Genomic DNA, 114652 nt, shown 5'->3' with positions numbered 1-114652 from the left:
GCGGCGTGATCGTTCCTATATGGGACGCCATGACGGACAAAAAGACGGAATTGACCATGACAGACCGCGACCTCCTCAGCCATTTCGATGCCGATGAAGCGACGATACGCGGTATCGTGGAAGACACGCTCCACGGCGCCGATGACGGCGAACTCTACGTCGAATATTCGCAAAGCGAATCACTGTCGTTCGATGACGGCAGGCTGAAGGGCGGCTCGTTCAACACCGGCCACGGCTTCGGCCTGCGCGCGGTGGCGGGGGAGGCCAGCGGCTTTGCCCATGCGGGCGAACTTTCGCTCAGTGCCCTGAAACGCGCCGCGACAACCGCCAGGGCCGTGACCCATGGCTATGACGGCACCTATGCCGAGCCGCCGCGCGGCACCAATACGAAGCTATATTCCGAGGACAATCCGATCGGCGCGCCGTCGTTCGAGGAAAAGATCAGGCTGCTCGGCGAGATCGATGCCTATCTGCGCGAGCGCGATCCGCGCGTGCGTCAGGTCTCGGCCTCGCTCGGCGCCAGCCACCAGATCGTCGAGATCCTGCGCGCCGACGGCTATCGCGTCAGCGACGTCCGGCCGATGACGCGGCTCAATATTTCCGTGATTGTCGGCGACGGCGACCGCCAGGAAACCGGCTCGTTCGGTATCGGCGGAAGGCAGAGCTTCGCCGACCTTTTCGCGCGCCAGGACTGGCAGTCGGGCGCCGACGAGGCGCTGCGCAAGGCATTCGTCAATCTCGAGGCGATCGACGCGCCCGCCGGCACCATGGATGTCGTGCTGGGCAATGGCTGGCCGGGCGTGATGATCCACGAGGCGGTCGGTCACGGGCTGGAAGGCGATTTCAACCGCAAGAACCTTTCCGCCTTTTCCGGGCTTGTCGGCCAGATGGTCGCGGCCCCCGGCGTCACCATCGTTGATGACGGCACCATCGAAAACCGCCGTGGCTCGATCTCGATCGACGACGAAGGCACGCCGTCGGCCTACAACGTGCTGATCGAAAACGGCCGGCTGACCGGCTATATGCAGGACCGCATGAATGCCCGGCTGATGGGCGTCGCCCCCACAGGAAACGGCCGTCGCCAGTCCTATTCGGATCTCCCGATGCCGCGCATGACCAATACCTACATGCTGGCGGGTGACAAGACCAAGGAAGAGATCATTTCCTCGGTCAAGAAGGGCATCTACGCGGTCACCTTCGGCGGCGGCCAGGTGGATATCACCTCCGGTCAGTTCGTGTTCGACTGCACCGAGGCCTATCTCATCGAAAACGGCAGGATCGGCGCGCCGATCAAGGGCGCGACCCTGATCGGTAACGGGCCGGAAGCGATGAAGCGGGTCTCGATGGTCGGCAATGATCTGGCGCTCGACAACGGCATCGGCAATTGCGGCAAGGCCGGCCAGTGGGTGCCGGTCGGCGTCGGCCAGCCGCATCTCAGACTCGACCAGATCACCGTCGGCGGTACACAGGCGTGAAGATCGCTCCGCTTTAGCGGATTGTTTACGGCTTTCAGGCTCAATACGCGCATGTATTGCGTATCCGCTTCCCCCTTTGGGACATCACTTCAATGCGAAACTGTCATCCGCCCCTATCGGGCGGAGGACAACCCCGTTCTTTCCGAGATCTGGCATGCCGCCTCATGCCTTTCGCATCATTTCCTGCCCGACGAACTGCTCGCCGCGCAGAAGAAGCTGGTCTCGGAAAAATACCTGCCGGAGACCGAGACCTGGGTTGCGGTCAGCGGCGAAACCCCGGTCGGTTTCATCGGCCTGATCGACAGTTTCATCGGCGGTCTTTTCGTTTCGCCGGATTGCCAGGGCGGCGGCATCGGTTCCGCGCTGCTCGACCACGCCTTCCGCCTCAAGGGCCACCTGCTGCTGGAAGTCTATGCCGCCAACCATCGCGCCCTCGCCTTCTACCGCCGCCACGGCTTTTGCGGAATCAAACGGCGCGAGACCGACGACAACGGCCTGCCCTTTCCGCTGATCATGATGCAAAAACCGGTTCCGGCGACACGACGACAGCCGGAACAGAACGCGCAGAACGACGCTACATCACCTTAGAAAACACCAGTGCGGCGTTAACGCCGCCAAAACCGAATCCGTTCGAGAGAACGTGCCGGATCGGCTTTGCCCGCGCGGCAAGCGGGGCGAGATCGTATCGGTTCGCGTCCGGCTCCGGGTCATGGATGTTGAGGCCGGGCGGAATGATCCCTTCCTGCAACGCCATGACCGAAAAGACCGCCTCTATTGCGCCGGCCGCGCCGAGAAGATGCCCGGTCGCCGATTTCGTTGACGTGACCGCGAGATCCTTGCCGCGCGTCGGGAAGACGCTGCCGATGGCGGCGATCTCGGCGGCATCGCCCACAGGCGTGGAGGTGGAATGGGCATTGATATAGCCGATCTCCTCGGCATCGAGTTTGGCCATGGCGAGCGCCGAGCGCATCGCGGCGGCGGCGTAACGGCCCTCCGGATGCCCCGCAGTCAGGTGATAGGCATCCGTGCTGGTGCCGTATCCGGCAATGATCGCCAGCGGTTCGGCGCCGCGCGCCCGGGCGTGACTGAGGCGCTCTATCACGACGGTCGCCGCGCCCTCCGACAGCACAAAGCCATCATGCCCCTTGTCGAACGGACGCGAAGCGGCGGCTGGATCATCATTGTAATGCGTCGATAGTGCACGCGCTGCACCAAAGCCGCCGATCGAAACCGGATCGACGCAGGCATCGGTTCCGCCGCAGACAACGACATCCGCCTCGTTGAAGGCGATCATCCGCATGCCGTCGCCGATGGCCTGCGCCGAGGCGGCACAGGCTGTAACCGGGCATCCGGTCGGTCCGTGAAAGCCGTAGCGGATCGAAACATGTCCCGCCGCAAGGTTCGGCAGGAATGAAGGGACGGTGAAGGGCGACAGCCGCCGCGGTCCCCGCGCCTCGACCGTCTTTACCGCGTCGGTGATGGCCGGAAAGCCGCCGACGCCGGTTGCGATCACCACGCCGGTGCGCGATTGCGCCTCCTCATCGTCCGGCGTCCAGCCGGCCTGACGCAGCGCTTCATCCGTCGCTCCGAGCGAGTACTGGATAAAGAGATCCATCTTCTTCAGTTCTTTGGCCTCGATGAAATCGAGCGGATCGAAACCGTCCGGATCATCCGCCTTTGCCGGCACGAGACCGGCCACCTTGCAGGCATAGGCCTCGGTGTCGAAACGGGTATTGGCGACAATGCCGCTTCGCGCGGCAATCAGCCGGGACCAGTTGACGCCGACCCCGACGCCAAGCGGCGATACCGCACCCATTCCGGTGATGACAATCGGATCCTCAGAAAACATTGGCCACTCCTTATCGTGTATATACACAGTGAAGGTCAAAAAAAATCAATCGCCAGCCAGGCGCGAAAGGGCATCGAGATAGGTCACGGGATCGTGGTCCTTCAATTGCGCCTGCATCTCGCTCCGCGCCTCCAGCCAGATCGGTATCGCGGCATCGAGCCGGGCCGTGCCTACTTCCGTCAGCGCGCAGGTCTTGATGTTGCCCCGCTCCGCCATCGTTTTGACGACAAAACCCTTGGCGACGAGAAGGTCGATATTGCGGGTGAGCGTCGAGCGATCCATGGCGACCCGCTCGGCCAGCGCGTTGATGGATTTGCCCGGATTGCCGCGCATAACCGACAGCACGGAAAATTGTGCGACCGTCAGGCCGAGCGGACGCAGGCGATTGTCATAGCGGCGGGTCAGCACCCGCGCGGTCTTGACGGTGTTGAGCAGAAGGCAGCTCGAAAGATCGTCCGCCGATGGCTGTGTCCAGGTCATGGCGGAAATCTATGTTGTATATACACAATGTCAAGCGGCGACCGAAGGACCGACGGCAAGTCCCCGTCAGCCTTCCTTCAGGAAATCCGTCAGCACATCGACGATCAGCCCGTGATCGTCCTTGCTTGCAAGGCCGGACACGGTGATCGCGGCGACGACGCCGACATGTTTGATGCGGACCGGAAAGCTGCCGCCGTGATCGGCATAGTCGGTCAGGTTGAGGCCGATTTCGGGGCCGATGGTACGGCCCTTGCGGCGGTGTTCCAACTCGATCGCGTAGGACGAGCGGTGAAAGTGGAACACGACATTGGATTTGCGCCGCGCCCACATGTCGTTGTCCGGCGCAGAGCCCGGCAGGGCCGCATGAAACAGCGTGCGGCTCGGCGTGCGGATATCGATCACCACCGGCGCGTCGAGCGCTCTTGCCCGGTCAACCAGCCGCTGGCCGATATCCCAGGCATCGGTCTCGTCGAAACGGCCGAGAACCAGCTTCTTCTCCTGGCCTGCGACCTGGTCTTCAAGTTCGTTCGCCATCGACAGCTCCCGGGTATTGTTCACGGATACATGCGGACCTTGTGCCAGCCGCCTTCGGCGGTATTGCGGCGGAATTCGATGCGGTCGTGCAGGCGGAACTTGCCGTCATGCCAGAATTCGATCGAGACCGGCTTCAGCCGGAAACCCGACCAGTGGGCCGGCCGCGGAATTTCGCCGACGCCGTATTTTGCGGTCGTCTGGGCGACCGCCGTTTCCAGCGCGAACCGGCTTTCGAGCGTGCGCGACTGTTTCGAGGCCCATGCGCCGATGCGGCTGCCGCGCGGGCGCGACTGGAAATAGAGATCGGCCTCGGCCTCGGAAACCACCTCCACCGGTCCGCGCAACCGGATCTGGCGGCGCAGCGACTTCCAGTGAAAACACATTGCCGCCTTGGGCTGGCCGAGAAGCTCCCTGCCCTTCTGGCTTTCGAAATTGGTGTAGAACACGAAGCCCCTGGCGTCGAATTCCTTCATCAGCACCATGCGCACATTGGGCAGACCCTCCTCGTCGACGGTCGCGACCGCAGCCGCGCTCGGATCATTGGGCTCGCTCGCCTCGGCATCCTTCAGCCATTTGGCGAACAATTCGAAGGGATCGCTCTCCCGGGTGAAATCACCCTTCTCGCCGCTGCCCTGGACCATTCCCGTCACTCCCCGATCATGTTTCGCGCGCCGTTCGTCGGCAATCAATCGCGCCGGACTTCCGTCGCGGCCGGCGAAACGGTCAATATGAGCGAAGCCCAAACCGCGACGCCTGGCAACAGGTATTTCGCCGGCGAAAGCGCCAACGACGCGGAACGGCCAGCTTGAACCGATTAGCCGCCTATGCCATAGGCAGAAACCAGACGAGTTTCAAGGAGCATCGACACATGGCGGAAGCAACCGGCCTCATGAAAGGCAAACGCGGCATTATTCTCGGTGTCGCCAATAACCGTTCGATCGCATGGGGCATTGCCAAAGCATGTCATGACGCCGGAGCAGAGATCGCGCTGACCTGGCAGGGCGACAATCTCAAGAAGCGGGTCGAGCCGCTGGCAACCGAACTCGACGCATTGATGGCCGGCCATTGCGACGTCACCGATCCGGCGAGCGTCGAGGAGGTTTTCGCAAAACTCGAGCAGGAATGGGGCAAGATCGATTTCGTGGTCCACGCCATCGCGTTTTCCGACAAAGAAGAACTGACCGGCCGCTATATCGATACCTCGCGCGAGAACTTCGCGAAGTCGATGGATATCTCGGTCTACTCGTTCACCGCCATCGCGCGGCGCGCCGAGAAGATGATGAATGACGGCGGCTCCATGATCACGCTGACCTATTACGGCGCGGAGAAGGTGATGCCGCATTACAATGTCATGGGCGTCGCCAAGGCAGCGCTCGAGGCGAGCGTGCGCTACATGGCCGTCGATGTCGGCGGTCGCGGCATCCGCGTCAACGCCATCTCCGCCGGCCCGATCAAGACGCTTGCGGGCTCGGCGATCGGCGACTTCCGCTACATTCTGAAGTGGAACGAATACAATTCGCCGCTGAAGCGCAACGTCACGATCGACGAGGTCGGCAACACCGCGCTGTTCCTGCTGTCCGATCTGTCCACCTCGGTTACCGGCGAAGTGCTGCATGCCGATTCGGGCTATCACGTCGTCGGCATGAAGGCGGTCGACGCGCCGGACATTTCGGTGGTCAAGGACTGAGCGGCAACCGAGCCAAAGGGCGCGGACCATCCCGCGCCTGTTTCTTTTTCAGGCCCCGCAAACGGTGCCTGCCTCTTAAAAAGTGTGCAAAACCCCCTCTTTCTTTTGAATTTTCGCATCTGCTTGTAATGAAAGTTGATCGGGCGGTGCGCCAGCCATAACGGGATGCTGAAATTGCAGATCTATGTCATCCGGCACGGCCAGACCGATTGGAACGCCGAATACCGGCTCCAGGGCCAGCAGGACATACCGCTGAACGATACCGGCCGCGGCCAGGCCAATGGCAATGGCAGCGCGCTCGCCGCCGTTCTGGGCTCTGAGACACATCTTTACGACTTTGTCGCAAGCCCGCTTTCCAGAACCCGCGAGACGATGGAGCGCGTTCGCGCCGCCATGGGCCTGACGCCGGAACTCTACCGCACCGATGACCGGCTCAAGGAACTCTCCTTCGGCGACTGGGAAGGCCGCACCTTGCGGGAGCTGTCGGATGTCAGTCCCGCGCTTCTCGATGAGCGCGAAAAGGACAAATGGGCGTTCGTGCCGCCGGGCGACGATGCCGAAAGCTATGAAATTCTCTCCTGGCGGATCGGCGCCTGGCTGAAGGACGTCGTCGGACCGACGGTCTGCGTTGCCCATGGCGGCGTCATCCGCTCGCTGTTCCGGATCGTCGGCGGCGCCAGCACCGCCGAGGCCGCCGAGCTGGCGATCCCGCAGGACAATATCCTCAGCCTCGACCCCGAGACCGGCGCCATCGGCTGGATTGTGTAGCGCCGAGACTTTTCCTCCTCGTCCAATTGCTATAGAGCCGGGCCTTGAGACTTGCGGGCCGGTGGAGGTTTTTGATGTCGCACAACACATTCGGACACATGTTCCGCGTCACCACCTGGGGCGAGAGCCACGGGCCGGCGCTTGGCTGCGTCGTCGATGGCTGCCCGCCCGGCATCACCTTCACGCTGGCCGATATCCAGATCTATCTCGACCGCCGCAAGCCCGGCCAGTCGCGCTTCGTCACCCAACGACGGGAAGCGGATGAGGTGAAGGTGCTTTCCGGCGCGCTGCCGCAGGATGACGGCGTCACCTACATCACCACCGGCACGCCGATCTCGCTGATGATCGAGAACACCGATCAGCGCTCGAAGGATTACGGCGAGATCGCAAGGCAATACCGTCCCGGCCATGCCGACTATACCTATGACGTGAAATACGGCCTGCGCGACTATCGCGGCGGCGGCCGTTCGTCCGCGCGAGAGACCGCGGCCCGCGTCGCAGCCGGCGCAATCGCCCGCAAGGTGCTGCCCGATGTCAGCTATCGCGGCGCGCTGGTGCAGATCGGCAAGCACAGGATCAACCGCGACAACTGGGACTGGAACGAAATCGGCAACAACGCCTTCTTCTGCCCCGATCCGGCAATGGTGCCGGTCTGGGAAGATTATCTCGATCAAATCCGCAAGGCCGGCTCCTCCGTCGGCGCGGTGGTCGAGGTGGTGGCCGAAGGCGTGCCTGCCGGCCTCGGCGCGCCGATCTACGCCAAGCTCGACCAGGATATCGCCGCCGGCCTGATGTCGATCAACGCGGTCAAGGGCGTCGAGATCGGCGAGGGCTTCAATTCGGCCGAACTCACCGGCGAGGAAAACGCCGACGAAATGCGGATCGGCAATGACGGGCATCCGCGTTTTCTCGCCAACCATGCCGGCGGCATCCTCGGCGGGATATCCACCGGAGAGCCGATCGTCGCCCGCTTCGCCGTGAAGCCGACCTCCTCGATCCTGACCCCGCGCCAGTCCATCGACAAGGACGGCAAGGAAGTGGAACTGCGCACCAAGGGCCGCCACGACCCCTGCGTCGGCATCCGCGCCGTGCCGATCGGCGAGGCCATGCTTGCATGCACGGTCGCCGATCATTATCTGCGGGATCGCGGCCAGACCGGCCGGCTCGACTGAGTTCTGCGACAGACGACCCGCGACGAAACGACCATCCGACGGCGATTGCCTTTGTCGCGCCATTCTGAAACAGTCGGACGCTTCATGGAGACGATCATGGCCGACCACGCCGACCACCATCGCTACGGCGAAAAACGCGACCGCCCGCTGATGCCCGCGATCATCAACGGGCTTAAATGCCGCTGTCCCGCCTGCGGCGAGGGCAAGCTGTTCGGCCGATACCTGAAGACCGTCGATGCGTGTCAGGCCTGCGGCGCCGAAATTCACCACCATCGCGCCGACGACCTGCCGGCCTATCTCGTCATCCTCGTCCTCGGCCATTTCATGGTCGGGGGCTACATGGCCGGGGCGGAACTGCTGGATGTGCCCGACTGGGTCCATCTCGCCATCTGGGTGCCGCTCACGGCGATTGCGGCGTTCGCGATCATCCAACCCATCAAGGGCGCCGTCGTCGGCCTGCAATGGGCGCTGAAGATGCACGGCTTCGACGGCAAGGGCGACGACCAGCCGGCCGAGTACTGAACCGCCCGCTCCTTCCCGTAGCAAGCCGGTTTCGGCCGACCCCGGTATCGCCTTCAGGCCGCAAGGTCCGCGAAACAGACCCTGTTCTTGCCCTCGCGCTTGGCGCGGTAGAGCGCAATGTCGGCGCGGGCGTAAAGCTCGCTCTGCGCTTCGCCCGGAATGACCGGCGCCACCCCGGCCGAGCATGAACAGGAAAACTCCGGATGATCCGGGAACGGTCGCAGCGCACTGATCTGCGCCAGCATGCGGTCGATGATCGCGATCGCCTCCGCCCCGGTCGTTGCCGGCAGCACAAGTCCGAATTCCTCGCCGCCCAACCGTCCGAAACAGTCGGTTCGGCGCACCAGCGACGAAATCTGGCGGGCGAAATCGACCAGCAGCCGGTCGCCGGCGAAATGACCGAAGCGGTCATTGACCTGTTTGAAATTGTCGAGATCGAGGATCGCGAAACAGCCGGGTTTGGCGTTGGCCCCCGCGCCATGTCGGGCGATCATGTCGCTGAGCCGCTCCATCACGAAACGGCGGTTGGCGATACCGGTCAGATCGTCGGTGAGCGAGCGCCGGAGCGCGATATCGCGCTCCTGGCGCAGCGAGCGATCCTTGACGAGAAGCTGGGTGATATCGCTTGCGATGCAGACCATCCAGCCGTCCTCGTCGACGGCTTCGGTCATCCACAGCCAGCTTCCGTCATGGACATCCGTCTCGAAGGCGCGAAACGGCACCTTGCCGCGACGCGACAGCGTGCCCTGCAGCCATAGCTCGAAATCGGGTTCGGAAATGACGGTCCCGCGCCGTGCCTCGAAATTGCGGCGCATGATGTCGCCCCAGTACGGATATTCCTGCTCGCCAAGAAAAAACGCCTCCCGATACAACCGGTTGGCATAGACCAGAACGTCGTTCTCATCGAAAACCGCGAATAGAACACCCGCTGTTTCCACGAAACGCAGAATTTTCGTCAGTTTTCGGTCCATATCGGCGCGATCATTGTTCTGGCTCCCGGGGAGAGTTCCGTTGATATATGGGCCGGTTGCAACACCGGACAAGCGTCCGCTTTTATGTAAGCGTCAGTCTACTTTTGCGGACGCCCAGCCAGATGACATGTTTGGCGCCGCGGCGTTTGGCATTGGCCCTGACGGTTCTGACCTCGGTGGCAAAACCGGCTCTCTCCATTCTGGCGGTAAAGCGCGGATCGGGTCCGGACGACCATACCGCCAGCACCCCGCCCGGCCTCAACGCTCTGCCGGAACGCCCAAGTCCGCCGGCATCGTAAAGACGGTCATTGGAGGCGCGCGTCAGCCCGTCGGGACCGTTATCGACATCGAGCAGTATCGCATCGAAGGCGGATTTCGAGGTTTCGATCAGGCTCGCGACGTCGCCGGTGTGGATCTCGACGCGCGGATCATCGAGCGACCCGCTGAATATCGCGGCCATCTCGCCGCGCGCCCATTTCACCACCGCCGGCACAAGCTCTGCGACCACGACCCGGGCATCGGCGGGCAGGACGGCAAGGGCGGCGCGCAGGGTAAAGCCCATGCCGAGCCCGCCGATCAGCACCGCCGGTCTGGCGCGCTCCGCAACCCTTGCGCAGGCAAGTTCCGCCAGCGCCTCCTCGGAACCCGAGAGCCGGCTGTTCATCAGCTCGTTCGAACCGAGCATGATCGAGAATTCATCCCCCCGCCGCTTCAGACGCAGCGTCTCCGTCTCGCCGGGAATGGCAGCGTTATCCAGCTCTATCCATGGAATCATTGGCGCGATCAGGCAGGTTGGTTGTGAATGATAGCCTCCTAACTCGCTCAAAAACGCATCCACTGCAACGCGATCAGCGAAGAAATGCGCCAAGTTTGGCTTTTGGAGCGGGCCTGTATTGACTTTTACGCCAGGATTCGTAGTGTCCCGCCAGATTTTGCCGTGGCCACCGGTCCGGCGAGCATGCGAGGCGTCCTCTGCGGGCGCTTCTTGATTTTCAGATAAAGTCCGGGCGTACCGGTTCCGTTTTCCATCAGGGAGAGCGGATTGCTCTTGAAGGCGGAATAAAATGGCAAAGGCAACAACGATCAAGATCAAGCTGCTGTCGACGGCAGACACCGGCTTTTTCTACGTCGCAAAGAAGAACAGCCGCACGATGACGGACAAGATGGTCAAGACCAAATATGATCCGATCGCGCGCAAGCACGTTGAATTCAAGGAAACCAAGATCAAGTAATCCCGGTTTTCCGACGGTTTTTTGAACGCGTGGGCCTCGGCCCGCGCGTTTTTCGTTTATGCGGCTTCCATCGATGCTGAAGCGCGCGCGATCAACCTGCCGCGCAGTGCAAACATCAGCACCGCAAACGCGGCGCAGACGATCCCCATCACCGCGATCTGGCCCGGATAGCCCACATTCCAGTCGATCAGATAGCCCGTCAGTCCCGGCCCGACAGCGGTCGAGAACACGATGAAGGCAATCACGATCGCCCGGATGCTGCCGAGATGGCGCGACCCGTAGAGTTCCGGCCACAGCGAGCCGTTGAGCGTGCCCGACGCCCCCATGGCGCAACCGATCAGCGGCATAAAGACATAGGGCGCCCATGACGCACCCGTGAAGCCGATGATAAAACAGGCGGCGGTCAGCGGCAGCAGCATGAAGGGCATGACCGCGACGGAGGAAAACCGGTCGACCAGTACCCCGGTCACCAGCATCGCGACGAGGCTTGCGATCGACAGCAGAAAAAACGAGCCCGCAAACATCTCCAGCGTCCAACCCCGCAACTCCACCAGATAGACCTGGTGAAAGAAAATGGTGGTGCCGATGAAGGGCGGGGCGAGGAACACCGCGAGCACCGGCCAGAACAGCGGATCGCGCAGGACTTCGCCGCGCGTCCAGTCGCGCGGCGCGGCGGCGGCATCCTTGCCGGTGGAGGCGGTCTGCGGTTCTCGTTCTACCCGCATCAGCGCCACCACCGCCGGCAGTCCGACGACCAGGATCAGCGCTGCCGCGACAAGCCAGCTTCCCCGCCAGCCGATGAACCCGGAAACCGCGACGAAAATCAGCGGAAAGCTCGCCTCGCCGACCTGAAACCCGAGCGAGGACAGTGACACCGCCCGGCCGCGCATGGCATTGAACCAGCGGCCCATGGCGGTGACCGCGATATGGCTCATCATTCCCTGCCCGAACAGGCGCAGCATGTAGAGCGAGAGGAAAAGCAGCACGATCCAGTGCGACAGCGCCATGATCACGGTGGCAAGCGCAAGCAGCGGCATGACGATCAGCACAACCTGGACCACGCTCCTGTAGTCCACGATCCGGCCGAATCGCGCCAGCGTCAGCGCGCTCAACAGGGTGGCGCCCATATAGAGCAGGCCGAAATCGCCATGGCTGAGATCGTATTCGGCGCGGATCTCGCCGGCGGACAGTGAGATGAAGTAGGTCTGACCGAAGGCCGTGAAATAGTTCATCACGAAGGCGCCGCCCACCCAGCGGGCGTTTTGGCGCATGAAGGACAAGAATTGCATGTGAAAGTCCCTGAAGGAAATCAAGGCGAACCGAAGGCGACAGGCGCCCTCCTCCCGGTCTGCCGATCCGGGGCCTCCCGAGGAACGGAAGACTGAGCGGCGTCAGATTAGCGCCGCGCCCTTGTTGAACACAAGCCCTCTCAGTTCTGCTGGTCGCTACCGGGTTCGCCCTTTGCCGCGATCTCCTCCGCCTTGCGGCGGCGGCGTTCGCGGCGGGCGTGGTTGAAGGCGATCAGCCGGGCGCGCGAACCGGCCACGGCATGGCCGACGAAAGCCCGCCCGCGACCGACCTCGCGCAATTCCTGGGCATAGGCAATGGCAAGGGCGTTGCGGTAGCTCTCGAGCCCCTCCGTCAGCGTCGCCTCGACACGCCGCATCACCGAGACCCAGACGGGCGAAACCAAGAGCGTGATCGCCGTGACCGCAATAACGAGACGGTAGAGATCGTCGCTGAGCGCGCTGGCGGCAAGGCCGGCGGCGGCGAGCACGAAGGAAAACTCACCGACCTGCGCCATCGACAGTCCGGCGATCAGGGCGGTTTGCGGCGAAGAACCGGTCCAGCGCAGGAACATGACATTCAGCACCGATTTCGCCGCGACGACGGCGACGGCGGCCAGCACGACGATCATGAGGTGTTCCCAGATGAACTTCAGGTCGATCAACAGCCCGATGGAAAGGAAGAAGATCACGAGCAGTACGCTCTGGATCGGCTCGACCACCGGAATGACCCGGCTGCGCAATGTCGAATTGCCGATGCAGATGCCGGCCAGAAACGCGCCATAGGCCGGCGATAGCCCGGCCACGCCCGAGATCGCCGCAGCCGAAAAGCACAGCGCCAGCGCGCCAAGCGCCAGCAGTTCCACCTTGTCCTCGACCTTCTCCGCGAACGGCACCTTGATCTTGCCGAAACGGCCGAAATACCACAACAGACCCGCCATGATCCCGACTGCCACGAAGACACGGATCGCGGTCGCGGTGATGTCGAACCCCTGCCCGCCGAAACTCGAGACGAAGATCAGCATCGGCACGACCGCGATATCCTGCGCGATCAGCACCCCAACGGCGATCCGCCCGGCATCGCCGCGCAGCGCGTCCATCTCGTCCAGCATCTTCATCGCCACGACCGTCGACGAAATCGCGATGACGAAACTCAGGATCACGATTTCGCGGGTGGTGACATCCAGCAGCAGACCGATCAGCACCGCCAGCAAGGCCGCGCTGATCAACTGGCCGCCGACCACCAGAAGCGCCTGCCGCAACGACACCACGAAGGCCTTGATCGACAGTTCCATGCCGATGAAGAACAGCAGCACGACCACGCCCATTTCACCCAGAAAGGCCACGTTGTCATTATTTTCGATCAGCCCCAGGCCGGTGGGCCCAAGCAGGATGCCCGCCAGAATGAAACCGACAAGCGGCGGCTGCCTCAGCCACAGAAAACCAAGACCGGCGAGCGCGGCGATGGCGATGACCAGCGCGACGGCGGCAAAATCGCCGCCATGAGACCCGGCCTGCGCGACGGCTTCCTGGACAACATGCTCCATCGACTTCCTTTCAATCTGCTGAGGTTCGAACATAGGGGGTAACGCCTCAAAAGCTCAAGCGCGCCGCCCTTTCAAAAAAAGATATAAGCTTAATCTGTCAGCCTATAGGAAAAACGGATCACTCCCTAAGCCTCTGTTTTTGCGAAACTTAGTGGGAAAATCGAGAGGCGGCGGCGGAAAAGCCGGCTGCTTTTCCGCCGCAGTTTGCGCACCGCAGCAACAAATTCGCTTTGTCAGCGCCGAAAATAGTCATATATTCGTAACCATAAATGGAGGAGACGATATGAGCTTATCACGTTCCCTGCATACGATCCTGATCGGAGCCGCTTTCATTTTCGTGGCGGCAATGCTGTTCATCTAACGGATCGTCCCGCGCCGGATGGATATGTAGCCATTTCAGGAACCGGCGCCCATGGTTTCGCGTTATAGAACTGGACTTCGCGGTGTGGCTTTCGAGTGCGCCGCGAGGCCCGCATGCCGCCGCAATTCTCTGCGACGGTCGCGCTGAACCCATGGGAGTAAAACATGTTCGATAACAAGACTTCGCCGAGCGACCTCATCGATCGCCTGCGCTTTTCCCAAAAAACGCCCGTGGAGCGCGCCGGCGCGATGTTTCGCGGTGAGGTTGACGCGCTCGCCCGCACGGCACGCAACCATCCCGCCGGAAGCGGTTCGGCGCTGGCGTTGGTCGGACTGCTGGCTTTCGGCCTCGGCTTTCTGACAGCGCATGCCGGCAATGAGGTATCGGTTCCCAAGAAGCGGCTGTTCCGCTTGCGACCGCGCACGAGAAAGCCGGGTGACCGCAAGCGTACGCCCTATTACGCCATGAAGAGCAAGCGCCGCTCGTAAAACTCTGCCTGAGCAGCGTTACTGCCAGTATTCGTCGATCCACGGCGTCGGCCGCGCGTATTTGTAGATTCTTTTCCAGGCTTGCAGCACCGGCCAGACCCCGATCGCCGCTTCATCGGGATCGGGTTTGCCGGTGAACGCCACGACTTTGGCGGCCGCGGGAAGCTCCGGGGTCCTGAAGAAATTCAGCGGCCAGGTGGGCACAAGGGTGTGCTTGAAACTGACGCACCATTCGCGCGGCCAGAATTCCATCCGGTCGATAACATCCGAAATATAGACCTGCTCGATGCCGTATTTGCGGCGAATGCCTTCGCCATCGGCCTCGAAATCGGTGAAAATATGGGTATTACACCCGACATTCCAGCGAAACACGGAGGTATTGCCGATGCCCTTGCCGATCTGAGTCCAGTTCTCACAGGCGCAGAAAATTCCCGGCTTGAAATCGAACATCGCATCGATATCGCCGGTGATGACGATGTCGAGGTCGAGAAACAGGACATCGCCGGAGAGATCGGCGAGCGGCGACTGCCACAGCGAAAGCTTGCGCCAGGGCGTCCAGGCGATCGATTCGGGAATGGTGATTTCGGGAAGCGGAAAGACTTCGACCGCCGCGTCAACGCCATTGGGGTCGTCGGTAAAACACACCAGCCGCGTCGGGCGGGTCGTGTGGCGCCCGATCATGTTCCAGAGACGGTTCACGTAAAGCGCAGGGTAGCGTGTTCCCCATTTCATGCACACGATGGTCTGCAAGATCAAATCCTTGAAATTCCGGTGGGGCCGCGACTGGTCGCGGGATACTTGTCAGCCATGTAGGTAATATGGCACATCGAATGCAACCTTGGCAGCAATTGACAATGGGAAAAGTCGGGCGAGCGGCGATGCTCCCTTTTCTCCGGAACCCTTTTATCCCGAGTTTCAGTCGGAGCAAGTAAGAATTTGGTGAAATATAGCACGATCTCCGGCATTGCCGTTCATGAATAAGGCCCAGCCCAGAATTCTGCAGTTGCTGCCCGCCCTCGGCGATGGCGGGGTGGAGCGCGGCACCGTCGAAATGGCGGGCTACCTTTCCCTCCGGAAGATCGAAAACTGGGTCGCGAGCGCGGGCGGCCCGCTTCTGGAGGCGCTTGCGGCAACCGACGCCCACCATATCGCCCTTGATGTGGGCCGGAAATCGCCGTTCACCATTCTGGCAAACGCGAAGAAACTTGCCCGGATCATCGACGAAAACGGGATCGATATCGTTCATGCCCGTAGCCGCGCGCCGGCATGGGCCGGCTGGCTGGCCTGCCGCCTGGCACGCCGCAAGCCCCGGTTTCTGACCACCTTCCACGGCGTCTACAGCCACGGCAACGGGCTCAAACGGGCCTATAACCGCGTGATGCTGAAAGCGCCGATCGTGGTCGCCAATTCAGCCTTCATCCGCGACCACATCATCTCGGTCTACGGCTTTCCGGCCGAACGCATCATCCTTTCCCCGCGCGGCGTCGACACGGCGCTGTTCGATCCCGCCAAAGTCGGCGAGGAACAGCGGTCGAAGCTGCGTGAGGAACTGGGCGCAAAGAATGGCGCCCCGCTTGTCACCATTGTCGGCCGCATCACCGACTGGAAAGGTCATCGCTATCTCGTCGAGGCGCTTGCTCTTTCCTCGAACAGGGCCTGGCATCTTGCAATCGTCGGGTCGGGCAGTGACAGCGTCATTGCCGAAATCAAGGCGCTGGTTGCCGACCGCGACCTCGGCGACCGCGTCACGATCGCCGGAAGCCGTCGCGATATCCCCGCCATCATGGCGGCCTCCGACCTCGTTATTTCCACCTCCACCCGCCCCGAGGCCTTCGGCCGGGTGGCGATCGAGGCCGAGGTCATGGGAACGCCCGTCATCGCGACAGCCCATGGCGGCAGCCTGGAAACGGTGATCGACGGCGAGACTGGTTTTCTGGTTGCGCCCGCAGACGCCGGCGCTCTGGCCGAAGCGATCGACGCCGCGCTTGCCGATCCGGCAAGGCTGAAGGCCATGGGGCAGGCCGCGCGCCAGCACGTGCTCGCCAATTTCACCGTCGAGATGATGCTGGAAAAGGAATTTTCGGCCTATGAGGCCGTGATGGCGGACCCCCGCTAGATCGCCACCAGACCTTCCTTCTTGATCTGGCGGATCGTGAGCATGGTGCGCACGGTCTCGACATGGGGGTCGGCGGTCAGCACCTCGATAACGAAGTCCTGGAACTGCATCAGGTTTTCGCACACGCAGTGCAGCAGGAAATCGGTTTCGCCCGAAGTCATCCAGGCCTGGCGCACGATCGGCCAGTCCTCGCTTGCCCGCGAAAACGCCTTGAGTTCCACTTCCGACTGATGCTTCAGGCCAACCATGCAGAAGGCGACGAGATCGTAGCCGAGCCTCGGCCCGTTCAGCATCGCATTGTAGCCCTCGATGATGCCCGCTTCCTCCAGCCGGCGCACCCGGCGCAGGCATGGCGGGGCGGAGATGCCGACGCGCTCCGCAAGCTCGACATTGGTCATGCGTCCGTCCCGCTGGAGCTCGCGCAGAATTTTAAGATCGACAGAATCGAGATCGGCGCGCATCAAGGGCTCCTGCGACGGGGAAATCGGGCATATACGCAATTTTATTACAACATACCGCCAGATTCTTTCAACTGGGTGAAATGGTCTGTTGGTAGCGGGCGACGCGGCCTTGAAACAGACGGGCTTCCAGCCATAAATGAAAGCGGACTTGCAACTGAAGCGGCGCTTGCCTTTTGGCGCGCCGGAGGGATTTAGAGATGGCAGACCACCACACCGAGGTGCTCATCATTGGTTCCGGCCCGGCCGGCTATACCGCAGCGATCTATGCGGCCCGCGCGATGATGAAGCCGGTGCTGATCGCAGGGCTCGAACAGGGCGGCCAGCTGACGATCACCACCGATGTCGAAAACTATCCGGGCTTTGCCGAGCCGATCCAGGGCCCGTGGCTGATGGAGCAGATGCTCGCCCAGGCGGAAAATGTCGGGACCGAGATCGTCAACGATATCGTCACAAAGCTCGACCTGTCGAAGCGCCCCTTCACCGCGACAACCGATTCCGGCGCGATCTGGACCGCAGATACCGTTATTCTTGCAACCGGCGCCCAGGCCAAGTGGCTCGGTCTTGAGAGCGAGCAGACCTTCAACGGCGGCGGCGTTTCGGCCTGCGCCACCTGCGACGGCTTCTTCTATCGCGGCAAGGACGTGGTGGTCGTCGGCGGCGGCAATTCGGCGGTCGAAGAGGCGCTTTACCTTGCCAATATCGCCAGATCCGTGACGGTCGTGCACCGCCGCGACAGTTTCCGCGCCGAACGCATCCTGCAGGAAAGGCTGTTTGCGCTGGAAAACGTGAAGATCGTCTGGGACCACGCCGTGGAGGAGATTGTCGGCACCAGCGCCGTGCCGCCGCTTCCGCCGTCGGTGACCGGTATCGCTGTTAAAAACGTCAAGACCGGCGAGAAGCAGACGATACCCGCTGATGGCGTGTTCATCGCGATCGGGCACACGCCGCAGGTGGAACTCATCCGCGACCAGCTCCGGCTGAAGCCGAACGGCTATCTGTGGACCGAGCCCGGCACCACCAGAACCAGCATCGAGGGCGTCTTTGGCGCCGGTGACGTCACCGACGACAATTACCGTCAGGCGGTGACCGCGGCCGGCATGGGCTGCATGGCCGCCCTTGAGGCAGAACGCTTTCTGACAGGACAAAAGACCGGCACGCTGGCTGCCGCGGAGTAGGGTTCATGAAGAGCACGAGCATGCCTCTGGACTGGGACAAGCTCAGGATATTTCATGCCGCGGCGGAAGCGGGATCGTTCACGCACGCCGCCGACAAGCTCCACCTTTCGCAGTCGGCGATCAGCCGGCAGGTCTCGGCGCTCGAACAGGATGTCGGCGTCAAGCTGTTCCATCGCCACGCCCGCGGGCTGATACTCACCGAACAGGGCGAACTGCTTTACCGCACCGCAAACGAAGTTCTGCTGAAGCTTGAAAGCGTCCGCTCACGGCTGACCGAGACCAAGGAAAAGCCGTCGGGCAAGCTCAGGGTCACCACCACGGTCGGCCTCGGCCAGGGCTGGCTCACCGACAAGGTGCAGGAATTTCTTCAGCTTTATCCCGACATGCAGATCCAGCTTATCCTCGACAATGAGGAGCTGGATGTGAACATGCGCCATGCCGATTGCGCGATCCGGCTGCGCCAGCCGCAGCAGCCGGACCTGATCCAGCGCAAGCTGTTCACCGTGCACATGCATGTCTATGCCTCGCCGTCCTATATCAACCGGCATGGCGAACCGCAGGCGCTGGAAGACCTCGACAATCACCGGATCATCACGTTCGGCGAGCCGGCGCCCGCCTATCTGCTCGACGTGAACTGGCTGGAGATCGCCGGCCGCTCGTCCGACAGCCCGCGCCTGGCGCATTTGCAGATCAACTCGCTGACATCGATCAAGCGGGCGGCACTTTTGGGAATCGGCATCGTCATGCTGCCGGATTATATCGTCGGACGCGATCCGGGCCTGCTGCAACTCGTGACTCACGCCGATGTTCCGAGTTTCGACACCTATTTCTGCTATCCGGACGAACTCAAGAACTCCGCCAAGCTGAAAGTCTTCCGCGATTTCATCGTTGCCAAGGCGCGCAACTGGAGCTTCTGAGGCCTGTTCGCCCTTTTTCGCGACCGGAAGACACCGAAACACGATGAGTCACGACATTTTCAGCCTATTTTTTAGGCGACAATCTGTTATGTCGTAAATTTAAGCAAACATTGCTGCATTTTTCATCTTTCGCATGGCAGCCATGCACAAAGATGCATTGTGGAATGCCTAATTCAGGGGCATATAGCACACAGCTGATGCAGGTGGTGCCCAACTTCTCCCTGGTGCACCGCAGCAGCTGTTCCCCTCTGGAGGTTTTGAGAGACCTTCTAACTCAAAGGGCCCCGGTTTTTCCGGTGGCCCTCTTTTTTTGCCCGCAAAAATCTGTTGTTTTTTTTCGCAATCGCCGATGAAAACTATTGCAACGCGCACAAAAAAGAACCATATCCGGTATAGCTGATGCGTTCGATACGAAGTTTGATTCGTATTGCAGCAGCTGTTCCCCTCTGGAGGTTTTTACCTTCACAATTTCAAGGGCCCCTTCTGGTGGCCCTTTTTTTTATGCGCTGTTCGCCATTATCCGACCTGCCGGCCTTCAGCCTGCGTAAACGCTTTCTTTTGGTTTATACATTAGAGCGTAACTTATGTAGGGAAACGGCTGGCGCGTCTGCGAAAGCCGCCGCCGAAACGGCAGGCTGGACCGGAGGCTGGAAATTGCACCCGCGCCGGGCCTCCGCTACAAATAGGGCCGGCACGGGAAGGAATTTGATGGCTAACCTTTTTGATCCCATAACGATCGGCGATGTCACCATCGAGAACCGGATCATTATGGCGCCGCTGATGCGCAACCGCTCGCCCGAAGCCGTGCCGAACGACCTCAACATCGAATATTACCGCCAGCGCGCGAGCGCGGGCCTGATCATCTCGGAGGCCACCGCGATTACCGAGCAGGGTCAGGGCTATTCCAACGCGCCGGGGATCTACAGCAACGCCTCGGTCGAAGGCTGGCAGCAGGTCACGAAGGCGGTGCACGAGGCCGGCGGCAAGATCTTCTGCCAGCTGGTGCATGTCGGACGGGTGTCGCACAAATCGCTCCAGCCCTTCGGCGATCCGCCGGTGGCGCCCTCCGCCCTGCAGGCCAGGGCCAAGTCATTCGTGGTCTATTCCGACATGACCAGCGACTTCATCGAGACGTCGATGCCGCGGGCCCTGAAGCCCTTCGAGATTTCCGGGATCATCGACGACTACCGCCGCGCCGCCGCGCGCGCCATGGAGGCGGGGTTCGATGGCGTCGAAATTCACGCAGCCAATGGCTATCTCGTCGACCAGTTCCTGCGCTCCGGCAGCAACAAGCGCACCGATCTCTACGGCGGCCCGCTTGAAAACCGGGCGCGTTTCATGTTCGACATCGTCGGCGCGATATCGCGGGAAATCGGCTCCGGCCGCACGGCAATCCGGCTTTCGCCGGTCGCGCCGTCGAACGATGTCCATGACGACAATCCGCAGGTTCTGTTCAACTATCTGGCAAGCCAGCTCAGCGCCTATGACCTCGCCTATATCCATATCATCGAGGGCGCGACCGGCGGCGACCGCAATTATCACCAGGGCCCGCGCCCGTTCGATTACGAGGAAATGCGCCAGACCTACTACCGCACCGACGGCTCCGGCGCGTGGATGGTCAATAACGGCTATGACCGCCAGCTTGCGATCGACGCGCTGGAGAAGGAGCGGGCCGACCTGATCAGCTTCGGCCGCGCCTTCATCGCCAATCCGGATTTGGTGCGCCGGCTGCGGATCAATGCGCAGCTCAATGCGTTGGATCAGAGAACGCTTTTCGGCGGCGACGCCAAGGGATATTCGGACTACCCTCCGCTCGGCGGCTGAGCTCCGGCCCCGTCGGAAAGCGCGCAAGGATCAACGCGCCGCCAGCGGCGCCATCATGGGGGCTGCCGATCGATGCTGACATTCCTGCGCGGTGAAATCCTGCTGCTGCAGGCGCTTCCTGTGGGCGCGCTTGCCTGGTTTCTCGAACATGACGTGATGCATGCCGGCCAGGCCTATTCGCTTCTGGCCGCCGCCCTGCTCGTGATTTCGATCGCCTGCGCCTCGATGCGCGTCGCCCATCACGCCGAAATCCTCGCCGCCAAGGCCGGCGATCCCTATGGCACCATGATCCTCACGCTGTCCGCCGTCACGGTGGAGGTGATCATCCTCGTCATCATGATGCGCGAGAGCGAACAGCCGACGCTGGTGCGCGATACGATCTATGCCGCCGTCATGCTCGATATTAACGGGATTCTGGGGCTGGCGGCGCTGCTTGGCGGGCTGAAACACGGCGAGCAGCCCTATAATGATGATTCCGGAAAGACCTATTCAGTGATGATCATGACGGCCATGGGCATTTCCATGGTCGTGCCCGATTTCGTGCCGGAGGCGAGCTGGCATGTCTATTCCGGCTTCACCATCGCCGCCATGATCGCGCTTTATGCGCTGTTCCTGAAATTGCAGGTTGGCCAGCACAGCTATTTCTTCGCCTACCGCTATCCCCGGATGAGAAAGGCGGTGGAAGGAGAGGCCGTCCAGGAAGAGACGGAAGGCTCCACCGCCACCTCTGTTGCCACCCTTATCGCCGGCGTCGCCGTGATCGGGCTTCTCGCGGAGTTCATGTCGGCCTTCCTCAGCGACGGGCTGGAGGGAACCGGCGCGCCGCTTGCGCTGACAGCCATTCTGGTGGCGGCGATCGCGGCCGGGCCGGAAATCCTGACCGCCATACGGGCCGCCCTCGGCAACCGCATGCAGGCGGTCGTCAACATCGCGCTCGGCGCATCGCTTTCGACGGTGATCCTGACCGTGCCGGTGATCGAGGCGATCGCGCTGTTCACCGGCCAGCCTTTCATCATGGCGATGACCCCGGTTCAGATCACCATGGTCGCCATCACGCTGGTGGTCGCCGCCATCAACATCAATGATGGAGAGACCAACGCGATCGAGGGCATGACCCATTTCGTGCTGTTTTCGACCTTCATCATGCTCTCGATACTGGGCCTTTGAGGATGTCAGAGGCGGAAGACCGCGGCAGGGTAACGCCGATATCGTCGAGCGCTTTGCCAATGGCAGTGTCGAGCGGCGTGCGCGGTTCATGGCCGAGAAAAGCGACGAGCTTGTCATTCTTCATGTGAAGCGGTTCCTTCCAGAGATAGCGCACCTCCTTTACCTCGCGCATCAGGGTCATGAATGGCGAGAGCAGCGGCACCACGAACCAGGGAAACCGCGCGATCTTCAGCTTCGGATCGCCGGCAACGCGACGGATGGCTTCGACCATCTGCATGCCGTCGGCATCGTAAAAGCCCTCGAACTGAAAATTCGCGAATTTCGGCAACTGCCCTGCCCTTTCGTCCAGCGCCGCGAAGGTTTCGGCAAGATCGGGCAGATAGGCCCATTGATGGCCGACGCCGGGCGTTGCCGGGTTGGTGATCCGGGTGAGCGGCGCATGCGGCTTGACCACCTGCCCGAACCAGCTGTTGCCCGCTGCATCGCCACCGAAAAAATCGCCCGCGCGCACCAGAATAACCTGGGTCCCGTCAAAGGCCGCCTCCTTGAGACGGTCTTCCATCGCAACCCGGATGCGCCCCTTGCGGGTGGTCGGGTTCTGCGGACTGTCCTCGCTCGGCGACGGAAACACGTCGCGCCCGAAATTATAGATCGTTGCCGGAAACAGAATGCGGGCATTGAAAAGGCGCGCCGCTGCAATCGTATTCTCCAGCATCGGCAGAACCAGCTTGTCCCAGTCCTTGTAGCCGGGCGGGTTGACGCCGTGGAAGATCAGTTCCGCGCCCCGCGCCGCCGTCTCCACGTCTTCGCGGCGCATGGCATCGCCCTTCAACCATTCATAGTGCGGCTGCTTTTCAATCCACCGTGCCGGGTCGCGATTGAGCGCGCGGATATGATAGCCGCGCGCAAGCAGCGCCCGGGCGACGGCACCGCCAACACCGCCGGTCGCGCCCAGAATGAGCGCCACAGGCTTTCCGGTAATCTCAGACATCGCATTCTCCTTCTCTTGAGGTCGAAGGTAATATCGGTGCGAATGCATCTAAACGGAATTGTATAAATTCGTGTCTCCGATATACATAAATAAATGAACACACAGAGTTGGGATTTCTATCGCACCTTCCTTGCCGTGCTGGAGAGCGGGTCACTTTCGGCCGCCGCGCGCCTCCTCGGGCTCACCCAGCCCACGGTCGGCCGCCATATCGAGGCGCTGGAGCGCGACGCCGGTCAACAGCTGTTCACGCGCTCGCAGCGCGGGCTGGAGCCGACCGACACCGCGCGGGCGATGAAGCCGCTGGCCGAGGCGATGGCCGCCTCGGCGGATGCCATGCGCAGGGCCTCCTCCGAGACCCGCGACGAGGTTTCCGGCAGTGTGCGCATCAGCGCTTCCGATGTGATCGCCATCGAAGTCCTGCCGGATATTCTTGCGCCGGTGATGACCGCCTATCCCCGGCTCGAGATCGAACTGTCGGTCTCCGACGCGATCGAGGATCTCTTGAACCGGAAGGCCGATATCGCGCTTCGGCTGGTGGAGCCCAGCCAGGCGGCCCTTGTGGTGCGCTATATCGGCAGGATCCCGATTGGCTGCTTTGCCCGAAAGGATGTCATTGCCCGCTTCGACGCGCCGCAGACGATCGAGGACCTGCAAGGGCTACCGACGATCGGCTTCGACCGTGAACTAGCCTATGTGCGCGATGTGCTGGAGGCCTTTCCGGACCTCACCCTGCCCGGTTTCAGGTTCCGCTCCGACAGCAATCTCGCCCAGCTTGCCGCCATCCGCGCCGGTTGCGGTTTCGGTCTTTGCCAGCATCCGCTTGGCGAACGCGACCCCGCACTCACGGAAGTGCTGCATGGCCAGATCCCGTTTCAGCTCCCGCTCTGGATCGCCATGCATGAGGATCTGCGCCGCTCCCCCCGCTGCCGCGTGGTCTTCGATGCCCTGGTCAAGGGCATGTCGGCCTATATCGGCCGGCCGGCCTGAAGCGCCGGGCGAAAAACGAGCGCCGGTCCGAAAACCCTATGGCGCGCCGGTCGGCAGGTAGCGTTCGATGACAAGGTGCCATTGCTCGGACCCGAGCGTCTTCAGGATCGCGATATTGATCGCATCGCGCCGGGGGTCGTTCTGAGGAAGAATCAGCGCATAGTTCTGCTGCAGGAACTGCAGATGGCTCAGATAGAGATCACGGTAGCCCTTGAGCGACCATTGCAGGATCGCGCGATCATAAACGAAGGCATCGATATCGTGGTGTTCAAGCGCATCAAGACCTTCCGGGACGGTGGCGAAAGCGGTCGCGGAAATGTTGAGAAGACCGAGTTCCGCCGCAGCCGGCGTATCGGCGATGGTGCCGACCGTTAGCCCGGAAAGATCGTTGATATCGTCGACGAAATTGGAGTGCAGCGAGGAGGTCAACCCGGCGGCAAGCTGGGCGGTGGTGATCGCGGCGAGGATCAGGGCCGTGAACATCCAGACCATGGCCAGAAGCCTGCCGAAGAAGGTCACCGGAGCCTTGTCGCCATAACCCACCGTGGTCATCGTCACGGTTGCCCACCAGAAGCCGGAAAACATCCCGCGCGCCGGGCGCGGCTCGAACTGTTCGGGGTTGGCGCGCCGCTCCAGCAGCCAGATCAGCGCGCCGATGACGAAGACCGGGCCTGTCAGCAGGCCGAGCATATAGAGAAAGGCTGGCGATGTCAGAAGCTGAAACATGATCGCCGGCCCGATCTTGTCGACGACACGAAGCGCAACACCGATATCGCCGCTGTAATAGGGCAATGAGAAATCGATCACCGCCTCGTCATCGGCATTGATCGGCACCCCGCCAAGGGCCGCATCGAGCTTGCCGGCGGCCACATCCTGCACCATCGCGCCCGGCATGGTTTCCACCAGCCGGTATTGGGTGCCGAGCCGGTCGGTCATCCCGTTCAGCAGGTCGATGCCGAGCCCGTACCAGCTGCCGTCCTTGTCCTGCATGACGTAAGGCGGAATAGCCTGTACGCCGATGGTCATCACCTGATCGGCGGTTGTCTTCGGTGCGGGCGCGCTCTGGGCACCGGCGGGACGGCCGACGGCAATCAGCAGCACACAGGCCGCCAGTAAAAGGCAGTGCAACAAATTGTTGGCGTTGAAGGTGTGGCGCATGATCCCCCGCATTCGTCGAAGCCCCGCGCCGCCTGAGGAAAGGCCGGCAGGCGCCGGACAGTCTATAACGTCATCAGATCGCAAGCCGCAACGAAAAAGGGCGCGCCTTCCGGCACGCGCCCCCGGTTTGTTGACAAACCTGTCCCCACACTCCGCGTCATCCTCGGGCTTGACCCGAGGATCCAGGGCGACACGACATGCGCTTGCTAAAGAGTCTTTCTGCTCAAGGACTTGAGCAGAATGGATGCTCGGATCAAGTCCGAGCATGACACGTTGGGGGCGTCTGACAGAGGCAACAACCTCCGGGTTCGTCAACACACTGAGGGCGCGCCCTGCGGCACGCCCCGTTTCCAAATTGCGTTCCGTCAAGAAGCCGGAGCGCTTTGCCTCACTTGCAGGCGTTGCAGAACCGCTGGATCCGGATGCAGGATTCCTCGAGTTCCGCTTCCGACGTCGCGTAGGAGATGCGGAAGTTTGGTCCAAGCCCGAAGGCCGAGCCGTGAACCACGGCAACGCCCTCGGCTTCCAAAAGCTCGGTCACGAAATCCTCGTCGGTCTCCATCACCTTGCCGCCCGGCGAGGTCTTGCCCATCAGGCCGGCGCAGGACGGATAGACGTAGAACGCGCCCTCGGGCGTCGGGCATTGGATTCCCGGAGCCTGGTTGAGCATCGAGACCACCAGATCGCGACGCTTTTCGAAGGCTTTCTTGCTCTCCGGTATGAAATCCTGGTTGCCGTTGAGCGCTTCCACGGCGGCCCATTGGGCAATCGAGCAGGCGCCGGAGGTCTGCTGGCTCTGGATCGTGGTCATCGCCTTGATGAGTTCGTCCGGACCCGCGGCATAGCCGATACGCCAGCCGGTCATCGCATAGGCCTTGGACACGCCGTTCATGGTCAGCGTGCGATTGTAGAGGCCCGGCTCGACCTCGGCCGGCGTTGCGAACTTGAAATCGCCGAAGGTCAGATGCTCGTACATGTCGTCGGTCAGGATCCAGACCTGCTCATGCTTCATCAGCACGTCGGTGAGGGCCTTCAACTCGTCGTGCGAATAGGCGGCGCCCGTCGGGTTGGAGGGCGAGTTGAAGATGAACCACTTGGTCTTTGGCGTGATCGCCTTTTCGAGGTCTTCCGCCTGCAGCTTGAAGCCGTTTTCCTGGGTGGCGGAGACGAACACCGGCGTGCCGCCGCAAAGGGCGACCATTTCCGGATAGGAAACCCAGTAGGGCGCCGGGATGACGACTTCATCGCCCGGGTTCAGCGTTGCCATCAAGGCGTTGAACAGGATCTGCTTGCCGCCCGTGCCGACAATCGTCTGCGCGGCGCTGTAATCCAGATTGTTCTCGCGCTTGAACTTGGCTGCAATCGCCTCGCGCAGCGGCTGGATGCCCGCGACCGGGGTATACTTGGTCTCGCCGCGATTGATGGCGTCGATCGCGGCGGCCTTGATGTTGTCGGGCGTATCGAAATCGGGCTCGCCGGCGCCGAGGCTGATGACATCGCGGCCTTTCGCTTTGAGTTCGCGCGCTTTCTGGGCCACGGCGATCGTGGCGGAAGGCTTCACACGAGAAAGGGCGTCAGCAAGAAGGGCCATTTTCAATGTCCTGATATCTAGATTGAACCTTGGAAAGCGCTGTATTGAGCGTCAACTTCCAAGAGTTTGGTCTAAACGCAATTCGCCCACGGTTTCAAGCGCTATCGTCTACGACCGGCCGATTCGTGCCGCAACAGCAGCTATTCTGCCGGCGATTGGCTGAAGCGCCAAGGTTCCTCTCCCATGATTCCGCCTCAAAATGGTTCGCGTTCGACCATCATTCATCCAGAAGGCGACGTAATTTCATGGCCTTATGGCGATGCGCTGAAACATTGCCGAAGGAGAAGGCATATGAGGATGGTCAAACGGGTGGCGAACCGCATCGCGAGGCGCTCGATTTTCGTCAAACGCGGAATTCTTGCTTTAGCGGCGCTGCCGATATTGACGGCGTTTGCTCCCGCGCAGGCGTCCGCGCAGCAACAATTGCAGACCGTACCGCTTCAGGGAACCGATACGGCGGCGATACTGTTCGAGGGCTACCTGCCCTTTTCCTCCCCCGGCGGCAGCGCGCTTCAGGGTTTTTTGACCCACACCGCCGCCCGCGACCTGATGATGGCGACCCTGTTCGCGATCTGCCTCGCCATGGTGATCGCCGCGTCCTATCTCTGGCGCGAGAACGTGAACCACCTGAAGGCCGATGCCGAACGCAGGCAGCGCAACGACTTCGACAGCTTCTGAAAGCATCCCTCGCAGTTTCTGTCGTGGCTCACGCGCTTGTGTATGCCGCGAGGCTTGAGCGCGCGGCAGAGCGCCATATGTCACCGGGAAACGAGAGGAGACTTCCATGAAAGCCACCCCCGTCATCGCCGGCATGCTTGCGGCCCTTGCATTTTCGCCATGGCCCGCCGCAGCGCAGCAGACCACGCCGCCGCTCGCCATCGAGCGGATCGCCGACGGTCTCGCCCACCCCTGGGCGGTCGAAGTTCTGCCCGATGGCGATTATCTCGTCACCGAGCGGCCCGGTCGCCTCACCATCATCTCCCCGGAGGGCGCAAAGCACGAGGTAGCCGGCCTTCCCGACCTCCATGTCGGCGGCCAGGGCGGCCTGCTCGATGTCGCGCTCGATCCGGCCTTCGACGACAATGGCCGCATCTATTTCACCGCCTCCGTGTCCGGCCGGGGCGGCCAGGGAACGGCGGTCTATCGCGCGACGCTCGATCGCCCGCAATCGCGCCTTGAAAACGTCGGGCAGATCTTCGCGATGAACCGGTTTTCCGGCACCAGCCGCCATTTCGGCTCGCGCATCGCGATCGACGGGTCCGGTAACCTGTTTTTCGGCATCGGCGATCGCGGCGAAGGCGAGCGCGCGCAGGACCCCGCAGATCATGCCGGCTCGATCCTTCATATCGGCCCGGACGGCGGCATCCCGGAAGCCAACCCCACCCCGGCAGGCTGGCAGCCGGAAATCTGGTCGATCGGCCACCGCAACCCGCAGGGCATCGCCATCGATCCCGAAACCGGCACGCTCTACACCGTGGAACACGGCGCGCGCGGCGGCGACGAAATCAACACGCCGCGGGCGGGCCAAAACCATGGCTGGCCGGAAATTTCATACGGCGTGCATTATTCGGGCGCGAAGATCGGCCAGGGCACGGAGGCTCCCGGCCTTGAACAGCCGCTCTACTATTGGGACCCGTCGATCGCGCCGGGGGCGATTGCCGTCTATCGCGGCGAGATGTTTCCGGAATGGGACGGCGATTTCCTCGTTACCGCCCTGAAGGATCAGCTTCTGGCCCATATCGGCCGCGATGAAACCGGCCTGCCCGCCACCGAAAATCGGCTGTTTGCGAACGAGTTCGGCCGGCTGCGCGATGTCAAAGTCGCGCCCGACGGATCGGTGCTGCTGGTGAGCGACGAGCCCGATGGCTCGCTGTTGAGGGTTTACCGGGCGGATTAAACCCTTACCGCTCCACCGCTTCGTCCGGCGCCATTTGCGGCCGCCAGATCTCCGGCCAGTTCTCCGGGCCGATATCGACGCCGTCGCATGCCGTTTTCGAACGCTCCAGCGTGAGCGCCAACGGATTGCCCGCCGCCGTCTCGTTGATCGTCCAGTAATGCGCCAGCCCGCAATCGCCAAGACCGCGACCGAGATAGACCGACGACAGCAACTTCTCCTTGAGATCGAAATTGACGTTGTAGACCGTGTCGAGGACGGTGATCCCGGCATCGCTGACATTCGGGAATTCTGCGCGGTGGAACTCGTCATCCCTGCCGACATAGAGCTGGTAGGGCTGGTTATAGGCGCCGGAGGGGCCGCAGGGCAAAAGCATGATGGTGCTTTTTCCGGCATCGAAAGCGAAAGCGTCGGCCTGATCGATATGGGACTGATCGGTAAAACACGTGCTGTCGGGATCGCTCACATTGCGCAGGACCGAGGGCGGAAGCTGATCATAGCTGTCGATCGTCCAGATATCGACGCTTTCGGGCGGCAGCTTTTTCCCGACATCGATCAGCGCATCGGTACGCCCGTCGCGGCCCTGCCATTCATCGATGAAGCGGGCGGCGTCCGAGAGCCCCGTCAGCACGATCTCGGAGGAAAATTTGCCTATACCGCCCTCATAACGGATCGTCGCCCTGCTGCCGCCCGCCATTTCGCGAAACAACGCCATCAGAACCTCAGGCTCGTTGACGCCGAACATACCGAGGGCGTCCTCCCGCACAAGGCTCGCCACATCGGCCGAGAACCCCGTGATGCCATCGACCTCGATCGTGATCGTGCCGGAGGCATCGCCCCGCGGCAGGAAACCGGGCGGATAGGGAACGCTGAGGGTAAGCGGGGCCGAGGGCGCGACCGAGCGTTGCCACTGAATGGCGGCAAGCGCTGCGCCGCCGCTTGCGCCGGCGGCCGACGTCAGGGAAATATTGCAGATATAGGCGTTGTTGCAACTGACCGCCCAGCCCTCGATCTGACGATACTCGAACGCAAGAGCGTCGGCAGAAGGCAGCGAGCAGACCACGACAACGGACGCGAGAAGGCGTATGAGCATGTCACGACGCATAGTAGTCTCCCCCGGTATTGCCAGTCAGGTATCCGCGCACCGCCAGCACGTTCATCGGACTTGGCCGGCTACTCGCTCCTACACCAGCTTTGCCGCCAAAAGCTAGACCCGCTTCGGTTAGGTCACAGGCTTTGCAGGCACCGCATCGTTTCGAGGGTAGCATAGCCAAAACGCATTGACACAGTATAACCCAAAACAGTTCTCTCTAATCATCTGATTAGAATGAGCCAATACACGAACACCCTTCCCATAACCCGGACTGAGGGCCCGAATCTAAAGTTTCGCTTGCCAAAAACCCGTAAACACCGCATTCTGTTCATGTTCGGGCATTTTGCGAGCACGGGAAGACCATATAATCTGATGCGCGCCGGAGACGCCAATTTTTCCGGGCGGACCTTGATTTGTTTTGGCCTGCTTTCGCTGTCCAGGCAAATCAGAACCGCGGTCATAAAGGGTACCTTTCCTCCAAATTCGAGAAACGCCTGCGCTGCCCGTTCGGGCAAAACGAGCATCGAAATATCTGCCCCTCTCTCAGCAAGCGGATGGGCGAGAAAAGGACCTTGAAGCATGGCCGAAACTGGCACCGTGAAATTTTTCAATACCGACAAGGGTTACGGCTTCATCAAGCCGGATAACGGCGGCGCGGACATCTTTGTCCACATTTCCGCCGTGCAGTCGTCCGGGCTGACTGGACTTTCCGAAAATCAGAAAGTCAGCTACGACACCGAGCCGGACCGCCGCGGCAAAGGCCCCAAGGCCGTCAATCTGCAGGTTACGGAATAAGTTTCTGTTCCTTCCCGCCGGATTGTCTGGAACCGGTGCATTGCAATGCGCCGGTCAGGGATTGGTCTTGCTTCAGATCGCCACTCCTGAAGCGGGCAATTGCCTGAAGGTCAAACGGGATCGACCGGGAATAAATTTCGACGGAGGGCAGGCAGCCGAACGCCCTCATTGTTCTCAAACCTTATGCCATCCTGAAATCTCAGGACACAGCTTTTTCTTTCTCGCGAAGAAAGCTGTACGACCGCTCCCCCACTATTCGGCCTCATCCTTGGGCTTGACCCGAGGACCCATGCACATAGTGCTGCGACAGGCCCGGACGGTTGTCTAAAGCACTTGGGCAGCCCAGCGCAAAGCCTCGCCACCTCCTCTCGCGACAGACGTGATTGGATGCTCGGGTCAAGGCCACAGCTGTCCGGTTTAGCGATCCGTCCTCATTCCGGGCCTTTGTGTTGACCACAACCCTCTCCACTTGCGTCAATCCTCGTGCTTGACACGAGGATCCATTCTCACGGTTTCGGCAGGAAAACGATTGAGGCTTATGGTTCAGGGCATAAAATCGGTAACCGGTGTTGCATGAGGAGAGGTACATGGATCCTCGTGTCAAGCACGAGGATGACGCCTGAGAGAGTGGCGAACTCGCAGCCAAACCCGTGCAGCGCAGGAATGGCAACCGTGTCCAGTTACGGCAGATCGTCGCAATTCTGTTTTAATTCAATACTTTACATTGTATTATCGAAACTAAACCGGACACCTGTGGGTCAAGCCCGAGCAAGTGGGCGTGGCGAGTGCTGCCGGGAAACGAGGTGTCGGTATCAACGCTGCTGGCGCATGCCGCACCGGAAACCCTTGATCTGGTCCCGAGAATGACGAATGAGAGTGGAGTGGACTTTGTCCTCAAACTGAAAAACCCGGCCTTTCGACCGGGTTTTCGTTATCGGCTTACGCCATCTCAGCTATCCAGGAAGCTCCGGAGCTTGCGCGACCGGCTCGGGTGCTTCAGCTTCCTGAGCGCCTTGGCCTCGATCTGGCGGATACGTTCGCGGGTGACCGAGAACTGCTGGCCGACTTCCTCCAGCGTGTGGTCGGTGTTCATGCCGATGCCGAAGCGCATGCGCAGCACGCGTTCCTCACGCGGCGTCAGCGAGGCGAGAACACGGGTGGTGGTCTCGCGCAGGTTCGCCTGGATCGCCGCATCGATCGGCAGCAGGGCGTTCTTGTCCTCGATGAAATCGCCGAGATGCGAATCCTCCTCGTCGCCAACCGGCGTTTCGAGCGAGATCGGCTCCTTGGCGATCTTCAGCACCTTGCGGACCTTTTCGAGCGGCATGTTGAGCTTTTCGGAAAGCTCCTCGGGCGTCGGCTCGCGGCCGATCTCGTGCAGCATCTGGCGCGAGGTGCGGACGATCTTGTTGATCGTCTCGATCATGTGCACCGGAATGCGGATCGTGCGGGCCTGATCGGCGATCGAACGGGTGATCGCCTGCCGGATCCACCATGTCGCATAGGTCGAGAACTTGTAGCCGCGGCGATACTCGAACTTGTCGACCGCCTTCATCAGGCCGATATTGCCTTCCTGAATGAGATCGAGGAACTGCAGGCCGCGATTGGTGTATTTCTTCGCGATCGAGATCACCAGACGAAGATTGGCTTCCACCATCTCCTTCTTGGCGATGCGCGCCTCGCGCTCACCCTTCTTGACCATGTGCACGATGCGGCGAAACTCGGCGATCGAAATCCCGGTTTCTGTCGCAAGGCTCTGGATCTCGGTCCGGAGCGCCTTGATACTGGCGCCGTCCTGGCCCGCGAATTCCTTCCAGCCCTTGCCGGCAAGATTGCCGATCGACTTCATCCAGTTCGGATCAAGCTCTGCGCCGTGATAATGCTCGAGGAAGTCGTCGCGCTTGACGCCGCGATGGGTCGCCATGCGCAGCAACTTGCCCTCGTTTTCGACGAGCCGCTTGTTGATGTCGTAGAGCTGCTCGACCAGAAGGTCGATACGGTTCTGGTTGAGCGACAGCGACTTGACCGCGCCGATCAGCCCTTCCTTCAGCTCCCTGTAGCGGCGTTCCTGCGCATTGGTCAGCGTACCGGTGGCCGCCAGACGCGCCTCCACCTGCTGGTCCTGCAGCTTGCGGAGCTTTACATAGGTCTCGGCGATCAGGTCGAGCGTGTCCATGACCTGCGGGCGAAGTTCGGCTTCCATGGCGGCAAGCGACAGGTTGGATTCATCATCCTCCTCGTCGTCTTCCTCCGGCTGCATACCCTCGCCGCCGACATCGGTGACGTCGTCGGAGCGTTTCTTGCGGGCCTGTTCCTTTTCCTCGGCCTTCTTGCGGTCGGCCTCGATCTTTTCCGCGCTCTGGAACTGCGGGGCAGCCTTGGCCTCGGGACCGGAATAGGTGGTCTCCAGATCGATGATCTCACGCAGAAGCGTCGTGCCCTCGTTCAGCTCATCGCGCCAGATGATCAGCGCCTGGAACGTCAGCGGGCTTTCGCAAAGCCCGGCGATCATCGTCTCGCGGCCCGATTCGATCCGCTTGGCGATCGCGATTTCGCCTTCGCGCGACAGAAGCTCAACCGAACCCATCTCGCGCAGATACATACGGACCGGATCGTCGGTGCGATCGGTCGGCTCTTTCTTCTTGGTCTGGGCGACGGCCGAACCGGTCGTGGTCGCGACCTCGGTGCTGTCGCTCTCAGTTTCGTTGTCATTGTCGTCGGTGCTGTCGTCGGAATTGGCGTCGTTGTCGACTTCTTCCTCGTCCTCGACGACATTGATGCCCATGTCGGAGAGCATCGCCATCGTGTCCTCGATCTGCTCGGAGGTCACTTCCGACGACGGCAGGACGGAATTCAGCTCGTCCATGGTGACGTAGCCGCGCTTCTTGGCGGCCTTGATCATCTTCTTGACGGCGTCATCGGAAAGGTCCAGGAGAGGGCCGTCGGTACCGCCTTCGCGTTCGGTTTCGGCTTCTTCGTTTTCCTTGACTTTCGTAGCCATAAATATTGCTTCCCTGACGCTTTGTCGCTGTTGCCAAGCGGCATACCGGCAAATGATTAAGGACCCCTTCAGGGATCACAGACTGCCGGTCTCAAAAAACCCAGACATGAGCAGGACAGACTTCACCTCGGTCTAAATCCCGAGTGAACGCCGTCCAGATCATGAAATTGTGCTGCTTACTGCCATCCGAACTGGTGATTCCCAGATTTTCGCCATCCGTCAAGCGTCAATTAACTGTTTGCGCGATTTCATGTCGAAAATCCGCCCTTGAAACGCTTCTGCAGATGTCAGGACCCGATGCAGCTTCTCTGTCGGCCCTAGACAGGTTAATTTAGAATGCTTCGGGACAAATACAAGTGGCGGCTGAAAGGAATCACCAGCTACTCCTCCTCGAATTGAACTTCCCCACCGATCTATCCGCCCGCGCCCGTTTTCCCGCCGCGTCCGGACATCAGGCCGAAACCGTCGATTTCGGCTTCCTGATTGTCGATGCGGGCGATTTCGTTTTGAACCGAAACCAGCCCCGGCATCAGTTCGGCGAGCAGTTCCGCGTTGCCCTCTTCCGTCGCTTCGGCGATCTCGCGTTCCAGCTCGCTCTTGTGGCGGGCAAGCGAGCGGGCCCGGTTATGAAGCGCCAGCGCCTGATGATAGACCTCGCGCACATCCTCGAGGGCCGAATCCGGCCCGGCGATCCAGTTGACATTCCGTCCGACATGGGCGGCGATCTGCCCGACAAGGGCGCTGAACCCCGCCTCCTCCAGCCGTTGCCCGAGACGCTGCCGCCCGATATCGGGTCGCGAGGCCTCGGCCAGGAAGATCGGCCAGAACGCCCGCATCTCGCTGCCCTCAAACGAAAGCGTCGAGACGCTGTCGAAATCCTCGCGCACCAGTTCGGGATGCGAGATCAGGCAGAACACCAGCTGGCATTCGCGAAAGGTGAGGTTGGCGGCAACCGGGCGCAGGCTTGCAAGCGGCGACCGCGACAGCCGTTCGGAGGCAGACAGCGTGCCGGCCCGCGGCGCGTTGAACCGCCCTCCCCCTTTTGGAGCACCGGCGAAATTGCCGCCGCCGCCACGGAAATTTCCCCGAAACCGCTGATAGAGCCGGTTGCGGAAATCCTGCTGGTAATGCCGGCGCACGCTTTCATCGGCGATCGTCGCCACCAGCGCGTTGACCCGCGCCTCGATCGCCGCGCGCCGCTCCGGCGTTTCGCCGGCCTCCTGCGTGCCAGCCTCACGCTCGAAAACGGTATCGGCAAGCGGGCGGGCCTGGGCAAGCACGGTGTCGAAGGCCTGACGGCCGCCCTCGCGCACCAGATCATCGGGATCCTTGCCGCCGGGCAGCAGCGCGAATTTCAGCGAATGGCCGGGTTTCAGCATCGGCAGCGCAAGCGCGGCGGCGCGCTCGGCGGCGCGGATGCCGGCGCCGTCGCCGTCGAAGCAGAGCACCGGCTCGCTGGTCATGCGCCACAGCAACTGCAACTGGTTTTCGGTCAGCGCCGTGCCAAGCGGCGCGACGGCATTTTCGATGCCGGCCTGATGCAGCGCGATCACATCCATATAACCTTCGACGGCGATCAGCGTCTTTGCGCCATCGGCGCCGGAAAGCGCGCGGCGGGCGCGGGCGAAGTTGAACAGGACATTGCCCTTGTGGAACAGCTCGGTCTCGTTGGAATTGAGATATTTCGCCATCGCGTCCGGTCGCATCGCGCGCCCGCCAAAGGCGATCACCTGTTCGCGCGACGACAGGATCGGGAACATGATCCGGTCGCGGAAACGGTCATATGACACCGCGATATCCGGCCCGTGAACCACCAGCCCGCAGGCCTCGATCTCCTGCTTCTCGACGCCCTTGCCGGCCAGAAATTGCTTCAGCGCATTGCGGCTTTCCGGCGCGTAGCCGAGCCGGAACGTGTCGATGGTGCGCGCCGAAAGGCCGCGCTCGCGCAGATAGGCGCGGGCTCTCGCGCCGGCGCTGGTCTGGAGCTGATCCTGAAAGAAACCCGCCGCAAGCTCCATGACGTCGACAAGCGTGCGGCGCTTTTCCTCGCGCCGTTCAGCCTGGGCATCGCGCTCGGGCATCGCCACGCCCGCCATATCGGCGATGCGCTGCACCGCCTCGGGAAAGGCCATGCCATCAAGATCGGTGAGGAAACGGAAATGATCGCCGGAAACCCCGCAGCCGAAGCAGTGGTAGCGGCCCTTGGCATCCTCGCAGTGGAAGCTCGGCGATTTTTCGCCGTGAAACGGGCAGCAGGCCCAGTAATCGCCGCGGCCGACATTGGTTTTCTTGCGATCCCACGTCACCCGCTGGCCGATCAGCGTCGAGATCGGTACGCGGTCGCGGATTTCATCGAGAAAGGTTGGCGAAAAACGCATGGATGCCTCATCTGGCCGGATCTGGCACTATAGGGCCGTTGTGCAGATCAGGGGCGGCGATTTCAGGTTTTCCCAGATATCCACACAAACCCAGATATCCATACAAGTAGAGATACCGTCTCTCTCCAATCAATCTCCCCCCTTGAGGGGGAGATGCCCCGACAGGGGCAGAGAGGGGTGCAGCGCAAACAGCGAATTCCGAGTTAGAGGAGAGGGTTCACCCCCTCTGTCGCTTTCGCGACATCTCCCCCTCAAGGAGGGAGATTCGCGGTGGCACAGGCAGCCACACCTTATTTCAACATGTCCTTGACGACGCCGGAGGCCTTGGAGAAGTCCATCTGGCCGGAATAGCGATCCTTCAGCGTTTCGATGCACCTGCCCATGTCGCGCAATCCCTGCGCGCCGGTTTCCTCGACCACGGAGGCGCAGACTTCGCGGATCTTGTCCTCGGGAAGCTGGGCCGGCAGGAATTCGCAGATCACCGCCATTTCCTGGCGTTCCTGCGCGGCAAGGTCAGGCCTGCCCTTTTCCTCATAGAGGTGGGAGGACTGCTTGCGCTGCTTCAGCATCTGGATGAGGATACCGGCGATGTCATCGTCGCTGACGGGATCCTTGCCGCTGGCACGATGAGCCAGGTCGCGGTCCTTGAGGGCCGCGTGAACCAACCTCAATGTGTAGAAGCGTACCGGATCTTCCTCTTTTGAAGCGTCTTTTTGTGCAAGTGCGAGTTTATCGCGCAACATACATTCACTCCTGGCAACGCCATCTTCAGAATTCCGCATCGACACATGCCGATTGGCGGCGGCGTTTACCGAATACCGGGGCTATGATCAAATCAAATATTCGAGCGCGTCATTTATTTTCAGCAGATGCCACAACTCTGCCGTAAGAGCAATTGACCCGCAAGCGCGGTTTCACTATTTTCCCGCGACCGCATCAAAAAGTGGCCTACCTGAGCGCAGCTTGACCGCGAACCCCTTGGCTTGAGCACATATAGGATCAGGAGCGGGCCCATTCAATCGGCCTCTGGCCGTCGACCTCAAGCGCGTCCGGGAAAAATGGACCCCGGTTTTCCGACCGGACGCGCGAAAAACGAAGACATGCGCTAGCAAGGAATGATGATGACTGCCCCATGGACACAAGAAACGCCGACGGCCGCGCTGGTTCTGGCCGACGGCACGGTAATCTACGGCAAGGGCGTGGGCGCCACGGGCGCGGTTGAGGCGGAAGTCTGCTTCAACACCGCGCTGACCGGCTATCAGGAAATCCTGACGGACCCGTCCTATCTCGGACAGATCGTCACCTTCACCTTCCCCCATATCGGCAATATCGGCGCCAATGGCGAGGATATCGAAGACCTGATGCCTGCCGCCCGCCGCGGCGCCGTCGGCGCGATCTTCAGGGCCGACATTACCGCGCCCTCAAACTACCGTTCGACCGAAGATCTCGACGAATGGTTGAAAAAGCGCGGGATCATCGGACTTTCCGGCATCGATACAAGGGCGTTGACCGCCTGGATCCGCGAGCATGGCGCACCCAATGCCGTCATTGCCCACGAGCCCTCAGGCCAGTTCGACCTCGAAGCGCTCAAGGCGAAAGCAAGGGCCTGGAGCGGGCTCGAAGGTCTCGATCTCGCCATCGAGGCGACCTCCGGCCAGTCGTCTAGATGGGACGAAAAGCCATGGGTCTGGAACGAAGGCTATGACACGCTCGCCGAAGGCGATGCGCGCTATCATATCGTCTGCGTCGATTACGGCGTGAAGCGCAACATTCTGCGGCTGTTCGCCGGCCTGTCCTGCAAGGTGACGGTCGTGCCGGCGAAGACCTCGGCCGAGCAAATCCTGGCGCTTTCGCCCGACGGCGTGTTCCTGTCGAACGGCCCGGGCGATCCGGCGGCGACCGGCGTCTACGCCGTGCCGGTGATTCGCGACCTGATCGAAAGCGGTCTGCCGATCTTCGGCATCTGCCTCGGTCACCAGATTCTCGCGATCGCGCTCGGCGGCAGGACCGTGAAGATGCATCAGGGCCATCACGGCGCCAACCACCCGGTCAAGGATCACACCACCGGCAAGGTCGAGATCGTGTCGATGAACCATGGCTTTGCCGTTGATTCGTCGTCCCTGCCGGACGGCGTCGCGGAAACCCACATCTCGCTGTTCGACAGTTCGAACTGCGGCATCGCGCTTGCCGGCAAGCCGGTGTTCTCCGTCCAGCACCACCCGGAAGCCTCCCCCGGCCCGCAGGACAGCCACTACCTGTTCCGCCGCTTCATCAATCTGGTGCGCGAGAAGAAAGGCGAGGCGCTGCTCGAAGAGCGCGCCTGAGGACTGTCGGAAATCGCTGCGGCCGTTCACCCGGTCCGCATATTTTTCACATGCCATCCCCATTCCGGGTGTCACCCTCGGGCTTGACCCGAGGGTCCAGGCAGCATTCGTCGTGTGGCCTGGATGCTCGTGTCAGGCACGAGCATGACCCATCAGCGGATGGCGAAATTGCCAAAACTCACGAACCCTCTCAACCGCCGCCGCCTTCTCTGGCGCGGGCCTCGATTTCCTCGCCCTTGCGGCTGCCATAGCGCCAGCTCCAGGAGATCATCGCGGCGAAAACGACGATCCACATCGCTTCGGAAACCACCAGGAATATATCGACCGGCAACAGCGGGATAAGCAGCGCGCGCACGGTCGCCTCCCCGATCAACACGACCGCCCAGGCGATCGTCATCCGGCGCATCAGCGCCCGGTATGGCGGCGAAACCTCCCATAGCCGGTTGCCGCTCTCACGCTCCTCTCCGCCCTTTTCGGTCGCAAAGTGAAACACCAGCGGCCGCGGCATCAGCAGCGAGCCGGCAAACACCAGTCCGATGAAACCGGTGATCAGCGAATTCTTCAGAAGCGCCAGATAGGCGCTGTTGAAATAGAGACTGCCGATGAGCGAGGCGAGCGTCGCCGCAAGCGTGATCACGCTGACGGGCGCGAGCCTGCGGCTTCCGACATAGGAGACCACGATCACCGCGATCGGAAACACCGATCCGATCGCAAGGGCGTGGACGGTCGACAGGCCGAAGTGACGGGCGATCAGAAATGCCAGATACGGCAGCACCGCGCCGAAGATGATGTCATTCCGCATTGCCCCGCTCCTCCTGCGTTACACCCACTATCATTGATGCTTTTCTGTGGAAAGCGTCAGAAATCGCCGTCGAAAATCAAGATCACATAGGCAAAGAACACCGCCAGATGCACCACGCCCTGAAGCGAATTGGTACGGGTGCCGACGAAGGTGACGATGCTGATGGCAAGCGAAAGCGTCAACACCACCACGCCGGCCGGCGTCAGGCCAAGCTCGATCGGCAGGCCGACGAAATGCGCGGCGATCAGCACCGCAGGCACCGTAAGGCCGATCGTGGCAAGCGCCGAGCCGAGACAGATGTTGACGGCGCGCTGGAGCTGGTTCTTGCGGGCGGCGTCCAGCGCTGCCAGCGCCTCCGGCGTCAGGATCATGATCGCCACGATGAACCCGCCCAGCGCCACCGGCGCGCCAACCTGGGCGATGCCGAAATCGACATAGACCGCGAGCTTCTTCGACATCAGCACCAGCGGCAGCAGCGCCAGCAGCAGGCCGCCGGCATGGAAGCCCGCGCTTTTCGGTTCGAGATGATGGTGGTGCGCATCCGGCTCCTCGTCCGCGCGGCGCGGCTGCTGGAAGCTCACCGGGTTCTGCACCGTCTGGAACAGCAGGAAGATGCCGTAAAGCACCAGCGAAATCACGATCTGAAACACCGTCTGCAGGGTCGACAACCCGCCGCCGGGCGCCGAAGATGTAAAGCTCGGCAGGATCAGGCTGGTGATCGCCACCGGCAAAAGTACGATCAGATAGGCATTGGCGCCCGAAAGGTTGAAAACCTGAAGCCCGTGTCTGAGCCCGCCGATCAGAAGGCTGAGCCCCACAAGCCCGTTCAGCACGATCATCAGCACCGAAAACATGGTGTCGCGCGCAAGCGTCGGCACGTTGTCGCCGGTCAGCATCACCGCCGTGATCAGCGCGACCTCGATGCCGATCACCGAAAGCGTCAGGATCAGCGTACCGAGCGGTTCTCCGAAAATCGCCGCCAGGCATTCGGCGTGATGTACCACGCGAAACACCGCCATCAGCATCACCGCGAAGATCACGATAAGCACCGCGAACGAGGCAGTAGTGCCGAGATATTCGGGCTTCAGCGACGCACCGGAGACGGTAAACAGCACAAACGTGCACCAGATCAGCGCAATCGGCCATTCACGCCAGAGTGCATTCTTGTCTGATGTCACGGATAAGCCTCGTATTTACGGATGAAAAAATAAAGATGACCAACTGATCATTTTGGCTGCCCGGACGCAAGCGGCAGGGCGAACTACAAGTATAATAAAACAAAAAACTAATACAAATAAATAAATAATTACAAGCATATTTACAGAAAATAATCAAAGTTGTTTATTAAAAATAATTTCTCTCTCTCAAGGATAAAAAATATGAGTCAGAATTTACCTATTCATGACATTTCCGCTGGAGATGATCAGTTTTGGACTATTGAGAACCACGGTAGTAATATCTTTTTTATCGACGGAAAGCTTCTGGTGGTTTGGTTTCATGGGGGAGAACGCGATGCGGCATACAGCGAAATTTACGCCAGCAGCGCCGATCCCGCAACCTATGAATGGCAGCCGCTGACCAAGATCGCAGACAACGGAGACAATGGAACTGTCCCGAACTATCCCGATATCAATCCAGCATTCAACTACGATACCACCACTCGGGAAATGTTGCTCTGCTGGATGATGACGACCGATGGAACCTGGGCGAGCGCGCAAATCCGCATGCGGCTCGGCAAAGACAATGGCACATTTGAAACAGTACAGTCCATAAGCTGGCAGATGCCGATCGCGGGCGAAATCTTGCGTGCCGAGGTCGAATCAAAGAGCTTCCTAGATGCTACCGCGTCGCTTTATCCAAACACCTGGCCCTTGCTGGCAGGCGAGTTTGAACCCATTCGGAGCTTTGTAGAGGCTCCCGCTTTCAGCAGTTGCATGGGACAGAACGAAGCTCAACTAGATATCGACCCGGCGGCAATCGACGCCATGGTTGCCGAACTGATCGAGCGGACAAGAGATTTCGACGATACGTTTCTAGGGGACGTGAAGCAGGAGATTGCAAGCAAATATCCGAAATACACTCCCATTCTGGAAAGATTGACCAAATTCTCGAACATTGGTCTCGTATATATCGAGTTTCAGTCCTCGTTCAGCATAGGATCGCTGATAGCCTTCCTGTACACGGTTTTTGACACATACTGTCTTGTGCTGATGCGGCTCACTGTATTCAACATATTCAATCCAGGCCGTTATCATCGCGGCTGGGAAACGCGGTGCCAGTTGCAGACGATCACGCGTGAAGACGGCTCGACGCGATTGCTGTTGCCTCTCTATTCAGACACGCTCAATCTCTCGGTGGTATTTTACTCCGACGATGAAGGGCGCACATGGAGCTATCCGAAAACACCCATTTCAGGCCGAGCCACCATTCAACCGAGCATTGTGCAACATCCATCGGGCAAACTCACCGCCTTTTTGCGGAACAATGGAGGCTTCCTGTATCTCGACCGGCCAGCCATCAGCGAATCCTGCGATTACGGGCTGACATGGACGCCGACAGTCCCGATGTTAAACCACTTCATCCAGAATCAAAGTTCGAGTCTTGCCGCCCTAGCGCTCAAAAACTCCAAATATGACACATCCCTTGGCCCGTTTGTTTTAGTTTATACGCCCGATGAAGAACGTCAAACGCTCTTCATATGCGTGGGTTTCCTGGGCACGTCAAATGGCATCAACAACAAGCCGATAGCCTGGGTCACACCGATATGCCTGGAAGGATCTGATGGCAGCACATCCTACGGGTACCCTTCAGTAACCGAGGGTGATGACGGTACGCTCTATATTTCATGCAGCCATCACTATCAAAGCAATGGAACAGACTTTCAGAAGAAAGGCATCATACAATATGACGGACTTAAAAGTTAGCGTACACTAACGACAATTGGAATGCTCCGGGTAGTGCGCAGCGGCCTTCCGTGGCTTGGCCTGTTTGGCGCGATCAATTCACCATGTTATAGCCGGTGGCGCAAGGTTTCGCGCGACGAGCAGCGTTGGTCAGGCGATATTCGAGCGATCACCGAAAAGCGTCTTCATTGCCGCCGCGCTCTGGCGTCGTCCAACAATCGAAAATCGAGAAAGACGCTGACGACGTGCGAGAGATGACTCCGCCACAATTTCAAATTTGAATTTCTTTAAAATAAATTAGGTCGGAACACATGTATAAACCATCATAAAATAAGCTTTACCGATTTCAATATTTGATTTATACGCATAAATAGGGGAATTATACTACAGGTAAATGATCATGAGGGAAAATACAAAAGTAACATTTGTTGATGCAGAAGGCCGTGATTTCTGGACTTCCGGAAATCACGGCAGCAACATATCTTTTCTCGATGAAAAGTTACTTGTGTCCTGGTCACATAAACATTCGCATGACGGCCAATCCTCCGCCATCTACGCCTCATCGGCAGACCCCATGGACTATGCCTGGCGACCGCTGACGAAAATCGCGGACAATGGTGAAGACGGCGCTGTTTCCAAATACCCCGCCACAAACCCGGTATTTCATTGCGATGCCGGGAAGATGCGGCTGTTCTGGCAGATGACCAGCGACGGAACCCAGTCAAGTTCGCAACTTCGAATGCGCGCCGGAAGCGTTTCCAACGCATTCGACAGCATCCTTTCGGTGAGATGGACCACCCCCGTCGATGGCGACCCTTTGACGACATCAGTGAGCGGCGATGATTTCCTCAATGCCGCCGCCGCGCTCTGCCCCAACACCTGGCCACTTCTGAACGGCGTGTTCGAACCGCGAAAGAGCTACGAAAAGGCGCCTTTATTCAGTTCCGAGAAAGGACACAACCTCACGGCGCCCGAGGTGGATGCCGCCGCAATCGACGCAATGGTCGACGCTCTTGTCGCCAGGATCAGGGATTTCGACAACACCTACCTCAACGACGTGAAACAGCAATTGTCGGAGAACAGGCCGACGCTCCGCCCCATACTGGACAGATTGCGCAGGTTTTCCGACATCCTGCGATTCTTCGATGCGTTTCACGCCCATTTGAAGAGAAACACACTCATTGTGTTCCTGTACATGGTCTACGACACCTACTCCATGGTCGTCATGCGGCTCACGGTGTTCAACATGTTCAGTCCGGATCGCTATGACCGGGGCTGGCAGACGCGGTCCCAGCCGCAAAAAATCAAGCTGGAGAACGGCGCCGACCGTCTGCTGCTTCCGGTCCATTCCAACGCCGTCAACCTCTCGGTCGTGCTTTACTCGGACGATGACGGGACCACCTGGAAATATGCCGAAACGCCGATCCTCGGTCGCGGAACCGTCGAGCCGAGCATCGTCCAGCGCCCGTCAGGCAAGCTCACGGCCTTTCTGCGAACCAAAGCACCGGGCCTGTACCTCAATCGCGTTGCCGTGAGTGATTCCTGCGATTACGGGATCACATGGTCTCCGGCCGTGCCGGTCCTCAACGCCAACATCAAAAGCCGAGATTCAGGCATCTCGGCCCTGTCGCTGAAGCACTCGAAGTTCGACCCGTCGCTCGGGCCATTCATCGTGGTCTACACGCCCGATCAGGACGGCCGGAACCTCCATCTCAGCGTCGGGTTCTTCGGTACTTCATCCGACCGCGGCAACCGGCCGCTTGCCTGGCTCGAACCCATCTGCCTGGAGCAGGCGGACAATGGTTGCCGGATCGGCGATCCTTCCGTCACGGAAGGAGACGACGGAACGCTCTATATTTCCTGCAGCTACCACGTCCCGAACGAGGACGGCGCCTGCGAGAAAATCTGCGTGATACAATATGATGGCCTCAGAAGCTGAGGCCTGCCCCGCTGTCAGTGCGCGGCGGCCTGCCGGGCCTTGGCCAGTTCGGCAAGATCGGCGGCCTTGAGTTCCACCGATTCGCCGCAGCCGCAGGCCGAGGTCTCGTTGGGATTGCGGAACACAAAGCCGGTGCGCAGCCGGGTGACCTCGAAATCCATCTCGGTGCCGAGAAGATAGAGCGAGGCGGCGGGATCGACCCAGACCCTGGCACCGGAATGTTCTACGGTGTCGTCCCCGGCCCGGGCGCTTTCGCGCGTGACCAGGTCGACGGCATATTCCATGCCGGCGCAGCCGCCCTTCTTGATCGACACGCGCAGCCCGAGCGCGTCGGGTCCGGAATTGCCGATGATCTCGTTGACGCGGGTCGCTGCCGCATCGGTGAGGGTGATAACCTGAAAGCCCATTTCATTCTCCATCAACATCCGGGTTCAAGGCCCGGCGTTATCGGTTCATTGCATCAGTCCGCGCGGATGGCGTCAATAGCAAGGCCTCTTGCCGCATAGCCTCTTCTCGCCCCGGAGGGGAGAGATGTCGCGACAGCGACAGTGAGGGGGGAGCCTATCCACGCGGACGCCCTCACGGGATTGAAATGCTGCTTCACCCTCACTGCCCCTTTCGGGGCATCTCTCCCGCAAGCGGGAGAGAGTATTGGGAGTAAACCGCAAGACCACACGTCATTGCCCTGCCCTCACAAAACCTCAATACCAGCCGACGGCCACCTTGGCCTCTTCCGACATCCGATCCGGCGTCCATGGCGGATCGAAGGTCATTTCGACCTCGACGCCGGAGACGCCTTCCACGGTGCTGACCGCATTTTCCACCCAGCCGGGCATTTCGCCGGCGACCGGGCAGCCGGGCGCGGTCAGCGTCATGTCGATCTTCACCAGCCGGTCATCATCGACATCGATCTTGTAGATCAGGCCAAGTTCGAAAATGTCGGCCGGAATCTCCGGATCGTAGACCGTTTTCAGCGCCGAAACGATATCGTCGCTGAGGCGCGCCAACTCTTCCGGGGGAATGGAGGAGCCGGGCTCTGTGGTTTTCACCTCGGCATTTTCTTCAACATTCATGCCATTCTCCTTGGGTCAGGCAAAGAAGCCGCGAGCATAGTCAAGCGCTTCCACCAACGCGTCCACTTCCGCGCGGGTATTGTACAGGCCGAACGAGGCCCGGCAGGTCGATGTCACCCCGAAGCGCGCCAGAAGCGGCTGGGCGCAGTGGGTGCCGGCGCGAACGGCGACGCCGCGCCGGTCGATGATCGTCGAAATGTCATGGGCATGCACGCCTTCGATGGCGAAGGAGAAGATGCTGCCCTTGGCTTTGGCATTGCCGATGACGCGAAGCGCATTGACATGGCCGAGCTGCTCCCGTGCATACGCCGTCAGATCCGCCTCGTGGGCGGCGATCGACGCACGGCCTATCCCTTGCATATAGTCAAGGGCGACGCCCAGTCCAATAGCCTGCACGATCGGCGGCGTGCCGGCCTCGAAGCGATGCGGCGGCTCGGCATAGGTCACGCGATCGGTAAAAACGTCGGCGATCATCTCGCCGCCGCCCTGGAACGGCCGCATCTCTGAAAGCCGGTCATACTTGCCGTAGAGCACACCGATGCCGGACGGACCATAGAGCTTGTGGCCGGTCATCACATACCAGTCGCAGTCGATATCCCTGACATCGACCGGCAGGTGGACCGCGCCCTGAGAGCCATCGACCAGCACCGGAATACCGCGTTCATGGGCGATCCGGCAGACCTCTTTCACATCGACAATGGTGCCAAGCGCATTCGACATCTGGGTGATGGCGACGAGCTTGGTGCGCTCGCTCAGGCAGTTTTCGAAGTCCTCGATATGGAACTCGCCATCGTCATCGACCGGCGCCCAGACAAGCTTGACGCCCATCCGCTCGCGCAGGAAATGCCATGGCACGATGTTGGAATGGTGCTCCATGATCGAGAGCACGATCTCGTCGCCCTCCTTCAGGTGCGTCATCGCCCAACCGTAAGCGACCGTGTTGATCGCCTCGGTGGTGTTGCGGGTAAAGACGATCTCGTTCACCGAGCCGGCATTCAGAAACGCCCGCACCTTCTCGCGCGCCGCCTCGTAGGCATCGGTCGCGGCATTGGAAAGGAAATGAAGGCCGCGGTGGACATTGGCGTATTCGTGGGCATAGGCGTTCGAAACCGCGTCGATCACGACCTGCGGCTTCTGCGCGGAAGCGCCATTGTCGAGATAGACCAGCGGCTTGCCGTCATGCACGGTGCGCGACAGGATCGGGAAATCCCGCCTTATCCTGTCCACATCATAGGTGGAAACCTTAGTGTCCATAACCGATGAACTCCGTCAATGCCCGTTCGCCGGGCAGGTCACTCATGGCGATCGAGCCAGTCCGCAATGATTGCTTCGACCGCCTCCGACAGCGCCTCATGTTCCAGTTCTTCCACCACTTCGGCAACGAAGGCGTGGATCAGAAGCCCTTCGGCAACCTTGCGCGGAATCCCGCGCGCCATCATGTAATAAAGGTGGTTCGGATCGATATCGGTCACCGTGGCGCCATGGCCGCACTGCACGTCATCGGCGAAGATTTCGAGCTCCGGCTTGGCGTTGAACGATCCGAAATCGCTCATCAGCAGCGTGTTGCACGACATTTTCGCATCAGTCTTCTGCGCGTCGGGCGCAACCCGGATCAGGCCCTGGAACACGCCACGCGCCTTGTCGAACACGACATTGCGGATGATCTCGGTCGAGGTCGTGTTGGCCACGTTGTGGCCGAGATCGAAGGTGATGTCGGTATGGGTCTCGCCGCCCAGCAGGTTGACGCCGCGCAGCATCAGGTCCGCGCCCTCGCCCGTGACCGCGCAATCGATCTCGTGGCGCACTAGCTTGCCGCCGGCATTGACGATCAGAAGCTTCAGCTTCGCGTTTTCGCCAAGTTCGATCTTCAGCTTGCCGAGATGGGTATCGTCGGCGCCCTGGCTCTGCATCACCACATAGGTGATTTCGGTATCCTTGCCCAGCGTCAGCGCCGTGAGGTTGCTGACGAGCGCCGCCACGCCCACCGGCGCGACATGGCGTTCGATCACCATGCCGGTCACGCCATCGGCGAAGTTCAGGCGATTGCGGGTATGCACCTGCCCGCCGCCATGCACGGCCTGCAATTCCAGCGGTGCTGCGAGCGGCGCGGTAATATCGAGGGCATAACCATCGCTCACCAGCGCGCCGTTGATGCGGCCGATCGCGTCATCGACGCTGGAAAGCGCGAACCGCACGGCCTCGTCGCCATTCGAAAGCGCATCGGAGACCTTAGCGCGCTGAACGCCGTCGATATCGGGCGCATCGCTTACGCGGCCCTGCACCAGCGGCAGCACGACGCTGCCTTCCAGCAGGGCCTTCACCGGGTTCACCGCCTCGCCGGTTTCGTCCGGCACGGCGCGCAGCAGGTTGCGCAGGTCGGTATAATGCCAGGCCTCGATCCGACGCGTCGGCAGGCCGGACTTGCGCAGTTCACCCGCCAGCCGGTCGCGCTCCATCGTCACATCGGCATTGCCGGGCAATGAGCCGGACAGCCGCCCGAAGGAAGCGACCAGCGCCTCCTCGGCGGCCGTCAGCGTTATCTTGTTTTGCACATTCATCACAACACTCCTGCCTCAGGCGGCTTCGCCGATGATATCGGCATAGCCATTGGCTTCGAGTTCGTGGGCCAGTTCCTTGCCGCCGGTGCGGATGATCTGGCCCTTGTAGAGCACGTGGACCGTGTCCGGCACGATATAGTCGAGCAGGCGCTGGTAGTGGGTGATGACCATCACCGAGCGGTCGGGCGCTCTGAGCGCATTGACGCCGTCGGCAACGATCTTCAGCGCGTCGATATCGAGGCCCGAGTCAGTCTCGTCCATGACGCAGAGCTTCGGCTCCAGCAACGCCATCTGCAGGATTTCGGCGCGCTTCTTCTCGCCGCCGGAAAAGCCGACATTCAGCGGCCGCTTCAGCATGTCGTAGTCGATCTTCAGCTTGGCGGAGGCTTCCTTGACCTTGCGGATGAAGTCCGGCGTCGAGAGCTCGGCCTCGCCGCGCGCCTTGCGCTGCTCGTTGATTGCGACCTTCAGGAACTGCATGGTGGCAACACCCGGAATTTCGACCGGATACTGAAACGCCAGGAACACGCCCTTGGCGGCGCGCTCGGCGGCATCGAGTTCCAGAATGTTTTCACCGTTATAGATCACCTCACCCTCGGTGACCTCATAATCCTCGCGACCGGCGAGGATATAGGAGAGCGTCGACTTTCCGGACCCGTTCGGGCCCATGATGGCGGCCACTTCGCCGTCCTGAATCGTCAGGTTCAGCCCCTTGATGATTTCCGTGCCGTCCTCGGCGATGCGTGCGTGCAGGTTCTTGATCTCAAGCATTTTTCGTTTCCTTCAGTCAGCGGCCGGTTCTGGTTTCCCTCGGGCCCCTTTTATTCTCTGCGTCATCCTCGGGCTTGTCCCGAGGATCTAATCACGTCTCCACACGAGCGGAGTGTCGGGTCGCATTCTGCTTTGCAAGTCCGAGTTCGAACAAACCCACTCATCACTCCCGGCCCGGTGGTTGGATCCTCGGGACAAGCCCGAGGATGACGCCGTTGGGTGGGGAGGACGCGGTGGAAATCGAGTGTCCGTTCGCCCGCCTCATCCGTTCAGTTATAATCTCCGTACTTCCGCATTCCAGGATGCGGCCTATACACATTCTCGATTTCATCAATCCGCTCGAACAAATCCAGCCAGTTCGGGTTCAACTCTTCAACAAGCCTGACCTTCCATTCCCTCGGATAGCGCTTCAGGGATTTCTCCCTCTGAATTGCCAGAACGATATTCGGATGAAGTTCAAACCAAACCAGGTTCTTCGCCCTGTATTTCGCGGTGAACCCGTCTTTGACTCCATTCCTATGTTCCCAGGCCCGTCCATGTATGTCACTCGTGACACCGGTGTAGAGAACGCCACGCGGCTTGTCCGACATCATGTAGACATAGCCTGTCATTGCACTCTCCCCCTCCGTTTCGTCATCCTCGGGTCAAGCCCGAGGATGACGCTGCGGGTGGGGCGACGGCAGCGAGGAAGCGCATATTTGAAAGCCGGCGCCCTAACCGCGGCGCTAGCCAACGCTCCCCTCAAGCGAAATCCCGATCAGCTTCTGCGCCTCGACCGCGAATTCCATCGGCAGCTCCTGGATCACCTCACGGACAAACCCGTTGACGATCAGGGCAATCGCCTCTTCCTCCGGAATGCCGCGCTGCATGCAGTAGAACAGTTGGTCCTCGGAAATCTTCGAGGTGGTCGCCTCATGCTCGAAACGGGCGGATGAATTGCCGGCCTCGATATAGGGCACGGTGTGGGCGCCGCATTTGCTGCCGATCAGGAGACTGTCGCACTGGGTGAAGTTGCGCGCGTTTTCCGCCTTGCGGTGGGCCGAGACCTGGCCGCGATAGGTGTTGTTGGAAAACCCCGCGGAAATGCCCTTGGAGATGATCCGGCTCGAGGTGTTCTTGCCGAGGTGGATCATCTTGGTGCCGCTGTCGATCTGCTGATGGCCGTTGGAAACGGCAATCGAGTAGAACTCGCCGCGTGAATTGTCGCCGCGCAGCAGGCAGGACGGGTATTTCCAGGTGATCGCCGAACCGGTTTCGACCTGGGTCCACGAGATCTTCGAGTTGTCGCCCCGGCAATCGCCGCGCTTGGTGACGAAGTTGTAGATGCCGCCCTTGCCGTCCTTGTCGCCCGGATACCAGTTCTGGACGGTCGAATACTTGATCTCGGCATCATCCATCGCGATCAGTTCGACCACGGCGGCATGAAGCTGGTTTTCATCGCGCTGCGGCGCGGTGCAGCCTTCCAGATAGGAAACGTAGGAGCCTTCCTCGGCGATGATCAGCGTGCGCTCGAACTGGCCGGTGTTCTTCTCGTTGATGCGGAAATAGGTCGACAGCTCCATCGGGCAGCGAACGCCCTTCGGGATATAAACGAACGAGCCGTCGGTAAACACGGCGGCATTCAGCGCGGCATAGAAATTGTCGCCGCGCGGCACGACCGAGCCGAGATATTTCTTGATCAGGTCGGGGTGCTCGCGGATCGCCTCGGAGATCGACATGAAGATCACGCCGGCTTTCGCGAGTTCCTTCTTGAAGGTGGTGACGACCGAGACCGAATCGAACACGGCGTCAACGGCGACGCGGCTTTTCGGCTGGTGCTGGAAATCCTGCACGCCGGCAAGCAGCTCCTGTTCCTGCAGCGGAATGCCGAGCTTCTCATAGGTCGCCAGCAATTGCGGGTCGACCTCGTCCAGCGTCTTCGGCCCGGTGAAGGATTTCGGCGCGGCATAGTAATAGACGTCGTTGAAATCAATCTTCGGATAGTTCACCCGCGCCCAGCTCGGCTCAACCATTGTGAGCCAGCGGCGATAGGCCTCCAGACGCCATTCGAGCATCCATTCGGGCTCGGATTTCTTGTGCGAGATGAAACGGATGATGTCCTCGGACAGGCCCTTGGGCGCCTTGTCCACTTCGATCATCGTTTCAAAACCGTATTTGTACTGATCGACGTCGATCATGGCGACCTGATCGACGGTCTCTTTTACGGCAACCATATTGTCACTCCACTCATAACCGGGTTCAAGGTCCGGCGGTTTGCATTCCCAAGCGGGTTCACCGCTCTATTTAATCAGGCTGCGCGGCAATTACACCCCGCGCGGCCTATCATTCGTCAATTTTTCGGGCCGCCTGTCCGGCCGCCCTCCGTCGCGCGGCGATTTTCGCGAAGGCCGCGATCGCCGCGTCGATATCGCCATCCGTGGTCGCCCAGCCGAGCGAGATACGCAAGCCGCCAAGGCGGGGATCGCGGCCCATCGCCTTCAGCACCTGGCTCTCGCCGACCTTGCCGGAGGAGCAGGCCGATCCCGCCGAAAGGGCGATGCCCTCGAGATCGAAGGCGATCTGGCCGGTTTCCGCCTTCAGCCCCGGCAGCGTGAAGAATGACGTATTGGCAACCCGCGGCAGGTCCGCGCCGTAAATCTCGACATCGGGACACGCCGCCCGCATGCCGTCCTCCAGCCGGTCGCGCAGGGCCGCGATCCGTGCATTGCGGGCCTCGATAGCTTCCGCCGCAAAGGCTGCGGCAGCGCCGAAGCCGAAAATGCCCGGCACGTTTTCCGTTCCGGAATGATGGCCCTTTTCCTGCCCGCCGCCGCGCGCCAGCGGCGCCGGCATCAGCGTTTCGCCACGCGCAATCAGCGCGCCCACGCCCTTCGGCCCGCCAAGCTTGTGCGAGGACAGGATCAGGAAATCGGCGTCCAGCGCCGCAATCGACAACGGGATACGACCAGCACCCTGCACCGCGTCGACCACGAGAAGCCCGCCATGCCGGTGAACGATCCCGGCGGCCGCCGCGACCGGCTGAATGATCCCGGTCTCGTTATTGACCAGCATCAGGCCCACCATCGCCAGGCCGAGGCCCTTGTCATGGGCGGCGAGCATGGCGTCCAGCACATCGAGATCGACGACGCCTGAGGCCAGAACCGGAATCTCATGGCGTTTTGCTGAAGGAAACCGGCCGCCTTCGAATACCGCCGGATGCTCGATGCCGGAAACATAAAGCGCGCCAAGCGCCACCGGGCTGCGCCCCATGCGGAAATCGGGCGTCAGCACGAAGTTTGCCGCTTCCGTCGCGCCTGCGAGAAATGTGACATGCGCAGGGTCGGCCCCAGCAAGAGCCGCCACCTGTCCCCGCGCCGCCTCGACGCGCGCCCGCACCGCCCGTCCCTCGCGGTGAACGGAGGACGCATTGCCGCAAAGATCAAGACCTTCCAGCACCGCATCGCGCGCTTCAGGCAGAAGCGCTGCGGTCGCATTCCAGTCGAGATAGATCCGGTTGGTGCTCATGTCGGCCCTGATTACACGGGCATTCGCGCCCGGCAACGCATTTTCCTTGAAATTGACTGCCCGCTTGCCCTATTTGGACCGCAGAAACAGAAGACATCTTTCTTTCGAACAATTCTAAACTGCTTGTAGAAAAGATGACCCTATTAGTCAAGTCAAACGGGCCGTTGCAAGCCGGCTGGAATGTTTGATCCGAAATTTCCGGAGAGCAAATGCCCGAAGTGATTTTCAACGGTCCGGCCGGTCGCCTTGAAGGCCGTTACCAGCCGTCCCCAGAGAAGAATGCGCCGATTGCGATCGTGCTGCATCCCCATCCCCGCTTCGGCGGCACGATGAACAATCCGATCGTCTATGAACTGTTCTACATGTTCCAGAAGCGCGGCTTCACCACGCTGCGGTTCAATTTCCGCGGCATCGGCCGCAGCCAGGGCGAATTCGATCACGGCTCGGGCGAATTGTCGGATGCGGCGGCAGCGCTGGACTGGGTGCAGGGCCTGCATCCCGATTCGAAGACCTGCTGGGTCGCCGGCTATTCCTTCGGCTCCTGGATCGGCATGCAGCTTCTGATGCGCCGGCCGGAGATCGAGGGCTTCATGTCGATCGCCCCGCAGCCGAACATCTACGACTTCTCGTTCCTGGCCCCCTGCCCCTCCTCCGGCCTGATCATCCACGGCGATGCCGACAAGGTGGCCCCGCCGCGCGATGTCAACGGCCTGGTCGAAAAGCTGAAGACCCAGAAGGGCATCCTGATCACCCAGAAGACGCTTTCCGGCGCCAACCACTTCTTCGCCGGCAGAAACGACGAGCTGCTCTCCGAATGCGAGGACTACCTCGACCGCCGCCTCGACGGCGAACTGGTGCCGGAGCCCGCGCCGAAGCGGATCAGGTGATAAATCCCGAAGGGTGTTCCCGGCAGAATTCTCGCTGCCGGGAAATATCGTTCTGGTTTCCAAGGTCATCAACTATAGATTGACGAAGGGAAACAAACGAGGCCGGGGCGATGGACGATCTACCCAAATACAGGCTAATCGCAATCTGGCTCTTCATTAATGCGCTCCTTCCTTACCTCGTTCGCCTCTCGGGCATCGTGACGATCGGGAATTCAATCTATATCGGCGTATTTGCGATGGCCCTGTTGCAGGGGCTTAACTACGTTTTCATGAGGAAACACATTAAGCTCGCAATCGCCACTATAACCCTGAACATTATCGGCTTCGTTCTGGTTGGCTACTTTTCGATCGTCTACGCCGCTTACCCGATCATCAAAGTGATTTTGCTGCCCCTCATTCAACAGTGACCAGAACAAACTGGCCAAGCGTCGCGCTTTTGCACCTTACGGAAATTGCGGTCGAAATATTGCCGGAACGGTGAGTGTCTCTTCCCCCGAACCAACCGAACTGATGAACGCATGCCGCGAGCCCCCCAGACCATGGGCGGCATCGTTCGCTCCGCTTTCCCGCATCTTTCGAAATAGCTGTTGCGCATCGCTCAAAGCGGACCATTCTGGCGTTGACCTTAACATATCGCGGAGAACGCCGTGTTCAGCCCCTCCCATCTCTCGCTCTTCCTGGCCATCGCCTTGATGTTGCACGTGACCGAGGAATTCTATTTTCCGGGCGGCTTCATCGAATGGTATCGCGAACTCGTGCCGCCGAAAACGACGGGCATCCGGTTCGGCTACCTCGTCTTCGTCAACACGGCGGTAATGTTTATCGCCGCGCTCGGGCTTTTCTACGGTGACAGCCCCAGCGGCGCATCGATCTTCCTCGGGCTTTCCACGGCAATGGCGGTCAACGCGCTCTTCCATGTCTATGGCGTCATCAGGCTTCGCAAATACTCTCCCGGCGTCGTCACCGGGGTCATATTATTTCTGCCGCTCTACGCCATCGGCCTCACCACGGTGATCGGCGGCGGGCTGCTGCCCGTCTGGCTGCCGTTCGTCTATCTCGTTTTCGCGATCGCCTATCATGCCAAATCCCTCCGCCGTCAGTCGAAATAGCTGATAACCAGGCCCTGACCTGATCGTGGGCGCAAAAGATGTGGGAAGCACAGGCAAACCATGCTAAAGCGCGCCCGTTCTGTCATCTACCCCAGTACAAGCGACGAAAAGATCAACCATGTCGACGTTCAAATCCGAATTCCTGCACACGCTTTTCGAGCGCGGTTTCATTCATCAGATTTCCGATGAGACCGGGCTTGACGACCTTCTTTCGAAGGAGCGGGTGACGGCCTATATCGGCTTCGATCCGACGGCGCCGTCGCTGCATGCCGGATCGCTGATCCAGATCATGATGCTGCACTGGCTCCAGAAGACCGGCCACCGGCCGATCTCGCTGATGGGCGGCGGCACCGGCATGGTCGGCGATCCCTCGTTCAAGGACGAGGCCCGCAAGCTGATGACGGTGGACACGATCGCGGAAAATATCGCCTCGATCCAGCGCGTCTTTTCCAGTTACATGGATTATGACGCCGGCTCGGCACTGATGATCGACAATGCCGAATGGCTGCGCGGCCTGAACTACCTCGAATTTCTCCGCGATGTCGGCCGCCATTTCTCGGTCAACCGGATGCTGTCCTTCGAGAGCGTCAAGACGCGGCTCGACCGCGAACAGTCGCTGTCCTTCCTGGAATTCAACTATATGATCCTCCAGGCCTACGATTTCGTTGAGCTCGCCAAGCGCTACGACTGCCGCCTGCAGATGGGCGGTTCCGATCAGTGGGGCAATATCGTCAACGGCATCGATCTCGGCCACCGCATGGATTGCCCGCAGCTCTACGCGCTGACCTCGCCGCTTTTGACGACGGCATCGGGCGCCAAGATGGGCAAGTCGGCCAATGGCGCGATCTGGCTCAACCCGGACATGCTGTCCGCCTATGATTTCTGGCAGTACTGGCGCAACACCGAGGATGCCGATGTCGGCCGGTTCCTGAAGCTCTATACCACGCTGCCGATGGACGAGATCGGTCGGCTTGCGGCGCTTGGCGGCACGGAAATCAACGAGGTCAAGAAGATCCTCGCCACCGAAGTGACCGCCATGCTGCACGGCCGCGCCGCTGCCGAGGAAGCCGCCGAGACCGCGCGCAAGACCTTCGAGGAAGGCGCGCTTGCCGAAAACCTGCCGACGATCGAGGTCGCCAGGGCGGAGCTCGACGGCGGCATGGGTATCCTGACGCTGCTGGTCCAGGCCGGCCTTGCCGGTTCCAACGGAGAGGCCCGCCGTCATATCAAGGGCGGCGCGGTGAAGCTGAACGACGAGGCTGTCTCCGACGAGCGCCTCTCGGTCGGCCCGGACGCGCTGTCGCGCGAAGGCGTGGCCAAGCTGTCGGTCGGCAAGAAGAAGCACATTCTGGTGCGCCCGGTGTGATCGGTCACACGGTTGGATGACGGCTGGTTTCCGGCTGTCGACAGGTCGCAAATTTTCCGCCTCCCCTGAGGGAAAGGCCTTGCTGCTTGCTCCCATTACTCTCTCCCGCTTGCGGGAGAGATGCCCCGAAAGGGGCAGTGAGGGTGATGCAGCGTTTCAGATCGTGAGGGCGTTCGCGTTGATGGACTCCCCCCTCACTGTCGCTTTCGCGACATCTCTCCCCTCCGGGGCGAGAAGATTGGGGGGCTGTGCGGCGAAGCCATATGCGATCGCCCTGCCCCTTCAAAAGGGGAGACCGATCGCGGTAATGCCGCGAAAATTTCCCACATCACTGAAACTCAAATATCTTGCGGAACACGCCGGGCGCGATCGCCGATAGCGGGTTGACCACCAGTTCCGGCTTTTCGGTCTTGCCCGTCAGCCTGAACGTGATGCCGAACAGGCCCTTGTCGTTGCCGTTGCCCAGCAACGGCCCAAAGATCGGGATTTCGGCAAAAATCCGGTTGAGCCCGTAGGCCGGCATGAAAGTGCCGGTCATGTCGATATTGCCGGCGGCATCGCGCACGACGCCCTTCACGGTCGCGCCCACCTGATCGCCGCGCACGAAAGCATCGGAAACCCGCAGCACGCCGTTCGAGATATCGATCACCGCCTGGGCGATATGGAAACGCTGGTCGGTCTCGTTGATCTGGTTGCGATAGGCGGCATTCAGGCTCTTGCCGTTGCCGGCGGTGGGCTCCGACAGGATCTTCTTGAGCTGTTCGTCCTTGATCAGCCGGAAATCCGTCAGCGTCGCCATGCCCTGCCAGCCGGCATCGGTCTCGATCATGTCGAGATTGAGCCCGCCGCCGGTCATTTTCTGGTAAATGCCGAGAAAGCGCAGCAGCGCGCCGGCACCGGCGGTCTTGAGCGACACCGACTTCTTGCCGCCGTCAGGCGTCACCGTCAGCGTCATCGGCTGGGAGGAGGCGGTGGTCGCCTTCAGCACGGCATCGGCCATCGCGCCCGCGCGGACCTTGATGTCGCCATTGACGCCGGAAAGCTCGCGGTCGTTTTCGCCGGAAACGCGGGCGATATCGAAATGGACGTCGACATTGCCGCCGCCGCTTCCCCCGCCCCCGTTCGATGTGCCATTACCGCTCTTGACGAGTTGATCAAGCAGCGGCTTGGCCGAGAACGAGCGACCGGTCAGCGTCACGTCGAGCCCGTCCTTCTCCCGCTGCATGCCGACATTGAGGCTGTCGCCGGGCGAGATCGCGACATCGGTCAGCGTCGCCGCCAGCAGTCCGCCCTTGTCGAGCGTCACCTGCCCCCTCGCGCCCAGCCCGCTGCCCGTCAGCCGCAGATCATCAAGCGTCGTCACGTCGTTTTCGCCCGGCTTGAGCGTGAAGGAGAGCGTGGCGGGAACGCCGGGAGGCTTCTGCCAGCCGATAAAGGGCAGAGACAACGTCGTCTGTTGCAGATCGACCGCGATCAGATTGCCTTCGTCCGCCCCCTCGACGGTCACGGCCACCGGGCCGCTGACATAATCATCAAGCCCCGGCGCGAGCTGGTTTCGCTGGGCGTCGTTGAGATTTCCCGACAGCCAGAGCACCGGTCCGTCCTCGTCGCCCTCCGCGTTTTTTTCCGGCTTGCCGATCGGCATGCTCCATTGCACCTCAAGCGGAACGCCATCGGCGCTGCCTTTGCCCTCGAAGGAAATCCGGCTTGGCACGATCTCGACCAGACCATTGAGACCGCTGACCTGATGGCCGTTGATGGGCGTGGCAATCGCGCCATCGGTGATATCGGCCACGACGTGCCAGACCGGATCGAACGCGACGCCCCGATCGAGCGGGAAGCTCGCCCTGAGGTTGACTTCGGTGTTTCCCGAGAACTGATCCGAGGTGAAATCCGTCGATTTCAGCGCGTTGATCGGCGGCGCCTCGGCCAGTTTCACCAGATCGCGGACTTCGCCGGACAGCATGATGTCGACGGCGCCCATGAGCGGTTTGGTGTAGGTATCGGCAATCGCGAACGTGCCTTCCTTGAGCTTCACCGTGCGGGACTTGCCGACGCTGAGCGTGCCGTCCCTGATATCGACATCGACCCTGCCGCCATTGATCGACACGCGGGCGTCGCTGCGCTCGACATCGGGCATCTGATCGCTGATCGTGATCCGGGTATCGTCGATGTCGAAGGCGACCTTCATCTCGCTCTCGTCGAGCTTCACCGGGATGCCCGGCCCCTCGATCCGCCCGGCCGACAGGAAGATCGCTATGTCGCCATTGGTGACCACGCCGCCATGGAGATTGCGGCTCACCCATTCGCGCGGCTTCCTGGCAATCCAGAACGGCCAGAGCTGCTTGACCGCCTCGGTATCCATCCGCTCAATCCGCGCGCCGAAGCTGAGTTCCGGGCTGGCGTCGCCGAAGATCGCCTTGAACGAGGCCGCCATCATGCCCTGGGGCGAACTTATCGAAATATCATCGAGCAGCAGGCGCGGGATCGAAGCGCGGTATTCCCCGGTGAATTTCGCGTCGAATATCAGCGGCGGCAGACCGGGTTCGCGCGATTGGAACCGGCCGCCCCGCACCAGCACATCCAGCGCATAGCCGTCGTCGACATCCGACTGGTAACGGTCGAGATCGATGATGCCCGCCGTGAAGGGAAACCTGCTGCCGTCGAACTCGAACGAGGAATCGCTGATTTCGATCGATTTCTTGGCCGTATCGTAGATGAGGTTCAGATTGGCGTCGTTGAAAGGCCGCGCGATCGAATCCGCGATGAAGCGGCCCGCGCCGACATCGATCTGGGCGGCGACGTCAGGCTCGCCATCCGCCCGGGCGCGTTCGAGCGAAAGCAACAGGTCCGCGGTCCCCTCCACGCCGAGCATGGGGTCGCCATCGGATTTGGTCCTGAGGAGAAACGGCGTCAGCACCAGGTTGGAAACCTCGGCCTGAAGGCTTTGCGTACGTCCATCCTCCTCCACTGATTCGGCTGAGAAGTTGGCAGGCGTTCCGTCCAGCAGCACCTCGCCATCGACCCGGAGTATCCCGTCGGCCAGCAGGTTGAGGTTGACCTCGCGGATATCGACGGTGACGGACTTGCCCGGCGATGCGCTGCCGACGGGAAACACGATGTCGCTCAGATGGATCGAGCGGGTATCGGCCGCCGTCAGAACGCCGCGGGCGAAATCCGTCTGGCTGAACATCTGCTCCACCAGAACCGGCAGACTGTCGACCCGATGCTCGGTCAGGCGGAATGTGCCGGTGGCGGGCAGCGCCGAGGAGTCGAATGTGATGTCGTCGACCGAAACCGAGTTTACCGTGACCTGCCCACCGATGAGCTTGACGGGATCGACCGCGAAATCCAGGGTTCCGATCGAGGCGATCTGCTTTTCATCCGGGCCAAGCAAAGCCACGCCGCGAACGCTGAGCTTCAGATCGAAATCCGCGCTCAGTCTCAGCCTCGCGGCATCGATGCGCGCATGATAGCCTTCCGGCATGACCGCCGCGATCTGCTCATTGGCCTTGGCGGCCAGAAACCGGTCCAGCGAACCGCTCTCGATGACGTAGTAGGCGATCGCAAGAAGGCCGGCGGCAAACAGACCAAAAAACGTAAGGAAACGCAGGCAGTGACGGGAGAAGCTGCGATGCGTCGAGGCGCGCACGATCATCGGCTCATGCGTCTGGGCGGAGGGCATCTTGTGCAGCGAGACGCTTTCGCCGCGGGCGAAACGGGTACGCTCGCCTCTGATCAGGGAATCTTTTTGCTTGCTGTCGTCCAAAGCCGCTCCGTAAGCGTATAAGCTGCGCTGAAATAGATTTTGCCCGGCGCGAATCTTCTGCGCGCAATATTCACGACGAAGCGCACCGCTGGCAAGCGCACAACCGCGCTCTTCGCTCGCGATTTATGCCGATTGAAGCTTGAACGATAAATGAACAAAGGAGTGAGAATTTGACCGAATTGCAAGAAGGCCACAAGGCCCCCGATTTTTCCCTGTCGGTTTCCGAGGGAGAGACCTTCGCGCTGGCCGATGCGGAGGGCAAGAACCTGGTGCTCTATTTCTACCCGAAGGACGACACCAAGGGCTGCACCGTCGAGGCGATCGCCTTCACGGCCCTTGCCGAAAGCTTCGAAAAGGCGAACACCATCGTTCTCGGCATCTCGCCCGACGGCGTAGCGAGCCATGCGAAATTCGCAAAGAAACACAGCCTTTCCGTCTTGCTGGGCGCCGACGAAAACCACGCGGTGGCCGAAGCCTATGGCGTGTGGAAGGAAAAGAGCATGTACGGCAAGACCTTCATGGGGATCGAACGCTCGACCTTCCTGATCGCGCCGGACGGCACGCTGAAACGCATCTGGCGCAAGGTCAAGGCGGACGGCCATGCCGAGGCCGTGCTTGAGGCCATCAACGGCACGTGAAGGTCGAACGCGGCCAAAAGGGCATTTCAAGGCGTTGAAATGCCCTATATTACCGGGTTTTCTTGACTCTCGGGCCATTTGATACTATCCCGCCCGTGATACGCATGACGATGGTGAAAGCGCCGTCGAATTTGTCACGAAAACACGGAACCCGTTTCCCTTTGACCTCATTTTCCGATCTTGGGCTCAGTCCCAAAGTACTCTCCGCTGTAACCGAAGCCGGCTACAGCGTCCCGACACCGATTCAGGAGGGCGCGATCCCTCATGCGCTCGAGCGCCGCGACGTCTGCGGCATTGCGCAGACCGGTACCGGGAAAACCGCTTCCTTCGTCCTGCCGATGCTGACGCTTCTGGAGCGCGGCCGGGCACGGGCGCGGATGCCGCGCACGCTGATCCTCGAGCCGACGCGCGAACTCGCGGCTCAGGTCGCCGAGAATTTCGACAAATACGGCAAGAACCACAAGCTCAACGTCGCGCTGCTGATCGGCGGCGTTTCCTTCGAGGAACAGAACCGCAAGATCGAGCGCGGCGCCGACGTGCTGATTTGCACGCCCGGCCGCCTGCTCGACCACACCGAACGCGGTAAACTCTTGATGACCGGCGTCGAGATCCTCGTCATCGACGAGGCCGACCGCATGCTCGACATGGGCTTCATTCCCGATATCGAGCGGATCGCCAAGCTCATTCCGTTCACGCGCCAGACGCTGTTCTTCTCGGCAACGATGCCGCCGGAAATTCAGAAGCTCGCCGACCGGTTCCTGCAGAACCCCGCCCGTATCGAGGTGGCGCCGCCCTCATCGACCGCAGCGACGGTGGTGCAGAGACTGGTTGCCACCGGCGGCAAGGACTTCGAGAAGCGGGCGACGTTGCGCGCCATCATCGACAAGCAGGACGATCTGAAGAACGCGATCATCTTCTGCAACCGCAAGAAATCGGTCGCCGACCTGCTGCGCTCGCTGCAGCGCCACGAATATCCCTGCGGCGCGCTCCATGGCGACATGGACCAGCATTCGCGCACCACGATCCTGCAGAGTTTCCGTGACGGCAAGCTGCCGTTGCTGGTGGCCTCCGATGTCGCCGCGCGCGGCCTCGATATTCCCGATGTCAGCCACGTCTTCAACTACGATGTGCCGATCCATGCCGAGGACTATGTCCACCGCATCGGCCGTACCGGCCGCGCCGGGCGCAAGGGCGCGTCGTTCACGCTGGTTGCCCCCAAGGACGCCAAATTTGTCGACGCCATCGAAAAGCTGATCGATCGCAAGATCGAATGGTTCGACGGCGACCTCAGTTCGGTCGCGGCGGAAGACGAATCCGAAAAGCCCGCAGCGCGCACCCGCAAGGGCCGTTCGCGCAAGCAGGACAACAATCCTGCGGAAGAAAAGGCTGAGGCGCCCCGTCCCGCTGAAGCGGCAAGACCCGCCCCGGCGACCAAACCGGCAGCGCCCCAGGCCCACAAGCCGGCTCCGCCCCAGGACAAGAAACCCGCCAATGATGATCGCCGGCGCTCGCGTCGTCGCGATCGCGACGACGACCACACGCCGGTCGGCTTCGGCGACGAAATCCCGGCCTTCATGCTGATCGCCGCCAAGGCCTGACCGCCAGGGCCAGTCAAAAACGCTAAAGAGCCGCACGTCCTCCCGGACGTACGGCTCTAATCATATCAACTATACGCTTGATATTTCGGCAAAAAAACAATCAGTAAGCTTACCTTAACAGCAATAGTCTCATGTAAAAACTCTAATTACGCATTCGGTATGCGCCATATATACCTCAATATCGCCCTTCCGATCAAGTATATTTATGAGAACTTCGGATTTAACGACAAGTAGTGGTAGCCGCGTCGGTAGTACAGCAAGGCTTCGCCTGGCGCCCCCATCTTCACACCGACGACCTCGCCGATCAGTATCCAGTGGGTCGACATCGCCTTGGCTTCAACGAGTTTGCAGTCGAAGCTGGCAAGCGCATCGGCCAGAACCGGCGCGCCGCTTCCCTCGACCTCCCACTCGGCCATGGCGAAACGCTCCTCGCTCGAAAGACCGGTAAAGCCGGCGAAGGCATCTGCGAGCGGACGATGATGGGCGGCGAGCGTATTCAGCGCGAAATTGCCGCTTCCCTGAAACACGCTGTTGTGCTCGTTCAGACGATTGACGCAGGCGAGCACCGTCGGCGGCGCATCTGAAACCGAGCAGGCGGCCGTGGCGGTCACGCCGCGCATCACCCCGCCATGCGCGGTCGTCACGATCTGGACGTGGCCGGCATAATGGGCCATCGCGTCGCGATAATGTTTGGAGAATTGCGGATCATCATGCATGGGAAGCGCCGCGCTTATGCCTGGAAAAAACTGTCAAAGAACCATCCCTTTGATATTCAGTTGCGGTACTTACGGCGTTGCCCCTGCATCTGGCAAGGGTTATGACAGGGTTCATCGTGGCAAGTTTTGATAAGAGGACGCGCGATCATGAGATCCATTCCCGCCTGTCTCCTTGGCATTGCCATGTCCGGGTTCGCCGCCGCCCCTTCGTTCGCGGCCGAGACGTTGAAAATCGGCATTGTCGCGCCGCTGAGCGGTGACTACGCCATTCTCGGCGAGCAGGCGCTCGATGGCGCGGGGCTTGCCGCCCGCAATCGCGATATGGAGCTGACCACGGTCGATGAAAGCTGCGAGGATGGCAGCGGCGGAGACGTTGGCCAGGCGCTTGCCGATGCCGGCGTCGATATCGCCATCGGCTTTTTCTGCAGCGAGACCGTGCGCGGCGCAATGCCGGTCTTGAGAGATGCCGGCATTCCGGCGATCACCCTTTCGGCCCGCTCGATGCCACTGATGACGACGGCGCTGAAGGAGAGCTGGCCGCTTTTCCGCATGGCGCCCAATGATCAGGACGAGATCGACGCGACCGTCGACTACATCATGGGCGAATGGATCGATGAGCCGGTAGCGCTTCTCGATGACGGAACGATCTATTTCCGCGAAATGGTCAACGCCGTTCGCAACGCGCTGGAGGAGCGCGGCCTGCAGCCGGTTTTCGTCGATACATTCCGCCCCGCGCAGGAGCAGCAATTGTCGCTGGTGCGCCGCCTCGCCCAGACCGGCGCCACCCATGTGTTCATCGGCGGCACGCGCAGCGATATCGCCATTGTGTCGCGGGATGCCGCTCAAGAGGGCGACGATCTCACAATCCTCGGAAGCGACGCGCTACGCGCCCAGGAAGCGGGCGTTCCCCTTGAAGTCGGCGTGCTGGCGATCGCGCTTCCCGAATATGGCGAACTGCCACCGGCTGCGGCACTCGCGGATATCGCCGCAAGCAACGACATCGTTCCGGAAGGCTATGTCGTCCCGGCCGCAAGCGCGGTCGAGATTGCGGCCGAGGCCATGGCGGCAGCAGAGGGCGATACCGCCCGGCTCACCGCGATGCTCGCCACGCAGCAGTTCGACACCGCGCTCGGCCCCGTCTCCTTCACCGAGGGGCATGAACTCGCGGATAATCCATATTTTCTTTTGCGTTGGCAGGGTAATCAGTTCGTGCCGGTGTTCGATTCGGCCCGCCAGTAATACCATGAAGAAGGAACCATGCAGTGAAACGTCCCCTGCGTATCGCCCCCTCTATACTTTCCGCCGACTTTTCCCGACTGGGAGAGGATGTGCGCGCCGTCGTCGATGATGGCGCCGACTGGGTGCATCTCGATGTCATGGACGGCCATTTCGTGCCCAACATCACCTTCGGCCCGCCGATCATCTCGAAACTGCGCCGCCACACGGATGCCGTCTTCGACTGCCATCTGATGATCGCCCCCGCCGACCCCTTTATCGAGGCTTTCGCCAAGGCCGGCTCGGACAGGATCACGGTGCATCAGGAGGCAGGCCCGCATTTGCACCGCTCGCTGCAGACCATACGAAACCTCGGAAAGAAGGCGGGAGTGGCGCTGAACCCGGCAACCCCGGTTTCAATGATCGAAAACGTGATCGACGATCTCGACCTGATCCTGGTGATGACCGTCAATCCCGGTTTCGGCGGCCAGGCATTCATCCCGGCAATGCTTGCAAAGATCGAGCAGGCCAACGCCCTGATCGGCGATCGCCCGATCGAACTCCAGGTGGATGGCGGGATCGCGCCGGACACGGTGGCCGCGGTAACCAGGGCCGGCGCCAATGTGCTGGTCGCCGGTTCGGCCATCTTCGGCAAGGCGGAAGGCGGCAGCTACCGCCCGGCCATGGATGCCCTGCGGTCGGCCGCAAGTTAGCGTAAAGCGTTTCAGGCGTTTTCATCACTGTGTCGTTGGCCGGGTGCGACAAGCCGCCCCGACGCAGTATCGATTCCTGATATGCCGGAGCGTTTCCGGCCAAAAAAAATGGAGCTTATAATGGCAGGTCTATCCCGTTTTCTCGGCGCGGCGGTCGCCTCGGGCCTCACGGCCGCAACGGCAAGCGCCGGCGATTTCGCAACCTTCACCCCTCTTGGCTTCTCCGAGGACGGCAAGGTCTTCGCCTTCGAGGAGTATGGCCAGGAAGACGGCTCCGGATTTGCCTATTCCAACATCTTCTTCATCGACACCGAGAACGACGTGTTTCTCGACGGCACGCCGTTCCGCCTGCGCAGCGAAACCGACAATGCCTCGATCAGCGCCGCGCGGGCAATGGCTGTCCGCGAAGCCCTGCAGATGATCCAGGATCGCCGCCTGCTCGACCATCCGGGCTGGCTTGCCGCCTTCAACCCGGTTACCGAAAACAGCAGCGACGGCGACACCATCCGCTATCGCGCCCACCCGAACCTGTCCCCCGTCAGCGAAATCTCCATCGAGACGTTCCCGCTTTCGCCCAACAGGGCCTGCGCCGCCATCACGCCGGATGCGCGCGGCTTTCGCCTCACCTATCGCGGCCCCGAGGGCGGGGAACTGGAGGTCCACGAGGACGAGCGCCTGCCGGAAAGCCGCAACTGCCCGCTCGATTACCGCCTCGGCGGAGTGATGACCTATGGCGGCGGCGGACCGGATGCTGTGCATGTCGCGCTCGTGACCGTGCTGTCGCAAGGCTTCGAAGGTCCGAACGGACGCTGGATCGCCGTGCCGTTCCGCCCGTAAAAACGAATGGACAGAGCATTTCTCCCGCGCAAAGATTTCATTTGCGCCGGAAATGGTCTATGCGCATTGCCAGATGGAAATGTGAAGGACAGAGCCTCGATGATACCGCGTTATTCCCGCCCCGAGATGACGGAAATCTGGTCGCCGGAAACGAAATTCCGGATCTGGTTCGAAATCGAGGCCCATGCCTGCAATGCGCTGGCGGAAATCGGCGTGATCCCGGAAAGTGCAGCGAAAACCATCTGGGAAAAGGGCAGCGCCGCGACCTTCGACGTCGCCCGGATCGACGAGATCGAAGCCGTCACCAAGCATGACGTCATCGCCTTCCTCACCCACCTTGCCGAGATCGTCGGCCCCGACGCCCGTTTCGTCCATCAGGGCATGACCTCCTCCGACGTGCTCGACACCTGCTTCAACGTCCAGCTCGTGCGCGCGAGCGACCTGCTGCTCGCCGATCTCGACAAGCTGCTTGCAGCCCTCAAGCGCCGCGCCTTCGAGCACAAGGACACTATCACCATCGGCCGCTCGCACGGCATCCACGCCGAGCCGACCACGTTCGGCATCAAGCTCGCCCAGGCCTATGCCGAGTTCGACCGCTGCCGCTCCCGGCTGATCGCCGCGCGCGAGGAAATCGCGACCTGCGCGATCTCCGGCGCCATCGGTACCTTCGCCAATATCGACCCGCGCGTCGAGGAACATGTCGCCGCAGCCCTGGGCCTGAAGCCGGAGCCGGTCTCGACCCAGGTGATCCCGCGCGACCGGCATGCGATGTATTTCGCGACGCTCGGCGTGATCGCCTCGTCGGTCGAGCGGCTCGCCACGGAAATCCGCCACCTGCAGCGCACCGAGGTGCTGGAGGCGGAGGAGTATTTCTCGCCGGGCCAGAAGGGCTCGTCGGCCATGCCCCACAAGCGCAACCCGGTACTGACCGAAAACCTGACGGGCCTCGCCCGGATGGTGCGCAGCTATGCGCTGCCGGCGATGGAGAATGTGGCGCTGTGGCATGAGCGCGACATTTCGCACTCCTCCGTCGAACGCATGATCGGCCCCGACGCCACCGTGACGCTCGACTTTGCGCTGGCGCGCCTTACCGGCGTGATCGACAAGCTGCTTATCTATCCTGAAACGATGATGAACAATCTCAACAAGTTCCGGGGACTTGTTCATTCGCAGCGCGTGCTGCTCGCCCTCACCCAGGCCGGCGTGTCGCGCGAGGATGCCTATCGCCTCGTCCAGCGCAATGCGATGCGGGTCTGGGAGGAAGGCAAGGACTTCCTTGAGGAACTGCTCGCCGACGATGAAGTGCGCGCCGCCCTTTCCGAAGAGACGATCCGCGAGAAATTCGACCTCGGCTACCACACCAAGCACGCCGACACGATTTTCAGGCGGGTTTTCGGCGAAGCGTGAAGCGCCGTCCCCGCAAAGCCCTTATCAACGACCCAGACGACGATCCGCATGAAAGCCTCCGAAGCAGATATCCTTCTTATCCCCGGCTACAAGAACGCCGGGCCGGGACACTGGCAGAGCCGCTGGGAGCAGAAGCTTTCGACGGCGCGGCGGGTCGAACAGGCGGAATGGAACAAGCCGGTTGTGGACGATTGGGTCGCCAAACTTGTCGAGACGGTCAACGCCTCGACGCGCCCGGTCGTGCTGGTGGCGCATTCGCTGGGCATCCCCACCGCAATCCTCGCGCTGCCCAGGCTTGAAAAGCCGGTGGCCGGCGGCTTCTTCGTGGCGCCGCCGGAAGTCGACAATCCGTCCATCCGGCCAAAACATCTCCAGACCTTCGGCCCCTACCCGCGCGACCCGCTGCCGTTTCCGAGCATCGTGATCGCCAGCCGCAATGATTCATTCGGCTCGTTCGATCATGCCGGCGACATCGCCAATGCCTGGGGGTCGGCGTTCTTCGACGCCGGCGAGGCAGGCCATATCAACGAGGAAGACGGTTTCGGGCCGTGGCCGGAAGGCATATTGATGTTCGGGCGCTTCATGTCGCATCTGTGACGAGAAGGCATCCCCTGGGGAAACAGAACCTGACCGATAGCGGAAGCTTTCGCTCAACGATCTGAATCTATAGCCACTTTCAAATCAGAATTGACTTTCTTCATTCATGCACCACACTTGATAGGTCGGCCTTTGATGACTTTGGCGTCAACATCGGCCAAATATGGAAAAGCGCAAACCGGACTGAGGCGGCATTCCCAGACGGGCAATGGAAAGTCCCGCTGAAGCGAGAGCCGCCCTCCAGCAAGAGGACAACCGTTGGCGGAGGACACGAGTGAATTTTGGAGCAAGTCCGGAATAGCGGCCGCCGCGATCGAAGGTTCGGCAGTCGCGATGGCGGTGCTTGACGTCGGAAGTTTTGCGATCCGTGCCGTCAACGAAAGCTTCCAGGCGCTCGCCCCGGAAAGCGATCTCCTCGGGGGAATCGTTTTCGACTGGGTTCACAGTGACGACCGGCCTTGTCTGCAGTCATTGTTGTCGCCGGCAGCCAGAACGGGTAAACCGCTTGCCCGGGAAGTACGCTTCGGCCCCAGGCCTGACGGCCCCTGGCGCTGGATGCTCTGCTCCAGCAACCTTTTGCCACCCGAACACGAGGGCAGCGAAACACTCTCCTTGCTGAACTGTGTCGATATCGATGCGCAAAAGCTGCGGGAACTTGAAGCCAACGAACGCGCCCATCGTTGGGACTACGCTCTTGTCAGTTCGGGCCTCGGCGTATGGGATCACGATTACCGACGCGGCCAGTTCTTCTATTCACAGACCTGGATGACGATGCGCGGCTACCCCGCCGGCGGCCCGCGACCCTTTACATCGACCGAAGAATGGCTGCAACTCGTCCACCCGGACGATCGCGACTTTGTTGCCAACGCCATCGAACGCCAGAAGGCCGGCGATTCTCAATATATGAATTTCGAATACCGCGAGCGCCATGCGGACGGACACTGGATCTGGATCGAGTGCCGGGGCGACGCGGTATCGAATTTCTCGGACCACAGCCCGGCGCGCGTCGTCGGCACGGATCGCGACATCACCGACCGCAAGAATGCCGAAATGCTTCTTTCGCGAACCCGGCAGCGGCTCGAACTGGCCTTGAGCACCTCCCGCATCGGCGTATTCGAGTACAATCCGGCAACGGGAATGGTGATAGCGGACAGGCGCATCGGCGAGATTTACGGATTTGAGGAAAAGCCCGAAACCTTTGACGTCAGCCGTCTGGGCGCGATCACCGACCCGGATGACCGCAACCGCATCAGGACGACGCTGCAGTCTCTGAAGCCCGGCGATCCTCCGCACTCCGATGAGTTCAAAATCACACGGGAGGACGATGGCACAGTGCGTCATATCCGCGCTCTGATGACCATGAGAATTGACGATGAAGGGCAGCGAAACATTCTGGGCATCAACTGGGACGTCACGGAAGAGGTGCGCCTGCGCCAGGATCTGATAACCGCCAAGCAACTCGCCGAGGCCCGCAACTTCGAACTCGACCGCGCCAAATCTGATATCGAACAGGCGGTCATGCACGACTATCTGACCGGCCTGCCCAACCGGCGTTTCCTTGATGACGAATTGTCGCGGCGGGTCGAGATGATGCCGGCATCGTCCAGCAAGCTCGCGCTGATGCAGATCGATATCGACGACTTCAAGGCCGTCAATGACAGCTACGGGCACGGCACCGGCGATGCGGTGCTGCAGCATACCGCCCAGGTGCTCTTGAGCGTCAGCCGCCATAATGATTTCGTCGCGCGCGTGGGCGGAGACGAGTTCGCCTTTATCAGCAGCTATGGCAATGGTTCAGGCAGCCTGGAGCAGGTCGCCAAACGCATGCTTCTGGAACTGTCCAAGCCGATCGAACTGGGCGAGCATCGCATTCGGATCGGCGCCTGTGTCGGCATCGTCACCGCCGACGCCTGCGAGGATGTGTCTACCGGCGCGCTCATGAAAAACAGCGACCTCGCGCTAAAACGGGCCAAACAGCAGGGCCGCAACCGTATCGCCTTTTATACGCCCGATCTCAACAACGCCGTCGCCGCCAATCGCACCCCTGCCGACCAACTGATGCAGGCGGTGGAGCAAAGCGACTTCATACCCTTCTACCAGCCGCAATTCGACGCGAAGACGCTGAGGCTGACCGGCGTCGAAACGCTGGCGCGATGGCGCCACGCCGATGGCAGTTTCGGCCAGCCGTCCGAATTCATTCCGCTGGCCGAGACGCTGAACCTGATGAACATGATCGACACCAGCATCCTCAGTCAGGCCACCAGCGACTACCGGCGCTGGAGCGAACTCGGACTCGATCCGCCGGGCATGTCGCTCAACCTTTCGCCGCGCCGCCTGAGCGATCCGGCACTGGTCTCGGCGCTGGAAGAATTCGACCTGCCGGCAGGCAAGCTGACCTTCGAGCTTCTGGAATCGATCTTCCTGGATGAGCCGGACGATATCAGCGCCTACAACCTGAAACAGCTCAGAAGGCTTGGAATCGGCATCGATGTCGATGATTTCGGCACGGGCTATACATCGATCACCGGCCTGCTGAAGGTCGCGCCCAACGGCCTCAAGATTGCCCGCGAACTGATCCTGCCGCTGCCGCAATCGCCCGATCAGCGCGCGATCGTCAAATCGATCGTCGATATCGCCAAGACGCTGAAGATCAAGGTGATCGCCGAGGGCGTGGAAACGAAACGCCACGCCGAGATCGTGACCAAACTCGGCTGCGACGTTCTCCAGGGCTACTGGTTGGGCCGGCCGATGCCGGCGAGCGAATTCGAAAAGGTGCTGCGGCGGCAGACCGAGCCGGCGTAAATTGAGCGGCAGAGGGCTCTAAACCAGCCGGCTCTGCTCCAGCGCGGCCTCGATGAAGCTTGCAAACAGCGGATGCGGTTCCAGCGGCCGGCTCTTCAGCTCCGGATGATACTGCACCCCGATGAACCAGGGATGGTCCGCATATTCGATCGTTTCAGGCAGAACGCCATCCGGAGAGGTGCCGGAAAACACCAGCCCGCAGGCCTCAAGCTTTTCGCGATAGCCGAAATTCACTTCGTAGCGGTGACGATGGCGTTCCGAAATCTCGGTTGTGCCGTAGATCGCTGCGATCTTGGTGTCCGGACCAAGGTGGGCCTTGTAGGCGCCAAGGCGCATCGTGCCGCCGAGATCATCACTGTCGGTGCGCTTTTCCAGCGCATTGCCCTTCACCCATTCGGTCATCAGGCCGACGACCGGCTCGCTGGCATTGCGGTCGAATTCGGTTGAGGATGCGTCCTTGATGCCGGCCAGATTGCGCGCCGCCTCGATGACAGCCATCTGCATGCCGAAGCAAATGCCGAAATACGGCACCTTGTGGGTGCGGGCAAAGCGGGCCGCCTGGATCTTGCCTTCCGAACCGCGCTCGCCGAAGCCGCCCGGCACGAGAATGCCGTGGACCTTTTCGAGATAGGGCGACGGGTCCTCCTTCTCGAAAATCTCGGATTCGATCCATTCGAGATTGACCTTGACCCGGTTGGCGACGCCGCCGTGATGCAGCGCCTCGATCAGCGATTTATAGGCGTCCTTCAGCCCGGTGTACTTGCCGACGATGGCGATCGTCACTTCGCCTTCCGGGGTGCGGATGCGCTCGCACACCTTTTTCCACGCATCCATGCGCGGCACGGGCGCCGGATCGATGCCGAAGGCGTGAAGCACCTCGTCATCGAGCCCTTCGCGGTGATAGGCGAGCGGCACGTCGTAGATATTGGCGACATCGAGCGCCTGGATGACGGCGGATTCGCGCACGTTGCAAAACAGCGAGAGCTTGCGGCGCTCGGCCTCGGGAATTTCCCGGTCGGCGCGCACCAGAAGAATGTCGGGGTGAATGCCCATGGCCTGCAATTCCTTGACGGAATGCTGCGTCGGCTTGGTCTTCAACTCGCCGGCCGCCGGGATATAGGGCATCAGCGTCAGGTGGACATAGACGGCGTTGCCGCGCGGCAGGTCATTGCCGAGCTGGCGGATCGCCTCCATGAACGGCATCGCCTCGATATCGCCGACCGTGCCGCCGATCTCGCACAGCACGAAATCGAACTCCTCATTGCCCTCGAGCACGAAGTCCTTGATCTCGTTGGTCACGTGCGGAATGACCTGCACCGTCGCGCCGAGATAATCGCCGCGCCGTTCCTTGTCGAGAATGTTCTTGTAGATCCGGCCGGTGGTGATGTTGTCGGTCCGGGTCGCGGAGCGGCCGGTGAAGCGCTCGTAGTGACCGAGATCGAGGTCGGTCTCCGCGCCGTCATCGGTGACGAACACCTCGCCGTGCTGGGTCGGGCTCATCGTGCCCGGATCGACGTTGAGATAGGGATCGAGCTTGCGCAGCCGGACCCGATAGCCCCGTGACTGCAGCAAAGCACCGAGTGCTGCCGCGGCAATGCCTTTTCCGAGGGAGGAGACCACGCCGCCTGTGATGAAAATATATCGCGCCATGGGCTTATTCCGATACCGTTTCCAAACCGATTCTGCCAGAGCTTTCGTGTAAAAAAGCGCGGTCATCCCCGGTCGATTGTCACAATAATGCCGCATCGCCCGCGCTTTCGCGGGACGAGCGGCTCAAGGAAATTCCGGCGGGAGGCCCGCCGGATGATGTCTGCTCGATGTCGGCGATCAGTCGCCGGTGGGAACGCCGGTGGCGTTCGAGTCCTGTGCCGGCGTGCTGACGGCCGGAGCCGACCCTTCGCTGCCGCTCGGCACACCGCTCTGATCGGGCGCTGCCGGCGTCGTGGTGGTCACCGAACCGCCAAGCTGGTTCAGGATGCCCTGCCCGTCGGTTTCGGCGTTCTGTTCGATCCGGTCGAGAATATCCGACGGGTTGCCCTGGTAGCGGGCGAGAATGCCAAGACCCAGCGAGGTCACGAAAAACAGCGCTGCAAGTATGGCCGTGGTGCGCGTCAGCGCATTGGCCGTGCCGCGCGCGGTCATGAAACCGGAACCACCGCCGATGCCGAGCCCGCCGCCTTCAGACCTCTGGATGAGGATCACACCGGCCAGCGCAACGACGATTATCAGGTGAATTACGATCAGTACCGTCTGCATGAATGTCCAATCCGGCCCCGCCTTGAAGGTCCGGGCCCGCTAGAATAACTGGCGTCTCTCTACATGAGGCGGGCGCGCAATCCAACCCCTTTTTAAGGACCTTTTGGCGCCCGGCGGCCGGCTTTCACGGAGCGGCGGACGACAGGATATCCTCATAGGCCTGATAGATGGCTAGAAAATCGGCCGCTTTCAAGCTTGCGCCGCCGATCAGCGCGCCGTTGACATTGGCCACGCTCAGCAGTTCGCGCGCATTGCCGGGCTTCACCGAACCGCCATAAAGGAGCCGGAACCTCTCGCCCGCCGCGCCGAAACGCTCGATCAGGTCTTCGCGGATGGCAGCGTGAACCTCGGCCACCTGCTCCGGTCCCGGCGTCTGCCCGGTCCCGATCGCCCAGATCGGTTCATAGGCGATGATGGTGTTGTCGGCCGTGGCATCGTCGGGCATCGATTGAAACAGCTGCGTCTTCAACACCTCCATGGTGCGGCCGGCGGCGTGCTCCTCGCGGCTTTCGCCGATGCACACGATCGCCGTCAGTCCCTGGTCATAGGCGGCGCGCGCCTTGGTGGAGACGGTGTGATTGCTTTCATGATGTTCGGCGCGCCGTTCCGAATGGCCGACGATGACATGGCTGGCAAGGCAATCCTTGATCATCTCGGCCGAGATATCGCCGGTATGCGCCCCGGACCGCGCCTTTTCGTGGCAGTCCTGGCCGCCGATCATCAGGCTGGTATCCGCCGTCAGCGTTGTCGCGACGTAAAGCAGCGTCGCCGGCGGGCAGATCAGCGCATCGACCCTGTCGGCAAGTCCGCCGCTCACCCCTTCGGCGATGGCCCGGATCTGATCGAGCGAGGCGCGGGTACCGTTCATCTTCCAGTTACCGGCGACCATGGGGCGTATTGCGGCAGTCATCTTCGTCTCTCTCCCGTTCATTGCTTTGTGGCCGGGCTTACCGGCGCGGTTCTTCCGTTTTCTTCCGTTTCACGCCCGCCGTCAAAGGGCGTTTTACATTCTGCCGTTTGACAGAAAGCATAATCGCGGCTTTATAAGGCGCCTCAAGCTATCCACACCCTTTCCACGGCAATTTGGCACGCCATCGCTTCGCGGCCAAAACTTTGCCAGAATAGCAGGGTGATTCGCCGCAACGCGCCGGCAACAGCGCAAATCGATCTTTACAGGCTGCCCGACCCCATGGACAACAGCAAAGACCTCTTCGCCGATCTTGGCGGCAGCAAGGCCGAAACCGATACGACCGAGCCCGCACGCGTGAGCGCGGGCAAGCCCAGGAAATCCGCCCCGGCTTCCGTTGAGAGCGCTGACTACGGCGCGTCCTCGATCCGCGTGCTCGAAGGGCTGGAGCCGGTGCGCATGCGTCCGGGCATGTATATCGGCGGCACCGACGAGAAGGCACTGCATCACCTGTTTGCCGAGGTGATCGACAATTCCATGGACGAGGCGGTGGCCGGACACGCCGATTTCATCGACGTCCATCTCGATACCGAAGGCTTCCTGACGGTGACCGACAACGGTCGCGGCATTCCGGTCGAAAACCATCCGCAAATGCCCGGCAAATCGACGCTGGAAGTGATCATGACCAAGCTGCATGCCGGCGGCAAGTTCGACGGCAAGGCCTACGAGACCTCCGGCGGCCTGCACGGCGTCGGCGTCTCGGTCGTCAACGCGCTGTCCGATCTGCTGGAGGTCGAGATTGCCCGCGATCGGCGGCTCTATCGGCTTTCGTTCTCGCGCGGCGTGCCGTTGGGCGAGCTTGAGGATTGCGGGCCGACGCAGAACCGGCGCGGGACCCGGATCCGGTTCCATCCCGATGCCGAAATATTCGGACCCCGGGCAAAGTTCGATCCGGCCCGCCTCTTCCGCATGGCGCGCTCCAAGGCCTATCTGTTCGGCGGCGTCAAGATCCGCTGGTCCTGCGATCCCTCGCTGGTGGAGGGCAAGGAGGACCTGCCGGAAAAGGCCGAGTTCCATTTCCCCGGCGGACTGAAGGATTACCTCGCCGCGACCATCGGCAAGGACTTCACCGTCACCCGCGAAATCTTTGCCGGAAAGAACGAGAAGACCGGCGGCCACGGCGCGGTTGAATGGGCGGTCGCCTGGTATGGCGGCGACCCGAACGTCCATTCCTACTGCAACACCATTCCGACGCCGGAGGGCGGCACCCATGAGGCCGGCCTGCGTCAGGCGCTGATGCGCGGGCTGAAAAACTATGCCGAGATGATCGGCAACAAGCGCGGCGCGCAGATCACCACCGACGACGTGATGATTTCGGCCGTCGGCATGCTGTCGGTGTTCATCCGCGAGCCGGAATTCGTCGGCCAGACCAAGGACCGGCTCGCCACCGGAGAGGCCCAGAGGATCGTCGAAAACGCCTTGCGCGACCCCTTCGACCTCTATCTTTCGGCCAATCCCGCGGAAGCCGAGAAGCTGCTCGACTGGGTGGTCGAGCGTTCCGAGGAACGGCTGCGCCGGCGCAAGGAGCGCGAGGTCAACCGCAAGTCCGCGGTCAAGAAACTGCGCCTGCCGGGCAAGCTCGCCGACTGTTCGCAAAACACCGCCGCAGGTGCTGAACTGTTTCTGGTCGAGGGCGATTCCGCCGGCGGCTCGGCCAAGCAGGCGCGCAACCGCTCCAACCAGGCAATCCTGCCGCTTCGTGGCAAGATCCTGAACGTGGCCAGCGCCGGACGCGACAAGTTCACCTCCAACCAGTTGCTTGCCGATCTGATCCAGGCGCTCGGCTGCGGCACGCGCACAAAATACCGCGAGGAAGATCTGCGCTACGAGCGCATCGTGATCATGACCGATGCGGACGTCGACGGCGCCCATATCGCCTCGCTGCTGATCACCTTCTTCTACACCGAGATGCCGGAATTGATCCGGCAGGGCCATTTATTCCTCGCCGTGCCGCCGCTCTACAAGCTTTCCCAGGGCGGCAAGACGGCCTACGCCCGCGATGACGCCCATCGCGAGGAACTGATGAAGTCGGTGTTCAACGGCCGCGGCAAGGTCGAAGTCAGCCGGTTCAAGGGCCTTGGCGAGATGCTGCCCGCCCAGCTCAAGGAAACCACCATGGACCCGAAGAAGCGTACGCTGCTCCGGGTCGATATCGACGATGTCGATTTCGAAGGCACCAAGACCGCCGTGGAGGACCTGATGGGCACCAAGGCGGAAGCCCGCTTCCGCTTCATTCAGGAAAACGCGGCCTTCGCCGAAAATCTGGATATCTGATCAGCAGCCCCGGCCCCGGCACGTTGTCGCTGGGGCCGGGTGTCATACGCCTGATAACGACTGAGGGCACTACCTCAATGACGGTCGACTCCCGCCGTCTGACACGAGGTGCTGCCATGAAATTTCTGCTTTCCGCCACTGCCCTTATCGCCCTGCTCGCAACCGGCGCTGATGCCGCCGATCCCGGCAGGACCATTGCCGTCGATTGCCCGATCAACAATTGCGAAGACGCGATCAGCCTCACCTTCGCCGGTGAATTCGCGATCGAGACCGGGACCACGATCGACGGCGTCGAAATCGGCGGCATTTCCGGGATCGATTACGATGCCGGGACCGGCCACTACATCGCGATTTCCGACGACCGTTCGCAAAAGGCGCCCGCCCGGTTCTACGAACTCGACATCAAGGCCGGGTCCGGCGGCATCGATCATGTCTCGGTCGTGAGAACCGTCACGCTGAAGGACAAGGACGGATCGGTCTTCGCGGAAAAGACCGTCGATCCGGAGCAGATCCGCCTGTTCGGCGACAACCTGATCTGGTCCAGCGAAGGCGACGGCAAGGCGATGATCGCCCCGTTCGTTCGCATCACCTCCGCAAATGGCGATTTCGTGCGCGCATTCACCCTGCCGGAAGGCTTTGCGCCGAGCGAGGACCATGCGACCGGCATCCGCAACAACAACGCTTTCGAAAGCATCGCGCTGCTGCCCGAAGGCGACGTGCTCGTCGCCAATGAGGCAGCGCTCTATCAGGACGGCCCCGCCTCCACGCTGACCACCGCAAGCCCCGCCCGGATCGTGCGCTATGATACCGAAAGCGGCGAACCGACGGCGCAGTACATCTACATGATCGACCCGATCCCCCACGCACCGGTCGATGGCGGCGAGTGGAACGATAACGGTCTTTCCGACATGATGCCGCTCGACGACACCCGGCTTCTGGTCTCCGAACGCAGCTTCGCCCAGAACCGAGGCTTCACCATCCGGATATTCCTGATCGATCTCGACGGCGCGACCGATGTTTCGGCCATCGCCTCGCTTAGGGATAGCGAAGAAGCCATCGTCCCGGTCGCCAAATCCCTTATCCTCGACCTCGGAGCCATCGGCCTTCAGCCCGACAATATCGAGGCGATGACGATCGGCAGGACCGAAGACGGCGCGCCGCTCCTGTTGCTTGCCTCCGACAACAATTTCAATGCCGAGCAGAAGACCCAGTTCCTGGCCTTCACAATCGAGAACCTGCCGGGCGTCGGCCGCTGAAATAACGCAAGATAAACCGTTGAAGCAGGTCCGTATTTTCCGTGAAAGGCGGACCTGCTATCGCGCGGGAGACAAGCGAGCGATCGCAGACCGCCACCCCCTCATCCAAGGCATCCGAAAGCGATTATTAAGGTTAATAATATGCATAAGAAACAGTTGGTTATAACGGATATCCGATCCATGATATCAGCAACTTAAACCAGTTTCTCCACACACACCGGGAATGGGCCGGCTACAGCGCTTGTCTGGCATGGCAACCCTCTCTATAGTCACCTCCCGACGAAAAAGAAAAGACCTGTGAAACAATGACTTCGCGCCGGAACTTCATCATTGCATCGGCCCTCGGGCTTGCCGGCGCCACAGGTATCGCCCGGGCGCAGACCCGGCCGGGAACCGTGACGCAGAACATGCCGGGCATCGCGCTGGATCAGGCGGCGGAACCTCAGCCCCGCGATGGCTTTGCCCTGGCGCTCGGCGGCGGCGCGGCCAAGGCCTTTGCCCACATTCCCTATCTCCAGAGCCTCGATGAACTCGGCATCAGACCGAAGCAGATGACCGGCACATCGATGGGTTCGATCATCGGCGCGCTCTATGCCGCAGGGATGAGCGGCAGCGAGATCCGGGAATATGGCGTCGAACTGCTGACCCGGCGTCAGTCGCTGCTGAAGCGCCTGCTGATCGACACCGGCGAAACCTGGGGCTCGCTGTTCAATCTGTTCCGGCCCGCCGTGATCGAGCCCGAAATCCTGTTCGAGGCGCTTATGCCCGCCGACCTGCCCGCCAGTTTCGAAGACCTCGAAATCCCGTTGGCGATCGTCGCCACCGATTTTTACGCCCAGTCCGAATATGTCATGCGCGACGGACCGCTGCTGTCGGCCATCGCCGCCTCTTCCGCCCTGCCGGTGCTGCTGACGCCGGTGCGCCGCGACGGCCGGGTACTGATCGACGGCGGCTTTGTGAACCCGACCCCCTTCGATCTTCTCGACGCGGAGCGCTATGTCACCATCGCCATCGATGTGACCGGATCGACGATTGAAAACAACGACGATATTCCGGGATCGTTCGAGACCTGGGCCGGCTCCTTCTCGATCACCGAACATTCGATCGTGGTGGAAAAACTCAAAAACGCCCCGCCGGACCTTTTCGTCGCGCCGGATGTCGGGCGTTATAAGCCGCTGGATTTTTTCAACATCGAGGCAATACTCTCGACCGTTGACAGCGATCAGGACGCCTTCAAGCGCCAGATGGAACAGCTCGCAGAGCAGAACAACTAAGGACGGGTCAGCCGCAATGCAGACGGAAACGCCGAAAACCGCGCGCTGGTTCGCGATCAGCTTTGTTTCGCTGGCGCTGGGGCTCGCCTTCTTCGCGGCCTCGCTGACGCCATCGCTGATCCCCCGGGCCTGGCCGCTGCAGGGCGCGCTTGCCGGCCTGGTGATGGCGCTCGGCTATATGATCGGGCGGTTTTTCGTGGCGCTGTGGCGAGGATTGCAGATCCCGGAGCCGCGCGGACGCTGGCGCGCCATCAGCCTGGCCGTCCTCAACGCCGCGGCCCTCATCCTGCTGATCTACTGCCTGTCGATGATGACCGAATGGCAGAATTCGGTGCGCTCCCGCGTCGATATGGAACTGCTGGAAGGCGGCACCGTGCTCGGCATCCTCGCCGTAGGGCTTGGCGTCTTCATCGTGCTGTTTCTGATCGGTGCAGCCTTCCAGAAGGTTTTCGATATCGTCAGGCTGCGGCTCTACCGGATGATGTCGCCGCGCGCGGCCAATCTTCTGGGCATCGTGATCGTGCTGCTGGTGGTTCTGGGGGCAAGCCGCGACTGGGTGGTGCCAGCCATCTTCGATTTCCTCGACGAGAGCTACGAGACCGCGCAGGACCTGTTTGAAACCGCCCCGCCGGCCCCCACCGATTCCTTCATTCCGGGCAGCGCCGGCTCGCTGGTAAGCTGGGAGGCGATGGGCCAGCCCGGCCGCAACTTCGTCACCAGCGCGCCGTCGGCGGAAGATATCGGCGCCTTCTCCGGCCAGCCGGCGGAACGGCCGATCCGCGTCTATGTCGGCCGGTCCCAGGCCGATGAACCGGATGAACGGGCAAGGATCGCGCTTGAGGAGATGAAACGCCTCGGCGCATTCGATCGCGCCTATCTGATGATTGCGAGCCCCACCGGCACTGGCTGGCTTGATCCGGGCGCCCACGACACGTTCGAATACATGCATAACGGCGATGTCGCCACGGTCGCGGTTCAGTATTCCTTCCTGCAATCGCCGCTGGCGCTGATCTTCGAGACGGATACCGGCCTGCTGCAGGCCACCGCCACCATGGAAGAGGTCTATCGCTACTGGCGCACCCTACCGGAAGACAGCCGGCCGGAACTCTACATGCACGGCATCAGCCTCGGGGCGTGGTCCTCGATGTATTCCTTCAACGTGTTCCAGATGCTGGATGAACCGGTCGCCGGCGCGGTCTGGGCGGGACCGCCCTTCCCGTCCTATCTCTGGCGCCACACCGTCGCCGCGCGCAACGCGGGCACGCCCTATGTGTTGCCCCAGATCGATGACAATGCGGTGGTCCGCTTCTCCTCGCAGTTCAGAACGCCGGAGGCGGAAGGCGACGAATGGGGAAGAGTAAGGATAAACTTCCTGCAATATGCCTCTGATCCGATTGTCTTTTTCGAGTCGAACGCCAGCTTCCTCGAACCGGAATGGATGCGCGAACCGCCAGCCCCCGACGTCTCGCCCTATCTGCGCTTCGTTCCGGTCGTAACGCAGTTTCAACTGGCGCTCGACATGGCGCTGGCGAAGGCGCTGCCGGCGGGTTTCGGGCACAATTATCTCGCCCGCGACTATATCGACGCCTGGGTCGCCGTCTCAAACCCGCAGGGCTGGACGCCGGCGCGCACCGCGGCGCTGAAACAGATTTGCAATCTGGGCAAGGATACCGGCTGCAAGATGCCCTGATCGCAAGGCGTGGCGGCTCAGCGCAGAAGGAAATGACAGAAAATCCTGTCATTTCATAAAATTATACGGATCGCATGCGCCGAAGCCGTATCGCGGCGCGCTTTCGTTTGAAACTGCCGACGATACGATGGAACCGCACGGTGAACCGCTCCAGCAGAGTGACGTCATCGGCATACTTGACACGCCTGCCGATGTCACTGAACAGCGGGCTGTCCGGGTCCATGCAGAATTCGGCATAAACGGGATAGGGCAGAACGCCATAGACCGGGACGCCGTGATCATAGGATCGGTCCATCAACAGATCGATCGGCGTGAACAGCGTCTCGCAATAGGCCTCAAGCCGCCGGGCGCCGCGCTTGGACACCAGATAGGCGGCGGCGTCGAGCGGACCGAAAGCATAGCGAACCAGCCGTTCGCCGGTCGCAAGCTTGGCCACCGTCCGCATCGGCCGCTCCTTCTTCCCGCTGAGCTTCAGAAAGTCGATCGGCCCGAGATCGATGGCTTCCAGCACGGCCGCGACATCCCTGAAGATGACCGAATCATCTTCGAGAATGAGATAGTAGTCGGCCGCCTCATCCTGCTGTAGCGCCCGCCAAAGGCTGAGATGACTGAGCGCACAGGCCTTCTCCGTATCTGTCATTGGCCTGCCGGTAAAGCGGCGCGCGCGGGTCTCGTCATAACGCAGTCCTGATAGATCCGCCGTCGCCGGCGTCACGGCATCGAATACCTCCACGGGCATGCCCAGCCGCTCGGCCTGCCCCATGAAATGGTCGCGGCGATAGTCACTGGAAGCAACATTGATGACGAAAGCCTTGATCCGCGGCATGAGGACTATCCCAGGTTGGTCAGTGAAAAATCAGAATTTTTGTAGTGCAGAACGACATGTCACGCAATCGCCGGCAACGCCAACGGACTGCCCCCTCAATGATGGAATTTGGTCACACAATCCAACCAAGTTGAGAAATGTCGAGATTGTGAACGAACGTCGCTATGAAGCGGCACCCCTGTCGGATAAAAGCCGTAATTGATATACGTATCACCAATCCAAGAGGCTTGAATGCTCGTTGATAAAACGATGTCGCGCCGGACATTTCTCCTCGGCGCCGTTTCGACCACCGCTGTGCTTGCAGGCTGCGTAAGCCAGCGCGACATCACCCCGGTCGTCCCACCCTCCCCGCGCGTCCAGGGCTCCCCATACACCATAGCCGAGCTTGAGGCCATGTATGGCCCGCTCGAAGACAATGGCTATCTGATCCCGGCCGTGCCCTACCAGCAGATCGATCCAACCTATTATCGCCAGCGCGTGACCGATCCGACCGGCGAGGCGCCCGGCACCGTGGTCGTCGATACCCCCAACCGCTTCCTCTATCTGATCGAGGAAAACGGCATGGCCATGCGCTATGGCGTCGGCATCGGACGGGCGGGCTTTTCCTGGGGCGGCAATGGCGTGATCAAATGGAAGCAGGAGTGGCCGAAATGGTTCCCGCCCGTTGAAATGATCGAGCGCGATCCGAAGCTTTCGGAATATTCCGAAAAGAACGGCGGCATGCCGGCCGGGCTCATGAACCCGCTTGGCGCACGTGCTCTTTATATCTACGAAAACGGCAAGGACACGCTCTATCGCGTCCACGGCAACCCGGACTGGACGTCCATCGGCAAGGCGGTCTCTTCCGGCTGCATCCGCATGCTCAACCAGGATGTGATCGACCTCTATAACCGGGTCGACAACCTGCCGACGCCGATCGTCGTCTATCAGTGAGTTTCTGGCCTCCGGTTCGCCGGAGGCGCTCTTCCTCGCGCGTTATTTGCCGTCATAGGCCTCGCGCGCTTCCTCGATCCCGCCGAGATTGTCGCGCACCCAGTCGCCGAGACGAAGCACCGGCTCGCTCAGCGAAAGCCCGAGTTCGGTCAGGGCGTATTCCACCTGCGGCGGACTGGTCGGATAGGTGGTCCGGCTGATCAGCCCGTCGCGCTCCAGCGCCTTCAGCACCCGCGTCAGCATCTGCTGGGAAATCCCGTCGATCCGGCGCTTCAGGGCGTTGAAGCGGCACGGCCCGTCGATCAGCACGATGATGATCAGCATCGACCATTTGTCGCCGACGCGGGCCAGGATCGGCGCGACGCTCCGGCACCGCTCCAGCACATGCCGGGTCTCCGGCGCAGGCTGGCGCTTCGCTTCGGCAGCAAGCGCGGCACGAGGGGTAGTCGCATCCATGTGACCTGGTCCCAAACTATTGCGTTCTTGCGTCACGTTATTCAGTCACTTATTTTTAGCAAGTCGTTTTTTGTGACCGCTCTATCACATTCCTCCCAGGAGACGGCCCCCAGAGCATTTCGCAGTCAGGTGGAATCACCTGACGTCCGCTAAAATGCGTCAAAACAAATAGATAAAGCGGGAGCGCGTTTGCTTTAAAACGCGGAACCGCTCTAACGGGTTTGAATTTACAGACCGCCGCAGCCGCGACGGCAAGGAGAATTATTGTGAAACTGAATATCATCATCGGCAGCACCCGCCCTGGCCGCGTCGGCCCGAAGATCGCCAAATGGGTCGATCAGGCGACCCGCGAGCACGGTAAATTCGACGTCGAACTCGTCGACCTCGCCGATTTCAACCTTCCGCTGCTCGATGAAGCCGCCCATCCGCGCATGCAGAAATACGAGCACGACCATACGAAGATGTGGAGCGCCAGCGTGGCGTCTGCGGATGCCTATGTGTTCGTGACGCCCGAATATGACTACTTTCCGTCCGCGGCGTTGATAAATGCGGTCCAGGCACTGTCGCTCGAATGGAACTACAAGCCGGCCGGAATCGTCAGCTATGGCGGTATCTCGGGCGGGCTTCGCGCCTCGCAGGTCCTGCGCCAGCTTCTCGGAAACGTCAACGTTCACGCGATACCGCAGGCCGTTCCGGTTCCGATGTTCCCCAAATTCATCAGCGAGGACGGCGTATTCACGGCCAACGACGAAATGAATGCCGGCGTCACGGGCATGCTGGACGAGCTGTCCAAATGGGCCGGGCCGCTGGCGACCATCCGCAGCGCCGATTGATTCGACTGCGCCCCGGCCCCGGACGGCGGCTTCCGACGCTTTTGCTTCCGCCGCGATCGTGACAATCGCAAAAAGTTCACACGCCGGTAGCAAATCAGTCATAAATGAAGTGGATACCCGCGCCCGCCGCTTGAAACCGGCGGGCGTTTTGGCATTCTGCGGCCCCGTAGCGGACCCGGTTGGAGAAATGACAATGGACATTCGCCGCATGAAAGTCTGGTTGCTTGGCTCCGATGATCCCGTGCCGTTCGATCCCCGGCAGACACAGCCCGATTGCCTCTGTCTTCCCGTTGCCGGCGAGACGGACCTTGCCGGTCGCGTCGCGACGCTGCGAAGCCTGTTGCCGTCGCTGCCGATCTTCCTGATCTGCGAATCCATCTCCAAGGCCTATAATATCGCGGATTTCTCCGGGGCCGCGAAATGCGCGCCGGACGGCATCATTCTGCGCGGCGTCGAAAGCGCGGCCCGGATCCAGATGGCCGAGACCCTGCTGCGCGTCGTCGAGGCCCGCGAAGGTCTGACCGAGAACTCGATCGCGCTGATCGCGATGATCGGCGACAATGGCGGCGGCCTGCTGAACGCCCGCCATTTCGTCCACAAGCTGGGCCGGCTGATCGCGCTCGGCTACGATGCCGAACCACTGGAAGGTGAGACGGTCGACAGCGACCTCGTGCGCCACGGCGCGGTGGCGACCATGCTGGCGGCGCGCAATCTCGGCATACCGGCAATCGACTTCACCGGTGCAGGCAGCGCCACGGCGGCCTTCAAAACAGCCTGCCACCAGTCCGCCCGCAGCGGCTTCGCCGGCAAGCTCACCGGCAATCCCGAACATATCGGCATCATCAAGCACGCTTTCGGCGCGGCCTGAGGCCGACAGCCAATCGTTCGCCGATCGGCGCGAAGGACCGCGTCGGAAAAGAGCCTCAGTCGCGCCTTGGCCGCTTCATCTGAAACGGCGCGCCGCATTCGGCGTAATCCAGATAGCCCATGCGCCCGACCGGGCGGATTTTCGTCATGTCGAGAAGGCCGTCCTCGCCGATCGCCTCCTCGCGGATATGGATGCCCACCACCTGACCGAACACCAGCCGGCTCTCGCTCGTATAGCCTTCGAGCGTCGGGGCCGGCATCAACCCGGTCACGCGGCACTCCAGCGCCGCATAGGCCTCGCCCACATAGGGCGCGTCCACCAGACGCCCGTTGATCGCGGTCAGGCCAGCCGCCACGAATTCGCTTTCGCCGCGCGCCAGGGGGGCGGAGGTGAGGTTCATCTTCCCGGCAAGGTTCAGGCTCGCGAGACTGGCGGTGAAGACGCCGGTTTCCTCGATATTGGTGTAGCTGTCCTTGATCGTGTCGGAGGAAAACATCACCACGGGCGGCAATGACGAAACCGCATTGAAAAAGGAATATGGCGCGAGATTGTCCTTGCCGGCCCGGCTGCGCGAGCCGATCCACCCGATCGGCCGCGGCGCGACGATGGCCTTGAACGGATCGTGCGGCATGCCGTGCGCGTTGGTATCGGTCGTATAGAACATGATCAGGCCTCGCCGCGCCAGATGACGATATCCTCGAGCGCAGGACGCACGCGTTCGAACGGAGCCTCGGTGCGGGTGCCGATATGGATGAAGCCCGCAATCTTCTCTTCCGGTTCCACGCCCAGCGCCGGCTTGGCGCGCTCGTCGAAAGCGTACCACTCGGTAAGCCAGGTGGCGCCGTAACCGAAAGCATTGGCGGCGACCACGAGGTTGTAGCAGGCAGCACCTGCCGACATCACCTGTTCCCATTCCGGGATCTTGGGATGAACGCCCGCCCTGCTGATGACGGCGATCACCAGCGGCGCGCGCGACAGGCGTTCGCGCTCCAGCGTCAGCCGCTCCGGCGAGGACGCCGGATCGTCCGCCTTGACGATATCGGCCAGCTTCTCGCCCGCCTCCTCACGCGCGGAACCGGCAAAAACGATGAAACGCCATGGCGCCAGCTTGCCGTGATCGGGAATGCGGGCGGCGATGGTCAGCATCTCCTCGATCTCGTTGCGTCCGGGGCCGGGCGCGGCAAGCTGGAGCACCGGGGTCGAGCGACGGGTTTTCAGGAAATCGACAAGGGCGTCATTCTTGGCATTCACGGCAGGCCTCATTCAGTCAAAAAATCATGCGACGCTCTTGAAAACGCCACGATATTCGGGTCACTACGCAATCGAACATTGAAGTGAACACTTGCGCCATGCAAGTCAACCGGCGAGCAGCATGTTTCCGCACAGAACGCCCAGACATCAGCCCCTTCGGCTCCTCGCCGCAGTCCTGGCCGGGTCGATGCTGACCGCGCCATCGGCAACGCTGGCCCAGAGCGCGCCATCGGTCCACTCCGACGATCCATTTTCCCTGATGCGGGGTACGCAACAGCCCGGCGAGAAGCGACCGGTGAAGCTGGAGGCGCGGCTGGCCGAGGGCGGCAACGTGATGCGCGACGGCCTGTTCTGGCGCGTTTTCACCACCATTCCCGACACCAGCGGCCGGCTGCGACTGGTCGCGTCGGCCGAGGGCGGCACCAAGACCATCGAGCTTTCCCCCGGCGATTACTTCATCAGCTGCGCGTTCGGCCGGGCATCGGCAACACGCAAGGTGCGCATTGCCCACGAGGCCGGAAGGCCTGAGCAGATTTCGTTCGTCCTGAATGCCGGCGGACTGATGCTCAATGCCCGGCTTGGCGATGGCAAGCCCGCCCGGGCCGGAGAGCTCAGCTTCTCGGTCTATGAAGACAATGGCGACCGCCGCGAACTGGTGGCCGAGCATATCGCACCCGGCAGCATTCTGCGCCTGCGCGCCGGAACTTACGACGTGGTATCCTCCTATGGAACGCTCAACGCCGAAACCCATGCCAGACTGAAGGTGAAGGCCGGTGAGATCACCGACGCCAAGCTGAAGGTCAACGCCGCTGAGGTTACCCTGAAGCTTGCAGGCGAAACCGGCGGCGAAGCGCTCGCCGACACGGCCTGGACCATACTGGGCGCCTCCGGCGATGTGCTGACCGAAAGCAGCAACGCTATGCCGACGATGATCCTTGCCGAAGGCAGCTACACGGCCGTTGCCCGCAACCAGGACAGCCTCTACGAGAAGACCTTCACCGTCTCCTCCAGCGGCGCCGAGGATGTCGAACTGCTGCTGTCCAGAAACAAGGCGAATACCGATACCGATGGGTTCGACTGAAGCGTCGGGCGAAAAAGTGGAATCCGGTTTTTCGTTAACCCGACGCGTCAAGATAAAGAATCCAGAGCGCTTCGCGGTCAGGCGAAATCAACTTGCGCCCGCGAGGAAGCGGCAGAGCAGACAGATGGAACGCAGGCAAGAACGGATCAGCCCGCCCCCCGATTGACCGACGCCTGTTTGACCGGGATTTCCTCACTATCCCCCTGTTGCCGCCACAACTCTTGGGATACTGTAGTCGCCAATCGCGGGGGGCCGAGATGTGCTGATATACGCAATCAATCTTCGACAGCATGCCGACAGGCGTAAACACCTCGCCGACGCGTTCGGTGCGGCTGGCCTGAACGTCGAATGGATCGAGGCCGTCGACGGCCGCACGGTTTGCGGCGATGAGATCGTCAGTCGCGGGAGCTATCCCAAGGCCGGCAGCCACGCTCTCACCCCCACCCAGTACGGTTGTTATCTCAGCCACGTCAAATGCTGGCAGGCATTTCTGGAAACCGAAGCGCCGCTCGTCGCGATCTTCGAGGACGATGTCCATCTGGCCGAGGACATCGGCGTCTTTCTGGAACAGGCGGAAAGCTGGTTCCCCGAGGACGGCGATATCGTCAAGCTGGAAACCTGCCTCCAGCCCGTTCGTCTCGAAAGCCACCCCGCGGACACGGTTTTCGGGCGCGGGCTTTTTCGCCTGCAAGCCCGGCACCTGGGAGCGGCCGCCTATATTCTGAGCAGAAAAGGCGCTCACAAGCTTCTGGAAAACAGCGATAAACTGGCGATGGGCGTCGACGCGGCCATGTTCGATCCCCGCCCCCTGCTGAAGCACAAGATGATCAACTACCAGATCGATCCCGCAATCTGCATCCAGGACGACATCGCCTATCGCTGCGGCCTGCCCCGTTTGGGATTTTGCTCGAACAACCCGGTTCCCAGAAGCAGGAAATCCCATGGAACAAATGCCGCCGAATACGCTCTCTATGTGGTGAGCGATGGCCTGCGCCGACTGCGGTTGTGTCTGAGATACAAGGCCGGCGGCTACCGCAAGCGTGTTATAGACTTCCGCCAACGCGCTGCTTCGTCTTGCAAGCGACCGACCCCGCGCTATAAAACCGCGATATAATTTCGGAGCATTCCGCGAGTCGCTCTGTTCCAATGTTTCATGCAATTCAAAAGGGCAAGCCACATTGCCCCGAATTGCTGCAAAGGCGATATTCCCTCGCCAGCGCGAAAGGGCGCCCGTGCTCACATTCGTCATCAATCTGGACCGGGATACCGCAAGGCTGGAGCGTATCGAAGCTCTGCTTGCAGCGCGAGCCGTCCCCTTCACCCGCGTTCAGGCTGTTGACGGCAGGTCGCTTTCCCAAGCCGATATCGAGAAAGTCAGCGCGTATCCGACCGCGGTCAGCGTCCGGCTGCAAGCCGGCGAGATCGCCTGCTATCTGAGTCATATCAAGGCCTGGCGGATGCTGCTCGAAAGCGACGAAGAATGCGCCGCCATTTTCGAGGACGATATCGACGTCAGCCTTGATGCAGCAGATATCCTTGCCGGGATCGCCGACTGGATGCCGGACGATGCCGACATCCTCAAACTCGAAACCAGCCTGAAGCCGGTGGAGATTGCACCGGGCGTGGAAACGTCCATTCGCGATCGCGAGGTCCGACGCCTTGCCGGGTGCCATATCGGCACCGCCGGCTATGTCATTTCACGCCGGGGCGCCGCCCGCATGGTGGCCGAAAGCGAACGGCTGAAAATGGCGGTGGATACCATGCTGTTCGACGCCCGCGGCGGCGTTGCCGAAACGCTGTCGCTGTTCCAGCTCTCCCCCGCGCTCTGCATCCAGGCGCATATTCAAACCACCGGCGAACGCGCAATCGAGAGCAGTATTTCCGGACGGGCCGACCACAAGTCCTACGGCGCAACGCTTGGCGAACAATTGGCGAACAGGGTGCGGGACAGACTGGCCTATGCTTCCCGCAAGCTGCGCAATCTCGCCAGCGGCGCGCGCGTCAGGAAGATCGAATTCAAGCCATGAAAAAGGCGGGGCCAAAAGCCCCGCCCCAGTTTATTGACAAAGTCCTTGCCAAGTTCGTCCGTCATGCCGGGCTTGACCCGGCATCCAGGGCCGCTCGTGGTGAATTTCAGACAAAGGTCTTTGCGCGCAAGGACTTGGGCTTGCTGGACCCCGGATCAAGTCCGGGGTGACGGCGGAGAGGGATGCGGCTCCGTGACCGCTTACGCGGTTTGTCGGCAGTCTGAGGCGGGGCGAAAAGCCCCGCCCCGGTCATGACGCCCGCTTGCGCTCGAGATCGGGCGGGGTTGCCTCGCCGATCAGCAATGCCAGCGCATCATCGAGCGACATCGCCTGCTGGTCGCGCGAGCCGAGGCGGCGGATGTTGACCGTCTCCTCTTCCGCTTCGCGCATGCCGCAGACGAGAATGACCGGCACCTTGGCGACCGAGTGCTCGCGGACCTTGTAGTTGATCTTCTCGTTGCGGAAGTCGGTGCCGACCGAAAGACCCGCATCGCGCAGGCGTTTAGCAACCTTTTCGCCGTAACCGTCGGCCTCCGAGGTAATCGTGGCCACCACCACCTGCAGCGGCGCGAACCACAATGGCATGTGGCCAGCATGGTTCTCGATCAGGATGCCGAGGAAACGCTCCAGCGACCCGCAGATGGCGCGGTGGATCATCACAGGCTGCTTCTTCTCCGAGGTCGAGTCGATATAGAAGGCGCCGAAGCGTTCCGGCAGGTTGAAGTCGACCTGGGTCGTGCCGCACTGCCATTCGCGGCCGATCGCGTCCTTCAGCGTATATTCGAATTTCGGCCCGTAGAACGCGCCCTCGCCCGGCAGGATGCCGGTTTTGATGCGGCCGCCGGACTGGTCCTCGATGGTCTTCAGCACCGAGGTCATGATTTCCTCGGCGTGATCCCAGTTCTCGTCCGAACCGACGCGTTTTTCCGGTCGCGTGGAGAGCTTCACGACGATTTCATCGAAGCCGAAATCCTCATAGACCGAAAGGATCAGGTCGTTGATCTTCAGGCACTCTTCCGCGAGTTGTTCCTCGGTGCAGAACACATGGGCATCATCCTGCGTAAAGCCGCGCACGCGCATCAGCCCGTGCATCGCGCCGGAAGGCTCGTAGCGATGGACGACGCCGAATTCGGCATAGCGGATCGGCAGTTCGCGATAGGACTTCAGGCCGTGCTTGAACAGCTGGACATGGCCGGGGCAGTTCATCGGCTTCAGCGCGAAGACGCGCTTGTCCTCTGCCTCCTCATCGGCGCAGGCGACCGCGAACATGTTCTCGCGATACCACTCCCAGTGTCCGGAGGTCTTCCACAGCGAGGTGTCGAGCACCTGCGGGGCGTTGACCTCTTCATACTCGCCCTCGAGCCGGCGGCGCATATAGGCGGTCAGCGACTGGAACATCCGCCAGCCCTTGGAATGCCAGAACACCACGCCCGGCCCCTCCTCCTGGAAATGGAACAGGTCCATCTCGCGGCCGAGGCGGCGATGGTCGCGCTTCTCGGCCTCCTCAAGGAAAGTCAGGTAGGCGTCGAGGTCCTTCTGGTCGGCCCAGGCCGTGCCGTAGATGCGGGTCAGCATCGGATTGTTGCTGTCGCCGCGCCAATAGGCGCCGGCAACCTTCATCAGCTTGAAGGCGCTGCCGATATGGCCGGTGGAGGTCATGTGCGGACCACGGCAGAGATCGAACCAGTCGCCCTGATGATAGATTTTCAGATCCTGCCCTTCGGGGATCGCGTCGACGAGCTCGACCTTGTAGGCCTCGCCCTTTTCGGCGAACACCTTCTTCGCCTTCTCGCGCGACCAGATTTCCTTGGTGAACGGCGCGTTGCGGGCGATGATCTCCTTCATCTTCTTTTCGATCTTCGGCAGGTCTTCCGGGGTGAACGGAACCTCGCGGGCGAAGTCGTAATAGAAGCCGTTCTCGATCACCGGACCGATGGTCACCTGCGTTCCGGGCCAGAGTTCCTGCACGGCTTCCGCCATCACATGGGCGGCGTCGTGGCGGATCAACTCCAGCGCGCGGTCATCGGTGCGGGTGACGATCTCGATGCGGCCATCAGCCACCGGGTCGGCGAGGTCGCGCAATTCGCCGTCGAGCGCGATCGCGACGGCCTTCTTGGCCAGCGACTTCGAAATCGACTCGGCGACATCGCGGCCGGTCGTGCCGGCGGCATAATCGCGCTTGGAGCCATCGGGAAATATGAGGGAAATCTGCTCGGACATGTCATGCTCCTGAAAACCAGTCCCGCCAACGAATGCGGGTGGACAAACTGCCGTTCTGCACGGCGTCTTAAACGAGGCAGGTCAATAAAGAAAAATCGGCCCTGCGTAAAGTCGCAAGGCCGATCCTGTCATTTCCGGTGATCGAACGGGATCAGAATTTCACGCCGACGCCCGCGGTCACCGCATGACTGTGCATCTTGAATTTGGCCGTGCCGCCGGCAAGAGACGCGAGGTCCTTGACGACCTCCTGATCCGGGTAGCCGGTATAACGATATTCCAGCCGCCCGAAGACATTGTCGGTGAACGCGTAGTCGAGACCGGCGCCGACCGTATAACCATAGACCGTATCGCTGATGCTGATATCCATCGCACGAATATAGGCATTGGCGACGGCAGCGCCGCCGGTGACGTAGACCAGGGCATCGCCGAATGCGTAACCGACGCGGCCGCGCAGGGTGCCGCTCCAGTTGGAGCCAATCTCACCGTTGAAGCCGAGCCCGGTGGGTATTTCCCGCTTGCCCCAGCTGTAATCGGCGTCGCCCTCGACGCCCACAACGACATTGCTGCCGAGTTGCTTGTTGTATCCCGCAAACAGACTGGCAATCGCGCCGTTATAGTTCAGACCTTGGGTCCCTCCGCCGCTGATCGTGCCGCGCCCGCCGGTCCAGCTATAGCCACCGCTGAGACCGGCATAGGGTCCGTCCCATTGAGGCTCTTCCTCGATATAGACTTCCTGGTAAGCCACGGGCTGAATTGGCGGGCGCAGCGCCAGGTCGGCGGCAACCGCCGGAAGGCATGATGCACCATAAAGGGCGAGAAGTGACGCTGACAGTTTCCTCATGGAAGGCTCCGTACGTGATTACTTATAGAAGCATTAGCGCATGAAGCGTTAAGAAAGCGTCAGCTCATGGTTTATATTACCTTAATATATGCAGGTTCCCGATGGTCGCGTCACTCGCCGTTTCTGGCGGAATCGAGTTTCATGTAGTCGAGCGGCAGTTCGGTGGAGAACTTGATCTGCTCCATCGCGAAGGAAGACGAGACGTCGCGGATTTCGATCTTCGCGATCAGTCGCTTGTAGAACGCGTCATAGGCCGCGATATCGGGCACCACCACGCGCAGCAGATAGTCGACGTCGCCGCTCATGCGGTAAAACTCGAGAACTTCCGGAAAATCGGCGATCACCTCCGAAAACCGCTTCAGCCATTCCACCGAATGGGTGTTGGTGCGGATCGAGACGAACACGGTGACATTGGCGTTGACCTTTTCCGGGTCCAGCAGCGCCACCCGGCGCGTGATGATGCCTTCCTCCTCCATCTTCTGGATGCGCCGCCAGCAGGGCGTGGTCGAAAGCCCAACCTTCTTGCCGATATCGGCAACCGCCAGCGTGGAGTCTTCCTGTATCAGGCGCAAAATTTTCCTATCAAGGCGATCCATATCCGCTCTCCATAAAATATTTTTGCTCTTATAGCATTATTTTTCCCGATGAGAAGGGTGACAAGCCCCGAAAAGCCGGACGGCGGCCTTCAGCTCGGGCAGCACCTCCGCCTCGAACCACGGATTGCGCCGCAGCCATGCCGTGTTGCGCCAGCTTGGATGCGGCAGAGGCAGGATTCGGGGGCTGGTGTTGGCGAAGTAGCTGGCGCGCCAGTTGCGCACGGTTTCCGTCAGGGTTTTGCGGCTCGCCTCACCCATATGCCATTTCTGGGCATACATGCCGATTGCCAGCACGAGTTCGATCTGCGGCATTGCCGCCATCGCGCGCTCGCGCCATTGCGGCGCGCATTCCCTGCGCGGCGGGAGGTCGCTGCCGCGGGCGTCGTAGCCCGGAAAACAGAAGCCCATCGGCACGATCGCGAAGCGCGCCGTATCATAAAAGGCCGCGCGGTCGACCCCCATCCAGTCGCGCAGCCGGTCGCCGGAGCGGTCATTGAACGGAATGCCGGTCTCCTGCACCCTGAGCCCCGGCGCCTGACCGGCGATCAGCACCCGCGCCGTGGGCGACAGGATCGCCACCGGGCGCGGTTCATGCGGCAGCGGATCTCCCGCCTTCGGGCAATCGCGGCAGATGCGACAGGCCGCGATCCGTTCTGCGAGCTCGATCTGTTGTGTCAGTGCAAACTCCATCATTACCGACGCCACGCATAAATGGGTTACCGCCCTCTTAAAAAACAGCCCTAACAAACCCTTTACGGATTTCTTAACAATTCGTTCGTATCCTCGTTTGCAATCGAGGATGGATGCGATGACGAACCGTGCCGAACTGATTGACGCCCCCCGCGACAAAGCCGACAGCGTCGGCGAATTCCGCGCCGCCCTTCAAAGCCTCGAAAAGAGCGTACCGGCGGTCGCGATCATGCTGGCGCTCGCCGGCGGCGGCTTTCTCTATCTCGGGCGCGACCTGATCTTCGTGGTCTGGGCGCTGGCGGCGCTGATCCTGCACGCCGTCGCCTTCATGACCGTCCGCCGCGCCGCGCGCGAGGGCGAGGATACCGCATCGTTGCGCACATGGAATGCCCGCGTCATCGGCGCCTACTGGCTTGCCGGCGGCGCCTGGGCGCTTCTGTCCGTGCTGGAATGCGGCGCCTGCACCGGCGCGGCCTTCCCGTTCTTCAAGGCTTCGATGGTGATCGTCGCGCTGTCGATGATGGCGCTCGGGGCGGTCGCGCTGCCGCGTTCGGCCTGGCATGTTTTCCTGCCGGCGGTCTTGGCCTTCGCGGTCGTCGCCTATCGCAGCCGCGAGCCTTTCGATGTCGGGTTGGCCGCCGTCCTTGCGATCGTGATGCTGTTCATCGCCTATTTCAACCATCATATCGCCAACAGCGACAAGGCGCTGAAAACCCGGGAAAGCGAAAAGGACGCGCTTGCCTGCCGGCTGACCGAGAGCCTTGCGAAAGCCGAGGCCGCGGCCGAAGCCGCCGAAAAGGCCAACCAGGCCAAATCCACGTTCCTCGCGGCGATGTCGCACGACCTGCGAACGCCGCTCAACGCGATCATCGGCTTTTCGGAGATCATGAAAACCGAGATGATGGGACCGATGACGAACCCCTATTATCGCGAATATGCCGCCGATATTCATCAGTCGGGCCGCCATCTGCTCGATATGATCGACAGCGTCCTCGACCTGTCGCGGCTGGAAGCCGGGGGCTATCGGCTGAACGAGCAACCGGTCTATCTCGTCGACATCATCGATGCCTCGATGGCGATGATCGGCGGCGAGGCCGCCAACAAGGCGATCGCGCTCAAATGCGATGTCGAGGGCGCGCTGTCGCCGCTCATGGCGGATGGCCGGGCGGTCAAGCAGATGCTGATCAACCTGATCTCGAACGCCGTCAAATTCTCTCCGGAGCGCTCCGATGTGCTGATCCTCGCCGGCGACACCGCTGAGGGCGGACAGTATCTCAGCATTCGCGATTTCGGTTGCGGCATGGACGACGAAGCGCTGGCGCTAGCCACCACCGCCTTTTCGCGCGGTGCCGAGGCTCGCGGCATCGAAGGCTTCGGGCTCGGCCTGTCGATCGTCAAGCAGCTCGCGGAAGCCCATCAGGGCGAGTTGATCCTGCAATCGGCTCCCGGCGAAGGCACGCTTGCGACGATCCTGTTTCCCGCAAGCCGGGTCACCGGCCTGCCGGCCGCCACCCTCCACCACGAGGACACCGGCCTCACCGTCACCCTGTCTCCGGCGCGCCATATGCCGTTTAGACCCGACAGCATCGAGATCGAAACCCCGGCGAGCGTTTCGCAAACGCGCAGCGCCCGCGACCGGCTTGCCGCATCGCTGAAACGTCGCGCCCGCAAGGTCGCCAACGACGCGCCTTCGACGCCGGAAGAAGGCTCTGCCGCAAGTCTCGCTTTCGAGGACGCGCTTGAGGCGGAGATCATCGAAGCGCTGCAGGCCGAAGACGGCGGTCGCCGACATGAAGCAGCCAATGCCGCATGACGCGCCTGCGATCCCGGTGATCGAAACGGAACGGCTGCGGCTACGCCGGCTCGACTTCGCCGACTGGCCGGCCTATTTCGCCTTCCTCGCCTCCGAGCGCGCCCGCTATATGAGCGGGCCGCACAGCGCGGAAACCGCCTGGGCCTTCTTCTGCAACGATATCGCCCAATGGTCTCTGTTCGGCCACGGCGCGCTGATGTTCGAAGACCGGGATACCGGCGCGACGCTTGGGCAGGTTGCGCTCTGCCAGGGACCGCTTTTCCCGGAACTCGAACTCGGCTGGTTCGTCTATGACGGTGCCGAGGGCAAGGGCTATGTGCTTGAGGCCGCCGCCGCGATGCGCGATTGGGGTTTTGAAGCCCTGGGCATTGCCGAATGCGTCAGCTATATCGATCCGGAAAACACCCGTTCGATCCGGCTTGCCGAACGGCTCGGCGCCAGGCTCGATCCGGACGCCCCCGCCCCTCACCCGGCAACCCTCGTCTACCGACATCGACGATAAGCGCCTCAGAAAAACACCACATAGACGGCGTAGATCACATTGCCGGCGATCAGGCAGAAGGTCGCGAACGAGCCGAGATCCTTGGCGTGCTTGCCTTCCAGCGAGCGCTCGGGCGAGACCCGGTCGATGATTTCCTCGATGGCGGTATTGAGCGATTCCGCGGCAAACAGGCAAAGCATCAGGATCACGAAAATCATGAACTGCACGGGGGTTGCGCCGACGAGGAAGAACACCACGAGGCCGAGCACGAAGCCGATCAGTTCGTGGCGAAAGGCCTCCTCCTGCAATAACCGCATGAACCCCTGGAACGAATAGCCGCCCGCCGCGATCAGATGGCGCAAACCCTTCTTCTTCTCGATAGGGGCCATTCACTACCCTTCGCCGTTTTCACAAAAGCCATCGGCCAGCGCGCTTCGGTACCCCTGAAAGCCGCTCGGCCCCGGCAACGTAGCGCAAACTGCCACAGGCTTGTGACAGTCCCGCGACATGCCGGCAACTCAGCCCTCGCGGTCGGAAACACCCGCTTCCTCGAAGGTTGCCATGCCAGTGTGACAGGCGGCGGCCGCCTTGACCAGACCGGCGGCAAGGGCCGCCCCCGTGCCCTCGCCCAGCCGCATGCCGAGCGCGAGCAGCGGCGTCTTGCCGAGCTTCTGGACCAGTTTCAGATGACCGGGCTCGGCGGAGACATGGGCGATCATGCAATGGTCGAGCGCCGAAGGGTTGATGGCCTTCAGAACGGCGGCGGCGGCGGTCGCGACATAACCATCGATCAGCACCGGCACTTTCTGCATCCGTGCAGCGATGATGGCGCCCGCGATCGCCGCGAGTTCCCGCCCGCCGAGACGGCGCAACGCCTCCAGCGGATCGGACAGGTGATCCTTGTGGAGCGCGACCGCCTGCTCGACCAGGGCGAGCTTGCGTTCGTAAGCCTCTCCTTCCACGCCTGTGCCCGGGCCGACCCAGTCGGCGGCACTGCCGCCATAGAGCCCGTAGCAGAGCGCGGCGGCAACGGTGGTATTGCCGATGCCCATCTCGCCGAGGCAGAGAAGATCAACGCCGCCGGCGACCGCCTCCATGCCGTAGGCCATGGTCGCGGCGCAATCGCGCTCCGAAAGCGCGGGCTCAACGGAGATATCGCCGGTGGGGTGATCAAGCGCGAGATCGAATATTTTCAGGCTGAGATCGACGCTGGCGCAGATCTGGTTGATGGCGGCCCCGCCCTTGGCAAAATTTTCGACCATCTGCTTTGTCACTTCCGCCGGATAGGCCGACACGCCCCGGGCAGCTATGCCGTGATTGCCTGCAAAAACAGCAACCATCGGGCGATTAACCGCGGGCGCACGACCGCTCCAGGCGGCAAGCCACATCGCGATTTCTTCCAGCCTGCCAAGTGAGCCCGGCGGCTTGGTAAGCACGGCATTGCGTTTTCTTGCGGTCGAGAGTATGTCAGCGTCGGCCTTGGGGAAGGCTTCCAGCAAACTGCGAAAATCCTGAAATGGGTGTCCAGCGCTCATGTAATTTTATGTCCCGTGCTATGCTGAAAGCGTCTACCCGCGCTCATATTTTTCAAACGACAGTCAATCAAGACCGAAGACGTGGAAACGAGCAGAAACCGATGAAGATGCCCTTCTTCATTACTGATTTGGCAAGCGCCGTCACTTTTCTCACACGCGTGAGGCTGCCCGGGCTGGTGATGGCCGACATACCCGCTGGCGCCCGCGCCGCTTGGGCGTACCCCCTTGCAGGCGCGATTGCAACCATCGCGCCCGCAATCGCCCTGGCCGGCTTTGTCTGGATCGGAGCATCGCCGCTGATCGCTGCCCTCATCGCCATGCTTGTCTCGATCATGATCTGCGGCGGGCTTCACGAGGACGGACTGGCCGATGCGGCCGACGGGCTTTTCGGCGGACGTGACCGCGAAAAGGCGCTGTCGATCATGAAGGACAGCCATTCCGGCGTCTTCGGCGTCACCGCGATCGTTCTCTCGCTGCTGCTCAGGGCTGCTGCACTTGCAGCCCTCGTCACGCAGTATGGCCCGCTGCCGGCGGCATTGCTTTTCGTCGCGGCCGCCACCGCCGGTCGCGGCTGTCTGGTGCTGCAATGGTATATTCTGCCGGCAGCTCGTAGGGAAGGCGCGGCCGCCGCCATGGGTCGGCCCGGCATCCGGACAACGGCGGCGGCCGAGGCGATCGCCCTCGTCTCGTGTGTCGCGCTCGGCATCGCCGCGCACACGTTGAGCCCGGTTCTGGCGGGCCTTGCCTTTGCAGCCGTCGCGTCGCTTCTGTTTGCCGCCTTCGTCAACAGAAGGATCGCCGGTCACACCGGCGACACGCTGGGCGCGGCAGCACAGATCGGCGAGATCGTTTTCCTCCTAACCCTTGTTATCGCCGCCTGAATCCCGATATCCCACCAATATCTTGTCATCTCGGACCGGGAGTGAATGCGTTGCGCCTTTTCTGGATTTTGATCGCCATCGTCTCGGTCGGCATGATCCTGCTGATGGTGACGGGAACCAGCGGCACGACGCTTGGCCTCGACAGCGATGAGTTTGCCAGCACCCTGTGGCTTGCGCCGATATTGCTGCTGGTATCCGCCGGCGTCCTGCAGAGCCGCCGCAATCTCGGCTTCGTGTTCCAGTCGCTGCTGATCTGGGCGGCGGTGCTGCTCGTGGTGGCCGCGGCCTATATTTTCCGCGATGATTTCCGTAATATCGGCGCAAGGCTTTTCGGCGGGCTGATCCCCGGCATGGCGATGGTGACGACGACCTCCGACGGGCGTGGACAGGTGATCCTCAACAAACGCCTCGACGGCCATTTCGCGGCCGATGTCGAAATCGACGGGAAAACGATCACCATGCTTGTGGATTCCGGCGCAAGCCGCGTGACGCTGACCGCAAGAGATGCCGCCCGGATCGGCCTTGAGGGCTCCGACCTCAGCTATACAGCGATGGTGACGACCGCCAATGGCACGGCAATGGCCGCCCCGATAACGCTCGAGGAGGTTTCGATCGGCCCGATCACGCGGCGCAACGTCAAGGCGATGGTGGCGACCGAAGGCCGGCTTGAAGAAAGCCTGCTCGGCATGAGCTTCCTGTCGACGCTGACGTCGGTCGACATGCGATCCGACGAATTGCGGCTCACCGAGTAACGGCTCAGAAGAACGAGTAGAAAAACCGCGCCGAGATGATCAGCAGAAAGATGCCGAACCCGGCCTCCAGTTTCCGCTTGCTGAGCCGATGCGCGACGGTTGCGCCAAGGGGCGCGATCAGCATTGTGATCGGAATGATCAGGAGAACGGCCACCCAGTTGATATAGCCGGTCGAGAATGGCGGAAGGCCCGCCTTGCCCCATCCGCCGATGATGTTGCCGATGAAGCTCGGCATCGAAATCAGCACGCCGACCCCCGCCGAGGTCGCCACCGCCTGGTGGATCGGCCGGTTGAAGAATGTCATGAAGGTATTGTTGAGCGTGCCGCCGCCGATACCGACAAGGCCGGACAGCAGGCCGATGAACCAGCCATAGATGAACAGCGCCGGGTTTTTCGGCAGATCGTCGCCCAGCCGCCATTCGGCCGATCTCGGATAAAGCATCTTGATGCCGATCAGCAGCGTAATCACCGCAAAGGCGCCCCGCAGCAGGCTGCCCGGCGCATAGGCGATCACCAGCGTCGAAACGACCGCTCCGAGCGGAACGGCGATCACCCAGCGCCTCAGCAGCGCCATGTCGACCGCGCCGCGCTTGTAATGCGACTGAAAGGAACGCAGCGATGTCGGAATGATGATCGCGAGCGAGGTGCCGACGCTCAGCTTGATGCGCAGCCCGTCATCGACGCCGAACAGCGCGAACGCCTGATAGAACACCGGAACCAGCACCGCGCCGCCGCCGATGCCGAAAAGCCCCGCCAGAAACCCGGCAACCCCGCCGGCAAGCGCCAGCAATACGGCAAGTTCGAGGAGTTCGGAAAGCGGCGGCATCTCATTCCCTTCTGAGGCACTGGCATCTTTCCGAAATTTACGGAATGAAAGCTCAATTACGTCTCAATGTCATCAAAACGAGATGTTCTTACACTATCCAGACCACGGGGCAAGGCGGCGCGATTGCTCGCCTCGTGATGATTTTCATAACCTGCTTATTGTGGCCCCGGATTTTTGAGAGTGCTTTAGTTCCCTCTGTTTCGGATCACCGAATTATTTCCGCCTTTTACCGGCCCCCCAACGGGGCCGGTCTTTTTTTGCCGGCCCGGCAGGCTTCCCGGCTGACACAAGATCGTTCAGCCTTCGAGATCGACGTCGAGGATCGCCATCGAGAAATTATAGGACCGGTCGCCGTCCTCGTCGTCGAGATAGATGACGCCGATGAACTCGTCGCCATTGTAGACCTCGCAGGAATCATCCTTGCGCGGTCGCGTCCGAACCGCAAAGGTCGGCCCGAAGAGACGTTTGAAATAGGCGTCGAGTTTTTTGATTTCGTCTTGTTTCAAGGGATTTTCTCCGTCTGGCCTTTGCATGTCGCCGGCTTTTGCCATGCGCGCCGGCGAAACGCAAACGCCCCGCGACGCGGATTTGCTCTGCGCCGGCCTCTATTCCTCGGAAATGATCAGCTGGTCCATCGAACGCGCGGGGTCGGAGCAGCCGGCCGTGCCGATGACCTTGGCGGGAACGCCAGCGACCGTGGAATTGGCCGGCACCGGCTTCAGCACGACCGAGCCGGCCGCGATCCGCGAGCACTTGCCGACCGTGATATTGCCGAGAACCTTCGCCCCCGCGCCGATCAGAACGCTGTCGCCGATCTTGGGATGGCGGTCGCCGGTCTCCTTGCCGGTTCCGCCGAGCGTGACGCCCTGCAGGATCGAGACGTCGTCGCCGATCGTCGCCGTCATGCCGACCACAAGGCCGGTGGCATGATCGAGGAAAATGCCCTTGCCCATCTTCGCGGCCGGATTGATGTCGGTCTGGAAAACGCTGGAGGACCGGCTCTGCAGATAGAGCGCCAGATCCCGCCGGCCCCTGTTCCAGAGCCAGTGGGCGAGGCGATGGGTCTGGATCGCGTGGAAACCCTTGAAATAGAGCACCGGCTCCATGAACCGGGTGCAGGCCGGGTCGCGGTCATAGACCGCCTGGATATCGACGCGCAGGATATCGCCCCATTCCGGCCAGTCGCGGCGCATTTCCTCAAAGGTCTGGCGCAGCAGGATCGCCTGGACATCGGGGTGGTCGAGCCGTTCGCAGATGCGGTGGACGACGCAATCCTCCAGCGAATCATGGTTGAGAATGGTCGAATACAGAAACGCGGCGAGGATCGGATCCTTTTCGAGTGCGTATTCGGCTTCCGACCTCAGGCTCGCCCAGATCGGATCGACGGCCTTCAGGTTGGATTCCTGGCTGTTCTTTTCGGGCTGCGCGGCCATGACGGCCTCCTCTTCTTCCGGTTCTTCCGGGCGTCAAACCTGCCGGCACCGATAGGGTCGGTGAAGGACGCAATTTGCGGGGAATATAGATCAGCCTGCCGCAATTACCAATGCGGCCGGCTTCAGTTTTTCGTGTCAGGCATCCGGGTCGTGCGAAACGCCCTGAAGAAAGTCCAGAACCGCCTGCTTGAAGACCTTGTCGCCGACGGCGAGCATGTGGTCGCGGTTGGGGATGTTAAGCGCCCTCGCATTCTGCATCAGGCCCGCAAGCGTCTGGGGCGAGCCGGCGAGATCGTCGCGGGTGCCGACCCCGATCAGCGTCGGCGCGGCGATGCTGCCGACATCCTCGCGCGAAACCAGTGCGCGCGAGGTCTCGATACAGGCGGCAAGCGCGATCCGGTCGCTTCGGGTCTGATCGGCGAAGGCGCGGAACATGCGGCCGCGCTCATGGGTGACATCGTCGAGCGAGGGCGCGCGAAGCGCTTCCGCGATCGGATCCCAGTCGCCGGCCCCGTCGCAAAGCGCGATGCCGAGCCCGCCGAAGATCAGGCTGCGGACCCTTTCGGGATTATCAAGCGCCAGAAAGGCGGCGATGCGCGCGCCCATGGAATAGCCCATCACATGGGCGTTCTCGATTTCGAGGTGATCGAGCAGGGCGGCGGCGTCGCCAGCCATCAGCGCCGGGTGGTAAAGTTCGGGATCGTGCGGCTTGTCGCTCCTGCCATGGCCGCGATTGTCGAGCGCGATCACCCGGTAGCCCGCCTCGCCCAGCGTCTTCAGCCAGCCCGGATGAACCCAGTTGACGGAAGCCGTCGAGGCAAAGCCGTGAATCAGCAGAACGGGCTCGCCCGCGCCCGCATCGAAATACGCAAGGTCGAGGCCGTCATGCTCGAAACTGTCGAAATCCGGGAGATTGAAATTCATGGCTGCACCGCGGCTGATCATTGTCAAAACAGGCCCGCGAAAAGCCGCCTGCGCGGCAAATCGGGTACTACACATTTGCGGCAAAGAGTTATAGTGTCCGCGCCGAAAGCTCAAGGAACCGGAGACAATTATGGCTGGTCACGCGATCGCGCATTTCAAGAACGACGAGGGACATCGCTCCATCGAGATCGGGGTCAAGGAATTCATGTGCGTCGGCGCATCCTCGCCCTTCGACCATCCGCATATCTTCATCGATATGGGCGATGACAGCGAAGCCGTCTGTTCCTATTGCTCGACGCTTTACCGCTACAACCCTGCCCTTCACGGCGAACAGTCCAACCCGCCCGGCTGCGCCTACCAGGTTGACGCAGCCTGACCTCACGCCCGCCGCCCGGATGAATGCCGGGAGCGGCCGGAGGATGCCATGACGGTTCATCATGTCGCGATCATCGGAGCGGGCATCGCCGGGCTGAACGTGGCGCTTGCACTGGCGCGCCGCGGCATTTCAAGCGACGTCTTCGAGCAGGCGGAAGCCCTGGACGAGGTCGGCGCCGGCCTGCAGATTTCTCCCAATGCCGCGCGCTGTCTGGAACAGGTCGGCGTGCTCCACAGGATCGAGAGCCAGTGGCGCGAGCCGCGCGAGGTCACGCTCGCCTCGGGCATCAGCCTGCGCCGGATCACCGGCCTTCCGGTGGGCGAGGCGCGTTCCCGCTGGGATGCGCCTTACGGCGTTCTCCACCGCGCCACATTGCAGACCGCGCTGAAACAGGCGGTCAGCGAAGAGCCGCTCGCCACGTTGAGGCTTGGCCATCGCATCGTATCGCCGGATATGGCGACGATTGCGGCCGCCGGCCATCGCAAACCCGACGCGGTCATCTGCGCCGACGGCGTCTGGTCCGCCAGCCGCAGGCATATTGCCGGTGCGCCGAAAGCGCGGTTTTCCGGCAATATCGCATGGCGTTTCGTGGTTTCCGCCGAAGATACGCCGGCGTTCCTGAGCCGTGAGCACGTCACCGCCTTCATGGGCCCGAGCGCGCATCTGGTCGCCTATCCCCTGCGCGATGTCAGCGGCTTCAACCTGGTTGCGATCGCCGCCGGCGCGAGCCCCGGGGAGACATGGGACGGCAAGGCCGGCCATAGCTGGCAGGTCGCGCGCAACGAATATTTCGGCGGCTGGAACCCTGCGCTTCAAAAACTTTTTTCGAAGGCCGCGCCTGCGGTCTGGCCGCTTTACGAGGTTGCCGACGGGCGCTGGCATAACGGCGCCGATACGATCATGATCGGCGATGCGCTTCACGCGATGATGCCGTTTTCGGCTCAGGGCGCGGCTATGGCGATAGAAGATGGCTTCGAGCTTGCCGCGTTTCTCGCCGAAATGCCTGTTTCTGATGCCTTTTCAGCGTTCGAGGCCCATCGCAGACCGCGACTGGAGCGGCTCAGAAAACGCACCAGCCTCAACAGGTTCGCCTATCATGCGCGCGGTCCCCTCCGGTTCGGCCGCGATGCGGTGCTGACGATGCGCTCCCCCGATTCCCTTGCCCGCGAACTCGATTGGCTCTATGGCTATGAGGCCTACGGTTTCGGCCGGAACTGAAGCGAATACCCGGATTGCCGTTCGCGCTGGGCTTCGTTCATCCAGGCTTCAGCTTTCGCCCGCCATACTCCATTTTGCCATTTTCTTTTGCGTTGGCTTCAACACTCGTTTCGGAGAGCAAACATGAGAGCAAGCGCCGTTTTGAAATCTGCCGGCATTGCGCTGGCGGCGGCACTGATGTCGGTCCAGGCGCATGCGGCAACCTCCGCCTTCGCCACGTCCAACGTCAATCTTCGCGCCGGCCCCTCAACATCGTACCCTTCGGTCACGGTTGTTCCGGCCGGCGCCAGTGTCGTCAACAATGGATGCCTCGCCGATTACAGCTGGTGCGACGTGTCCTACGCCAATTATCGCGGCTGGCTTGCCGCGCGCTATATCCAGGTGGTTTACCAGAACCAGCGCCAGACGCTGTCGCCGGCGATCGCCTTTGCCTCCGGCGTCGCGATCACCGCGTTTTCTCAGTCCTACTGGAACAATTATTACCGCGGATACCCATGGTACAATACATGGGGCCGTTATCCGCCCTACTATGCGCCGCGTCCCTATTACCCGCCGCCCGGATGGCGCGCGCCGCCCGGCTGGGGTGGTCCGCCGCCCGGCTGGAGGGCGCCGCCCGGCTATCGCCCGGCATGGGGAGCGCCGCCGCCCGTTTATCGCCCGCCGCCGCCCGCTTACCGGCCGCCGCCGGTGAACCGCCCCGGCTACCGACCGCCGCCTCCGGGTTACCACGGTGGCCCGCCGCCCGGATATCACCGCCCGCCGACAGAATTCCATGGCGGACGCATGGAGCGGCGCTGAAACAAAGAGCCGGCGATCACAACCGATCGCCGGCTCTTTGTTTTTCCCTCAGAGAATGCAGGGGCCGTTACGCGGCCCGCGCGGCCGCCAGCCCCTTTTCGAGGTCGGCCATCAGGTCCCCGACGTCCTCAAGGCCGATCTGGAGGCGGATCAGCGGGCCGTCCTCAGGGGCGGTGCTTATTGTGCGGTTGGACAGGTTTACCGGCACCGCAAGCGATTCATATCCGCCCCAGGAATAGCCGATGCCGAACAGGTCCAGCGCGTCGAGGAAGGCATGCTGGCGGCGGCGGAAAGCGCCCTCCTCGGCCGCGAGCACCACCGAGAACAGACCTGTCGCGCCCTTGAAATCGCGCTTCCACAGATCATGGCCGGGGAATGACGGCAGGCCGGGATGCAGCACCCGCGACACGCCCGGCTGGTCTTCCAGCCACGCCGCCACTTCGAGCGCGCTTTTCTGATGATGCGCGAGACGCACGCCCATCGTTCTCAGCCCCCGCAGGATCTGGTAGCTGTCGTCCGGGGCCGCGCACATGCCTGTCCAGGTATAATGCTGGAGAAGCTGCGGGAAGCAGCGCTCATTGGCCGAAGCCGTGCCCATCAGAATGTCGGAATGGCCGGACGGATATTTGGTCGCCGCGCTGAGCGACAGGTCGGCGCCGAAATCGAGCGGCTTGAAATAGAGCGGCGTCGCCCAGGTATTGTCCATCGAAACGATCGCGTCACGGGCGTGGGCGATATCGGACAGCAGCCGGATATCCTGGATCTCGAACGTGTTCGATCCGGGGGATTCGGTATGCAAAAGCCTGGTGTTGGACCTGAACCTGCCCTCGATATCGGCTCCGAGCGCCGGATCGTAATACTCGACCTCGACCCCCAACCCTCTCAACACATTGTCGGCGAAGCGGCGGGCCGGATCATAGACCGAATCGACGATCAGCACATGATCGCCGGGCTTCAGGAAGGCCAGCCACGGCATGGTGATCGAGGCAAGCCCCGAGGGATAAAGCAGCGTACCGGCGGCGTTTTCCAGCATGGTGAAGGCGGCGTTGGCGGCATCGGTGGTCGGCGTGCCATGGGTGCCATAGGTGTATTTCTGGCCGCCTTCGACGGTCGTTTTTGCATTGGGAAACAGCACCGTCGAGGCATGCACCACCGGCGGATTGACGAAGCCGTAATAGGATTGCGGATCATGCCCGCAATGGGCAAGCTTGGTATTATCGCCCATGTCGGAGGCGGCTTCGGGTATTCTGGCCATGGCATCCATTCGCACGGTTATAAGAAACTGCCCCATGTTTTGAAATTTTGCGCAAGGCCGGTCAAGCGCAAATGGTCCGGCCATCCGTCCTTGATAGGTTCAGGTAAACAACTTAACCGCCTGCCCTGTTTGACAGCAACGTCGCGCACAGATTTTGTCTCTCTGCCCATTTATTAGACTAAAGTGGACGTTTGCCATGAAAACCGACCATTTTTGACACCCGAGTATTGACCATCCGGAAAATAACGACTGTGATAAGCCTGCTCGCCCCGAGGGGTAGCGGGCAGTTGTCGTTGCCGGCCTGAAGCTGAACTGGGCGCGGCGGCAACTTGAGATTTCAACGATAAACAAAGGTTGGGAAAATGAAAAAGACGATTCTGTCAGCCGCGATCGGCGCAGTAGTCTTGGGTCTTGGCGCCCAGGGCGCTACGGCCACGACACTTGAGGACGTCAAATCAAAGGGAACTTTGACTTGCGGCGTCAGCACGGGCCTGCAGGGCTTTTCCGCGCCCGACAATGAGGGTAACTGGTCCGGTCTGGACGTCGATTATTGCCGCGCGATCTCCGCCGCGATCTTCGGCGATCCCGACAAGGTGAATTTCGTTGCCCTGACGGCAACCGACCGTTTCCCGGCGCTGCAGTCCGGCGAAGTCGACGTGCTGAGCCGCAACACCACCTGGACGCTGTCGCGCGACACCTCGCTCGGCCTCGATTTCCGCACCGTCAACTATTATGACGGCCAGGGCTTCATGGTGCCGAAGGATCTCGGCGTCTCGTCGGCCAAGGAACTCTCCGGCGCTGCCGTCTGCGTTCAGTCCGGCACCACCACCGAACTGAACCTTGCCGATTACTTCTCGGCCAACGGCATGGACTACAATCCGGTCGTCTACGAACAGCTCGAAGACGTCAACAACGCCTTCAATCAGGGCCGTTGCGACGTTTATACCACTGACCAGTCCGGCCTTTATGCGATCCGTCTGACGCTGACCGATCCGGACAACTACGTGATCCTGCCCGAGATCATCTCGAAGGAGCCGCTTGGGCCGGCCGTTCGCCAGGGCGACGACCAGTGGGGCGATATCGTTTCGTGGGTTCACTACGCGATGCTGAACGCCGAAGAATTCGGGATCACCTCGGAAAATGTCGACGAAATGGCCGAGACCTCCGACAATCCGGGGATCAAGCGCCTGCTCGGCACCGAGACCGACAGCAAGCTCGGCGCCGATCTCGGCCTCGACGAAAAGTGGGCCTACAATGTCATCAAGCTCGTCGGCAATTACGGCGAAATCTTCGACAAGGATGTCGGCGCGGGCAGCCCTCTGAAGATCGACCGCGGCCTGAACGCGCTGTGGACCGATGGCGGCCTGCAATACGGCCCGCCGATCCGCTAAGCCGGACTGGTTGTTGATATAATTCAAGTTGGCGCATGGCGGAGTGCCGCCATGCGCCCAGCAAAACAAGAACCCTTTCGGGCAACAACTTCCGGTAACCGGGGAACACATGGCTGATACGACAAGCAACGCTTCCTTTGGGGAGTCGCGGGTTGCCGCGCTTCTATACAATCCCGCTGTCAGAGGTTTCGTCTACCAGCTGGTGACGGTTATCCTGGTCGTGGCATTTGTCTGGTGGGTCACAGACAACACCATCACGAACCTTCAGAACGCCGGCATCGCCTCCGGCTTCGGCTTTCTCGACAGTCGCGCCGGCTTCGACATCGCGCAGACCCCGATCGCCTACAATAACGACATGACCTATGGCCGCGCCCTGGTTGTCGGCATCATCAACACGGTCATCGTCTCGGTCGCGGGCATCATCACCGCAACCATCGTCGGCTTTCTCGTCGGGGTCGGACAGCTTTCCTCGAACTGGCTGATTGCCAGGCTCAGCCAGATCTATGTCGAGATCTTCCGCAACATTCCGCCGCTGCTGGTCATCTTCTTCTTCTATACCGGCGTCCTGTCGCTGCTGCCTTCGGCGCGCGACTCGCTTTCCTTTCCCCTCGACATCTACCTCAACAATCGCGGACTGGCCTTTCCCACCCCGATCTTCGGGCCGGGTTCGTGGCTGATGACGGCCGCGTTTGTGGTCGCGATCGTCGCGGTTGTCACCCTTGCGCTCTGGGCCCGGCGTCGGCAGATGGCGACCGGGCAGCAGTTTCCGGTGATCAGAACCAGCCTCGCGATCCTGATCCTGCTACCGCTCCTCGGCTATTTCGCAGCCGGCATGCCGGTAACGTTCGACATTCCGGTCAAGGGCCGTTTCAACCTGGCCGGCGGCGCCGTGATCGGTCCGGAATTCATGTCGCTCTACCTGGCGCTTTCGCTCTATACCGCCGCCTTCATGGCAGAGATCATCCGCGGCGGCATTCTGGGCGTTGCCAAGGGCCAGACAGAGGCCGCGGCGGCGCTCGGCCTGCATCCGCGCAAGGTCACCCGGCTCGTCGTCGTACCCCAGGCGATGCGGATCATCATTCCGCCGATGACCAGCGAATATCTGAGCCTCACCAAGAACTCCTCGCTCGCCGTCGCGATCGGCTACGCCGATATCGTCGCCGTCGGCAAGACGGTGCTCAACCAGACCGGTCAGGCCGTCGAGGTGGTGACGATCTGGATGATCATCTACCTCACCCTTTCAATCCTGACATCGATCTTCATGAACTGGTTCAATGCCAAGATGGCCCTGGTGGAGAGATAAGATGGCGCAAGACCTGGCTTATGTCCGAAAGGAAATGCAGGCGCAGCGGCCTGCGCCGAAGAAGGAAGGCACGGCAATCCAGTGGGTCAGAGCCAATCTGTTCGCCACGCCCAAGGATGCGATCCTCTCCATCATCGGCATCATCTTTCTGGTCTGGGCGATACCGCCGATCGTCGATTGGCTGTTTATCAACGCCGCCTGGACCGGGACGGACCGCGCGACCTGCGCAACGGTGGCGCAGGGCGGCATCCGGCCGGATGGCTGGAGCGGCGCGTGCTGGGCCTTCATCGGCAACAAGATGGATCAGATCATCTTCGGCCGGTATCCGGACGCGGAACTCTGGCGTCCGATCCTCGTCGGCGCGGTGTTCACCATCCTGCTGATCCCGATGCTGATGCCCAGGGCGCCGCACAAGGGCTGGAACGCCTTTCTGCTGTTCCTGGCGCTGCCGTTCATCTCCTTCTTCATTCTGTATGGCGGCGTTTTCGGCCTTCCGGTCGTCGACACCTCGGCCTGGGGCGGGTTGATGGTGACGCTGATCCTGTCCTACTTCGCGATCGCGGTATCGCTGCCGTTCGGCATCATGCTGGCGCTCGGGCGGCGCTCGAAACTGCCGGTGGTGCGCACGCTCTCCATCATGTTCATCGAAGTGGTGCGCGGCGTGCCGCTGATCACGATCCTGTTCATGGCGAGCGTGATGCTGCCGCTGTTCCTGCCCGAGGGCATGACCATCAACAAGTTCCTGCGCGCGATCGTCGGCGTGTCGCTGTTCATCTCCGCCTATATGGCCGAGGTGATCCGCGGCGGCCTGCAGGCGATGCCGAAGGGACAGTTCGAGGGCGCGGCATCGCTTGGCCTTGGCTACTGGCAGACGATGCGGCTGATCATCCTGCCGCAGGCGATCAAGCTGGTGATCCCGGCGATCGTCAACCAGTTCATCTCGATCTTCAAGGACACCTCACTGGTCTCGATCATCGGCATGTTCGACCTGCTCGGCATCATCAAGTTCAACTTCACCGACTCCACCTGGGCCTCGCCCGTCACCCCGATCACCGGCCTGTTGTTTGCCGGTCTCGTTTTCTGGGTCTTCTGCTTCGGCATGTCGCGCTATTCCAGCTTCATGGAACGCCACCTGGACACCGGACACAGAAGTTAGCTTTTTGAGGGCACTGAAATGACCAATGTAGAGACTGTAGACACCTCCCATATGACCGTCTCGGATACCGAGGTCGCGGTCGACATGATCAATGTCAACAAGTGGTATGGCGACTTTCACGTCCTGCGCGACATCAACCTGAAGGTGATGCGCGGCGAACGCATCGTCATCGCCGGGCCGTCCGGTTCGGGCAAATCGACGATGATCCGCTGTATCAACCGGCTGGAGGAACACCAGAAGGGCACGATCATCGTCGACGACATCGAACTGACCGACGACCTGAAGAAGATCGATGAAATCCGCCGCGAGGTCGGCATGGTGTTCCAGCACTTCAACCTGTTCCCGCATCTGACGATCCTGGAGAACTGCACGCTGGCGCCGATCTGGGTGCGCAAGATGCCGAAGAAACAGGCCGAGGAAATCGCGATGCATTACCTGGAGCGGGTGAAGATTCCCGAGCAGGCGGACAAATATCCCGGCCAGCTTTCCGGCGGTCAGCAGCAGCGCGTGGCGATTGCGCGTTCGCTGTGCATGAGCCCGAAGATCATGCTGTTCGACGAGCCGACATCGGCGCTCGATCCGGAAATGATCAAGGAAGTGCTCGACACCATGGTCGGCCTTGCCGAGGAGGGCATGACGATGCTGTGCGTGACCCACGAAATGGGCTTCGCCCGTCAGGTCGCCAACCGCGTGATCTTCATGGACCAGGGCCAGATCGTCGAACAGAACTCCCCCGCCGAGTTCTTCGACAACCCCCAGCACGAGCGCACCAAGCTGTTCCTCAGCCAGATCCTGCATTAGGCCTGGACGGACGACCAATAGCGAAAGCGGACCTTGCGGGCCCGCCTCAGCTTGTTGACAAAGCCCTCACCAAACTCCTCCGTCATGCCGGGCTCGACCCGGCATCCAGGGCCATTTTTTGGTGAATCTCTATAAAGAGTCCTTGCGCGCAAGGACTTACGCCTACTGGATTCCGGCTCAAGGCCGGAATGTCGGTGAAGAGGAAGATGATTCCGTGATCGCTTGCGGGGTTTGTCAACAAACTGAGGCGGACCTTGCGGCCCGTTCGGACTGCCGAAAAACCATATTGCAGACACCTTGAGTTTGCTACCCCCTGCCGTCACCCCGGACTTGACCGGGGGGCCAGGGTTACGGACGCCATACGTGGAAAAGGGGTTACCGTTGATAGCCCTCGGAATTTGGCCCTGGATGCCGGGTCGAGCCCGGCATGACGGAAATATCTGTCAGGGCCTTCGTCAGCAGCCTGAGGCGGACCCTGAGGCCCGCTTTTTTTGCTGGCCCGGCAGCAGCCACGGCGCCTCTTCCTCAGGAAGGCCGGATCGCCACCACCAGCGCGGTCATCGCCAGCGCGAAGACAGCGATTTTCCAGAAATCCATGCGCTTCTTCAGACCCGGAAGCCCGAGCGGCTTGATGATTTGAACCGCCATGGCGGCGATCAGAAGCAGCGATATCAGCTTGGCCATGCTTTTCCCTGACCGCCAGGTCCGACGGCTTTGTCCCCTCTTACAATGGCACGGCCGCCGCGTCACCCTTCGCAGGTTGAATTCACCAGTGCATTTTGCGAAGCAGGTGGTAGAATATCACGGAACATGTGTGGTTATGCCGCGTTGCCCCCAAGGTCGACCGCCTGACCCTGTCCCGCCTTCTTCGGGAGTTTCAAAACAGAAGATCGCCGGCGTGGACCCAAGCCGCGTTCGGTGATCGGGGCGATCCGAGTGAGGCCGGGAAACCGGCCTTGTCCGGATGTCATGTCATAAAGCAAATCCGGGCGTTTTCGCATTTCGATATGCGGGGGCGCCCAAGACCTGAAACGGTCTCTACCCATCCAGGCGAATTTATGAAACGCAGTATCTTCCCCGTTTTCGCGCTCCTGCTCGGCACATTGTTTCTATTCCTGGGCAATGGTCTGCACGGTCTTCTTCTGCCACTGCGCGGCGCGGCGGAAGGCTACAGCGATACCGCGCTTGGCTTTATCGGCACGTCCTGGGCGAGCGGTTTCGTGCTCGGCTGTCTTTTAGCCCCCAGGCTGATCATGCGCATCGGCCATGTGCGGGCGTTTTCAGGCTTTATCGCGATCATCTGCATGGTGGCGCTGACGACCGGCATCTTCGTCGATGAATATGCCTGGATCGCGCTGCGCGCCGCGACCGGCTTTGCCATGGCCGGAACCCAGATGATCATCGAGAGCTGGCTCAACGAGCGGGTCGACAATTCCAGCCGCGGCGTGGTTTTCACCTTCTATACCGGCATCACCCTGCTCGGCGTGGTTGGCGGCCAGCTCGTGGTCGGTTTCGGCAACACCAACACGCCGATCCTGTTCATGGTGGCCGGCATATTCTACTGCGTTGCAATGTTGCCGACGACGATGTCGAACGCGGCTTCGCCACGCCCCCTTCAGGCGGTGAGGATCGACCTCAAGCTGCTCTACCGCAATTCGCCGGTCGCCTGTATCGGCGTACTCCTGACCGGCATCGCCAACGGCGCGTTCGGCACGCTTGTGGCCGTGTTTGCAACCCGCGCCGGTCTGCCGGATAGCCAGATCGCGTTTCTCGTGACCAGCGCCATTCTCGCCGGCGCGGTGGCGCAGGTTCCTTTCGGCAAGATCTCGGACATGACCGACAGGCGCTATGTGATCGCGGCGCTTTCCGGCACAGCGGCGCTCGCCGCGCTGATGATCTTCCTGTTCGAGCCCGGCGCCGAGGTTCTGATCGGCCTCGTCGTGATCTACGGCGCGACGGCAAACGTGCTCTACCCGGTCACCGCATCGCATGCCAATGACTTCGCAAGGCCGGAAGACTATGTGAAGATTTCTAGCGGCCTGTTGTTCCTGTTCGGCATCGGCACCATTATCGGCCCCACGGTCGGCGGCCCGGTGATGTCCGCCTTCGGCCCCTATGCGCTGTTCATCATCACCGCCCTCGCCCATCTGCTGATCCTCGCCTACGCGCTGCTGCGCGCGCGCCTTCGCGCGCCCGTGCCGATGGCCGAACGCGAGGCCTTCATGGCGATGCCGGATGCGGGAACGCCGGTCTCGACCCGCGAAGGGGTTGCGTTCAGAACACCCACCCGGGAATATGGCGAAGACGGCACGGATGACGAAAGCGCCGTGCGAGCAGGGGAGGACGAAAATGTGGAACGAGGATGATCGCGCGCCGAAGAAGAGCAATTATGCGATCGGTTCCGACCTTGAGCCGCATTCCGTCGAGGCGCTGAAAGGCTTCGCGGAGGAGCTTCGCGGCGAGATCGAACGCATCGAGGCGGCGATCCGACGCAAGGGCAGCGACCGCAAGGCGGCCGAAAGTTTCTTCAGAAAATAACGCATGCCAGGTGCGTAAACGCAATATTAACCTTTCCGCGATGTTATTGGCTCATCCGCTATGCGGTATCGGAACCTCTGTCTTAATTCCGATCATCACCCTCTGACTTCAGAGCCGCCATCCGCGGCTCTTTTTTTGCGCCCATTACAGATTGGCGGTGGGTATTAACCTTTCATTAAGAAACGTCTTGCGGTTTTGCGCTACGGGTATATTTGTTTTGTCCAAGTCCTGTTCACGTGAGCAGGCAGCGTAGCCAGAGTAAGTTGATGACCAGTACCGGGGCGAAACCCATAAATTTTGCCGGCAGGGCCGCAAGCTCTCCGCAATTCTACGCGCTCTACGCCGAGGGCATGACGCTTGTCGAGACGACGGCCGCCTATCTCGATGGCCCCGGCCGCGCCGCCTCGAAGCTCCTCGGTCCGCTGGGCTCCGCACTCTACTCCACGGAATCGATCCGGCTCACCACACGGCTGATGCAGCTTGCCTCCTGGCTGCTGCTCCAGCGCTCGCTCAATACCGGCGAAATGACGCTGGATCAGGTGGTGCAGGAGCGCCGCAAACTCCGGCTCGGCGATGGCGATGACCGCATCCCGCACGGGTGGAACGAACTTCCGCCGGGCTTCCGCGACCTCGCGGCCCATACCGACCGGCTCGAGGCGCGCATCCGCAAACTCGACGACAGCCTGATGAAAACCGCGGCGGCTGAGGCCCCGGAAATTTCAGAGAACCAGGTGATCGCCCAGATCGACCTGCTGCAGACCGCCTTCGCGCGGCGCTGAACGGGCCTCGCCCGAAATCCCTGTCGGCTTGCCTGCGACAAAACAGCCCACCAGACAAAAAACCCGGCGCAAAGGCCGGGCTCCAATCTGCTGACAAACCTGCCCTTTTACGGTCCTGTCCTTTTTACGGACGTCACCCTCGGGACAAGCCCGAGGATGACGGAAGAGAGTGGGGTAGGCTTTGGCAGCAAACAAAAAACCCGGCGCAAAGGCCGGGTTTTCAAAATCATTTCTCAGGCAGCAATCAGATGCCGAGACCGCCGAAGCGCTTGTTGAACTTCGAAACGCGGCCGCCGCGATCGAGCAGCTGCTGCGAGCCGCCGGTCCATGCCGGATGCGAGGTCGGGTCGATGTCGAGGTTCAGGACATCGCCTTCCTTGCCCCAGGTGGAGCGGGTTTCGTATTCGGTGCCGTCTGTCATGACGACCTTGATCGTGTGATAATCGGGATGAATATCAGCCTTCATAACTCTCGTTCCTGCAAGCGGGTTTCAGGTCTGGCGGCCATTGCGCCGGCCGGGCCTATTGAATAAACAAAGCCGTGAGACCTCAAAAAGACCACGGCTATCGAAAAGGTTGCGGTCGCTATACAGGAACGTGAGGCGAATAACAAGAGCCGCCGAAAGCAATATCAGACACGGCGGAAACGAGGAAAATCCATTGAGCCGAAATGAACCAGCCGGGGGCGACAGGATGCGGGCGCTGAACCCGCTTACCGGACTTCTTCCCTATATCCGCGCCTATCGCGGCCTCGTGGCGGGCGCGCTGTTCTTCCTGCTGACCGCCTCCCTGGTCACCCTCGCGCTTCCGGTTGCGGTGCGCCGCGTCATCGACCACGGGTTTTCGGATTCCGACGCCCAGTTGATCAACAATTATTTCCTGGTTCTCGGGCTGATGGCACTGGCGCTCGGGATATCGAGCGCGCTTCGCTATTTCTTCGTGATGATTCTCGGCGAGCGCGTGGTGACCGACCTGCGCCGCGATGTGTTCGACAATGTCGTGCGGCTCTCACCCGCCTTCTTCGACGTCAACCAGTCGGGCGAGATCGTCTCGCGCCTGACCGCTGACGCAGTCCAGATCAAGTCGGCCTTCGGGGCCACCGCGTCGATTGCGCTGCGCAACCTGATCATGGGCCTCGGCGCGCTGGCGATGATGGTCTACACCTCGCCCCGGCTTTCGGTGATGGTGATCGCCGCGATCCCGATCGTGGTGCTGCCGCTGATCGCGGCGGGTCGTAATGTCCGCTCCCGCTCGCGCGCGGCGCAAGACGAATTGGCCGATGCCACCGCCTTTGCCGGCGAGGCCATTAGCGCGACCCGGACGCTGCAGGCGTTTACCGCCGAGGCGATGGCCGGCCGCCGCTACGGCTTAAGCGTCGAGCATGCATTTTCAGCCGCCCGATCGACGCTGAAGGCGCGGGCCGGACTGACAGCGGTCGCCATCAGCCTGGTGTTCTGCTCGATTACCGCCATCCTGTGGTTCGGCGCCCAATCGGTGCTTGCCGGCACGATGTCGGGCGGAACGCTCGGCCAGTTCCTGCTTTATTCGGTGCTCGCCGCAGGCGCCCTCGGCCAGCTTTCGGAAGTCTGGGGCGAATTGTCGCTGGCCGCGGGCGCTGCCGAGCGCCTGACCGAACTGCTGCACGAAAAGCGCCAGATCGCCGCCCCGCAAAATCCCCTGCCCCTGCCCGCGCCCGCCACCGGCGCGATCGGGATCGAGAACGTCGCCTTCCGATACCCCACCGGCGGGGCAAAGGCCGGCGCGCTTTCGGGCGTCTCGCTCAGCGTCGCGCCCGGCGAAACCGTCGCCGTCGTCGGCCCGTCGGGGGCGGGCAAGAGCACGCTTTTCTCGCTGCTGTTGCGCTTCTACGATCCCGATCAGGGCCGCATCACCCTCGATGGTCTCGACCTGCGCGACGTCGATCCGCAGGCCCTGCGCGAACGTTTCGCGCTGGTGCCGCAGGATGTCGCGATCTTCGCGGCGAGCATCCACGACAATATCGCGCTGGGGCGGCCCGATGCGAGCCGGGAGGAGGTCCGCGCCGCCGCCATCGCCGCCCAGGCCGACGGCTTTATCGACAAGCTCGAAAATGGCTATGACACCATGGCCGGCGAGCGCGGCATCACCTTTTCCGGCGGCCAGCGCCAACGTATCGCGATCGCCCGCGCGGTGCTGCGCGATGCGCCGGTGCTGCTGCTCGACGAGGCGACCTCGGCGCTGGACGCGGAAAGTGAAACCCTGGTGCAGCAGGCGCTCGGCACGCTGATGCAGGGCCGCACCACGCTGGTGATCGCCCACCGGCTTGCCACCGTGCTTTCCGCCGACCGGATCGTGGTCATGGACGAAGGTCGGATCGTCGAGGAGGGCCGGCACGAAACGCTGGTCAAGAGGAACGGACTGTACGCCCGCCTTGCCCGATTGCAATTCGATGTCGGGACCGAGCGGCGGGCGGGATAAACTACCCGCTTTTCTCAGGCCCCGAAGGCATGAAGGTCGCAAGGAAAATCAAGGCGATGCCAGCCCAGACGAACGGGGTGGGCCATTCGCCGAAGACGACAATGCCGATCAGCACCGCGATCGGCAGCGCGGTGTGGAGCGCCGGCGTC

107 protein-coding genes (1 of these 107 only partly in view) are annotated in these 114652 nt (G+C 61.4%); 57 read left to right on the top strand and 50 right to left on the bottom strand.

The features are described from left to right. The first annotated feature begins 56 nt into the window (after positions 1-56). Positions 57-1475 carry a metalloprotease TldD gene (tldD, locus tag HQ843_RS15265; RefSeq protein ID WP_180897520.1) on the top strand — a complete coding sequence of 473 codons (1419 nt, stop codon included), beginning with the start codon at positions 57-59 and terminating at the stop codon, positions 1473-1475. Positions 1476-1526: 51 nt separating this feature from the next. After that, on the top strand, positions 1527-2063 hold the full coding sequence (locus tag HQ843_RS15260) for a GNAT family N-acetyltransferase (protein WP_180897521.1): 537 nt from the start codon (positions 1527-1529) through the stop codon (positions 2061-2063). Here HQ843_RS15260 and fabF read toward each other — a convergent pair. The 4 genes from fabF to pdxH form a co-directional block, all read right to left on the bottom strand. Next, positions 2050-3324 (bottom strand): beta-ketoacyl-ACP synthase II, encoded by a 1275-nt coding sequence (fabF, locus tag HQ843_RS15255; RefSeq protein WP_180897522.1) that lies wholly within the window; start codon positions 3322-3324, stop codon positions 2050-2052. The genes HQ843_RS15260 and fabF overlap by 14 nt on opposite strands. Before the next feature lie 45 nt (positions 3325-3369). After that, positions 3370-3804, bottom strand: coding sequence for a MarR family winged helix-turn-helix transcriptional regulator (locus HQ843_RS15250; protein WP_180897523.1), 435 nt, complete (start codon positions 3802-3804; stop codon positions 3370-3372). A gap of 66 nt (positions 3805-3870) precedes the next feature. After that, positions 3871-4338, bottom strand: a complete 468-nt coding sequence (locus HQ843_RS15245; RefSeq protein WP_180897524.1) for a heme-degrading domain-containing protein — start codon at positions 4336-4338, stop codon at positions 3871-3873. A 20-nt stretch (positions 4339-4358) separates the two neighbouring features. Continuing rightward, complete coding sequence (gene pdxH / locus HQ843_RS15240) at positions 4359-4979, bottom strand: pyridoxamine 5'-phosphate oxidase (protein WP_180897525.1); 621 nt, start codon at positions 4977-4979, stop codon at positions 4359-4361. A 227-nt stretch (positions 4980-5206) separates the two neighbouring features. Here pdxH and fabI point away from each other — a divergent pair, with 227 nt between their 5' ends. From fabI to HQ843_RS15220, 4 genes are all read left to right on the top strand, one after another. After that, the gene (fabI, locus tag HQ843_RS15235) at positions 5207-6025 is read left to right on the top strand and encodes an enoyl-ACP reductase FabI (RefSeq protein WP_180897526.1); all 819 of its coding nucleotides are present in this window, start codon (positions 5207-5209) and stop codon (positions 6023-6025) included. A gap of 165 nt (positions 6026-6190) precedes the next feature. Then, entirely contained in the window at positions 6191-6793 is a 603-nt protein-coding gene (locus HQ843_RS15230) for a histidine phosphatase family protein (protein ID WP_180897527.1), read from the top strand. A gap of 74 nt (positions 6794-6867) precedes the next feature. Continuing rightward, entirely contained in the window at positions 6868-7965 is a 1098-nt protein-coding gene (gene aroC / locus HQ843_RS15225; RefSeq protein WP_180897528.1) for a chorismate synthase, read from the top strand. Between the two features lie 96 nt (positions 7966-8061). Then, positions 8062-8487, top strand: a complete 426-nt coding sequence (locus HQ843_RS15220) for a DUF983 domain-containing protein (protein ID WP_180897529.1) — start codon at positions 8062-8064, stop codon at positions 8485-8487. Positions 8488-8540: 53 nt separating this feature from the next. Here the strand turns inward: HQ843_RS15220 and HQ843_RS15215 are convergent, their stop codons facing one another. Together HQ843_RS15215 and HQ843_RS15210 are read right to left on the bottom strand one after the other, a co-directional pair. After that, a complete protein-coding gene (locus HQ843_RS15215) occupies positions 8541-9458 on the bottom strand; it encodes a GGDEF domain-containing protein (protein WP_180897530.1) in 918 nt (305 codons plus the stop codon). An 82-nt stretch (positions 9459-9540) separates the two neighbouring features. Then, the gene (locus tag HQ843_RS15210) at positions 9541-10233 is read right to left on the bottom strand and encodes a spermidine synthase (protein WP_180897531.1); all 693 of its coding nucleotides are present in this window, start codon (positions 10231-10233) and stop codon (positions 9541-9543) included. Positions 10234-10522: 289 nt separating this feature from the next. Here HQ843_RS15210 and rpmG point away from each other — a divergent pair, with 289 nt between their 5' ends. Further along, positions 10523-10690, top strand: a complete 168-nt coding sequence (gene rpmG / locus HQ843_RS15205; RefSeq protein ID WP_180897532.1) for a 50S ribosomal protein L33 — start codon at positions 10523-10525, stop codon at positions 10688-10690. A gap of 56 nt (positions 10691-10746) precedes the next feature. On the opposite strand, the gene HQ843_RS15200 is transcribed toward rpmG, so the two are convergent. Together HQ843_RS15200 and HQ843_RS15195 are read right to left on the bottom strand one after the other, a co-directional pair. Further along, a complete protein-coding gene (locus HQ843_RS15200; protein WP_180897533.1) occupies positions 10747-11979 on the bottom strand; it encodes an MFS transporter in 1233 nt (410 codons plus the stop codon). A 140-nt stretch (positions 11980-12119) separates the two neighbouring features. Then, on the bottom strand, positions 12120-13523 hold the full coding sequence (locus tag HQ843_RS15195) for a cation:proton antiporter (RefSeq protein ID WP_180897534.1): 1404 nt from the start codon (positions 13521-13523) through the stop codon (positions 12120-12122). A gap of 525 nt (positions 13524-14048) precedes the next feature. Here HQ843_RS15195 and HQ843_RS15190 point away from each other — a divergent pair. Continuing rightward, positions 14049-14372: a hypothetical protein gene (locus HQ843_RS15190; RefSeq protein ID WP_180897535.1), complete on the top strand. Its 324-nt coding sequence runs from the start codon at positions 14049-14051 to the stop codon at positions 14370-14372. 18 nt (positions 14373-14390) lie between these two features. Here the strand turns inward: HQ843_RS15190 and HQ843_RS15185 are convergent, their stop codons facing one another. Next, positions 14391-15122, bottom strand: a complete 732-nt coding sequence (locus tag HQ843_RS15185) for a hypothetical protein (RefSeq protein ID WP_246710117.1) — start codon at positions 15120-15122, stop codon at positions 14391-14393. A gap of 223 nt (positions 15123-15345) precedes the next feature. On the opposite strand from HQ843_RS15185, the gene HQ843_RS15180 reads away from it, so the two are divergent. Continuing rightward, a complete protein-coding gene (locus tag HQ843_RS15180) occupies positions 15346-16488 on the top strand; it encodes a glycosyltransferase family 4 protein (protein WP_180897536.1) in 1143 nt (380 codons plus the stop codon). On the opposite strand, the gene HQ843_RS15175 is transcribed toward HQ843_RS15180, so the two are convergent. Next, positions 16485-16952, bottom strand: a complete 468-nt coding sequence (locus tag HQ843_RS15175; protein ID WP_180897537.1) for an Lrp/AsnC family transcriptional regulator — start codon at positions 16950-16952, stop codon at positions 16485-16487. The genes HQ843_RS15180 and HQ843_RS15175 overlap by 4 nt on opposite strands. A gap of 194 nt (positions 16953-17146) precedes the next feature. Here HQ843_RS15175 and trxB point away from each other — a divergent pair, with 194 nt between their 5' ends. The 4 genes from trxB (at position 17147) to HQ843_RS15155 (ending at position 22032) form a co-directional block, all read left to right on the top strand. Continuing rightward, positions 17147-18124 (top strand): thioredoxin-disulfide reductase, encoded by a 978-nt coding sequence (trxB, locus tag HQ843_RS15170; RefSeq protein WP_180897538.1) that lies wholly within the window; start codon positions 17147-17149, stop codon positions 18122-18124. 20 nt (positions 18125-18144) lie between these two features. After that, entirely contained in the window at positions 18145-19041 is an 897-nt protein-coding gene (locus HQ843_RS15165; protein WP_180902176.1) for a LysR family transcriptional regulator VtlR, read from the top strand. A 708-nt stretch (positions 19042-19749) separates the two neighbouring features. Continuing rightward, complete coding sequence (locus tag HQ843_RS15160; RefSeq protein ID WP_180897539.1) at positions 19750-20865, top strand: alkene reductase; 1116 nt, start codon at positions 19750-19752, stop codon at positions 20863-20865. 72 nt (positions 20866-20937) lie between these two features. Then, the gene (locus tag HQ843_RS15155) at positions 20938-22032 is read left to right on the top strand and encodes a calcium:proton antiporter (RefSeq protein ID WP_180897540.1); all 1095 of its coding nucleotides are present in this window, start codon (positions 20938-20940) and stop codon (positions 22030-22032) included. Here the strand turns inward: HQ843_RS15155 and HQ843_RS15150 are convergent. Further along, entirely contained in the window at positions 22007-23023 is a 1017-nt protein-coding gene (locus tag HQ843_RS15150) for an NAD(P)H-binding protein (protein ID WP_180897541.1), read from the bottom strand. The two genes, HQ843_RS15155 and HQ843_RS15150, sit on opposite strands and share 26 nt — an antisense overlap. Positions 23024-23116: 93 nt before the next feature. Here HQ843_RS15150 and HQ843_RS15145 point away from each other — a divergent pair, with 93 nt between their 5' ends. Then, complete coding sequence (locus HQ843_RS15145) at positions 23117-24010, top strand: LysR family transcriptional regulator (RefSeq protein ID WP_180897542.1); 894 nt, start codon at positions 23117-23119, stop codon at positions 24008-24010. A gap of 36 nt (positions 24011-24046) precedes the next feature. Here HQ843_RS15145 and HQ843_RS15140 read toward each other — a convergent pair whose 3' ends face one another. Next, on the bottom strand, positions 24047-25180 hold the full coding sequence (locus HQ843_RS15140) for a transporter substrate-binding domain-containing protein (RefSeq protein ID WP_180897543.1): 1134 nt from the start codon (positions 25178-25180) through the stop codon (positions 24047-24049). Between the two features lie 376 nt (positions 25181-25556). After that, the gene (locus HQ843_RS15135) at positions 25557-26759 is read right to left on the bottom strand and encodes a pyridoxal phosphate-dependent aminotransferase (protein WP_180897544.1); all 1203 of its coding nucleotides are present in this window, start codon (positions 26757-26759) and stop codon (positions 25557-25559) included. Between the two features lie 291 nt (positions 26760-27050). On the opposite strand from HQ843_RS15135, the gene HQ843_RS15130 reads away from it, so the two are divergent. Next, positions 27051-27437 (top strand): hypothetical protein, encoded by a 387-nt coding sequence (locus HQ843_RS15130; RefSeq protein ID WP_180897545.1) that lies wholly within the window; start codon positions 27051-27053, stop codon positions 27435-27437. 106 nt (positions 27438-27543) lie between these two features. Continuing rightward, positions 27544-28656, top strand: a complete 1113-nt coding sequence (locus HQ843_RS15125) for a PQQ-dependent sugar dehydrogenase (RefSeq protein WP_180897546.1) — start codon at positions 27544-27546, stop codon at positions 28654-28656. A gap of 4 nt (positions 28657-28660) precedes the next feature. Here HQ843_RS15125 and HQ843_RS15120 read toward each other — a convergent pair whose 3' ends face one another. Beyond that, the gene (locus HQ843_RS15120) at positions 28661-29758 is read right to left on the bottom strand and encodes a DUF1176 domain-containing protein (protein WP_180897547.1); all 1098 of its coding nucleotides are present in this window, start codon (positions 29756-29758) and stop codon (positions 28661-28663) included. Between the two features lie 567 nt (positions 29759-30325). Here HQ843_RS15120 and HQ843_RS15115 point away from each other — a divergent pair. Beyond that, a complete protein-coding gene (locus tag HQ843_RS15115; protein ID WP_180897548.1) occupies positions 30326-30541 on the top strand; it encodes a cold-shock protein in 216 nt (71 codons plus the stop codon). Between the two features lie 949 nt (positions 30542-31490). On the opposite strand, the gene rpoD is transcribed toward HQ843_RS15115, so the two are convergent. From rpoD to HQ843_RS15100, 3 genes are all read right to left on the bottom strand, one after another. Next, entirely contained in the window at positions 31491-33542 is a 2052-nt protein-coding gene (gene rpoD / locus HQ843_RS15110) for an RNA polymerase sigma factor RpoD (protein ID WP_180897549.1), read from the bottom strand. A 413-nt stretch (positions 33543-33955) separates the two neighbouring features. After that, a complete protein-coding gene (dnaG, locus tag HQ843_RS15105; protein ID WP_180897550.1) occupies positions 33956-35920 on the bottom strand; it encodes a DNA primase in 1965 nt (654 codons plus the stop codon). A gap of 290 nt (positions 35921-36210) precedes the next feature. Further along, positions 36211-36663, bottom strand: coding sequence for a GatB/YqeY domain-containing protein (locus tag HQ843_RS15100; RefSeq protein ID WP_180897551.1), 453 nt, complete (start codon positions 36661-36663; stop codon positions 36211-36213). A 372-nt stretch (positions 36664-37035) separates the two neighbouring features. On the opposite strand from HQ843_RS15100, the gene carA reads away from it, so the two are divergent. Then, positions 37036-38244 carry a glutamine-hydrolyzing carbamoyl-phosphate synthase small subunit gene (carA, locus tag HQ843_RS15095; RefSeq protein ID WP_180897552.1) on the top strand — a complete coding sequence of 403 codons (1209 nt, stop codon included), beginning with the start codon at positions 37036-37038 and terminating at the stop codon, positions 38242-38244. 190 nt (positions 38245-38434) lie between these two features. Here carA and HQ843_RS15090 read toward each other — a convergent pair whose 3' ends face one another. Continuing rightward, positions 38435-39046, bottom strand: coding sequence for a VC0807 family protein (locus HQ843_RS15090; RefSeq protein WP_180897553.1), 612 nt, complete (start codon positions 39044-39046; stop codon positions 38435-38437). Positions 39047-39102: 56 nt separating this feature from the next. Beyond that, entirely contained in the window at positions 39103-40224 is a 1122-nt protein-coding gene (locus tag HQ843_RS15085; RefSeq protein ID WP_180897554.1) for a calcium:proton antiporter, read from the bottom strand. A gap of 201 nt (positions 40225-40425) precedes the next feature. Between HQ843_RS15085 and HQ843_RS15080 the strand changes: the two genes are divergently transcribed. Together HQ843_RS15080 and HQ843_RS15075 are read left to right on the top strand one after the other, a co-directional pair. Then, positions 40426-41970 carry an exo-alpha-sialidase gene (locus HQ843_RS15080; protein ID WP_180897555.1) on the top strand — a complete coding sequence of 515 codons (1545 nt, stop codon included), beginning with the start codon at positions 40426-40428 and terminating at the stop codon, positions 41968-41970. A 553-nt stretch (positions 41971-42523) separates the two neighbouring features. Next, the gene (locus tag HQ843_RS15075) at positions 42524-43888 is read left to right on the top strand and encodes an exo-alpha-sialidase (protein WP_180897556.1); all 1365 of its coding nucleotides are present in this window, start codon (positions 42524-42526) and stop codon (positions 43886-43888) included. 14 nt (positions 43889-43902) lie between these two features. Here the strand turns inward: HQ843_RS15075 and sufA are convergent, their stop codons facing one another. From sufA to HQ843_RS15035, 8 genes are all read right to left on the bottom strand, one after another. After that, the gene (gene sufA, locus HQ843_RS15070) at positions 43903-44295 is read right to left on the bottom strand and encodes a Fe-S cluster assembly scaffold SufA (protein WP_180897557.1); all 393 of its coding nucleotides are present in this window, start codon (positions 44293-44295) and stop codon (positions 43903-43905) included. A 294-nt stretch (positions 44296-44589) separates the two neighbouring features. Continuing rightward, a complete protein-coding gene (locus HQ843_RS15065; RefSeq protein ID WP_180897558.1) occupies positions 44590-44961 on the bottom strand; it encodes an SUF system Fe-S cluster assembly protein in 372 nt (123 codons plus the stop codon). A gap of 15 nt (positions 44962-44976) precedes the next feature. After that, positions 44977-46215, bottom strand: a complete 1239-nt coding sequence (locus HQ843_RS15060) for a cysteine desulfurase (RefSeq protein WP_180897559.1) — start codon at positions 46213-46215, stop codon at positions 44977-44979. Between the two features lie 38 nt (positions 46216-46253). After that, positions 46254-47519, bottom strand: a complete 1266-nt coding sequence (sufD, locus tag HQ843_RS15055) for a Fe-S cluster assembly protein SufD (protein ID WP_180897560.1) — start codon at positions 47517-47519, stop codon at positions 46254-46256. A gap of 15 nt (positions 47520-47534) precedes the next feature. Next, a complete protein-coding gene (gene sufC, locus HQ843_RS15050) occupies positions 47535-48290 on the bottom strand; it encodes a Fe-S cluster assembly ATPase SufC (protein WP_180897561.1) in 756 nt (251 codons plus the stop codon). Positions 48291-48559: 269 nt separating this feature from the next. Further along, the gene (locus HQ843_RS15045; RefSeq protein ID WP_180897562.1) at positions 48560-48901 is read right to left on the bottom strand and encodes a GIY-YIG nuclease family protein; all 342 of its coding nucleotides are present in this window, start codon (positions 48899-48901) and stop codon (positions 48560-48562) included. Between the two features lie 114 nt (positions 48902-49015). Continuing rightward, complete coding sequence (sufB, locus tag HQ843_RS15040; RefSeq protein WP_180897563.1) at positions 49016-50503, bottom strand: Fe-S cluster assembly protein SufB; 1488 nt, start codon at positions 50501-50503, stop codon at positions 49016-49018. Positions 50504-50612: 109 nt separating this feature from the next. Then, positions 50613-51794: a cysteine desulfurase family protein gene (locus HQ843_RS15035; RefSeq protein ID WP_180902177.1), complete on the bottom strand. Its 1182-nt coding sequence runs from the start codon at positions 51792-51794 to the stop codon at positions 50613-50615. Positions 51795-52003: 209 nt separating this feature from the next. Here HQ843_RS15035 and HQ843_RS15030 point away from each other — a divergent pair, with 209 nt between their 5' ends. The 4 genes from HQ843_RS15030 (at position 52004) to tyrS (ending at position 55156) form a co-directional block, all read left to right on the top strand. Further along, positions 52004-52681 (top strand): alpha/beta hydrolase, encoded by a 678-nt coding sequence (locus HQ843_RS15030; RefSeq protein WP_180897564.1) that lies wholly within the window; start codon positions 52004-52006, stop codon positions 52679-52681. A gap of 110 nt (positions 52682-52791) precedes the next feature. Beyond that, positions 52792-53088 carry a hypothetical protein gene (locus tag HQ843_RS15025; protein WP_180897565.1) on the top strand — a complete coding sequence of 99 codons (297 nt, stop codon included), beginning with the start codon at positions 52792-52794 and terminating at the stop codon, positions 53086-53088. A 240-nt stretch (positions 53089-53328) separates the two neighbouring features. Further along, on the top strand, positions 53329-53790 hold the full coding sequence (locus HQ843_RS15020; RefSeq protein WP_180897566.1) for an HXXEE domain-containing protein: 462 nt from the start codon (positions 53329-53331) through the stop codon (positions 53788-53790). Positions 53791-53908: 118 nt separating this feature from the next. Further along, on the top strand, positions 53909-55156 hold the full coding sequence (gene tyrS, locus HQ843_RS15015) for a tyrosine--tRNA ligase (protein WP_180897567.1): 1248 nt from the start codon (positions 53909-53911) through the stop codon (positions 55154-55156). Between the two features lie 328 nt (positions 55157-55484). On the opposite strand, the gene HQ843_RS15010 is transcribed toward tyrS, so the two are convergent. Further along, positions 55485-58925, bottom strand: coding sequence for a YhdP family protein (locus HQ843_RS15010; RefSeq protein WP_180897568.1), 3441 nt, complete (start codon positions 58923-58925; stop codon positions 55485-55487). 170 nt (positions 58926-59095) lie between these two features. Between HQ843_RS15010 and bcp the strand changes: the two genes are divergently transcribed. Both bcp and HQ843_RS15000 read left to right on the top strand, forming a co-directional pair. Next, positions 59096-59563, top strand: coding sequence for a thioredoxin-dependent thiol peroxidase (bcp, locus tag HQ843_RS15005; RefSeq protein ID WP_180897569.1), 468 nt, complete (start codon positions 59096-59098; stop codon positions 59561-59563). A 110-nt stretch (positions 59564-59673) separates the two neighbouring features. Then, complete coding sequence (locus tag HQ843_RS15000) at positions 59674-61161, top strand: DEAD/DEAH box helicase (RefSeq protein WP_180902178.1); 1488 nt, start codon at positions 59674-59676, stop codon at positions 61159-61161. A 203-nt stretch (positions 61162-61364) separates the two neighbouring features. On the opposite strand, the gene HQ843_RS14995 is transcribed toward HQ843_RS15000, so the two are convergent. Beyond that, positions 61365-61877 (bottom strand): flavin reductase family protein, encoded by a 513-nt coding sequence (locus HQ843_RS14995; RefSeq protein ID WP_180897570.1) that lies wholly within the window; start codon positions 61875-61877, stop codon positions 61365-61367. 147 nt (positions 61878-62024) lie between these two features. On the opposite strand from HQ843_RS14995, the gene HQ843_RS14990 reads away from it, so the two are divergent. From HQ843_RS14990 to HQ843_RS14965, 6 genes are all read left to right on the top strand, one after another. Further along, positions 62025-63116, top strand: coding sequence for a branched-chain amino acid ABC transporter substrate-binding protein (locus HQ843_RS14990; RefSeq protein ID WP_180897571.1), 1092 nt, complete (start codon positions 62025-62027; stop codon positions 63114-63116). A 23-nt stretch (positions 63117-63139) separates the two neighbouring features. After that, positions 63140-63805, top strand: coding sequence for a ribulose-phosphate 3-epimerase (gene rpe, locus HQ843_RS14985; RefSeq protein ID WP_180897572.1), 666 nt, complete (start codon positions 63140-63142; stop codon positions 63803-63805). Positions 63806-63925: 120 nt separating this feature from the next. Next, positions 63926-64642, top strand: coding sequence for a DUF2259 domain-containing protein (locus HQ843_RS14980; RefSeq protein WP_180897573.1), 717 nt, complete (start codon positions 63926-63928; stop codon positions 64640-64642). Positions 64643-64741: 99 nt separating this feature from the next. Next, positions 64742-66049 carry an adenylosuccinate lyase gene (purB, locus tag HQ843_RS14975; protein WP_180903238.1) on the top strand — a complete coding sequence of 436 codons (1308 nt, stop codon included), beginning with the start codon at positions 64742-64744 and terminating at the stop codon, positions 66047-66049. A gap of 48 nt (positions 66050-66097) precedes the next feature. Further along, positions 66098-66646 (top strand): RBBP9/YdeN family alpha/beta hydrolase, encoded by a 549-nt coding sequence (locus HQ843_RS14970; protein WP_180903237.1) that lies wholly within the window; start codon positions 66098-66100, stop codon positions 66644-66646. A gap of 333 nt (positions 66647-66979) precedes the next feature. Then, positions 66980-69448 (top strand): sensor domain-containing protein, encoded by a 2469-nt coding sequence (locus HQ843_RS14965; RefSeq protein ID WP_180897574.1) that lies wholly within the window; start codon positions 66980-66982, stop codon positions 69446-69448. A gap of 18 nt (positions 69449-69466) precedes the next feature. On the opposite strand, the gene HQ843_RS14960 is transcribed toward HQ843_RS14965, so the two are convergent. The 3 genes from HQ843_RS14960 to tpiA form a co-directional block, all read right to left on the bottom strand. Continuing rightward, complete coding sequence (locus HQ843_RS14960) at positions 69467-71098, bottom strand: CTP synthase (RefSeq protein ID WP_180897575.1); 1632 nt, start codon at positions 71096-71098, stop codon at positions 69467-69469. 177 nt (positions 71099-71275) lie between these two features. Continuing rightward, positions 71276-71704, bottom strand: a complete 429-nt coding sequence (secG, locus tag HQ843_RS14955) for a preprotein translocase subunit SecG (protein WP_180897576.1) — start codon at positions 71702-71704, stop codon at positions 71276-71278. A gap of 124 nt (positions 71705-71828) precedes the next feature. Then, positions 71829-72614: a triose-phosphate isomerase gene (gene tpiA / locus HQ843_RS14950; protein WP_180897577.1), complete on the bottom strand. Its 786-nt coding sequence runs from the start codon at positions 72612-72614 to the stop codon at positions 71829-71831. A gap of 279 nt (positions 72615-72893) precedes the next feature. Here tpiA and parE point away from each other — a divergent pair, with 279 nt between their 5' ends. From parE to HQ843_RS14930, 4 genes are all read left to right on the top strand, one after another. Continuing rightward, positions 72894-74945, top strand: a complete 2052-nt coding sequence (gene parE, locus HQ843_RS14945) for a DNA topoisomerase IV subunit B (protein ID WP_180897578.1) — start codon at positions 72894-72896, stop codon at positions 74943-74945. A gap of 116 nt (positions 74946-75061) precedes the next feature. Next, positions 75062-76201, top strand: a complete 1140-nt coding sequence (locus tag HQ843_RS14940) for an esterase-like activity of phytase family protein (RefSeq protein ID WP_180897579.1) — start codon at positions 75062-75064, stop codon at positions 76199-76201. Positions 76202-76506: 305 nt separating this feature from the next. After that, positions 76507-77475: a patatin-like phospholipase family protein gene (locus tag HQ843_RS14935; protein WP_180897580.1), complete on the top strand. Its 969-nt coding sequence runs from the start codon at positions 76507-76509 to the stop codon at positions 77473-77475. 16 nt (positions 77476-77491) lie between these two features. Continuing rightward, the gene (locus HQ843_RS14930) at positions 77492-79165 is read left to right on the top strand and encodes an alpha/beta hydrolase (RefSeq protein ID WP_180897581.1); all 1674 of its coding nucleotides are present in this window, start codon (positions 77492-77494) and stop codon (positions 79163-79165) included. 61 nt (positions 79166-79226) lie between these two features. Here HQ843_RS14930 and HQ843_RS14925 read toward each other — a convergent pair whose 3' ends face one another. Then, positions 79227-79991, bottom strand: coding sequence for a glycosyltransferase family 25 protein (locus HQ843_RS14925; protein WP_180903236.1), 765 nt, complete (start codon positions 79989-79991; stop codon positions 79227-79229). A gap of 231 nt (positions 79992-80222) precedes the next feature. Between HQ843_RS14925 and HQ843_RS14920 the strand changes: the two genes are divergently transcribed. Continuing rightward, positions 80223-80924, top strand: coding sequence for a L,D-transpeptidase (locus HQ843_RS14920; protein WP_180897583.1), 702 nt, complete (start codon positions 80223-80225; stop codon positions 80922-80924). 42 nt (positions 80925-80966) lie between these two features. On the opposite strand, the gene HQ843_RS14915 is transcribed toward HQ843_RS14920, so the two are convergent. Further along, positions 80967-81380, bottom strand: a complete 414-nt coding sequence (locus tag HQ843_RS14915; RefSeq protein ID WP_180897584.1) for a winged helix-turn-helix transcriptional regulator — start codon at positions 81378-81380, stop codon at positions 80967-80969. Positions 81381-81640: 260 nt separating this feature from the next. Between HQ843_RS14915 and HQ843_RS14910 the strand changes: the two genes are divergently transcribed. Both HQ843_RS14910 and HQ843_RS14905 read left to right on the top strand, forming a co-directional pair. Then, positions 81641-82213, top strand: a complete 573-nt coding sequence (locus HQ843_RS14910; RefSeq protein ID WP_180902179.1) for an NADPH-dependent FMN reductase — start codon at positions 81641-81643, stop codon at positions 82211-82213. Between the two features lie 193 nt (positions 82214-82406). After that, the gene (locus tag HQ843_RS14905) at positions 82407-83081 is read left to right on the top strand and encodes a hypothetical protein (protein WP_180897585.1); all 675 of its coding nucleotides are present in this window, start codon (positions 82407-82409) and stop codon (positions 83079-83081) included. 55 nt (positions 83082-83136) lie between these two features. Here the strand turns inward: HQ843_RS14905 and HQ843_RS14900 are convergent, their stop codons facing one another. Further along, positions 83137-83745, bottom strand: coding sequence for a flavin reductase family protein (locus HQ843_RS14900; protein WP_180897586.1), 609 nt, complete (start codon positions 83743-83745; stop codon positions 83137-83139). Between the two features lie 2 nt (positions 83746-83747). Next, positions 83748-84344 (bottom strand): nitroreductase family protein, encoded by a 597-nt coding sequence (locus HQ843_RS14895; RefSeq protein WP_180897587.1) that lies wholly within the window; start codon positions 84342-84344, stop codon positions 83748-83750. Positions 84345-84453: 109 nt separating this feature from the next. Between HQ843_RS14895 and HQ843_RS14890 the strand changes: the two genes are divergently transcribed. From HQ843_RS14890 to HQ843_RS14880, 3 genes are all read left to right on the top strand, one after another. Beyond that, positions 84454-85413, top strand: a complete 960-nt coding sequence (locus HQ843_RS14890; RefSeq protein ID WP_180897588.1) for a hypothetical protein — start codon at positions 84454-84456, stop codon at positions 85411-85413. Positions 85414-85672: 259 nt separating this feature from the next. Next, complete coding sequence (locus HQ843_RS14885) at positions 85673-86527, top strand: glycosyltransferase family 25 protein (RefSeq protein ID WP_180897589.1); 855 nt, start codon at positions 85673-85675, stop codon at positions 86525-86527. A gap of 118 nt (positions 86528-86645) precedes the next feature. After that, entirely contained in the window at positions 86646-87440 is a 795-nt protein-coding gene (locus HQ843_RS14880) for a glycosyltransferase family 25 protein (RefSeq protein ID WP_180897590.1), read from the top strand. 249 nt (positions 87441-87689) lie between these two features. Here the strand turns inward: HQ843_RS14880 and thrS are convergent, their stop codons facing one another. The 4 genes from thrS to HQ843_RS14860 all read right to left on the bottom strand — a co-directional run bounded on the left by thrS (position 87690) and on the right by HQ843_RS14860 (position 91790). Then, positions 87690-89660 carry a threonine--tRNA ligase gene (gene thrS / locus HQ843_RS14875; RefSeq protein WP_180897591.1) on the bottom strand — a complete coding sequence of 657 codons (1971 nt, stop codon included), beginning with the start codon at positions 89658-89660 and terminating at the stop codon, positions 87690-87692. 151 nt (positions 89661-89811) lie between these two features. Continuing rightward, positions 89812-90501 (bottom strand): outer membrane protein, encoded by a 690-nt coding sequence (locus tag HQ843_RS14870; RefSeq protein WP_180897592.1) that lies wholly within the window; start codon positions 90499-90501, stop codon positions 89812-89814. 110 nt (positions 90502-90611) lie between these two features. Next, complete coding sequence (locus tag HQ843_RS14865; protein ID WP_180897593.1) at positions 90612-91097, bottom strand: Lrp/AsnC family transcriptional regulator; 486 nt, start codon at positions 91095-91097, stop codon at positions 90612-90614. Between the two features lie 36 nt (positions 91098-91133). Further along, the gene (locus HQ843_RS14860) at positions 91134-91790 is read right to left on the bottom strand and encodes a uracil-DNA glycosylase family protein (protein ID WP_180903234.1); all 657 of its coding nucleotides are present in this window, start codon (positions 91788-91790) and stop codon (positions 91134-91136) included. Between the two features lie 115 nt (positions 91791-91905). Between HQ843_RS14860 and HQ843_RS14855 the strand changes: the two genes are divergently transcribed. Together HQ843_RS14855 and HQ843_RS14850 are read left to right on the top strand one after the other, a co-directional pair. Further along, on the top strand, positions 91906-93600 hold the full coding sequence (locus HQ843_RS14855) for a sensor histidine kinase (protein ID WP_180903232.1): 1695 nt from the start codon (positions 91906-91908) through the stop codon (positions 93598-93600). Further along, positions 93578-94102 (top strand): GNAT family N-acetyltransferase, encoded by a 525-nt coding sequence (locus HQ843_RS14850; RefSeq protein ID WP_246710116.1) that lies wholly within the window; start codon positions 93578-93580, stop codon positions 94100-94102. Before HQ843_RS14855 ends, HQ843_RS14850 begins: the two co-directional genes overlap by 23 nt. Positions 94103-94107: 5 nt before the next feature. Here HQ843_RS14850 and HQ843_RS14845 read toward each other — a convergent pair whose 3' ends face one another. Both HQ843_RS14845 and cobT read right to left on the bottom strand, forming a co-directional pair. Next, positions 94108-94470: a diacylglycerol kinase gene (locus tag HQ843_RS14845; protein WP_180897595.1), complete on the bottom strand. Its 363-nt coding sequence runs from the start codon at positions 94468-94470 to the stop codon at positions 94108-94110. Positions 94471-94599: 129 nt separating this feature from the next. Further along, entirely contained in the window at positions 94600-95616 is a 1017-nt protein-coding gene (gene cobT, locus HQ843_RS14840) for a nicotinate-nucleotide--dimethylbenzimidazole phosphoribosyltransferase (protein WP_180897596.1), read from the bottom strand. Positions 95617-95717: 101 nt separating this feature from the next. Here cobT and cobS point away from each other — a divergent pair, with 101 nt between their 5' ends. Then, complete coding sequence (gene cobS / locus HQ843_RS14835) at positions 95718-96497, top strand: adenosylcobinamide-GDP ribazoletransferase (protein ID WP_180897597.1); 780 nt, start codon at positions 95718-95720, stop codon at positions 96495-96497. 50 nt (positions 96498-96547) lie between these two features. Continuing rightward, the gene (locus HQ843_RS14830) at positions 96548-97249 is read left to right on the top strand and encodes a retropepsin-like aspartic protease family protein (protein ID WP_246710115.1); all 702 of its coding nucleotides are present in this window, start codon (positions 96548-96550) and stop codon (positions 97247-97249) included. A 4-nt stretch (positions 97250-97253) separates the two neighbouring features. Here HQ843_RS14830 and HQ843_RS14825 read toward each other — a convergent pair whose 3' ends face one another. The 4 genes from HQ843_RS14825 to HQ843_RS14810 all read right to left on the bottom strand — a co-directional run bounded on the left by HQ843_RS14825 (position 97254) and on the right by HQ843_RS14810 (position 100432). Beyond that, positions 97254-98075 carry a sulfite exporter TauE/SafE family protein gene (locus HQ843_RS14825; protein WP_180897598.1) on the bottom strand — a complete coding sequence of 274 codons (822 nt, stop codon included), beginning with the start codon at positions 98073-98075 and terminating at the stop codon, positions 97254-97256. 296 nt (positions 98076-98371) lie between these two features. Continuing rightward, positions 98372-98581, bottom strand: coding sequence for a DUF3126 family protein (locus HQ843_RS14820; protein ID WP_180897599.1), 210 nt, complete (start codon positions 98579-98581; stop codon positions 98372-98374). 99 nt (positions 98582-98680) lie between these two features. After that, positions 98681-99508 (bottom strand): serine O-acetyltransferase, encoded by an 828-nt coding sequence (gene cysE / locus HQ843_RS14815; RefSeq protein ID WP_180897600.1) that lies wholly within the window; start codon positions 99506-99508, stop codon positions 98681-98683. A 135-nt stretch (positions 99509-99643) separates the two neighbouring features. Then, positions 99644-100432 (bottom strand): alpha/beta fold hydrolase, encoded by a 789-nt coding sequence (locus HQ843_RS14810; protein ID WP_180897601.1) that lies wholly within the window; start codon positions 100430-100432, stop codon positions 99644-99646. Positions 100433-100562: 130 nt separating this feature from the next. On the opposite strand from HQ843_RS14810, the gene HQ843_RS14805 reads away from it, so the two are divergent. The 3 genes from HQ843_RS14805 (at position 100563) to HQ843_RS14795 (ending at position 102824) form a co-directional block, all read left to right on the top strand. Next, complete coding sequence (locus HQ843_RS14805; RefSeq protein WP_180897602.1) at positions 100563-100808, top strand: zinc-finger domain-containing protein; 246 nt, start codon at positions 100563-100565, stop codon at positions 100806-100808. Between the two features lie 48 nt (positions 100809-100856). Continuing rightward, a complete protein-coding gene (locus HQ843_RS14800) occupies positions 100857-102026 on the top strand; it encodes an FAD-dependent monooxygenase (RefSeq protein WP_180897603.1) in 1170 nt (389 codons plus the stop codon). A gap of 123 nt (positions 102027-102149) precedes the next feature. After that, positions 102150-102824 carry an SH3 domain-containing protein gene (locus HQ843_RS14795; protein ID WP_180897604.1) on the top strand — a complete coding sequence of 225 codons (675 nt, stop codon included), beginning with the start codon at positions 102150-102152 and terminating at the stop codon, positions 102822-102824. Between the two features lie 67 nt (positions 102825-102891). Here the strand turns inward: HQ843_RS14795 and HQ843_RS14790 are convergent, their stop codons facing one another. After that, positions 102892-104088 (bottom strand): cystathionine beta-lyase, encoded by a 1197-nt coding sequence (locus HQ843_RS14790; RefSeq protein WP_180902182.1) that lies wholly within the window; start codon positions 104086-104088, stop codon positions 102892-102894. 353 nt (positions 104089-104441) lie between these two features. On the opposite strand from HQ843_RS14790, the gene HQ843_RS14785 reads away from it, so the two are divergent. From HQ843_RS14785 to HQ843_RS14770, 4 genes are all read left to right on the top strand, one after another. Further along, positions 104442-105470, top strand: a complete 1029-nt coding sequence (locus HQ843_RS14785) for an amino acid ABC transporter substrate-binding protein (protein WP_180897605.1) — start codon at positions 104442-104444, stop codon at positions 105468-105470. Between the two features lie 109 nt (positions 105471-105579). After that, entirely contained in the window at positions 105580-106773 is a 1194-nt protein-coding gene (locus HQ843_RS14780) for an amino acid ABC transporter permease (protein WP_180897606.1), read from the top strand. A gap of 1 nt (position 106774) precedes the next feature. Continuing rightward, entirely contained in the window at positions 106775-107929 is a 1155-nt protein-coding gene (locus HQ843_RS14775; RefSeq protein WP_180897607.1) for an amino acid ABC transporter permease, read from the top strand. An 18-nt stretch (positions 107930-107947) separates the two neighbouring features. Further along, a complete protein-coding gene (locus HQ843_RS14770) occupies positions 107948-108730 on the top strand; it encodes an amino acid ABC transporter ATP-binding protein (RefSeq protein ID WP_305793950.1) in 783 nt (260 codons plus the stop codon). A gap of 525 nt (positions 108731-109255) precedes the next feature. Here HQ843_RS14770 and HQ843_RS14765 read toward each other — a convergent pair. Continuing rightward, on the bottom strand, positions 109256-109414 hold the full coding sequence (locus tag HQ843_RS14765) for a hypothetical protein (protein ID WP_174801781.1): 159 nt from the start codon (positions 109412-109414) through the stop codon (positions 109256-109258). Positions 109415-109788: 374 nt separating this feature from the next. On the opposite strand from HQ843_RS14765, the gene HQ843_RS14760 reads away from it, so the two are divergent. The 3 genes from HQ843_RS14760 to rcdA all read left to right on the top strand — a co-directional run bounded on the left by HQ843_RS14760 (position 109789) and on the right by rcdA (position 112047). Then, positions 109789-111096 (top strand): MFS transporter, encoded by a 1308-nt coding sequence (locus HQ843_RS14760; protein WP_180897608.1) that lies wholly within the window; start codon positions 109789-109791, stop codon positions 111094-111096. Beyond that, a complete protein-coding gene (locus HQ843_RS14755) occupies positions 111080-111268 on the top strand; it encodes a DUF1192 domain-containing protein (RefSeq protein ID WP_180897609.1) in 189 nt (62 codons plus the stop codon). Before HQ843_RS14760 ends, HQ843_RS14755 begins: the two co-directional genes overlap by 17 nt. Before the next feature lie 266 nt (positions 111269-111534). Beyond that, positions 111535-112047: a protease adaptor protein RcdA gene (rcdA, locus tag HQ843_RS14750; RefSeq protein WP_180897610.1), complete on the top strand. Its 513-nt coding sequence runs from the start codon at positions 111535-111537 to the stop codon at positions 112045-112047. Positions 112048-112291: 244 nt separating this feature from the next. Here rcdA and rpmE read toward each other — a convergent pair whose 3' ends face one another. Then, positions 112292-112513 (bottom strand): 50S ribosomal protein L31, encoded by a 222-nt coding sequence (gene rpmE / locus HQ843_RS14745; protein WP_180897611.1) that lies wholly within the window; start codon positions 112511-112513, stop codon positions 112292-112294. A gap of 193 nt (positions 112514-112706) precedes the next feature. Between rpmE and HQ843_RS14740 the strand changes: the two genes are divergently transcribed. After that, positions 112707-114503: an ABC transporter transmembrane domain-containing protein gene (locus tag HQ843_RS14740; protein WP_371822021.1), complete on the top strand. Its 1797-nt coding sequence runs from the start codon at positions 112707-112709 to the stop codon at positions 114501-114503. Position 114504: 1 nt separating this feature from the next. On the opposite strand, the gene HQ843_RS14735 is transcribed toward HQ843_RS14740, so the two are convergent. Continuing rightward, on the bottom strand, positions 114505-114652 hold the 3' end of the coding sequence (locus HQ843_RS14735) for a DMT family transporter (protein ID WP_180897612.1). The gene runs 728 nt beyond the window's last position; 148 of the gene's 876 nt are visible here — the last part of the coding sequence; its start codon lies beyond the right edge, outside the window; the stop codon is at positions 114505-114507.

This window comes from Martelella sp. NC20 (assembly GCF_013459645.1).
GTDB lineage: Bacteria > Pseudomonadota > Alphaproteobacteria > Rhizobiales > Rhizobiaceae > Martelella.
Note: the sequence above shows the minus strand (reverse complement) of the source record. Positions and strands in the feature narration are given on the sequence as shown.

Coding starts and splice junctions, on each gene's coding strand:
- cobT (WP_180897596.1), bottom strand. CDS start 95,616: ATGAGCGCTGGACACCCATTTCAGGATTTTCGCAGTTTGCTGGAAGCC.
- HQ843_RS14860 (WP_180903234.1), bottom strand. CDS start 91,790: ATGATGGAGTTTGCACTGACACAACAGATCGAGCTCGCAGAACGGATC.
- rpmE (WP_180897611.1), bottom strand. CDS start 112,513: ATGAAGGCTGATATTCATCCCGATTATCACACGATCAAGGTCGTCATG.
- HQ843_RS14765 (WP_174801781.1), bottom strand. CDS start 109,414: ATGGCCAAGCTGATATCGCTGCTTCTGATCGCCGCCATGGCGGTTCAA.
- HQ843_RS15090 (WP_180897553.1), bottom strand. CDS start 39,046: ATGCGGAATGACATCATCTTCGGCGCGGTGCTGCCGTATCTGGCATTT.
- HQ843_RS15215 (WP_180897530.1), bottom strand. CDS start 9,458: ATGGACCGAAAACTGACGAAAATTCTGCGTTTCGTGGAAACAGCGGGT.
- HQ843_RS15155 (WP_180897540.1), top strand. CDS start 20,938: ATGCTGACATTCCTGCGCGGTGAAATCCTGCTGCTGCAGGCGCTTCCT.
- HQ843_RS14965 (WP_180897574.1), top strand. CDS start 66,980: ATGGCGGTGCTTGACGTCGGAAGTTTTGCGATCCGTGCCGTCAACGAA.
- HQ843_RS15150 (WP_180897541.1), bottom strand. CDS start 23,023: ATGTCTGAGATTACCGGAAAGCCTGTGGCGCTCATTCTGGGCGCGACC.
- thrS (WP_180897591.1), bottom strand. CDS start 89,660: ATGTCCGAGCAGATTTCCCTCATATTTCCCGATGGCTCCAAGCGCGAT.
- HQ843_RS14785 (WP_180897605.1), top strand. CDS start 104,442: ATGAAAAAGACGATTCTGTCAGCCGCGATCGGCGCAGTAGTCTTGGGT.
- tpiA (WP_180897577.1), bottom strand. CDS start 72,614: ATGACTGCCGCAATACGCCCCATGGTCGCCGGTAACTGGAAGATGAAC.
- HQ843_RS14845 (WP_180897595.1), bottom strand. CDS start 94,470: ATGGCCCCTATCGAGAAGAAGAAGGGTTTGCGCCATCTGATCGCGGCG.
- HQ843_RS15220 (WP_180897529.1), top strand. CDS start 8,062: ATGGCCGACCACGCCGACCACCATCGCTACGGCGAAAAACGCGACCGC.
- sufD (WP_180897560.1), bottom strand. CDS start 47,519: ATGAATGTGCAAAACAAGATAACGCTGACGGCCGCCGAGGAGGCGCTG.
- HQ843_RS15115 (WP_180897548.1), top strand. CDS start 30,326: ATGGCCGAAACTGGCACCGTGAAATTTTTCAATACCGACAAGGGTTAC.
- HQ843_RS15000 (WP_180902178.1), top strand. CDS start 59,674: ATGGTGAAAGCGCCGTCGAATTTGTCACGAAAACACGGAACCCGTTTC.
- HQ843_RS14810 (WP_180897601.1), bottom strand. CDS start 100,432: ATGAATTTCAATCTCCCGGATTTCGACAGTTTCGAGCATGACGGCCTC.
- HQ843_RS14760 (WP_180897608.1), top strand. CDS start 109,789: ATGAAACGCAGTATCTTCCCCGTTTTCGCGCTCCTGCTCGGCACATTG.
- HQ843_RS15190 (WP_180897535.1), top strand. CDS start 14,049: ATGTTCGATAACAAGACTTCGCCGAGCGACCTCATCGATCGCCTGCGC.
- HQ843_RS14925 (WP_180903236.1), bottom strand. CDS start 79,991: ATGCCGCGGATCAAGGCTTTCGTCATCAATGTTGCTTCCAGTGACTAT.
- HQ843_RS15125 (WP_180897546.1), top strand. CDS start 27,544: ATGAAAGCCACCCCCGTCATCGCCGGCATGCTTGCGGCCCTTGCATTT.
- HQ843_RS14940 (WP_180897579.1), top strand. CDS start 75,062: ATGAAATTTCTGCTTTCCGCCACTGCCCTTATCGCCCTGCTCGCAACC.
- HQ843_RS14960 (WP_180897575.1), bottom strand. CDS start 71,098: ATGGCGCGATATATTTTCATCACAGGCGGCGTGGTCTCCTCCCTCGGA.
- rcdA (WP_180897610.1), top strand. CDS start 111,535: ATGACCAGTACCGGGGCGAAACCCATAAATTTTGCCGGCAGGGCCGCA.
- HQ843_RS15145 (WP_180897542.1), top strand. CDS start 23,117: ATGAACACACAGAGTTGGGATTTCTATCGCACCTTCCTTGCCGTGCTG.
- HQ843_RS15025 (WP_180897565.1), top strand. CDS start 52,792: ATGGACGATCTACCCAAATACAGGCTAATCGCAATCTGGCTCTTCATT.
- HQ843_RS14770 (WP_305793950.1), top strand. CDS start 107,948: ATGACCAATGTAGAGACTGTAGACACCTCCCATATGACCGTCTCGGAT.
- parE (WP_180897578.1), top strand. CDS start 72,894: ATGGACAACAGCAAAGACCTCTTCGCCGATCTTGGCGGCAGCAAGGCC.
- HQ843_RS15075 (WP_180897556.1), top strand. CDS start 42,524: ATGGACTATGCCTGGCGACCGCTGACGAAAATCGCGGACAATGGTGAA.
- HQ843_RS14890 (WP_180897588.1), top strand. CDS start 84,454: ATGTTTCCGCACAGAACGCCCAGACATCAGCCCCTTCGGCTCCTCGCC.
- HQ843_RS14865 (WP_180897593.1), bottom strand. CDS start 91,097: ATGGATCGCCTTGATAGGAAAATTTTGCGCCTGATACAGGAAGACTCC.
- purB (WP_180903238.1), top strand. CDS start 64,742: ATGATACCGCGTTATTCCCGCCCCGAGATGACGGAAATCTGGTCGCCG.
- sufC (WP_180897561.1), bottom strand. CDS start 48,290: ATGCTTGAGATCAAGAACCTGCACGCACGCATCGCCGAGGACGGCACG.
- trxB (WP_180897538.1), top strand. CDS start 17,147: ATGGCAGACCACCACACCGAGGTGCTCATCATTGGTTCCGGCCCGGCC.
- HQ843_RS14970 (WP_180903237.1), top strand. CDS start 66,098: ATGAAAGCCTCCGAAGCAGATATCCTTCTTATCCCCGGCTACAAGAAC.
- HQ843_RS14915 (WP_180897584.1), bottom strand. CDS start 81,380: ATGGATGCGACTACCCCTCGTGCCGCGCTTGCTGCCGAAGCGAAGCGC.
- HQ843_RS14825 (WP_180897598.1), bottom strand. CDS start 98,075: ATGCCGCCGCTTTCCGAACTCCTCGAACTTGCCGTATTGCTGGCGCTT.
- HQ843_RS15045 (WP_180897562.1), bottom strand. CDS start 48,901: ATGACAGGCTATGTCTACATGATGTCGGACAAGCCGCGTGGCGTTCTC.
- HQ843_RS14870 (WP_180897592.1), bottom strand. CDS start 90,501: ATGAGGAAACTGTCAGCGTCACTTCTCGCCCTTTATGGTGCATCATGC.
- HQ843_RS15230 (WP_180897527.1), top strand. CDS start 6,191: ATGCTGAAATTGCAGATCTATGTCATCCGGCACGGCCAGACCGATTGG.
- HQ843_RS14805 (WP_180897602.1), top strand. CDS start 100,563: ATGGCTGGTCACGCGATCGCGCATTTCAAGAACGACGAGGGACATCGC.
- HQ843_RS15035 (WP_180902177.1), bottom strand. CDS start 51,794: ATGAGCACCAACCGGATCTATCTCGACTGGAATGCGACCGCAGCGCTT.
- pdxH (WP_180897525.1), bottom strand. CDS start 4,979: ATGGTCCAGGGCAGCGGCGAGAAGGGTGATTTCACCCGGGAGAGCGAT.
- HQ843_RS14775 (WP_180897607.1), top strand. CDS start 106,775: ATGGCGCAAGACCTGGCTTATGTCCGAAAGGAAATGCAGGCGCAGCGG.
- rpmG (WP_180897532.1), top strand. CDS start 10,523: ATGGCAAAGGCAACAACGATCAAGATCAAGCTGCTGTCGACGGCAGAC.
- HQ843_RS14895 (WP_180897587.1), bottom strand. CDS start 84,344: ATGAGGCCTGCCGTGAATGCCAAGAATGACGCCCTTGTCGATTTCCTG.
- HQ843_RS15160 (WP_180897539.1), top strand. CDS start 19,750: ATGGCTAACCTTTTTGATCCCATAACGATCGGCGATGTCACCATCGAG.
- HQ843_RS14800 (WP_180897603.1), top strand. CDS start 100,857: ATGACGGTTCATCATGTCGCGATCATCGGAGCGGGCATCGCCGGGCTG.
- HQ843_RS15245 (WP_180897524.1), bottom strand. CDS start 4,338: ATGGCGAACGAACTTGAAGACCAGGTCGCAGGCCAGGAGAAGAAGCTG.
- HQ843_RS15250 (WP_180897523.1), bottom strand. CDS start 3,804: ATGACCTGGACACAGCCATCGGCGGACGATCTTTCGAGCTGCCTTCTG.
- HQ843_RS15135 (WP_180897544.1), bottom strand. CDS start 26,759: ATGGCCCTTCTTGCTGACGCCCTTTCTCGTGTGAAGCCTTCCGCCACG.
- dnaG (WP_180897550.1), bottom strand. CDS start 35,920: ATGCGTTTTTCGCCAACCTTTCTCGATGAAATCCGCGACCGCGTACCG.
- HQ843_RS14795 (WP_180897604.1), top strand. CDS start 102,150: ATGAGAGCAAGCGCCGTTTTGAAATCTGCCGGCATTGCGCTGGCGGCG.
- HQ843_RS15260 (WP_180897521.1), top strand. CDS start 1,527: ATGTATTGCGTATCCGCTTCCCCCTTTGGGACATCACTTCAATGCGAA.
- fabF (WP_180897522.1), bottom strand. CDS start 3,324: ATGTTTTCTGAGGATCCGATTGTCATCACCGGAATGGGTGCGGTATCG.
- HQ843_RS15130 (WP_180897545.1), top strand. CDS start 27,051: ATGAGGATGGTCAAACGGGTGGCGAACCGCATCGCGAGGCGCTCGATT.
- fabI (WP_180897526.1), top strand. CDS start 5,207: ATGGCGGAAGCAACCGGCCTCATGAAAGGCAAACGCGGCATTATTCTC.
- HQ843_RS14905 (WP_180897585.1), top strand. CDS start 82,407: ATGGACATTCGCCGCATGAAAGTCTGGTTGCTTGGCTCCGATGATCCC.
- tyrS (WP_180897567.1), top strand. CDS start 53,909: ATGTCGACGTTCAAATCCGAATTCCTGCACACGCTTTTCGAGCGCGGT.
- HQ843_RS15195 (WP_180897534.1), bottom strand. CDS start 13,523: ATGGAGCATGTTGTCCAGGAAGCCGTCGCGCAGGCCGGGTCTCATGGC.
- HQ843_RS14990 (WP_180897571.1), top strand. CDS start 62,025: ATGAGATCCATTCCCGCCTGTCTCCTTGGCATTGCCATGTCCGGGTTC.
- sufA (WP_180897557.1), bottom strand. CDS start 44,295: ATGGGCTTTCAGGTTATCACCCTCACCGATGCGGCAGCGACCCGCGTC.
- cobS (WP_180897597.1), top strand. CDS start 95,718: ATGAAGATGCCCTTCTTCATTACTGATTTGGCAAGCGCCGTCACTTTT.
- secG (WP_180897576.1), bottom strand. CDS start 71,704: ATGCAGACGGTACTGATCGTAATTCACCTGATAATCGTCGTTGCGCTG.
- HQ843_RS14850 (WP_246710116.1), top strand. CDS start 93,578: ATGAAGCAGCCAATGCCGCATGACGCGCCTGCGATCCCGGTGATCGAA.
- rpoD (WP_180897549.1), bottom strand. CDS start 33,542: ATGGCTACGAAAGTCAAGGAAAACGAAGAAGCCGAAACCGAACGCGAA.
- HQ843_RS15140 (WP_180897543.1), bottom strand. CDS start 25,180: ATGCGGGGGATCATGCGCCACACCTTCAACGCCAACAATTTGTTGCAC.
- HQ843_RS14780 (WP_180897606.1), top strand. CDS start 105,580: ATGGCTGATACGACAAGCAACGCTTCCTTTGGGGAGTCGCGGGTTGCC.
- aroC (WP_180897528.1), top strand. CDS start 6,868: ATGTCGCACAACACATTCGGACACATGTTCCGCGTCACCACCTGGGGC.
- HQ843_RS14900 (WP_180897586.1), bottom strand. CDS start 83,745: ATGTTCTATACGACCGATACCAACGCGCACGGCATGCCGCACGATCCG.
- HQ843_RS14930 (WP_180897581.1), top strand. CDS start 77,492: ATGCAGACGGAAACGCCGAAAACCGCGCGCTGGTTCGCGATCAGCTTT.
- HQ843_RS15060 (WP_180897559.1), bottom strand. CDS start 46,215: ATGGACACTAAGGTTTCCACCTATGATGTGGACAGGATAAGGCGGGAT.
- HQ843_RS14855 (WP_180903232.1), top strand. CDS start 91,906: ATGACGAACCGTGCCGAACTGATTGACGCCCCCCGCGACAAAGCCGAC.
- HQ843_RS15100 (WP_180897551.1), bottom strand. CDS start 36,663: ATGTTGCGCGATAAACTCGCACTTGCACAAAAAGACGCTTCAAAAGAG.
- tldD (WP_180897520.1), top strand. CDS start 57: ATGACAGACCGCGACCTCCTCAGCCATTTCGATGCCGATGAAGCGACG.
- HQ843_RS15165 (WP_180902176.1), top strand. CDS start 18,145: ATGCCTCTGGACTGGGACAAGCTCAGGATATTTCATGCCGCGGCGGAA.
- HQ843_RS15080 (WP_180897555.1), top strand. CDS start 40,426: ATGAGTCAGAATTTACCTATTCATGACATTTCCGCTGGAGATGATCAG.
- HQ843_RS15065 (WP_180897558.1), bottom strand. CDS start 44,961: ATGAATGTTGAAGAAAATGCCGAGGTGAAAACCACAGAGCCCGGCTCC.
- cysE (WP_180897600.1), bottom strand. CDS start 99,508: ATGGCCGCGCAGCCCGAAAAGAACAGCCAGGAATCCAACCTGAAGGCC.
- sufB (WP_180897563.1), bottom strand. CDS start 50,503: ATGGTTGCCGTAAAAGAGACCGTCGATCAGGTCGCCATGATCGACGTC.
- carA (WP_180897552.1), top strand. CDS start 37,036: ATGATGATGACTGCCCCATGGACACAAGAAACGCCGACGGCCGCGCTG.
- HQ843_RS14790 (WP_180902182.1), bottom strand. CDS start 104,088: ATGGATGCCATGGCCAGAATACCCGAAGCCGCCTCCGACATGGGCGAT.
- HQ843_RS15120 (WP_180897547.1), bottom strand. CDS start 29,758: ATGCGTCGTGACATGCTCATACGCCTTCTCGCGTCCGTTGTCGTGGTC.
- HQ843_RS14995 (WP_180897570.1), bottom strand. CDS start 61,877: ATGCATGATGATCCGCAATTCTCCAAACATTATCGCGACGCGATGGCC.
- HQ843_RS15030 (WP_180897564.1), top strand. CDS start 52,004: ATGCCCGAAGTGATTTTCAACGGTCCGGCCGGTCGCCTTGAAGGCCGT.
- HQ843_RS14935 (WP_180897580.1), top strand. CDS start 76,507: ATGACTTCGCGCCGGAACTTCATCATTGCATCGGCCCTCGGGCTTGCC.
- HQ843_RS14980 (WP_180897573.1), top strand. CDS start 63,926: ATGGCAGGTCTATCCCGTTTTCTCGGCGCGGCGGTCGCCTCGGGCCTC.
- HQ843_RS14755 (WP_180897609.1), top strand. CDS start 111,080: ATGTGGAACGAGGATGATCGCGCGCCGAAGAAGAGCAATTATGCGATC.
- HQ843_RS15210 (WP_180897531.1), bottom strand. CDS start 10,233: ATGATTCCATGGATAGAGCTGGATAACGCTGCCATTCCCGGCGAGACG.
- HQ843_RS15200 (WP_180897533.1), bottom strand. CDS start 11,979: ATGCAATTCTTGTCCTTCATGCGCCAAAACGCCCGCTGGGTGGGCGGC.
- HQ843_RS14920 (WP_180897583.1), top strand. CDS start 80,223: ATGCTCGTTGATAAAACGATGTCGCGCCGGACATTTCTCCTCGGCGCC.
- HQ843_RS15180 (WP_180897536.1), top strand. CDS start 15,346: ATGAATAAGGCCCAGCCCAGAATTCTGCAGTTGCTGCCCGCCCTCGGC.